General features: G+C 72.3%; 110 protein-coding genes and 1 tRNA gene (2 of these 111 running past the window's edge). 73 read left to right on the top strand and 38 right to left on the bottom strand.

The genetic code is table 11. The features are described 5' to 3' along the window. Window positions 1-1190: the 5' portion of an NADP-specific glutamate dehydrogenase gene (gene gdhA / locus RB608_RS16320; RefSeq protein ID WP_308089097.1), read on the bottom strand. The gene continues 157 nt to the left of window position 1, outside the view; 1190 of the gene's 1347 nt are visible here — the first part of the coding sequence; it begins with the start codon at window positions 1188-1190; its stop codon lies beyond the left edge, outside the window. Between the two features lie 197 nt (window positions 1191-1387). Between gdhA and RB608_RS16315 the strand changes: the two genes are divergently transcribed. Beyond that, window positions 1388-3481 carry a molybdopterin oxidoreductase family protein gene (locus tag RB608_RS16315; protein ID WP_308089094.1) on the top strand — a complete coding sequence of 698 codons (2094 nt, stop codon included), beginning with the start codon at window positions 1388-1390 and terminating at the stop codon, window positions 3479-3481. Window positions 3482-3502: 21 nt separating this feature from the next. Here the strand turns inward: RB608_RS16315 and RB608_RS16310 are convergent, their stop codons facing one another. From RB608_RS16310 to RB608_RS16295, 4 genes are all read right to left on the bottom strand, one after another. Next, on the bottom strand, window positions 3503-4861 hold the full coding sequence (locus RB608_RS16310) for an MFS transporter (protein WP_308089093.1): 1359 nt from the start codon (window positions 4859-4861) through the stop codon (window positions 3503-3505). A 261-nt stretch (window positions 4862-5122) separates the two neighbouring features. Further along, on the bottom strand, window positions 5123-5365 hold the full coding sequence (locus RB608_RS16305; protein ID WP_308089092.1) for a hypothetical protein: 243 nt from the start codon (window positions 5363-5365) through the stop codon (window positions 5123-5125). Further along, window positions 5362-5610, bottom strand: coding sequence for a ribbon-helix-helix domain-containing protein (locus RB608_RS16300; protein WP_308089091.1), 249 nt, complete (start codon window positions 5608-5610; stop codon window positions 5362-5364). The genes RB608_RS16305 and RB608_RS16300 overlap by 4 nt, the downstream gene beginning before the upstream one ends. Window positions 5611-5661: 51 nt before the next feature. Beyond that, complete coding sequence (locus RB608_RS16295; protein ID WP_308089090.1) at window positions 5662-7155, bottom strand: hypothetical protein; 1494 nt, start codon at window positions 7153-7155, stop codon at window positions 5662-5664. A gap of 130 nt (window positions 7156-7285) precedes the next feature. On the opposite strand from RB608_RS16295, the gene RB608_RS16290 reads away from it, so the two are divergent. The 4 genes from RB608_RS16290 to RB608_RS16275 are packed head-to-tail and all read left to right on the top strand — an operon-like array spanning window position 7286 to window position 13460. Further along, a complete protein-coding gene (locus RB608_RS16290) occupies window positions 7286-8767 on the top strand; it encodes an FAD-dependent oxidoreductase (protein ID WP_308089089.1) in 1482 nt (493 codons plus the stop codon). 3 nt (window positions 8768-8770) lie between these two features. Next, a complete protein-coding gene (nirB, locus tag RB608_RS16285; protein WP_308089088.1) occupies window positions 8771-11575 on the top strand; it encodes a nitrite reductase large subunit NirB in 2805 nt (934 codons plus the stop codon). After that, window positions 11575-12699: a uroporphyrinogen-III synthase gene (locus tag RB608_RS16280; RefSeq protein WP_308089087.1), complete on the top strand. Its 1125-nt coding sequence runs from the start codon at window positions 11575-11577 to the stop codon at window positions 12697-12699. The genes nirB and RB608_RS16280 overlap by 1 nt, the downstream gene beginning before the upstream one ends. Then, window positions 12696-13460: a CbiX/SirB N-terminal domain-containing protein gene (locus tag RB608_RS16275; RefSeq protein ID WP_308089086.1), complete on the top strand. Its 765-nt coding sequence runs from the start codon at window positions 12696-12698 to the stop codon at window positions 13458-13460. Before RB608_RS16280 ends, RB608_RS16275 begins: the two co-directional genes overlap by 4 nt. Window positions 13461-13521: 61 nt before the next feature. Here the strand turns inward: RB608_RS16275 and RB608_RS16270 are convergent, their stop codons facing one another. Continuing rightward, window positions 13522-15405, bottom strand: a complete 1884-nt coding sequence (locus RB608_RS16270; protein ID WP_308089085.1) for a hypothetical protein — start codon at window positions 15403-15405, stop codon at window positions 13522-13524. 127 nt (window positions 15406-15532) lie between these two features. Here RB608_RS16270 and RB608_RS16265 point away from each other — a divergent pair, with 127 nt between their 5' ends. Continuing rightward, the gene (locus RB608_RS16265) at window positions 15533-15730 is read left to right on the top strand and encodes a hypothetical protein (RefSeq protein WP_308089084.1); all 198 of its coding nucleotides are present in this window, start codon (window positions 15533-15535) and stop codon (window positions 15728-15730) included. Window positions 15731-15781: 51 nt separating this feature from the next. After that, window positions 15782-17242 carry a calcium-binding protein gene (locus tag RB608_RS16260; RefSeq protein ID WP_308089083.1) on the top strand — a complete coding sequence of 487 codons (1461 nt, stop codon included), beginning with the start codon at window positions 15782-15784 and terminating at the stop codon, window positions 17240-17242. An 85-nt stretch (window positions 17243-17327) separates the two neighbouring features. Here RB608_RS16260 and RB608_RS16255 read toward each other — a convergent pair whose 3' ends face one another. After that, complete coding sequence (locus RB608_RS16255) at window positions 17328-17777, bottom strand: MarR family transcriptional regulator (protein ID WP_308089082.1); 450 nt, start codon at window positions 17775-17777, stop codon at window positions 17328-17330. Window positions 17778-17917: 140 nt separating this feature from the next. On the opposite strand from RB608_RS16255, the gene RB608_RS16250 reads away from it, so the two are divergent. Together RB608_RS16250 and RB608_RS16245 are read left to right on the top strand one after the other, a co-directional pair. Further along, a complete protein-coding gene (locus RB608_RS16250) occupies window positions 17918-19129 on the top strand; it encodes an MFS transporter (protein WP_308089081.1) in 1212 nt (403 codons plus the stop codon). Between the two features lie 16 nt (window positions 19130-19145). After that, window positions 19146-19955 (top strand): aldo/keto reductase, encoded by an 810-nt coding sequence (locus RB608_RS16245; RefSeq protein ID WP_308089080.1) that lies wholly within the window; start codon window positions 19146-19148, stop codon window positions 19953-19955. Here RB608_RS16245 and RB608_RS16240 read toward each other — a convergent pair. The 7 genes from RB608_RS16240 to RB608_RS16210 form a co-directional block, all read right to left on the bottom strand. Continuing rightward, window positions 19945-21447: a cation acetate symporter gene (locus RB608_RS16240; RefSeq protein WP_308089079.1), complete on the bottom strand. Its 1503-nt coding sequence runs from the start codon at window positions 21445-21447 to the stop codon at window positions 19945-19947. The genes RB608_RS16245 and RB608_RS16240 overlap by 11 nt on opposite strands. Continuing rightward, window positions 21444-21842, bottom strand: coding sequence for a hypothetical protein (locus tag RB608_RS16235; protein ID WP_308089078.1), 399 nt, complete (start codon window positions 21840-21842; stop codon window positions 21444-21446). Before RB608_RS16235 ends, RB608_RS16240 begins: the two co-directional genes overlap by 4 nt. A 9-nt stretch (window positions 21843-21851) precedes the next feature. After that, window positions 21852-22589, bottom strand: a complete 738-nt coding sequence (locus RB608_RS16230) for a LytTR family DNA-binding domain-containing protein (RefSeq protein WP_308089077.1) — start codon at window positions 22587-22589, stop codon at window positions 21852-21854. Then, a complete protein-coding gene (locus tag RB608_RS16225; protein ID WP_308089076.1) occupies window positions 22586-23707 on the bottom strand; it encodes a histidine kinase in 1122 nt (373 codons plus the stop codon). The genes RB608_RS16230 and RB608_RS16225 overlap by 4 nt, the downstream gene beginning before the upstream one ends. 165 nt (window positions 23708-23872) lie before the next feature. Then, window positions 23873-24796, bottom strand: a complete 924-nt coding sequence (locus RB608_RS16220) for a class I SAM-dependent methyltransferase (protein WP_308089075.1) — start codon at window positions 24794-24796, stop codon at window positions 23873-23875. Between the two features lie 65 nt (window positions 24797-24861). After that, a complete protein-coding gene (locus RB608_RS16215; RefSeq protein WP_308089074.1) occupies window positions 24862-25248 on the bottom strand; it encodes a type II toxin-antitoxin system VapC family toxin in 387 nt (128 codons plus the stop codon). After that, the gene (locus RB608_RS16210; protein ID WP_308089073.1) at window positions 25248-25520 is read right to left on the bottom strand and encodes a type II toxin-antitoxin system VapB family antitoxin; all 273 of its coding nucleotides are present in this window, start codon (window positions 25518-25520) and stop codon (window positions 25248-25250) included. The genes RB608_RS16215 and RB608_RS16210 overlap by 1 nt, the downstream gene beginning before the upstream one ends. 74 nt (window positions 25521-25594) lie before the next feature. Between RB608_RS16210 and RB608_RS16205 the strand changes: the two genes are divergently transcribed. Next, the gene (locus tag RB608_RS16205; RefSeq protein ID WP_308089072.1) at window positions 25595-26323 is read left to right on the top strand and encodes an oxidoreductase; all 729 of its coding nucleotides are present in this window, start codon (window positions 25595-25597) and stop codon (window positions 26321-26323) included. A 479-nt stretch (window positions 26324-26802) separates the two neighbouring features. Here the strand turns inward: RB608_RS16205 and RB608_RS16200 are convergent, their stop codons facing one another. Continuing rightward, on the bottom strand, window positions 26803-27621 hold the full coding sequence (locus RB608_RS16200) for an HAD family hydrolase (RefSeq protein WP_392391012.1): 819 nt from the start codon (window positions 27619-27621) through the stop codon (window positions 26803-26805). A 101-nt stretch (window positions 27622-27722) separates the two neighbouring features. Here RB608_RS16200 and ssd point away from each other — a divergent pair, with 101 nt between their 5' ends. The 7 genes from ssd to RB608_RS16165 all read left to right on the top strand — a co-directional run bounded on the left by ssd (window position 27723) and on the right by RB608_RS16165 (window position 32796). Continuing rightward, window positions 27723-28847: a septum site-determining protein Ssd gene (gene ssd / locus RB608_RS16195; protein ID WP_308089070.1), complete on the top strand. Its 1125-nt coding sequence runs from the start codon at window positions 27723-27725 to the stop codon at window positions 28845-28847. Then, window positions 28844-30013 (top strand): TadA family conjugal transfer-associated ATPase, encoded by a 1170-nt coding sequence (locus RB608_RS16190; RefSeq protein ID WP_308089069.1) that lies wholly within the window; start codon window positions 28844-28846, stop codon window positions 30011-30013. The genes ssd and RB608_RS16190 overlap by 4 nt, the downstream gene beginning before the upstream one ends. A 2-nt stretch (window positions 30014-30015) precedes the next feature. After that, a complete protein-coding gene (locus RB608_RS16185) occupies window positions 30016-30849 on the top strand; it encodes a type II secretion system F family protein (RefSeq protein ID WP_308089068.1) in 834 nt (277 codons plus the stop codon). After that, window positions 30842-31567 carry a type II secretion system F family protein gene (locus RB608_RS16180; RefSeq protein ID WP_308089067.1) on the top strand — a complete coding sequence of 242 codons (726 nt, stop codon included), beginning with the start codon at window positions 30842-30844 and terminating at the stop codon, window positions 31565-31567. Before RB608_RS16185 ends, RB608_RS16180 begins: the two co-directional genes overlap by 8 nt. Before the next feature lie 248 nt (window positions 31568-31815). Continuing rightward, entirely contained in the window at window positions 31816-31992 is a 177-nt protein-coding gene (locus RB608_RS16175; RefSeq protein WP_308089066.1) for a DUF4244 domain-containing protein, read from the top strand. A gap of 97 nt (window positions 31993-32089) precedes the next feature. Then, a complete protein-coding gene (locus tag RB608_RS16170; RefSeq protein WP_308089065.1) occupies window positions 32090-32428 on the top strand; it encodes a TadE family type IV pilus minor pilin in 339 nt (112 codons plus the stop codon). Further along, entirely contained in the window at window positions 32425-32796 is a 372-nt protein-coding gene (locus RB608_RS16165; protein ID WP_308089064.1) for an Rv3654c family TadE-like protein, read from the top strand. Before RB608_RS16170 ends, RB608_RS16165 begins: the two co-directional genes overlap by 4 nt. A gap of 154 nt (window positions 32797-32950) precedes the next feature. Here the strand turns inward: RB608_RS16165 and RB608_RS16160 are convergent, their stop codons facing one another. Together RB608_RS16160 and RB608_RS16155 are read right to left on the bottom strand one after the other, a co-directional pair. After that, window positions 32951-33265 carry a hypothetical protein gene (locus RB608_RS16160; RefSeq protein ID WP_308089063.1) on the bottom strand — a complete coding sequence of 105 codons (315 nt, stop codon included), beginning with the start codon at window positions 33263-33265 and terminating at the stop codon, window positions 32951-32953. A gap of 9 nt (window positions 33266-33274) precedes the next feature. After that, the gene (locus RB608_RS16155) at window positions 33275-35662 is read right to left on the bottom strand and encodes a DEAD/DEAH box helicase (protein ID WP_308089062.1); all 2388 of its coding nucleotides are present in this window, start codon (window positions 35660-35662) and stop codon (window positions 33275-33277) included. A 134-nt stretch (window positions 35663-35796) separates the two neighbouring features. Between RB608_RS16155 and RB608_RS16150 the strand changes: the two genes are divergently transcribed. The 5 genes from RB608_RS16150 (at window position 35797) to RB608_RS16130 (ending at window position 42710) form a co-directional block, all read left to right on the top strand. After that, window positions 35797-36129, top strand: a complete 333-nt coding sequence (locus RB608_RS16150) for an STAS domain-containing protein (protein ID WP_308089061.1) — start codon at window positions 35797-35799, stop codon at window positions 36127-36129. Between the two features lie 236 nt (window positions 36130-36365). Next, complete coding sequence (locus RB608_RS16145; protein ID WP_308089060.1) at window positions 36366-38666, top strand: sodium-translocating pyrophosphatase; 2301 nt, start codon at window positions 36366-36368, stop codon at window positions 38664-38666. Window positions 38667-38851: 185 nt separating this feature from the next. Beyond that, window positions 38852-40255, top strand: coding sequence for a hypothetical protein (locus RB608_RS16140; protein ID WP_308089059.1), 1404 nt, complete (start codon window positions 38852-38854; stop codon window positions 40253-40255). Window positions 40256-40332: 77 nt separating this feature from the next. After that, a complete protein-coding gene (locus RB608_RS16135; RefSeq protein WP_308089058.1) occupies window positions 40333-40968 on the top strand; it encodes a DUF6338 family protein in 636 nt (211 codons plus the stop codon). A 368-nt stretch (window positions 40969-41336) separates the two neighbouring features. After that, window positions 41337-42710, top strand: a complete 1374-nt coding sequence (locus tag RB608_RS16130; RefSeq protein ID WP_308089057.1) for an Ig-like domain-containing protein — start codon at window positions 41337-41339, stop codon at window positions 42708-42710. A 94-nt stretch (window positions 42711-42804) separates the two neighbouring features. Here RB608_RS16130 and RB608_RS16125 read toward each other — a convergent pair whose 3' ends face one another. Together RB608_RS16125 and RB608_RS16120 are read right to left on the bottom strand one after the other, a co-directional pair. Continuing rightward, on the bottom strand, window positions 42805-43275 hold the full coding sequence (locus RB608_RS16125; protein ID WP_308089056.1) for a hypothetical protein: 471 nt from the start codon (window positions 43273-43275) through the stop codon (window positions 42805-42807). 1215 nt (window positions 43276-44490) lie between these two features. Further along, window positions 44491-44856 carry a YciI family protein gene (locus tag RB608_RS16120; RefSeq protein ID WP_308089055.1) on the bottom strand — a complete coding sequence of 122 codons (366 nt, stop codon included), beginning with the start codon at window positions 44854-44856 and terminating at the stop codon, window positions 44491-44493. 140 nt (window positions 44857-44996) lie between these two features. Here RB608_RS16120 and RB608_RS16115 point away from each other — a divergent pair, with 140 nt between their 5' ends. From RB608_RS16115 to topA, 5 genes are all read left to right on the top strand, one after another. After that, window positions 44997-45494, top strand: a complete 498-nt coding sequence (locus tag RB608_RS16115; protein ID WP_308089054.1) for a DUF6069 family protein — start codon at window positions 44997-44999, stop codon at window positions 45492-45494. 71 nt (window positions 45495-45565) lie between these two features. After that, window positions 45566-46798: an NHL repeat-containing protein gene (locus RB608_RS16110; RefSeq protein WP_308089053.1), complete on the top strand. Its 1233-nt coding sequence runs from the start codon at window positions 45566-45568 to the stop codon at window positions 46796-46798. A 34-nt stretch (window positions 46799-46832) separates the two neighbouring features. Continuing rightward, complete coding sequence (locus tag RB608_RS16105) at window positions 46833-48326, top strand: class I SAM-dependent methyltransferase (protein ID WP_308089052.1); 1494 nt, start codon at window positions 46833-46835, stop codon at window positions 48324-48326. 24 nt (window positions 48327-48350) lie between these two features. Beyond that, window positions 48351-49445, top strand: coding sequence for a DUF2510 domain-containing protein (locus RB608_RS16100; RefSeq protein WP_282402401.1), 1095 nt, complete (start codon window positions 48351-48353; stop codon window positions 49443-49445). Window positions 49446-49757: 312 nt separating this feature from the next. After that, entirely contained in the window at window positions 49758-52466 is a 2709-nt protein-coding gene (gene topA, locus RB608_RS16095) for a type I DNA topoisomerase (protein WP_308089051.1), read from the top strand. Between the two features lie 36 nt (window positions 52467-52502). Here topA and RB608_RS16090 read toward each other — a convergent pair whose 3' ends face one another. Next, complete coding sequence (locus RB608_RS16090; protein WP_308089050.1) at window positions 52503-53510, bottom strand: serine hydrolase domain-containing protein; 1008 nt, start codon at window positions 53508-53510, stop codon at window positions 52503-52505. A gap of 81 nt (window positions 53511-53591) precedes the next feature. Here RB608_RS16090 and tmk point away from each other — a divergent pair, with 81 nt between their 5' ends. The 3 genes from tmk to RB608_RS16075 are packed head-to-tail and all read left to right on the top strand — an operon-like array spanning window position 53592 to window position 57023. Next, window positions 53592-54266: a dTMP kinase gene (gene tmk / locus RB608_RS16085; protein ID WP_308089049.1), complete on the top strand. Its 675-nt coding sequence runs from the start codon at window positions 53592-53594 to the stop codon at window positions 54264-54266. Further along, window positions 54263-55414: a DNA polymerase III subunit delta' gene (locus tag RB608_RS16080; protein ID WP_308089048.1), complete on the top strand. Its 1152-nt coding sequence runs from the start codon at window positions 54263-54265 to the stop codon at window positions 55412-55414. Before tmk ends, RB608_RS16080 begins: the two co-directional genes overlap by 4 nt. A gap of 52 nt (window positions 55415-55466) precedes the next feature. After that, window positions 55467-57023: an alpha/beta hydrolase gene (locus RB608_RS16075; RefSeq protein WP_308089047.1), complete on the top strand. Its 1557-nt coding sequence runs from the start codon at window positions 55467-55469 to the stop codon at window positions 57021-57023. A gap of 18 nt (window positions 57024-57041) precedes the next feature. Here RB608_RS16075 and RB608_RS16070 read toward each other — a convergent pair whose 3' ends face one another. Beyond that, entirely contained in the window at window positions 57042-57959 is a 918-nt protein-coding gene (locus tag RB608_RS16070; RefSeq protein WP_308089046.1) for a LysR family transcriptional regulator, read from the bottom strand. A 136-nt stretch (window positions 57960-58095) separates the two neighbouring features. On the opposite strand from RB608_RS16070, the gene RB608_RS16065 reads away from it, so the two are divergent. Together RB608_RS16065 and RB608_RS16060 are read left to right on the top strand one after the other, a co-directional pair. Further along, a complete protein-coding gene (locus RB608_RS16065) occupies window positions 58096-58257 on the top strand; it encodes a hypothetical protein (protein ID WP_308089045.1) in 162 nt (53 codons plus the stop codon). 95 nt (window positions 58258-58352) lie between these two features. After that, window positions 58353-58425, top strand: a tRNA-Thr gene (locus RB608_RS16060). Between the two features lie 176 nt (window positions 58426-58601). On the opposite strand, the gene RB608_RS16055 is transcribed toward RB608_RS16060, so the two are convergent. The 4 genes from RB608_RS16055 to RB608_RS16040 form a co-directional block, all read right to left on the bottom strand. Continuing rightward, window positions 58602-60095 (bottom strand): ATP-binding protein, encoded by a 1494-nt coding sequence (locus tag RB608_RS16055; RefSeq protein ID WP_308089044.1) that lies wholly within the window; start codon window positions 60093-60095, stop codon window positions 58602-58604. Next, window positions 60092-60322: a hypothetical protein gene (locus RB608_RS16050; protein ID WP_308089043.1), complete on the bottom strand. Its 231-nt coding sequence runs from the start codon at window positions 60320-60322 to the stop codon at window positions 60092-60094. Before RB608_RS16050 ends, RB608_RS16055 begins: the two co-directional genes overlap by 4 nt. 75 nt (window positions 60323-60397) lie before the next feature. Continuing rightward, entirely contained in the window at window positions 60398-61909 is a 1512-nt protein-coding gene (locus tag RB608_RS16045; RefSeq protein WP_308089042.1) for a P-loop ATPase, Sll1717 family, read from the bottom strand. Between the two features lie 9 nt (window positions 61910-61918). Next, window positions 61919-62056, bottom strand: a complete 138-nt coding sequence (locus tag RB608_RS16040) for a hypothetical protein (RefSeq protein WP_308089041.1) — start codon at window positions 62054-62056, stop codon at window positions 61919-61921. A gap of 354 nt (window positions 62057-62410) precedes the next feature. Between RB608_RS16040 and RB608_RS16035 the strand changes: the two genes are divergently transcribed. The 9 genes from RB608_RS16035 (at window position 62411) to RB608_RS15995 (ending at window position 72018) form a co-directional block, all read left to right on the top strand. After that, window positions 62411-64021 carry an ABC transporter substrate-binding protein gene (locus RB608_RS16035; RefSeq protein ID WP_308089040.1) on the top strand — a complete coding sequence of 537 codons (1611 nt, stop codon included), beginning with the start codon at window positions 62411-62413 and terminating at the stop codon, window positions 64019-64021. Window positions 64022-64118: 97 nt separating this feature from the next. Further along, window positions 64119-65141 carry an ABC transporter permease gene (locus RB608_RS16030; RefSeq protein ID WP_308089039.1) on the top strand — a complete coding sequence of 341 codons (1023 nt, stop codon included), beginning with the start codon at window positions 64119-64121 and terminating at the stop codon, window positions 65139-65141. Next, entirely contained in the window at window positions 65138-66013 is an 876-nt protein-coding gene (locus tag RB608_RS16025) for an ABC transporter permease (RefSeq protein ID WP_308089038.1), read from the top strand. Before RB608_RS16030 ends, RB608_RS16025 begins: the two co-directional genes overlap by 4 nt. After that, window positions 66010-66789 (top strand): ABC transporter ATP-binding protein, encoded by a 780-nt coding sequence (locus RB608_RS16020; RefSeq protein WP_308089037.1) that lies wholly within the window; start codon window positions 66010-66012, stop codon window positions 66787-66789. The genes RB608_RS16025 and RB608_RS16020 overlap by 4 nt, the downstream gene beginning before the upstream one ends. Continuing rightward, complete coding sequence (locus RB608_RS16015; RefSeq protein WP_308089036.1) at window positions 66782-67603, top strand: ABC transporter ATP-binding protein; 822 nt, start codon at window positions 66782-66784, stop codon at window positions 67601-67603. Before RB608_RS16020 ends, RB608_RS16015 begins: the two co-directional genes overlap by 8 nt. Beyond that, window positions 67603-68637, top strand: coding sequence for an LLM class flavin-dependent oxidoreductase (locus RB608_RS16010; RefSeq protein ID WP_308089096.1), 1035 nt, complete (start codon window positions 67603-67605; stop codon window positions 68635-68637). The genes RB608_RS16015 and RB608_RS16010 overlap by 1 nt, the downstream gene beginning before the upstream one ends. Further along, entirely contained in the window at window positions 68634-69827 is a 1194-nt protein-coding gene (locus RB608_RS16005; RefSeq protein ID WP_308089035.1) for a Xaa-Pro peptidase family protein, read from the top strand. Before RB608_RS16010 ends, RB608_RS16005 begins: the two co-directional genes overlap by 4 nt. Further along, on the top strand, window positions 69824-71053 hold the full coding sequence (locus RB608_RS16000; protein ID WP_308089034.1) for a pyridoxal-phosphate dependent enzyme: 1230 nt from the start codon (window positions 69824-69826) through the stop codon (window positions 71051-71053). The genes RB608_RS16005 and RB608_RS16000 overlap by 4 nt, the downstream gene beginning before the upstream one ends. Next, window positions 71053-72018, top strand: a complete 966-nt coding sequence (locus RB608_RS15995) for an LLM class flavin-dependent oxidoreductase (RefSeq protein WP_308089033.1) — start codon at window positions 71053-71055, stop codon at window positions 72016-72018. Before RB608_RS16000 ends, RB608_RS15995 begins: the two co-directional genes overlap by 1 nt. 22 nt (window positions 72019-72040) lie before the next feature. On the opposite strand, the gene RB608_RS15990 is transcribed toward RB608_RS15995, so the two are convergent. Together RB608_RS15990 and RB608_RS15985 are read right to left on the bottom strand one after the other, a co-directional pair. Continuing rightward, on the bottom strand, window positions 72041-73318 hold the full coding sequence (locus RB608_RS15990) for a helix-turn-helix domain-containing protein (RefSeq protein WP_308089032.1): 1278 nt from the start codon (window positions 73316-73318) through the stop codon (window positions 72041-72043). Between the two features lie 36 nt (window positions 73319-73354). Beyond that, window positions 73355-74542 (bottom strand): helix-turn-helix domain-containing protein, encoded by a 1188-nt coding sequence (locus RB608_RS15985; protein ID WP_308089031.1) that lies wholly within the window; start codon window positions 74540-74542, stop codon window positions 73355-73357. 160 nt (window positions 74543-74702) lie between these two features. Here RB608_RS15985 and RB608_RS15980 point away from each other — a divergent pair, with 160 nt between their 5' ends. The 6 genes from RB608_RS15980 to RB608_RS15955 are packed head-to-tail and all read left to right on the top strand — an operon-like array spanning window position 74703 to window position 81197. Continuing rightward, complete coding sequence (locus RB608_RS15980; protein WP_308089030.1) at window positions 74703-75101, top strand: Rid family detoxifying hydrolase; 399 nt, start codon at window positions 74703-74705, stop codon at window positions 75099-75101. Beyond that, window positions 75094-75765: an NADPH-dependent F420 reductase gene (npdG, locus tag RB608_RS15975; protein WP_308089029.1), complete on the top strand. Its 672-nt coding sequence runs from the start codon at window positions 75094-75096 to the stop codon at window positions 75763-75765. Before RB608_RS15980 ends, npdG begins: the two co-directional genes overlap by 8 nt. Then, window positions 75734-76426 carry a 2-phospho-L-lactate guanylyltransferase gene (gene cofC, locus RB608_RS15970; protein WP_308089028.1) on the top strand — a complete coding sequence of 231 codons (693 nt, stop codon included), beginning with the start codon at window positions 75734-75736 and terminating at the stop codon, window positions 76424-76426. The genes npdG and cofC overlap by 32 nt, the downstream gene beginning before the upstream one ends. A gap of 7 nt (window positions 76427-76433) precedes the next feature. Further along, window positions 76434-79043, top strand: coding sequence for a bifunctional FO biosynthesis protein CofGH (locus RB608_RS15965; protein ID WP_308089027.1), 2610 nt, complete (start codon window positions 76434-76436; stop codon window positions 79041-79043). 14 nt (window positions 79044-79057) lie between these two features. Next, on the top strand, window positions 79058-79930 hold the full coding sequence (locus RB608_RS15960; RefSeq protein WP_308089026.1) for an alpha/beta hydrolase: 873 nt from the start codon (window positions 79058-79060) through the stop codon (window positions 79928-79930). Beyond that, window positions 79923-81197 (top strand): MFS transporter, encoded by a 1275-nt coding sequence (locus RB608_RS15955; RefSeq protein ID WP_308089025.1) that lies wholly within the window; start codon window positions 79923-79925, stop codon window positions 81195-81197. The genes RB608_RS15960 and RB608_RS15955 overlap by 8 nt, the downstream gene beginning before the upstream one ends. 77 nt (window positions 81198-81274) lie before the next feature. Here the strand turns inward: RB608_RS15955 and RB608_RS15950 are convergent, their stop codons facing one another. Next, window positions 81275-81859, bottom strand: coding sequence for a helix-turn-helix domain-containing protein (locus RB608_RS15950; protein WP_308089024.1), 585 nt, complete (start codon window positions 81857-81859; stop codon window positions 81275-81277). Between the two features lie 52 nt (window positions 81860-81911). Between RB608_RS15950 and RB608_RS15945 the strand changes: the two genes are divergently transcribed. Then, complete coding sequence (locus RB608_RS15945) at window positions 81912-82439, top strand: pyridoxamine 5'-phosphate oxidase family protein (protein ID WP_308089022.1); 528 nt, start codon at window positions 81912-81914, stop codon at window positions 82437-82439. 27 nt (window positions 82440-82466) lie between these two features. On the opposite strand, the gene RB608_RS15940 is transcribed toward RB608_RS15945, so the two are convergent. Together RB608_RS15940 and RB608_RS15935 are read right to left on the bottom strand one after the other, a co-directional pair. Then, entirely contained in the window at window positions 82467-82682 is a 216-nt protein-coding gene (locus RB608_RS15940) for a KTSC domain-containing protein (RefSeq protein ID WP_308089021.1), read from the bottom strand. A 51-nt stretch (window positions 82683-82733) separates the two neighbouring features. Continuing rightward, entirely contained in the window at window positions 82734-83192 is a 459-nt protein-coding gene (locus RB608_RS15935; protein ID WP_308089020.1) for a universal stress protein, read from the bottom strand. Between the two features lie 47 nt (window positions 83193-83239). Here RB608_RS15935 and proC point away from each other — a divergent pair, with 47 nt between their 5' ends. Beyond that, a complete protein-coding gene (gene proC, locus RB608_RS15930; RefSeq protein ID WP_308089019.1) occupies window positions 83240-84136 on the top strand; it encodes a pyrroline-5-carboxylate reductase in 897 nt (298 codons plus the stop codon). Window positions 84137-84176: 40 nt separating this feature from the next. On the opposite strand, the gene RB608_RS15925 is transcribed toward proC, so the two are convergent. Further along, the gene (locus tag RB608_RS15925) at window positions 84177-85223 is read right to left on the bottom strand and encodes a putative sulfate exporter family transporter (protein ID WP_308089018.1); all 1047 of its coding nucleotides are present in this window, start codon (window positions 85221-85223) and stop codon (window positions 84177-84179) included. A 71-nt stretch (window positions 85224-85294) separates the two neighbouring features. Here RB608_RS15925 and RB608_RS15920 point away from each other — a divergent pair, with 71 nt between their 5' ends. Continuing rightward, window positions 85295-86227 (top strand): LysR family transcriptional regulator, encoded by a 933-nt coding sequence (locus RB608_RS15920; protein ID WP_308089017.1) that lies wholly within the window; start codon window positions 85295-85297, stop codon window positions 86225-86227. A 13-nt stretch (window positions 86228-86240) separates the two neighbouring features. Here the strand turns inward: RB608_RS15920 and RB608_RS15915 are convergent, their stop codons facing one another. Then, window positions 86241-87929 carry a SulP family inorganic anion transporter gene (locus RB608_RS15915; protein ID WP_308089016.1) on the bottom strand — a complete coding sequence of 563 codons (1689 nt, stop codon included), beginning with the start codon at window positions 87927-87929 and terminating at the stop codon, window positions 86241-86243. Continuing rightward, a complete protein-coding gene (locus RB608_RS15910; protein WP_308089015.1) occupies window positions 87926-88261 on the bottom strand; it encodes a metalloregulator ArsR/SmtB family transcription factor in 336 nt (111 codons plus the stop codon). The genes RB608_RS15915 and RB608_RS15910 overlap by 4 nt, the downstream gene beginning before the upstream one ends. A 114-nt stretch (window positions 88262-88375) precedes the next feature. Here RB608_RS15910 and RB608_RS15905 point away from each other — a divergent pair, with 114 nt between their 5' ends. Beyond that, complete coding sequence (locus RB608_RS15905; RefSeq protein ID WP_308089014.1) at window positions 88376-88639, top strand: hypothetical protein; 264 nt, start codon at window positions 88376-88378, stop codon at window positions 88637-88639. Between the two features lie 73 nt (window positions 88640-88712). Here the strand turns inward: RB608_RS15905 and RB608_RS15900 are convergent, their stop codons facing one another. Both RB608_RS15900 and RB608_RS15895 read right to left on the bottom strand, forming a co-directional pair. Continuing rightward, complete coding sequence (locus RB608_RS15900; RefSeq protein ID WP_308089013.1) at window positions 88713-89585, bottom strand: hypothetical protein; 873 nt, start codon at window positions 89583-89585, stop codon at window positions 88713-88715. Window positions 89586-89633: 48 nt separating this feature from the next. Continuing rightward, window positions 89634-90548: a LysR family transcriptional regulator gene (locus RB608_RS15895; RefSeq protein WP_308089012.1), complete on the bottom strand. Its 915-nt coding sequence runs from the start codon at window positions 90546-90548 to the stop codon at window positions 89634-89636. A gap of 125 nt (window positions 90549-90673) precedes the next feature. Here RB608_RS15895 and RB608_RS15890 point away from each other — a divergent pair, with 125 nt between their 5' ends. The 13 genes from RB608_RS15890 (at window position 90674) to RB608_RS15830 (ending at window position 102965) form a co-directional block, all read left to right on the top strand. Next, entirely contained in the window at window positions 90674-92032 is a 1359-nt protein-coding gene (locus RB608_RS15890; RefSeq protein ID WP_308089011.1) for an LLM class flavin-dependent oxidoreductase, read from the top strand. An 88-nt stretch (window positions 92033-92120) separates the two neighbouring features. Next, window positions 92121-93671: an ABC transporter substrate-binding protein gene (locus RB608_RS15885; RefSeq protein WP_308089010.1), complete on the top strand. Its 1551-nt coding sequence runs from the start codon at window positions 92121-92123 to the stop codon at window positions 93669-93671. Further along, window positions 93668-94714 (top strand): ABC transporter permease, encoded by a 1047-nt coding sequence (locus tag RB608_RS15880; protein WP_308089009.1) that lies wholly within the window; start codon window positions 93668-93670, stop codon window positions 94712-94714. Before RB608_RS15885 ends, RB608_RS15880 begins: the two co-directional genes overlap by 4 nt. Next, complete coding sequence (locus RB608_RS15875) at window positions 94711-95601, top strand: ABC transporter permease (protein WP_308089008.1); 891 nt, start codon at window positions 94711-94713, stop codon at window positions 95599-95601. Before RB608_RS15880 ends, RB608_RS15875 begins: the two co-directional genes overlap by 4 nt. Then, window positions 95585-96598 (top strand): ABC transporter ATP-binding protein, encoded by a 1014-nt coding sequence (locus tag RB608_RS15870; RefSeq protein WP_308089007.1) that lies wholly within the window; start codon window positions 95585-95587, stop codon window positions 96596-96598. Before RB608_RS15875 ends, RB608_RS15870 begins: the two co-directional genes overlap by 17 nt. Beyond that, window positions 96595-97683, top strand: a complete 1089-nt coding sequence (locus RB608_RS15865) for an ABC transporter ATP-binding protein (RefSeq protein WP_308089006.1) — start codon at window positions 96595-96597, stop codon at window positions 97681-97683. The genes RB608_RS15870 and RB608_RS15865 overlap by 4 nt, the downstream gene beginning before the upstream one ends. Next, window positions 97680-98828 (top strand): LLM class flavin-dependent oxidoreductase, encoded by a 1149-nt coding sequence (locus RB608_RS15860; RefSeq protein WP_308089005.1) that lies wholly within the window; start codon window positions 97680-97682, stop codon window positions 98826-98828. The genes RB608_RS15865 and RB608_RS15860 overlap by 4 nt, the downstream gene beginning before the upstream one ends. A gap of 2 nt (window positions 98829-98830) precedes the next feature. Beyond that, entirely contained in the window at window positions 98831-99997 is a 1167-nt protein-coding gene (locus RB608_RS15855) for a CoA transferase (RefSeq protein ID WP_308089004.1), read from the top strand. After that, complete coding sequence (locus RB608_RS15850) at window positions 99994-100620, top strand: enoyl-CoA hydratase/isomerase family protein (protein WP_308089003.1); 627 nt, start codon at window positions 99994-99996, stop codon at window positions 100618-100620. Before RB608_RS15855 ends, RB608_RS15850 begins: the two co-directional genes overlap by 4 nt. After that, complete coding sequence (locus RB608_RS15845; protein ID WP_308089002.1) at window positions 100617-101216, top strand: cysteine dioxygenase family protein; 600 nt, start codon at window positions 100617-100619, stop codon at window positions 101214-101216. The genes RB608_RS15850 and RB608_RS15845 overlap by 4 nt, the downstream gene beginning before the upstream one ends. Continuing rightward, the gene (locus tag RB608_RS15840; RefSeq protein ID WP_308089001.1) at window positions 101213-101938 is read left to right on the top strand and encodes an alpha/beta hydrolase; all 726 of its coding nucleotides are present in this window, start codon (window positions 101213-101215) and stop codon (window positions 101936-101938) included. The genes RB608_RS15845 and RB608_RS15840 overlap by 4 nt, the downstream gene beginning before the upstream one ends. After that, complete coding sequence (locus RB608_RS15835; RefSeq protein WP_308089000.1) at window positions 101935-102447, top strand: NAD(P)H-dependent oxidoreductase; 513 nt, start codon at window positions 101935-101937, stop codon at window positions 102445-102447. The genes RB608_RS15840 and RB608_RS15835 overlap by 4 nt, the downstream gene beginning before the upstream one ends. Beyond that, complete coding sequence (locus RB608_RS15830) at window positions 102444-102965, top strand: flavin reductase family protein (RefSeq protein WP_308088999.1); 522 nt, start codon at window positions 102444-102446, stop codon at window positions 102963-102965. The genes RB608_RS15835 and RB608_RS15830 overlap by 4 nt, the downstream gene beginning before the upstream one ends. A gap of 73 nt (window positions 102966-103038) precedes the next feature. On the opposite strand, the gene RB608_RS15825 is transcribed toward RB608_RS15830, so the two are convergent. Next, the gene (locus tag RB608_RS15825) at window positions 103039-103947 is read right to left on the bottom strand and encodes an LLM class flavin-dependent oxidoreductase (RefSeq protein WP_308088998.1); all 909 of its coding nucleotides are present in this window, start codon (window positions 103945-103947) and stop codon (window positions 103039-103041) included. A 4-nt stretch (window positions 103948-103951) separates the two neighbouring features. Beyond that, entirely contained in the window at window positions 103952-104545 is a 594-nt protein-coding gene (locus RB608_RS15820; protein ID WP_308088997.1) for a TetR/AcrR family transcriptional regulator, read from the bottom strand. A 127-nt stretch (window positions 104546-104672) separates the two neighbouring features. Between RB608_RS15820 and RB608_RS15815 the strand changes: the two genes are divergently transcribed. Continuing rightward, window positions 104673-105314, top strand: coding sequence for a TetR/AcrR family transcriptional regulator (locus tag RB608_RS15815; RefSeq protein WP_308088996.1), 642 nt, complete (start codon window positions 104673-104675; stop codon window positions 105312-105314). A gap of 60 nt (window positions 105315-105374) precedes the next feature. Here the strand turns inward: RB608_RS15815 and RB608_RS15810 are convergent, their stop codons facing one another. After that, window positions 105375-106451, bottom strand: a complete 1077-nt coding sequence (locus tag RB608_RS15810) for a zinc-binding dehydrogenase (RefSeq protein ID WP_308088995.1) — start codon at window positions 106449-106451, stop codon at window positions 105375-105377. A 152-nt stretch (window positions 106452-106603) separates the two neighbouring features. On the opposite strand from RB608_RS15810, the gene RB608_RS15805 reads away from it, so the two are divergent. From RB608_RS15805 to RB608_RS15770, 8 genes are all read left to right on the top strand, one after another. After that, complete coding sequence (locus tag RB608_RS15805) at window positions 106604-108097, top strand: aldehyde dehydrogenase family protein (RefSeq protein WP_308088994.1); 1494 nt, start codon at window positions 106604-106606, stop codon at window positions 108095-108097. Window positions 108098-108184: 87 nt separating this feature from the next. Beyond that, complete coding sequence (locus tag RB608_RS15800; RefSeq protein WP_308088993.1) at window positions 108185-108985, top strand: enoyl-CoA hydratase/isomerase family protein; 801 nt, start codon at window positions 108185-108187, stop codon at window positions 108983-108985. Between the two features lie 2 nt (window positions 108986-108987). Beyond that, window positions 108988-109413 (top strand): OB-fold domain-containing protein, encoded by a 426-nt coding sequence (locus RB608_RS15795; protein ID WP_308088992.1) that lies wholly within the window; start codon window positions 108988-108990, stop codon window positions 109411-109413. Continuing rightward, window positions 109406-110545: a thiolase family protein gene (locus RB608_RS15790; protein ID WP_308088991.1), complete on the top strand. Its 1140-nt coding sequence runs from the start codon at window positions 109406-109408 to the stop codon at window positions 110543-110545. The genes RB608_RS15795 and RB608_RS15790 overlap by 8 nt, the downstream gene beginning before the upstream one ends. A gap of 56 nt (window positions 110546-110601) precedes the next feature. Then, complete coding sequence (locus RB608_RS15785) at window positions 110602-111174, top strand: SDR family oxidoreductase (protein ID WP_308088990.1); 573 nt, start codon at window positions 110602-110604, stop codon at window positions 111172-111174. Window positions 111175-111205: 31 nt separating this feature from the next. Further along, window positions 111206-111970, top strand: a complete 765-nt coding sequence (locus RB608_RS15780; RefSeq protein WP_308088989.1) for an SDR family NAD(P)-dependent oxidoreductase — start codon at window positions 111206-111208, stop codon at window positions 111968-111970. Window positions 111971-111977: 7 nt separating this feature from the next. After that, window positions 111978-113015 carry a TIGR03617 family F420-dependent LLM class oxidoreductase gene (locus tag RB608_RS15775; RefSeq protein ID WP_308088988.1) on the top strand — a complete coding sequence of 346 codons (1038 nt, stop codon included), beginning with the start codon at window positions 111978-111980 and terminating at the stop codon, window positions 113013-113015. Between the two features lie 28 nt (window positions 113016-113043). Beyond that, window positions 113044-113338, top strand: the 5' portion of a protein-coding gene (locus RB608_RS15770; RefSeq protein ID WP_308088987.1) for a CaiB/BaiF CoA-transferase family protein. The gene runs 899 nt beyond the window's last position; the window shows 295 of its 1194 coding nt (coding positions 1-295); its start codon is at window positions 113044-113046; its stop codon lies off the right edge, out of view.

Below are 113338 nucleotides of genomic sequence, written 5' to 3'. Positions count from 1 at the left end.
TGGGCGAAGCTCCACGAGTCGCGGGAGGCGTTCTGCTGCATCTCCAGCGCGCTGGTGGCCACGCCGCCGGCGTTCGCCGCCTTGCCCGGCGCGAACGCGACGCCCGCGTCGGTGAGGACCTTCACGGCCTCCGGCGTGCAGGGCATGTTGGCGCCCTCGGCGACGACCGTGCAGCCGTTGCGGACCAGCGTGAGGGCGTGCTCGCCGTCCAGCTCGTTCTGGGTGGCGCAGGGGAGCGCGATGTCGCAGGGGACGTCCCAGACCGAGGTGGTGGGGCTGCCGGCGACGAAGCGCGCTGACTCCCGCGCCCCGGCGTACGCCGACAGCCGCTCGCGGCGGACCTCCTTGACCTCCTTCAGCAGGTCGAGGTCGAGCCCCTTCTCGTCGACGACGTACCCGCTCGAGTCGGAGCAGGCGACGACGATCGCGCCGAGCTCGGCGGCCTTCTCGGCGGCGTAGATCGCGACATTGCCGGAGCCCGACACGACGACCGTCTTGCCCTCGAAGGAGCTCTTGCGGGCCTTGAGGATCTCGTTGGCGAAGAAGACCGTGCCGTAGCCGGTGGCCTCGGTGCGGACCAGGGAGCCGCCCCAGCCGATGCCCTTGCCGGTGAGGACGCCGGACTCGTAGCGGTTGGTGATCCGCTTGTACTGGCCGAACAGGTAGCCGATCTCGCGGCCGCCGACGCCGATGTCGCCGGCGGGGACGTCGGTGTACTCGCCGATGTGGCGGTAGAGCTCGGTCATGAACGACTGGCAGAAGCGCATCACCTCGGCGTCGCTGCGACCCTTCGGGTCGAAGTCCGAGCCGCCCTTGCCGCCGCCGATGGGCATGCCGGTGAGGGCGTTCTTGAAGATCTGCTCGAAGCCGAGGAACTTGACGATGCCGAGGTAGACCGAGGGGTGGAAGCGCAGGCCGCCCTTGTACGGGCCGAGCGCGGAGTTGAACTCCACCCGGAAGCCGCGGTTGAGCTGGACCTGCCCGGCGTCGTCGACCCACGGCACCCGGAAGATGATCTGGCGCTCGGGCTCGCACACGCGGCGGATGATCGCGGCGTCGGCGTACTCGGGGTGACGGGCGACGACCGGACCCAGGCTGTCCAGCAGCTCGCGCGTCGCCTGGTGGAACTCCGATTCGCCGGGATTCCGGGCCAGGATCTCGTCGAAGATCGGCTGCAGGGTCGGGTTCAGATCGTTCACGATGCTCCTTCGGACGCACGAGGACACCGCCCACAACGCTGTGGTGATGTATCTCGGAAGTTCCTAGCGTCTCATCTCCGTGACCATTCCGTGGACAGCGGGTCCTCCGGTGAGACCGTGAGGACTCGTTGACACGGGATGGCGGCGGCGCTCCCCGGCGCGAAATGCGGGTGCCGTGGAATCGGCTCATGCCCACGCCCGCCACCCCCACCCACTGCCCCTACTGCAGCCTGCAGTGCGGGATGACGGTCGCCCGTGCGGGCCGGGTCGGCGTCGAGATCGGCACCTGGAACGAGTTCCCGGTCAACGCCGGCGCGCTGTGCCGCAAGGGGTGGACGGCAGGTGGTCTGCGCGGCAGCCGGGAGCGGCTCACGACGCCGCTGGTGCGCGACCCGGACACCGGTGAGCTGCGCGCCGCGGACTGGGACGAGGCGCTGGATCTGGTCGCGGCCCGGCTCCGGGCGCTGCAGGAGGCGCACGGCAGGGACGCGGTCGCCGTCTTCGGCGGGGGTGGGCTGACCAACGAGAAGGCCTACCTGCTCGGCAAGTTCGCCCGGGTCGCCCTCGGCACCAGCCAGATCGACTACAACGGCCGCTGGTGCATGAGCTCGGCGGCCAGCGCCGCCAACCTGGCCTTCGGCATCGACCGCGGCCTGCCGTTCCCGCTGGCCGACGTCGAGGACGCCGACGTCGTCGTCCTCGTCGGCTCCAACCTCGCCGAGACCATGCCGCCCGCGGCGCGCCACCTCGACCGGCTCCGCGAGCGCGGCGGCCGCGTGGTGGTCGTCGACCCGCGGCGCACCCCGACCGCCGAGCGGGCCGACCTCTTCCTGCAGCCCGTGCCCGGCGGCGATCTCGCCCTCGCGCTGGGCGTGCTGCACCTGCTCGACGCGCGGGGTGCCGTGGACGAGGTCTACGTCGCGACGCGGACGACCGGCTTCGACGACGTACGCCGGGCGGCTGCGGCGTGGTGGCCGGAGCGGGTCGAGCGGGCCACCGGCATCGCCGCCGACGAGCTCCACGCCCTGGTCGACCTGCTCGCCGGCGCCGCGCGGGTGATGGTGCTGACCGCCCGCGGCGCGGAACAGCACGCCCAGGGCACCGCCACGGTGCTGGCCTGGATCGACGTCGCCCTGGCGCTGGGCATGCCGGGCCGGCCGTACGCCGGCTACGGCTGCCTCACCGGCCAGGGCAACGGGCAGGGCGGGCGCGAGCACGGCCAGAAGGCCGACCAGCTGCCCGGCTACCGGATGATCGACGATCCGGCCGCGCGCGCCCATGTCGCGAGGGTGTGGGGCGTGCCACCGGAGAACCTGCCGGGCAAGGGGCGCTCGGCGTACGAGCTCCTGGAGTCGCTCGGTGACGGGGGCGGCCCCAGGGCGCTGCTCGTCCACGGCTCCAATCCCGTGGTCTCGGCGCCCAACGCCACGCGGATCACCCGGCGTCTGGAGTCCCTCGACCTGCTCGTCGTCTGCGACCTCGTCCTGTCCGAGACCGCGGCACTCGCCGATGTGGTCCTCCCGGTCACCCAGTGGGCCGAGGAGACCGGCACCATGACCAACCTCGAGGGGCGGGTCGTCCTGCGCCGCCAGGCGGTCGCTCCGCCGGAGGGAGTGCGCAGCGACCTCGACGTCATCGCCGGGCTGGCGTCCCGGCTGGGCTCCTCGGCCGGGTTCCCCACCGACCCGGAGGAGGTCTTCGCCGAGCTGGGCCGGGCCTCCGCGGGTGGCCGGGCCGACTACTCGGGCATCAGCTACGCCCGGATCGTCGCGGAGCACGGCGTCTTCTGGCCCTGTCCCTCCACCCCTGAAGGTCAGGCACCGCACCCCGGCACGCCCCGGCTCTTCGCGGACTCCTTCGCCACGCCTGACGGCCGGGCCCGCTTCGTCGTGCCGGAGTACGTCGGCCCCGCAGAGGAGCCCGACCCGTCGTACCCGGTGCACCTGACCACGGGCCGGGTGCTGGCGCAGTACCAGTCCGGCGCCCAGACCCGGCGGATCCGCGAGCTCGCCGACGACGGCCCGTTCGTCGAGCTGCACCCGACGCTCGCCGACCGGATCGGCGCGGCCGACGGCCGGCCGGTGGTGGTCCGCACCCGCCGCGGCGAGTTGCGGGCACCCGCCCGGGTGGTCGCCACCATCCGCCCGGACACGGTCTTCGTGCCCTTCCACTGGGTCGGCGCCAACCGGCTCACCAACGACGCCCTCGACCCGGTCAGCCGGATGCCGGAGTTCAAGGTGTGCGCGGCCCAGGTGCTGGTGCCGTCGTCCGGGCGGCCCTGAGGTGCCTGCCCGATCGCCCGCTCAGACCGTGCGCACGCAGGTGCACTGGGCGGCGGCGAGCATGCCCTCGGCCGCCTCGGCCTCGGTCGCCCGGATCCGCCCGGCGCCGGCGAGGGCCGGCTCCCGCTGAGCGCTCTCGACCGGGACCTCGACCGGCGTGACTTCCACCGGCACCCCCTCCGGTACGCCGACCGGGCGGGTCCACAGCAGTCGCGCCGCGACCGCGCCGCCCGCCGCCAGGACCAGCAGGATCGACCAGGCGGTGGTCAGGCTGACGCCGGTGCCGACCCAGCCGGCCACGGGATAGGTGACCAGCCAGGCCAGGTGCGACAGCGAGAACTGGGCGGCGAACAGCTTCGGCAGCGCGTCCGGGGTCGCCGAGCCGCGCAGCACCCGGCCGGTCGGGGTGACGATCAGCGCCATGCCGCCGCCGACGGCGACCCAGATCGCGCCGGTGACCCACCACGAGCTCAGCCCGGTCGCCGTCATCGCCAGGGCGCCCGTGACGGCGGCCACGAGGACGGCCGATCCGGTCATCATCACCGTGCGGTCCGCGACCCGGTCGAGGACCCGGGGCAGGGCCACCGCGACGAGGAGGGTGCCGCCGCCCGAGGCGGCCAGCATCCAGGCCACGTCGGCCTGATCGCCGCCGAGGACGTCGCGCACGTAGTTGACGGTGTTGACCACGACGATCGCGCCGGCGGAGGCCACGACCAGGTTGAGCGCCATGACCCCGCGCAGGCGGGGTGTGCGGGCGAAGCTCTGGATCCCCGACGCGATCCGCTCCCAGGCCTTCGCGCCGCCCGTCGGGCGCGCGTCGGGGATCGCGGTGGACATGACCAGGACGGCGGAGACGGCGAAGCCCAGCGAGGTGCCGACGAACAACCGGTCGAACGACATGAAGGTCAGCGCTACGGCCGCGAGCACCGGGCTCAGCAGGCTCTCCATCGTGTAGGCGACCTGGGACGCCGAGAGCGCCCGCGTGTACTGCGCCTCCTCGGTGACGATGTCGGGGATGACGGCCTGGAAGGTCGGGGTGAACGCCGCGGACGCCGACTGCAGCAGGGCGATCAGCACGTAGATGTGCCAGACCTCGCTGACGAATGGCAGCGCCAGGACCACGCCGGCGCGGACCACGTCGAGCAGGGCCAGGAAGAGCTTGCGGGGGAGGCGGTCGACGAATGCCGCCGCGAGCGGCGCGATGACGACGTAGAGCACCATCTTGATGGTGAGCGCGGTGCCGAGGACCGCGCCGGCGTCCCGGCCGGCCAGGTCGTAGGCGAGGAGGCCGAGCGCGACGGTCGCCAGCCCGGTGCCGAAGAGGGCGATGACCTGCGCGGCGAACAGGCGGCGGAAGTCGCGGATCGCGAACAGGCTCACAGCGGTCTCCTTTCCGCGGTGCGGAGTCTCGGACTATACCCCCAAGGGGTATCGAGTCGGCGCAACGGAGCCCTGTTGTCGGCTATTCCTCTCCGCCACCCGATGTGACGGAGGCGACCCCGGTCGGCTCGCGTCAGCGCCGCTGCCAGATGTGGAAGTCGTCGTACGCCGCCTGCTCGCGGCCATGCCTGCGTGGATGACTCGCCTCGCGAGCCAAGGCGTAGGGGTCCGGCGCCGCGAACGGATGCCTGCCAGCGATCGTCAGGGTTCGAGCAGGTCGAGGTAGGAGCGCCGGGCCTTCATGGCGTGGATCAGGAGCTCGCCCCCGCTGTCGAATCGCAGTACGACCAACTCGAGCAGCCGGCCGCTCCGATCGAATCCGAGCCGTAGTTGTCGAGACGGCATGTCCTCGTCCAGATCGCTGACGAAGACGGCGGACCGGGCGGCGTGGACGGCGTCGGCCGGATCGACGCCGTGCTTGAGCGCGGCGTCGTGAACGTTCACGCGACGTAGGCGCGGATCGCTGCTCGGATCGCCTCGGAGCGGCTGACGTGGTCCTTCTCTGCGCGCTCGGAGAGCGCCGACAAGAGGGTCTCGTCGATGCGGACCGGCACGACCTGGCCCGGTCCGTCGCCGACGGGCCTGCGTCCGCGCTTGCGGAGTCGGTCGACGTCGTATCCGCGCTCGGCCTCGTCGGCCCACTCCTGGACGTCCTGGTCGGTCACCGGGACGCCGTTGATCTTCTCCACCAGATAATCGTAATACGAAAATGGTCTGGATCAAGGCCCGGTCGGCTCGCGTCAGCGCCGCTGCCAGATGTGGAAGTCGTCGTACGCCGCCTGCTCGCGGTAGTGCTCGACGAAGTAGTCCTGCACCCCGCTCGCGTCGACGCCCCAGGTGGCGAGGCTGGCGCCGGAGACCACGACCCAGCGCGGCGCGTCCGGACCGGTCAGGACGGCCCGCAGCTCGGTGAGCTCGGGGTCGAGGACCCGGACGGGCAGGCTCCACAGGTGCTCGTACGGGCTGGACAGCCCGCTGCCGACCACGATGTCGGGGCGTCCGAAGGCGATCACGACGCCGTCGCCGGGCGCGGCGTGGTCGCGCAGGTAGTGCGCGATCTTCGCGTCGAGCGCGATCGCCGGGTTGGCGGGGTTGATCAGCTGCTCGGTCCAGGCCGCCCCGGTGGCGACGAGGGCCAGCCCGAGACAGACGGTCAGCATCCGACGGACCCGTGCGGTGGGGCCGACCAGGCAGGCCAGCACCACGATGCCCGGGACCAGCCCGGTCAGGTAGTGCAGCCAGTAGCTGCCGCCCGCCACCACGCCGACCAGCTCCCACCCGGCCAGGGCGAGCCCGGCCACCGCGAGCGGCGCGCCGCGCGGCCGGTCCCGGATCGCGTCGCGGGCGTTGAGGAAGGCCACCGTGCCCAGGGTGAGCGCGGCGCCGCTGGCGAGGAAGGCGAGGGTGAGCAGGAGCATCCGGTGCGAGGTGTTGGCACTAGCCGCCGTGTCGATCACCTCACCGGCGCGGATCCGGAAGACCACGACGGCCCGCCAGAGGTCGGCGGGGGAGGTGCCGCGCTCGGCCGCCGAGGCGAGGGTGGCGGCCAGGACGACGACCGCGCCGGCCGCGAAGGACCCGGCGAGCCGGCCGAGCCCGGTCACCCGACCACGGCACAGGAACATCAGCACGAGCGCGAACCCGAAGACGTCCACGACGTTCTGCTTGACCAGGGCGGCGGCCATCCCCGCCGCGCCGGCCCCGGCGGCGAGCAGGAGCGGGCGGCGCCCGGCCGGCATCGACAGCGCCGCGACCAGAGCGACCACGCCGAGCATCACGAACGGCGCCGCGAGCAGCTCGCCGTTGGTCTCCGGCATACCGAGCAGGGGGCTGGACAGCAGCGCCGCGGCGAGGACGGGGACGGCGCGGGTCGTCCAGCGCGTGCCGGGGCTCGCCAGCTGCGCGGCGAGCAGGCCCGCGAGCAGGACAACCACCGCGCTCGCCACGCCGCCGAGCACCATCACCGCCGGAGCGGACACGCCGTCGTCGCCGAGCCCGACCGGGCCGAGCCGGGCGGCCGCGCGGAAGATCCAGATCAGCAGGGGCGGCCGGTCGACCCAGTGGTCGCCGTACAGCGAGCTGCCGTGGTCCCACTGCCGCCCGACGGTGAGGAAGCCGGACGCGTCGGACGCGAGCGGCGTGCGCAGGAACGGGAGCCACGCGGCGAACGCCACCAGCGCGGCGACGTAGGTGGCCCGCGACACGCGCACGTCACGTGGGGCGGGCCTCAGCATGGCCCCGACGCTAGTCGGGCTCCCCGAAGGAGGAGGAAGGAGCCGGCGCGGTGAGGCCGTGAGGACTCGTTGACATCGGCGTGCGAGCCGAGCGCCCGGCGCGAAACGTCGGTGACCTTCGATGGATCCCGTGACCAGCCGACCGCACGCCGCCGCACCGCGCCGGCGGTTGGTCGTCGTCGGCTCCGGCATGGCCGCGACCCGGCTGGTCGAGGAGCTGGTGGCCCGGCGGGCACCGGACCGGATGGACATCACCGTCCTCGGCGACGAGCACGCGCCGCCGTACAACCGGATCCTGCTCTCCGCCGTCCTCGAGGGAACCCACCGGTCGGAGGCGCTGACGCTGCGCGCCCCGGAGTGGTACGCCGGCCACGGCGTCGACCTGCGCCTCGGCGCCCGCGTCCTCGGCGTCGACCGCGAGCGTCGGGACGTCATGCTCGTCGACGGGACCTTGGTGGAGTACGACGTCCTGGTCCTCGCGACCGGCAGCATCCCGTCGCTGCCGCCGATCCGCGGCCTGGTCCGGATGGACGGCTCGCTGCACGAGGCGGTGCACGCCTTCCGCTCCCTCGACGACTGCGCCCGCCTGGTGGCCGCGCTGCCGGGGAGCAGGCGCGCCGTCGTCGTCGGGGGCGGACTGCTCGGGCTGCAGGTGGCGCAGGCCCTGGGGGTGCGCGGGATCAGGACCGAGGTGGTCGAGGGCGCCGAGCACCTGCTCCACCGGCAGGTCAGCGCTCCCGCGGGACGGATCCTGGCCCGGGACCTGACGAAGCTCGGTGTGGCGGTCTACACCGGCGCGCGGGCCGTCCGGCTCGTCGACGGCCCCGGCGGCCCCGCGCTGCGCCTCGACAACGGCATCGCCCTCGACACCGACCTCGTCGTGCTCACCGCCGGCGGCCGGCCCTCGACGGCCCTGGCGCGCCGCGCCGGGCTCGCGGTGCGGTGCGGCATCGTCGTCGACGACCGGCTCGCCAGTGTCACCGACCCGGCCGTCCACGCGCTCGGCGACTGCGCCGAGACCGTCGCCTCCGACGGGCGCGGCCGCACGACCGGCTTCGTGTCGCCCGCCTGGGAGCAGGCCGGGGTCCTCGCGGGGGTCCTCTGCGACGAGGACGTGACGTACGACGGCGCGCGGATCGTCGCGCGGCTGCGGGCCACCGACCTCGAGGTCGCCGTGCTCGGCGACGTCGCGACCGAGCTGGCCGCGGGCGGGGAGGTGGTCGAGGTCGCGAACCCGGTCGCGGGATCGCACCGGCGCCTCGTCGTACGAGACGGCCGGATCGCGGCCGCCGCCCTGGTCGGCGACCTGTCCCGGATCGGCCTGATCACCCAGCACTTCGACCGGCGAACCGTCCTCGGGCCGCACGAGCCCGGTGATCTGCTCCTGCCGGAGCGACCCCGGGGCGGCGGCAACGGAGCCGTCGACCTGCCCGACGACGCCGAGGTGTGCGCCTGCGCCGGCGTCGCCGCCGGCCGGATCCGTGCCTGCTCCTCGCTGGAGCAGGTCCGCGACACCACCCGCGCGACCACCGGCTGCGGTGGCTGCGCCAGCACGGTGCGCCGGCTGCTCGGCAGCCGGCCCGCCCTCGCCACCGCCCAGAAGGGAACCTGACCCATGAACCAGCGCAGGCAACTGGTGGTCGTCGGCCACGGCATGGTCGGCCACCGCTTCGTCCAGGCGGCGATCGAGCGCGGGCTCACCGAGACCCACGACATCACGATCCTCGGCGAGGAGCCGCGCCCGGCGTACGACCGGGTCGCCCTGACCTCGTTCTTCGAGCGGGGCGGGGAGGCGCTCTCCCTGCTCCCCGGCGGTGCGTACGACGACCCGCGGGTCCGCCTGCGTCTGGGCGCCGAGGTCGTGGCGATCTCCCCGCGCCAGCGGGTGATCACCCTCGCCGGCGGCGACGACCTGCACTACGACGAGCTGGTGCTGGCGACCGGCGCGGTCCCGTTCGTGCCACCGGTGCCGGGCAAGGACCTGAAGAACGTCTTCGTCTACCGCACCATCGAGGACCTGGAGGCGATCCGCGCGGCGTCGCGGAAGGCCAAGGTCGGCGCGGTCATCGGCGGCGGCCTGCTCGGCCTGGAGGCGGCCAACGCGCTGCACCAGCTGGGCCTGGAGACCCACGTCGTCGAGCTCGCGCCGCGGCTGATGGCGGTGCAGATCGACGACGCCGCGGGCTCCACGCTCAACCGGCACATCGAGACCCTCGGCCTCACCGTGCACACCGGCGCGCTGACCGAGGCGGTCCTCGGCAAGGACAGGGTCACCGGCCTGGCGCTCAAGGACCGCAACCCGATCGACGTCGACCTCGTCGTCTTCTCCGCCGGCATCCGGCCCCGCGACGCGCTGGGCCGGGCCGCCGACCTCGCCATCGCCGAGCGCGGCGGCATCCTGGTCGACGAGCACTGCCGCACCAGCGACGAGCACATCTGGGCGATCGGTGAGTGCGCCGCGCCGGGCGGGCGGATGTACGGCCTGGTCGCGCCGGGCTACGCGATGGCCGAGGTCGTCGTGGACGCCCTGCTCGGCGGCGCGGCCGGCTCCTTCACCGGCGCCGACATGTCGACCAAGCTCAAGCTGCTCGGCGTCGACGTCGCGTCCTTCGGCGACGCGTTCGCCACCGACGAGGACGCCCTCGAGGTCGTGTACGCCGACGCCGTGGCCGGCGTCTACAAGAAGCTCGTGGTCAAGGAGCTCACGAGCGGCGGCTACGAGCTGCTGGGCGGCATCCTGGTCGGCGACGCGTCGTCGTACGGCGTGCTGCGTCCGCTGGTGGGCTCCGGCATCGAGCTGCCCGACAACCCGGAGGAGCTGATCCTCCCGGCGGCCCGGGGCGGCGGGCTCGAGCTGGGGCTGCCGGACGACGCGCAGGTCTGCTCGTGCAACAACGTGACGAAGGCCGAGATCGTCGCGGCCGTCTCCGATGACGCGACGCTCAACGACGGCGGCCCGTGCACCGACGCGGGCTGTGTCACCGCCTGCACCAAGGCGGGATCCACCTGCGGCTCGTGCAAGAGCGTGGTGAAGAAGATCGTCGAGGACCACTTCGCGGCGTCCGGCAAGGTCATCGACAGGTCCCTGTGCGAGCACTTCGCGATGACCCGGCAGGAGCTCTTCGAGGTCGTCGCCGTGCACGGCTACAACCGTTTCGACGACATCGTCGAGGGCCACGGCAGGGGCCGCGGCTGCGACATCTGCAAGCCCGCCGTCGCCTCGATCCTGGCCAGCCTGCTCAACCACCACGTCCTCGACGGCGCCAACGCGACCCTGCAGGACACCAATGACGCCTACCTCGCCAACCTGCAACGCAACGGCACCTACTCCGTCGTCCCCCGCATCCCGGGCGGCGAGATCACGCCCGACCGCCTGATCGTGATCGGCGAGGTGGCCCGGGACTACGGCCTCTACACCAAGATCACCGGCGGCCAGCGGATCGACCTGTTCGGCGCCAGGAAGGACGACCTGCCGGCGATCTGGAAGCGCCTGGTCGACGCCGGCATGGAGTCCGGCCACGCCTACGGCAAGTCGTTGCGGACGGTGAAGTCGTGCGTCGGCTCGACCTGGTGCCGCTACGGCGTCCAGGACTCCGTCGCCCTGGCGATCGAGCTGGAGCTGCGCTACCGCGGCCTGCGCTCGCCCCACAAGATCAAGGGCGGCGTCTCCGGCTGCGCCCGCGAGTGCGCGGAGGCGCGCGGCAAGGACTTCGGGGTCATCGCGACCGAGAAGGGCTGGAACCTCTACGTCGGCGGCAACGGCGGCGCCGTGCCCGCGCACGCCCAGCTGCTCGCCGGCGACCTGTCCCGCGAGGAGCTGATCCGCTACCTCGACCGCTACCTCATGTACTACGTCCGCACCGCCGACCGGCTGCAGCGCACGGCGTCCTGGATGGACGAGATCGGCGGGCTGGAGCGGGTGCGCGAGGTGGTGGTCGACGACCGCCTCGGGCTCGGCGACGAGCTGGAGGCGGCCATGGCCCGGCACGTGGACTCGTACTTCGACGAGTGGCAGGCGACGATCGACGACCCGGTCAAGCTCGCCCGTTTCGTCTCGTTCGTCAATGCCCCCGACCAGCCGGAGATCTGCCGGATCGACCAGATCGCCCGCGAGTCCGGGGTGTCCGCGCTGATCGACGGGGAGGCGGTCGCCGTCTTCCGCACCAATGACGACGAGCTGTTCGCGCTCTCCGACGTCGACCCGCGCGGCGGCGCCGCGGTGCTCTCCCGCGGCATCGTCGGGACCCGGACGGTGGCCGGCGAGGAGGTGCCCTTCGTGGCGAGTCCGCTGTTCAAGCACCACTTCGACCTGCGCACCGGCGTGTGCCTGGACGACATGAGCCTCGCGGTGCCGACGTACGACGTCGGTGTGGTCGACGGCGTTGTGGTGGTCGGCGCGCGACGCGAGAGAATCGGATAGTGGTCGATCTCCCCCTGTCCGGCTTCACCATCGGTGTGACGGCGGCGCGCCGTGCCGAGGAGCAGATCGCGCTGCTGGAGCGGCGCGGCGCCTCGGTGATCCACGCGCCGGCGCTGTCGGTCGACCCCAACCGGATCGACGAGCCCGCCCTGCGCGCCGCGACCGAGCAGGTGCTCGCCCAGCCGGCGGACATCTTCGTCGCGACCACCGGCATCGGCCTGAGATCCTGGTTCACCGCGGCCGAGCGCTGGGGGCTGCTGGCCGACCTCACCACCCACCTCGGCGGCGCGGAGATCCTGGCCCGGGGGCCCAAGAGCGTCGGGGCGCTGCGCCGGTTCGGGCTGCGCGAGCTGTGGGCGCCGGAGTCGGAGGAGTTCGAGGACGTCCTGGCGCACCTGCGCGGGCGCGACCTCCGGGGCCGGCGGATCGTCGTCCAGGAGCACGGCCAGTCGCTCTCCCTCGCGGCGCACGCGCTGCGCCGGCTGGGCGCCGACGTCACCACGGTCGCCGTCTACCGCGTCGAGGGCGCGGCCGACCCGGAGCCGATGTTCGGGCTGATCGAGGCCGTCGCCGAGCGCCGGGTGCACGCGGTGACCTTCACCGCCGCCCCGGCGATCGCCGCGATGATGGAGGCCGCCGGGACGACCGGACACCGCGACCAGGTCGTCGGCGCCTTCCAGGCCGACGTGGTCGCCTCCTGCGTCGGACCGGTCACTGCCGCCGCCTTCGAGATGTGGGGCGTGCCGTCGATCCATCCCGACCGCTCCCGCCTCGCCGCCATGGTCAAGCAGCTCGAGGTCGAGCTGCCGTCCCGCGCCGCCGGCACCTCCCTCGACGTCGCCGGCCACACCCTGCTCCTGCACGGCGACCTGGGCGATCGCGGCGTGCTCCTCGACGGCGTCGAGGTGCGGCTCTCACCCGCCCCGTACGCCGTCCTCCAGGCCCTTCTCGTCAACCCCGGGACCGTCGTCGCCCGCCGGGACCTCCTCGCCGCCCTCCCCTCCGGCACCGCCGGCTCCGAGCACGCCGTCGAGATGGCGGTGGCCCGGCTCCGCGCCGCCCTCGGCACCCGCTGCATCCAGACCGTGGTCAAGCGCGGCTACCGGCTGGCCGTCACCCCATGAGGTCGGATCCGGGCGTAACGTCATTCGTTCCGTGGGCTCTCACCCACAGAACGAATGACGCTACGCCCGCACCCCACCTGGTCACCGTCGCCCACGGCACCCGCACGGCCGCGGGCAACGAGGTGGCCCGGGAGCTGACCGCCGCGGCCGCGCGCCGCCTCGGCTGGCCCGCCACGACGTCGTACGTCGAGCTGTGTGCGCCGTCGTTCGCCGACGTCGTCATGGAGGCAGCGGAGTTCGCCGCTCCGACCGTCGCGGTCCCGCTGCTGCTGTCGACCGGCTACCACCTGCGCCAGGACCTGCCCGCCGCCGTCGGGGGAGCCGGTCGCGACGACGTCCACCTCGGCCGGGCGCTCGGCCCCGACCGCCTCCTCGCCGTCGCCCAGGTCGACCGGCTCCACGCGGCCGGCGCCCGCCCCGGACAGCCCGTCGTCATGGTCGCCGCCGGCTCGAACGACCCGGCCGCGACGGCCGACCTCGCCGCGGCCGCGCACCTGCTCGGCCAGGCCTGGGGCGCGCCGGTCCGGTTGGCGACCCTGGCCGGCCGCGGTCTCCGCCCCGACGAGGTCGTCCGGCCGGGGGATGCCGTGTCGCCGTACCTCCTCGCCACGGGCCACTTCCACCGCAGGGCCCGTCGCGACGCGTACGCCGCCGGCGCGCAGGTCGTCGCCGACGTCCTCGGCGCGCACCCACGGGTCGTGGACCTGGTGGTCGAGCGTGCCCGCGCGCTCGCACGGGCCGCAACGCGGATCTCGGCGTGATCGACCGGCCTGATCGAGCGGCCTGATCGAGCGGCCTGACCCCGGCCCGATGGACCGGGCGTCAGTCGTCGAAGGTGAGGCGGAGCACGATCCGCTGCCGCTCGCCGGCGTCGCTCAACGTCATGCCGACGGTGTCGAGCGGTGCCAGGTCGGCGGGGGCGAGGTCGCCGTCGTCGAGCTGCGCTGTCCAGTCACCCTGGTCGAAGTCGGCGTAGGTGATGGTCAGGGCGCGGTCGGCGTCGGGCACGGCCTTCGCGAAGCGCTCCGAGTCGCCGAGCGTCCCGCTCGCCTTCGCGACCCGCTCGACGAACGCGCGGTCGGCGCCGACCACCACGGCATCGCCGGCGCGGACCGATGGCAGGAAGTCCGCCCCGCCCATCGCGGCGCGCACCTTCTCCAACGCGGCCTCGATCTTCGCGACGTCTCCCGTGATCCGCGCCGCGATCGGTGCGTCGCCGGACACGCCGTCGAAGTCGAACGCGTCCTCGAAACCGGGACCGGCCACGAACGCCACGGTGTCCCCGCCGAGGTCCTCGAGATCCTCGGGGGTGAGGCCCGTGGCCTTCTCGAAGCCGGCCAGCAGCTTCTCCGGCTTGCCTCCGAAGGCCATCGGTCCGTCGGTGATCGCCTGCTCCGCCCAGCCTTCGGCGAAGCCACCGCCGAAGGCCAGTGCGGCATCGTCCGGGAGACCGGAGATCGCCGCCAGTGCGTCGGTGCCGTCGTAGCGGTCCGCGGGTCCGGTCAGCAGCGGGTCCGCGACGATCTCCAGCTCCAGGGCGCCGTCGTCGAACCGCGCGACCCCGCCCAGTCCGGTGAATCCGGCCAACCGGTCGCGGACCGCATCGGGGATCGGGATCGAGAAGTCCTCCATGAACTGGTCGTCGTCGAACTCGGGGAGCTCGGGGAGCTCGTCCTCGGGGAGCGCGAGGTCGTCATCACCCGCGACTCCGCCGCTCCCCGGCTGGTCCGCATAGAACGCGTCCATCTCGTCCATCAGCTGCTCCTGCTCGGCGGCGGAGAGCTTGTCGAGGTCGTCCATCCGCTTCCACAGTCGCCTCTCCTCGGGCGACATCCCGTCCTCGAAGCCGTCCTCCGAACCGACCTCGAGGCCCTCCTCGAGGTCCTCCTCGAAGTCCGTGCCGACAGAGGCGAAGGTCGTGAACGCCATCAGCAGGTCGACTGGATCGGACGACGACAGTCCGAACGGCATGGTGAGGAGGAGCGACAGGAACGGCTCCTCCTCCACGGCGTCCAGCAGTGCCTGCCCGGCTTCAGGGGCGGCGTACAGCGTGAGTACACCTGTCTCGCCCGCGGCCGAGGTCAGCTCCTGGAAGTCGGCGTCGTCGCCGAGGCGCGCTCGACCGCCGTCCGCGACGACCGCCCGGGCGACCTCGTCGGTGCGGGCGAGCACGGCCCAGTCGTCGCCGAGTGCGTACCCGACCTCGTCGCCGCAGTTCGCCACCGCCTTGTCCAGGCCGCTGCGTGCCTCGTCCGGGTCGTCGACCTGGACCACGGCCACGGGCTCCGGCACGCCCGTACCGTCCCGCGGCACCAGGGCCAGGGCGGCCCGGTCGCCCGCCCAGTCCGCCAGGTCGTCGTACCGGAGGTCGCAGCCGCTCTCGGCGGTCACCCGGTCGAGCAGCGAGCCGCGCAGGTCGTCCTGACTGTTCAGGCCGAGGTGCTTCGCGATGCTCGGGAACCGCTTCAGGGTCCGATAGGCCCCGATCTTCTGCCCACCCGGCGGGTCGAGATCGAGGCCGACATAGGCGAGCGTGTCGGCCGGCAGGACTTCGGAGGCCTGGGGTCCCTGGGCGAGCCAGTCCTGCCAGGCCCAGCCGCCGGCGCCGATCACCGCGACCACCCCGACCGTGCCGGCCACGGCGGCGACCCGACGCCTCCTGCCCGGGCGGGGAGTGGTCGGAGGCGACGGCGCGATCTCGGTCATGGGATGACCGTAGGGGCCTCCCCGCCGTCCCGGGGAAGGTTCTCCGGAACTCGCGGCCGCATCGTCTACCGTCGAGAACGATGGCGCCTGCTTCCGGGCGTCCGCCGCCAGGTGAGAGGAGCCCGTCATGACCGAGGCATGGGAGGGCGTGGTCGTGAAGAAGTCGCGCGGTCTGTACGACGGCGCGAACATGTACCGCCGCCTGAAGGTCCGCACCAGCGACGGGTCGGTGGTCAAGGCCCGGGTCGACCGGGATCTGTGGGACCTCGTCGCGGTCGGCGACACCGTGCGTCGGGCGGCCGACGGGTCCGTCGCGAAGATCTGACGCCAAGCGCGTCGCAAGCCCACCGCAAGCGCCCCCGGCGACCCTCGGGGAATGAACAGAAGACTCCTCCCCCTCCTCGCCCTGGCGCTCGCGCTGCCCGCGAGCCTGGGCGTCGTCGGGGCCGCCGAGGCCGCGGCACCGAAGTGCGCCGGCCAGAAGGCGACCATCGTCGGGACGAACAAGTCCGAGAAGATCGTGGGCACCAAGGGCCGCGACGTCATCGTGGCCCGCGGCGGCAAGGACCGCATCGACGGCCGTGGTGGCCGCGACATCGTCTGCGGCGGCGCGGGCAACGACACGATCCGGAGCGGTCCCGGCGCCGGCGGCCTGCTCCACGGCGACGCCGGGCGGGACCTGATCATCGCCGAGGCCGACGACACCGGTCTGTACGGCGGTGCGGGCGACGACACCCTCCGCACGACGCGCGGCGACACCCTGCTCGACGGCGGTGCCGGCAACGACATCATCGAGGGCGGGCCGTTCCGCGACGTCGTCGACGGCGGACCGGGCGACGACCGGATCACGGCCGCCGGCGGCGACGACCGCCTGGTCACCGGCGGCCCGGGCAACGACACCATCGACGGCGGCGAGGGCACCGACGTCCTGCGCGGGGGACCGGGGAACGACCTGATCACCCTCGGCCCCGGTGCCGGCGGCTCCGGCTCCGGCGAGGAGGGTGACGACGCGATGGCCACCGGCGACGCCGGCCAGGCGCTGTACGGCGGCGACGGGGCCGACCTGCTCAAGACCGCGATGCCCCGCTCGGTGCTCGACGGCCAGGGCGGCGACGACCAGCTGTACGGCGGGTCCGAGCCCGATGTGCTCTCGGGCGGTGACGGCAGCGACCGGATCTCCGGCGGCGGCGGCGACGACGTCGAGCTCAACGGCGGCTTCGGGGTCGACGTGTGCGACGGCGGGCCGGGCCGGGACCAGTGCAACGGCGGCGCGCCCGGCGGCCCGGAGAACTCGCCGGGCGACCCGGACATCTGCACCGCGGAGGTGATGCGGTCCTGCCGCGGCGAGGAGCTGCCCGAGCGCTGGGCAGGTGCGATCTCGGGGGTGACCCGCCTCGAGCCCGCCCCGGGCATCGTCGAGCTCGCGACCTGGACCCTCGACGTCACCGTGGTGAGGGACCAGGACTTCAACGGCGAGATCTTCTACCGGCTCGAGGAGGCCGAGGGGACGTACACCGCTACCCGGGCCGCGACCTGCAGCTTCGACAGCTCCGGCAGCTTCGACGAGGCCGAGCTGTGGGCCGACCTGCGGGTGCGCAAGGAGGGCGACGGGTTCTACTTCGAGTTCGGCGGACCGGAGCTGTTGGAGGTCACCCTGGTCTGCCCGGAGAGCCAGCGCGTCCACCTGGCCTCGCTGCTCACGGGCGGGCGGGTCCTCGAGGGCGTGCGCAACCCGGAGACCGGCCGGATCGTCGGCGGGTCGCGCCTCGACCTCGCTGACAACTTCTACCGCGAGTGGCGCTTCGACCTGGCGCCCGTCGCGCCGGGCCTCCCGTAGCTCGTCGTACCCGGCATTCCGGTCCCATCTCCGCCGCCGGCGGGACCGGAATGCCGGGTACGACGGCGTCGGGCCGGGCCCGGCATCAGGTCCGGGTGCCCACCGACCCCACGAAGCGGACCAGGCCGGCGAGCTCGGGGACCTCACCGGCCTCGCCCAGAGTCGTGCGCAGCACCTCGTCGTGCAGCGGGCGCGCCTTCTCCAGCAGCGCCCGTCCGGCGGTGGTGAGCTCGGTGTAGATGCCGCGCCGGTCGTCGGCGCAGAGGATCCGGGTCAGCAGACCGCGGTTCTCCAGGCGGGTGACGAGGCGGGTCGTGGCCGACGCCGACAGCGCGGCCGCGCGAGCCAGCTGCTGCATCCGCATGTGCCAGCCGTCCTGCCGGCTCAGCGCGTCGAGCACGGTGAACTCGACGACCGACAGGTCGTGGTCGCGCTGCAGCGCCCTCTCCAGGGCGGTCTCGATCAGCCCGTGCAGGGCGGCGAGCGTGCGCCACCCCTGGGTGCGGATCTCGACCGCGTCGTCGGCGATGCCCATCGTCGTACCTCCTCCCGACCCCGCCAGCATACCTGAGTTGCGCGGATAGTGCGCGTGTGCAACTATCGATATGAAGCGTGTGCAACTAATGCACACGCGGACTATCTCCGCACGCCACTCCTTTCGCACCAGGAATTCCCATGCCCGTCGCACTCCTCGCCCTCGCCATCGGCGGGTTCGGGATCGGCCTCACCGAGTTCGTGATCATGGGCCTGCTGCCCGAGGTCGCGGACGACTTCGCCGTCTCCGAGACCACCGCCGGATACCTCATCTCCGGCTACGCCCTCAGCGTCGCGGTCGGCGCCGTCGCGCTGACCCTCGCCCTCACCCGGGTGCCGCGCAAGACCGCGCTGCTCGGTCTGATGGTGCTCTTCATCCTCGGCAACCTGATCTCCGCCCTCGCCGCCGACTACCCGACGATGATGGCCGGCCGTGTGGTCGCGGCCCTGTGCCACGGCGCCTTCTTCGGGATCGGCTCGGTCGTCGCCGCCCAACTGGTCGCGCCGGACCGCAAGGCCAGCGCCATCGCGTTCATGTTCGGCGGCCTCACCCTGGCCAACGTCCTCGGCGTCCCGCTCGGGACCCTCCTCGGCCAGGCCGCCGGCTGGCGCTCGACCTTCTGGGCGATCACCGTCATCGGCGTCCTCGCATTCGTCGGCATCGCCGCCCTCGTGCCCGCCGCCCGGGCCCCCCGCGGCGCCGCCGCCACCTCCGGTACGCCGAGCGCGCGCTCCGAGCTGGCCGCCTTCCGCAGTCCCCAGGTCTGGCTCTCGATCGCCGTCACGGTCCTCGGGTACGGCGGCATGTTCGGCGGGTTCACCTATATCGCGTTCACCCTGACGGAGGTGAGCGGCTTCGCGGCCGGTGCCGTGCCGTGGCTGCTGGTCCTGTTCGGGGTCGGCCTGTTCGCCGGCAACCTGTGGGGCGGCCGCGCCGCCGACCGCAACCTGGTCCGGACCCTGCTCGTCGTCCTCGCCGCCCTCACCGTCGTGCTGGCCGCTTTCGCGCTGACCGCGAGCAGCAAGCCGCTGACCGTCGTCGCGTTGCTGCTCATGGGCGGCGTCGGCTTCGCCACCGTGCCGGGCCTGCAGATGCGGGTCATGCACTACGCCAGCGCGGCGCCGACCCTCGCGTCCGGCGCCAATATCGCCGCCTTCAACGTCGGCAACGCCCTCGGCGCCTGGCTCGGCGGCCTGACCCTCGCCGCCGGCCTCGGCTACACCTCGCCGCTATGGGCCGGTGCTGCCATCACCGCGGTCGGTCTGGTCGTGCTCGTCGTCGCCGCCAAGGCGCCCGGCGGCGAGCTCCGTCCGCCCGCCGTCGTCCCCACCCTGGCCGCCGATGCGGCCTGAATCCCAGGAGAGAACCATGCAGATCACGCTCAACAACGGGGTCGTCATGCCGCAGGTCGGCTTCGGCGTCTTCCAGGTCCCGAACGACGAGACCGAGGCCGCGGTGAGCACCGCGCTCGCCGCCGGCTACCGCAGCATCGACACCGCCGCGGTCTACGGCAATGAGGAGGGCGTCGGCCGCGCCATTGCGGCCTCGGGCCTCGCCCGCGACGAATTGTTCGTGACCACCAAGCTCTGGAACAGCGACCACGGCTCCGCCGTCGCGGCGTACAACGTCAGCCTGGAGCGACTGGGCCTTGACTGGCTCGACCTGTACCTCGTGCACTGGCCCGCGCCCGCGAACGACAGGTACCTCGACGCCTGGTCCGGCCTCGAGGAGCTGTACGCCGCTGGCCGGGTCCGTGCCATCGGCGTCTCGAACTTCCTGCCGGAGCATCTGCACCGGGTCACCCGCCTCGGCGGCACCGTCCCGGCCGTCAACCAGGTCGAGCTCCACCCCGCCCTGCAGCAGCGTGATGTCGTCACGGCCGACGCCGCGCTCGGCGTCGTCACCGAGGCTTGGAGCCCGCTGGCCCAGGGCGCGATGCTGGTCGATCCCACCGTGACCGCGATCGCCGACCGGCTCGGCAGGAGCGCCGCCCAGGTGATCCTGCGTTGGCATCTTCAGCAGGGCCGGGTGGTCATCCCCAAGTCTGTCACGCCGTCGCGGATCGCCGAGAACCTTGACCTGACCGGCTTCGAGCTCACCGTCGGCGACCTCGCCGCCATCGACGGCCTGGAGCGGGACGGCCGGGTGGGCCCGCACCCGGCCAGGTTCAACGGCTGAGCGACTCCGGGGTGTGCAGGCGGACCAGGAACCGGCGGGCGTGCGCCGGTTCCCGGTCCGCCGTCGCCAGCGACACGACGACCATGACCGCGGCCGCGAGCGGCACGCTCCAGGCGGCGGGCTGACCGAGCAGGGCGCCGGTCCAGCCGCCCGGGGCGTACCCGGCGAGGGTGGCGATCGCGGCGCCGCCCGCGCCGAGCCCGCCCGCGGCGAGACCGGCGAGGGCACCGGCGGCGGTGAGCCGGCGCCACCAGATGCCGAGCACGAGCAGGGGGCAGAAGGTCGACGCGGCCACCGCGAACGCCAGTCCGACCGACTGTGCCACCCCGACGTTGCGCACCAGCAGCGCGGCCACGATGGGGATCACCACGGCGACGACCGCCGCGAGACGGAACGCGGTGACCCCGCCGTGCCGTTCACCGACCAGCCGGGTGGTGAGGTCCTGGGTGAGGACGCCGGAGACGGCGATCGCCAGCCCCGAGGACGTCGACAGGAACGCCGCGAACGCACCGGCGGTGACCAGTCCGGTGAGCAGGTCGCCGCCGAGTCCGTCGAGCATCAGCCGCGGCAGCTCCAGCACGAGGACGTCGGAGCGGCCCTCGGCGACCAGCCGGCCGGCGTACACGCGGCCGAGGGCGGCGTACACCGGGGGCCACAGGTAGAACAGCCCCAGCAGCGCGAGGACGGTGACCGTGGTCCGGCGGGCGGCGCGGCCGTCGGGGTTCGTGTAGAAGCGCACCACCACGTGCGGCAGCCCCATCGTGCCGAGGAAGAGCCCGGCGATCAGGGAGTACGTCGCATAGAGGCCGATGCCGCCGTCACCCGCGACCGGAACCGACCAGCCGTCCGCGCCCGCCGTGCCGTGCGGCCGGCCGTCGCCCCACCACACCACGAGGAGGACCGCGACCGGGAGCAGGATCGCGGTCAGCTTGAGCCAGTACTGGAACGCCTGGACGAAGGTCACCGACCGCATCCCGCCGGAGGTGACATTGGCCAGCACCACACCGCCGACGACGACCGGGCCGGCCCACTCGGGTGCGCCGATCGCGGTCCGCAGGGTCAGCCCGGCGCCCTCGAACTGGGGGATCAGGTAGAGCCAGCCGATGCCGACCACGAGCAGCGAGCAGGCCGCGCGGACCGCGCGCGAGCCGAGCCGCGCCTCGGCGAAGTCCGGCAGCGTGTAGGCGCCCGAACGCCGCAGCGGGGCGGCGACCAGCACCAGCAGGACGAGGTAGCCCGCGGTCCAGCCGACCGGGTACCAGAGCATGTCCGCGCCCCCGACGAGGAGCAGTCCCGCGATGCCGAGGAAGGAGGCGGCGGACAGGTACTCCCCGCCGATCGCCGACGCGTTGAGGCCCGGGCGCACGGTGCGGGAGGCGACGAAGAAGTCGCTCGTCGTGCGCGAGAAGCGCAGCCCGTAGATGCCGATCGCCAGCGTCACCAGGGTGACCAGGACGACCGCGATCAGGCCCGGTACGGCGTCCGTGCTCACGGCTCGTCGTCCAGCAGGTGCTCGGCGCCGCTGCCCACGAGATCGGCGAACGCGCGCTCGTTGCGCTCGGCCCGGCGCACATAGCGCCAGGCGAGCAGCAGGAGGAAGGGGTGCGCCAGGACGCCGAGCAGCAGCCACGGCAGGGGGATCCCGAACGGGCGCACGTCCGCCAGTGTGGGCGCGAGGTGGAAGACGAGCGGCAGCGCCCCGAGCGTCACCGCCAGCAGGCCCAGCACCCGGGCGGCGAGGCCGAGCTGCTCGCGCAGCAGCGAGCGCAGGTAGACGTCACCCAGCGCGGTCTGCTCGTGGACGTCGCCGAGCCGGCTCGGCGGGCCCGCGGGACTCCCCGCGACGGGGTGCCGCGGTGGCCCGGTGACCCGCACCCGCTCGGCCATCCGGTCCCCCTAGCGGCCGGCGCGGGCGCGCCGGACCAGGACGTCGCGCAGGCCGCGGGTGTGTCGCCGACTGACCGGGAGCTCGGTCGCGCCGATGCGGACCGAGGTGCGCCCGGCCTCCGTGCGGACCTCGGTGACGTGGGCGAGCGCGACGAGCAGCGAGCGGTGGATCCGGTGGAAGCCCGCCTCCGCCCACTCCTCCTCCAGGGAGGTCAGCGGGACCCGCACCAGGTAGGCCTCCCCGCCCGTGGTGTGCAGCCGCGCGTAGTCGCCCTGGGCCTCGACATGGGTGATGTCGCCGCGTTCGACGAAGCGGGTGACGCCGCCCCGCTCGACCGCGACCTGGGTGTCGGACGACGGCGGCTGGGGGGAGGCGCCGCCGAGGACGCGGCGTACCGCCTCGGCGAGACGCTCGGCACGGACCGGTTTGAGGACGTAGTCGACGGCACGCAGGTCGAAGGCGTCGACCGCGTGCTGCTCGTGCGCGGTCACGAACACCACCGGTGGCGGCTGCTTGAACCGGCCCAGCACCTCGGCCAGCTCCAGCCCGCTCAGGCCGGGCATCTGGACGTCGAGGAAGACGCAGTCGACCTCGCGCTCACGCAGGATCCGCAACCCCTCGGTCGCCGACGGGCAGGAGATCACCTCGGCGACCCGGTCGTCGGCCCGGAGGAGGTAGCTCAGCTCGTCGAGTGCCGGTCGCTCGTCGTCGATCGCGAGCACCCGCAGGCCCCCTGGGGTGCTCACACCGTCACCCCCGGCGCGAACTTCGGGACGCGCACGATCACCTTGGTCCCGGCGCCCGGTGCGGTCTCCACGACGAGACCGTAGTCGTCACCGAAGGCCGCGCGCAGCCGCGCGTCCACGTTGCCGAGGCCGACCGAGTCGAGCCCGACATCGCCGGCGAGTGCCCGCCGTACCTTCTCCGGGTCCTCGCCGACGCCGTTGTCCTCGACCTCCAGCAGCGCCTCGTGACCGCGGTCGTGGGCGAGGATCGAGAGCTGACCGGTCTGCTCGACGCCCTCCAGCCCGTGCCGGACGGCGTTCTCGACGAGAGGTTGGATGCACAGGAACGGTACGACGACCGGCAGCACCTCCGGCGCCACGTTGAGTGTGACCTGGAGCCGGTCGCCGAACCGTGCCTGCTCCAGCAGCAGGTAGCGCTCGATCGAGCGCAGCTCCTCCGCGATCGTCGTGAACTCGCCGTGCCGGCGGAACGAGTACCGCGTGAAGTCCGCGAACTCGAGCAGCAGCTCGCGGGCGCGGTCCGGGTCGGTCCGGACGAAGCTCGCGATCGCGTTGAGCGAGTTGTAGACGAAGTGAGGGCTGATCTGCGCCCGCAGCGCCCGGACCTCGGCCTCGATCACCCGGTTGCGATGGGCGTCGAGCTCAGCCAGCTCGAGCTGCCCCGACACCCACTGGGCGACCTCCTCGGTCGCCCGCACCAGTCCGGCGGTCGGCGACGGCGCGAACGCCTGGACGGTCCCGAGCATGCGTCCCTCGACGACGAGCGGGCTCACCACGCCGGTGCGGATCGGGCACCCGTTCGTCGTGCAGCCCAGCTGGCCGCGGTCGACGGTCCGCGTCGCGCCCCTCTCGATCGCGAGCAGCCCGACGGCCGCCGCCTGGTCGGCGTGGTGGCCGCCGAGTCCGTCCCACGCGAGCACCGCCTCGGTGTCGGTGATCGCCACGGCCGGCGTACCCAGCAGGTTGCGCAGGTGCCGCACGGCGCGCTCGGCGCTCTGCGTCGTCAGGCCCTCGCGCAGCGGCGGTGCCGCCAGGGAGGCCTGGTGCAGAGCCCGGAACGCCGCCCGGTCCGCCTCGCTCCCCAGCCGACCTCGGCGCCACAGCCGGTCCGTCCGCATGGGCTCATCATGCCCGCGTGCCCGATCCGCCGGGCGCCGCTCGGCAAGTAACACGCCGTCCACTCGTCTGGTCGCCGGTTCTCAGCAGAAAACGCCCCGAATCGGGCCGATCGGGGCTGACAACCCCCGGGTAGTCGGGTGGACGGCGTGTTACTGGGTCGGCGGTCAGCGGAAGTCGATGAGCAGCATGCCGGAGTCGTCGTCGGCCGGCGGCTCGACGGCGGGAGCGAGCGCCACCGGGACGGTGTCCTCGCCCACGAACGCCGGGCCGGGCCCCGCGGCGGGCTCCGCGTCCGACTCGGCGCCCGGCGTACCGGCGGGGGCCGGGTCCTGACGGATCGTCTTCGGCTGGATGCCGACGACGGCGCGGAAGCACTCGGTGACCCAGGGCAGCTGCATGCCGTCCATGCCGCGGCCGAAGTCGTCGTAGAACGCGAGCACCTCGCGGACCTTCGACTCCTGCCCGGTGCGGTCGAGGCAGGCGATGTCGGGCAGCGAGCGCGCGAGGTCCTGCACCGACGAGCGCTCGATGACCTGCCACTGCTTGAAGGAGGCGTCCTCGGCCGGCCCGAAATACGGCGACGACTCGACCGCGTCACCGATGCCCTCGCCGAGGGTGTGGTGGCCGATCAGGTTGCCGAGCCGCCGCACCCACGGGATCCGCTCGTCGCGGACGTTGCGCACGATCGCGAACGTCCCGCCCCGCTTGAGGACCCGCGCGATCTCGGGCAGCGCCCGCTCGCTGTCGAACCACTGATCGGCGTCCGCCGCGATCACCAGGTCGTACGTCGCGTCCGCGGCCGGGATCTCCTCGGCCGCGGTCTGCGAGACCCGCAGCTCCGACAGCCGGGTGCCCAGGCGGTCGAGCATCCGCGGATCGGGATCGGTGGCGTGGACGTCGTGCCCGAGGGCGACCAGATGCTCGGTCAGCTTGCCGGTGCCGGCGCCCAGCTCCAGCACCGCGAGCGGCTGCTCGCCCGTCAGCCACGCGACGGCCTCGCGCGGGTAGCCGGGGCGGCCGCGGTCGTAGGCCTCGGCCACACTGCCGAAGCAGAGGCCCGGTGCATCGGGGGTGGGGTCGGTAGCCATCGCAGGCGAGCGTACGGCGGCAGCGGCTCTCGATCGCGGAGGCACGCCTGTGGCCGGCCTTCGCGTCAGACGACCCGGAGGATGTCGGTGTGGATGAAGTCGTCGCCCTTGAACAGCAAGGGCTCGCCGGTGGCCGCGGACAGTGCGTAGGCGAAGCAGTCGCCGAAGTTGAGCTTGGCGGGAGAGCCGGAGCCCCGGCCATAACGGCGGAAGGCGATCCGAGCTGCCCGGGCATGGGCCTCGGTGACGGGCTCGATCATCAGGTCAGCAGTGACGACGAGCTGGTCGAGCAGCTGCCCGGCGCGAACCCGGGAACCGTCCGCGACCGTGGCAGCCTCAAACCAGTTCGCGGCTGACATCCGGCTCGGCTCGCTGAGGAGCAACTCGGTGAACTGCTCCCGTTCCGGTTCGTCCCGGAGGATCGCTATCAAGGCTGAGCTGTCGATGATCATCAGGCCGGCAGCCCGGTTTCGGGGTCGTACAGATCCTCCACGTCGCGGATGCGGTCCTCGCCCTCGATCTCAGGCAGATCACGCCACCTCAGCGCGATGCGGTTGACCGCGTCTATCCGTCGGCGTCGTTCCGCCTCGACCGGATCGGCGCCGTAGTCGGCCAGGAGCTTCACCAGGGCTTCCTCGATCACGCTGGTCTGGGACTTCCCCGTCAGCCGCGCAGCCTCGCGGGCGAGCTCATGGACCCGGGGATTCTTGATGTTCAGGCTCATCGCCGTCCTCCTGAGCCGATTCTACCTCTACACCTTCAACACCTTCTACCTATCTACCCTTCTACGCTTCCCCCGTGACCACTGACCCGCACGCCTGGCTGATCTCCCTCGAGGGCGTCCCGTCCGGCTTCGCCGGCGCCCGCGACGGTATCGACGTGGTGCTCCGCGACCGTGGCCTGCGTCGCACCAGCCCGGAGCTGACGGCCGAGTCGCTGTTGCGCGGTGCCCACGCCAGCGCCGTGCTGGAGGGCTCCCGCTCGACCCTGCCGGAGGTCCGCGACGGGGAGGGCGACGAGATCGCCGCCGATGCGGTCCGCCTCGCCACCGAGCTGCTCGCGCTCGTGCCCGTCCTGCGCCGCCAGCCGCTCCAGGCGCTCGCCCGGATGCACACCCTCGCGGCCCGCGGCACCCTGCCCGACGAGTTGCTCGGCCGGCCCCGCGACGGCGAGTCCGCGTCCCGGCTGCGCGGGATCGCCGAGTTGATCACCGCCCCGACCGAGGCGCCGGCCCTCGCCGTCGCCGCCGTCGTCCATGCCGAGCTGGTCACGGCAGCACCGTTCGGCTCCCACAACGGCATCGTGGCCCGCGCGGCCGAGCGGTTGGTCGCGGCGACCCGCGGGGTGGACGAGAAGTCGCTCGTCGTACCGGAGGCGGCGCACCTCGCGCTCCGCCCGCAGTACGAGTCCAACCTGCGCGGCTGGGCCAGCGGCAGCGCCGCGGGCATGCACGCCTGGCTGCTGTACGCCGTCGAGGCCTGGTCGGCCGCCGCCGAGGCGAGCCCGCTGGTGCGCGCGGCCGAGTAGACGACCCGCAGCGTGCCGGCCCCCGGGCAGAGGCCGTGCGGCCGCCGACGGGACCGGACGATCGCCTACCTCGACTGCGGCCGGCAGCGTGGCGCCTGCGCGCAGCGCATCGGAGGCAAGCATGGGCCCGAAGGGCCTGTGCGCGGCCTTCGATGGGCGACACGCTCGGCCCGGAAAGAACAGGTGGCACCCGAGCCGTAGTCGTCTCGGGTGCCACCGCTGACACGTGAACCATGGCTACCAGGCGTGCACCATCAACAGCTGCTCCGGAAGTCTTCCGAATGCAAGCGCCCAATTCAGAAGGGTAGATCGCCGCGTGGGTACCGGGATCACGTGTTGCTCTTGAGTTCTTGATGTCCTTTGTACGCCGCCTCGGGGCCACCTTCAAGGGTTGTCTTTTCGACGGTGACGGGGAACGCTGGCCGGTTGGGGGCAGGCTTTCTTTCCCGGGGGCCGGCCAGGTGGCGGAGAGGTGCCGCTCAGGCGCCGAGCGAGCGCCGCCGGGTCCCGATCCACAGTGCCGCTCCGGCCGCGACGACTCCGCCGACGGCGAGCGCCGCGAGAGTCGGCTTCGGCGGCGGCAGGTGCAGCCGCGACTGCAGCGCGACCGGCCGGGTGAAGACCAGCACCGGCCAGCCGTTGCCGGCCGCGACCTTGCGCAGCTCCTTGTCGGGGTTGACGGCGTGCGGGTGGCCGACCGCCTCGAGCATCGGCACGTCGGTCACCGAGTCGGAGTAACCGTAGGAGCCGGTGAGGTCGTAGCCCTCGGTCTCGGCCAGCGCCCGGATCGCGTTCGCCTTCTCCTCGGCGTAGGCGTAGTACTCGATCTCGCCGGTGTAGCGGCCGTCCTCGACCTTGAGCCGGGTGGCGATCACCCGGTCGGCGCCGAGCAGGGCCCCGATCGGCTCGACGACCTCGCTGCCGGAAGTGGAGACGATGACCACGTCCCGCCCGGCGGCATGGTGCTCGTCGATGAGACGGACCGCCTCGTCGTAGACAAGGGGGTCGACGATGTTGTGCAGGGTGTCGGCGACGATCTCGCGGACGGTCGCGACGTCCCAGCCCGCGGTCAGCTGCGACATGAACTGCCGCATCTTCTCGACCTGGTCATGGTCGGCCCCGCCGACCATGAAGACGAACTGGGCGTACGCCGAGCGCAGCACCGCCCGCCGCGAGATCAGGCCACCCGCCTGGAACGGCTTGCTGAAGGCCAGCACGCTCGACTTGGCGATGATCGTCTTGTCGAGGTCGAAGAACGCCGCAGTGGGCGGCGTACCCGCGGGGGCCATGCCGTCCATCGTAGGTGACCACGCCCGCCCCATCCGCCACGCTCGCCGCCGCTCGTCCTCCACAACGGCGCGATTCCCCAGGCGGCTCCACAGCCCGGATCGGGCCCGGCATGACGGCGCCGGCAGAGGGCGACAACCTGGTCATGAACCGCAACCGATCCTCCCGTTCCCCGCACGCCCGGCCCGCGGACGTGCCTCCCCTGGTCGTGACCGCCGATGACGAGCTGCTGGCCGAGCTGCTGCCGCTCGCCGCCGCGGCCGACGTGGCCCCGACGATCGCGCGCGACCCGCGGACCGCCCTGGTCACCTGGGCCCGTGCGCCGGTCGTCCTCGTCGGCGCCGACCTCGCCGCCGCGATGGCGCAGGTGGCTCCGGGGCCCCGGCCCCGCAGCTACGTCGTCAGCGGCCCACGCCCGCCCGACCGGCTGTTCCGCACGGCGCTGGACCTCGGCGCCGAGAACGTCATCGAGCTGTCGGGATCCACGGACTGGCTGGTCGAGCTGCTCGCTGACCTGACCGAGCACCATCCCGACCGCGCCCGGGTGGTCGGGGTGATCGGCGGCACCGGGGGTGCGGGCGCGACGACCTTCGCCTGTGCGCTCGGCCAGTGGGCGGCCCGCTCGGGCGACGCCGTCGTCATCGACTGCGACCCGCAGGGGCCGGGCCTGGACCGGATGCTCGGGCTGGAGCGCCGTGAGGGCTTCCGCTGGGACGCCCTGTGCCAGACCACGGGCCGGCTCTCGGCGCGGTCATTGCGCGAGGCGCTGCCGCGGCGGGGCCGGCTGGGCGTGCTCTCCTGGTACGTCGACGGACGCGCCCAGACCCTGCAGGCGTTCGCGGTGCGCGAGGCGCTGTCGGCCGCCCGCCGTGGCCACCGGGTGGTGGTCGTCGACCTCCCGCGCTCGCCCGACCCCCTCGTTGACGAGGTCGCCGCGCGCTGCGACCAGCTGCTGGTCGTGACCGTCGGCAGCGTGGTCGGCGTCGCCGGCGCGGCCCGGATGCGGGCCCGGTTCGCCGACCACGCCGATCCCGGTGTGATCCTGCGCGGGGAGTCGTTCACCGCCGAGGAGGTGGCGCGGACGGTCGGGCTGCCGGTCCGCGCGCAGATGCGCGATCAGCGGGGACTCGCGGAGGCCGTCGACCTCGGGTTCGGGCCGCTGCGTGCGGTGCGCGGTCCGCTCGCTCGGGCGGCGGCTCGGGTGCTCGACGCCCCGGCTGCCGAGGACGCGGCGTGAGCGCCCCGGGCGACGTCTCGGGCCTGGTCGAGGATGTCCGGGCCCGGCTGGCCCGGGAGCCCGGCGGCCTCAGCCCGCACCGGGTGGCCCAGGCGCTGCGGGAGGCTGGGCGACCCGTCGGCGACGCGACGGTGCTCGCGGTCTACGAGGCGCTGCGACGCGACGTGATCGGTGCGGGTCCGCTGGAGCCGCTGCTCGGCCTGCCCGGCGTGACCGACGTGCTCGTCAACGGTCCGGGCCCGGTTCGGATCGACCGCGGCGCCGGCGTGGAGACGACGGCGGTCGTCCTCGCCACGGAGGAGGCCTGTCGCCGGCTCGCCCAGCGGCTGGTGGCGAGCGGCGGTCGACGCCTCGACGACGCCGCCCCCTGGGCCGACGTCCGGCTGCCCGACGGCACCCGTTGCCATGCGCTGCTCGCGCCGCTCGCCCAGCCCGGGACCGCGATCTCGCTGCGGGTCCCGCGCCGCGGCGGGTTCAGCCTCGCCGGCCTGCAGGCCGCCGGCGCGCTGGGGGAGGCGGGCCTGGAGGTGGTGCGCCGGGTGGTCGCCGCGCGCCTGGCCTTCCTCGTCACGGGCGGCACCGGCAGTGGCAAGACCACGCTGCTCGCTGCCCTCCTGGGTGTGGTCGACCCGGCCGAGCGGATCGTGGTCGTCGAGGACGCCGCCGAGCTGCGCCCCGACCATCCGCAGGTCGTCGCGCTCGAGGCCCGGCCCGCCAACCTGGAGGGGACGGGCGCGGTCGTCCTGCGCGACCTCGTGCGCCAGGCGCTGCGGATGCGGCCCGACCGGCTGGTGGTCGGCGAGGTCCGCGATGCGGCGGTCGTCGACCTGCTCGCCGCGATGAACACCGGCCACGAAGGCGGCTGCGGGACGCTCCACGCCAACTCCGCGGCCGACGTACCCGCCCGCGTCGAGGCGCTCGCCCTCGGTGCTGGTCTCGCCCGGGAGGCCGCGCACAGTCAGCTCGCGGCCGGCCTCGACGCGGTCCTCCACGTCCGGCGCGACCGGGCGACCGGCCGGCGGCGCCTGAGCGAGGTCGCCGTCGTGGTCCGCGGGGCCGACGGACTGGCCCGGACCGAGGTGGCGGTCTCCTTCGATGCCGCGGGTACGCCGACCGGCGGGCCGGGCGCGCACCGACTGCGCGACCTGCTGGACGGGAGGAGGTGAGGGTGACGGTCGCGATCGTCGTGACGCTCGCCGTCGCCGCGAGCGTGATGCTGCTCCGGCCCGCTCCCGCCCGCCTCGCGCCTCCCGCTCCCGGCCCCCTCTGCCCCGGCGCAGGCGTGCCCGCCGCCTCCGACGGCGGCGGCCGGAGCGGGCGCCGGCGCCTCCGGCTGATCGCCGCCGCGACTGCCGCGGTGGTGATCCTGGCACCGCGCTCGCTGTCGGGCCTGGTCATCCCGCTCGTCGCACTCGCGGTCGGTGTCGCCGTCGTCCGGGCACTCGCCGCGCGTCGGCGAGACCGCGCCGCGACCGAGGTGCGTCATCGGGTGGTCGACCTCTGCGATGCGCTGCGTGCCGAGCTCGCGGCCGGGCAGACGGCGGCCGGAGCGCTCGACCGAGCCGCGACCGAATGGCCCCTGGTGGCACCCGCCGCCCGGGCCGCCCTCACCGGCGGCGACGTGGTGGCGACGCTGCGCTCGCTCGCTGCCACGCCGGGAGCCGACGCCCTGCGCGTGGTCGCCGCGTCCTGGCAGGTCGCCCACCGCACCGGGCACGGCCTGGCCGACACCCTCGGCCGGGTGGCCGCGGACCTCCGCGCCGCCGAGCGGACCCGCCGGGTCGTCGGCGGCGAGCTCGCCTCGGCGCGCGCCACCGCCCGACTGCTCGCGGCGCTTCCGGTCCTCGCGCTGGTCATGGGCTCGGGTGCCGGCGCGGACCCGCTGCGGTTCCTGTTCGGCCACCCGGCCGGGCTGGCCTGCCTCGCGGGCGGCCTCGCCGCGGGGTACGCCGGCCTCGCCTGGATCGACGCGCTCGCTCGGGATGTCGACCGCGATGGCTGAGCTCCCCCTCCTCGTGCTCCTGGTCGCCGCCGCCCTGCTCCTGGGACCACCGCGTCGCCATGGCCGGTCCGGCGAGCTCGCCGGGCCGGCGCCGCCCTCGCGAGCGGAGGACGACGGACTGCTGCGCCGTGGGCGGTTCCTGTGGGCACTGCTCGCGGGTGGCGGGACCACGGTCCTGGTCGGCGGTCCCCTCGCCGTGCCCGCCGGGGTCGCGGCCGCCGTCGTCGTCGTCACGACAGCCGGACGTCTCGAGCCCCGGGCCAGCCGCCTGCGGCGCGAGGAGGTGCGCCGGGACCTGCCGCACGTCGTCACGCTCCTCGCCGCGGCGCTGCGGGCCGGGCAGGCGCCGGCCGAGGCGATCGAGCTGGTCTGCCGGTCGCTGCCCGGCGCGGCGTCCGCCCGGCTGACCGGTGTCGCCGCGCGGCTCCGGCTCGGCGGCGACGCGGCGGCGACGTGGGCGCGGCTGGCCGACGACCCCGAGCTGGGGCCGCTGGGCCGGGCCCTGGCCCGCGCGCATCGCACCGGAGCGCCGGTGGTGGCAGCCGTCGAGGGGCTCGCCGACGAGCTCGGGGCCCGGGCCCGGGCGGAGGTCGAGGATCGCGCCCGCGCGGTGGGTGTCCGGGCGGCCGTGCCGCTGGGGGTGTGCCTGCTGCCGTCGTTCCTGCTCCTGGGCATCGTCCCGCTGGCGGTGTCGCTGGCGAGCAGCATCGTCGGCTGAGCCCGATCCGGGCGGAGGCCGGGGCATCGGGCCGGCGGTGATCAGCAGGCCCTCACGCCACACCCGGAGCCGTCGACCGTCCCCAGGCCGCGGCCGAGCCGGGCGTCGTCCACAGGACCGGCCGGATCGAGCCTCCGGTATCGGCCGGTCCGCGCACGATCGGGTCCGACAGTCGCACCAGGCGGCTGCAGACGAACGGAGAGAACGTGACACCGTCCCCCTTCCGCCCCGCCCCTTTCCGGCGCGCCGTGTCTCGCCCCCGGCCGGTCGACCAGCGTGGCGTCACGACCGCGGAGTACGCCGTCGCGACGGCGGCCGGCGCCGGCTTCGCGGGCCTGCTCTACAAGCTGCTCAGCGGCGGCTTCGGCGACAAGCTGATCAAGACCCTGTTCGACCATGTGCTGGGCCTGCTCGGCCTGGGGTGACCGCCCGCACCCGCCGCGGGGCCATTCGTTGGGTCGGTCGCGGGGGCGGTCGGGCGAGGCTCCGGACGGCGGCCCTCGCCGCGCGGAGCGAGGTGCGGTGACGGCCGAGCTGGCGCTCGCCCTGCCGCTCCTGCTCGCCCTGACCGCGGGCCTGGTGTGGCTGCTCGCCGTGGCGATCGCGCAGGTGCGCACCGTCGACGCGGCCCGGGAGGCGGCCCGTGCGGTGGCCCGCGGCGATGACCCGGATGCCGCCCTCGAGCTCGGCCGTCGGATCGCTCCCGACGAGGTCCGGCTGTCCGTCCGGCGGGTGGGGGATCGCGTGGTCGTCCGCGCCCGTGGCCGGATCAACGGTCCCGGCGGGGTGCTCGGCGCGCTTCCCGGGGCGACCGTCGAGGCCGAGGCGGTCGCCATCGCCGAGGAGGGCGGGGGTCCGTGACCGCGCGCGACCAACGGGGTGCGGCGACCGTCCTCACCCTCGCGATGGTGGGCGTGCTGCTGCTGGTCGGCGCGGCCGCGGGGGTGGTCGGCGCGATCGTGGTCGCGCAGCGCCGGGCGCAGGCGGCGGCCGACCTGGCCGCCCTCGCGGCGGCGACCTCCCTGGCGGGTCGGGCCGACCACCCGGGCCGCGACCCGTGTGCGAGCGCCGCCGAGGTCGCCGGCGACAACGGCGCCGAGCTGGACTCGTGCCGGGTGGAGGGCCGCGATGTCGTCGTCGCGGTACGGGTCGGCGGGCCGCGGTGGCTCGGTCAGGACCAGGATCTGGTCGCAGCGGCGCGCGCCGGCCCGGCGACGCTACCGCCCTGACGGGGCCGCGGTGGTGATCGGAGGACGAGCGACCGGAGCCGAGGAGACCGGTGCTTTTCCGCCGCGCCGGCGTCCGGCCGCCAAACGACCTGGAGACGAGCGGACCTCGACCGCGTGCGCGGCGGCGTGGCGGAGCGACGACGCGCTCGCGCCGTCAAACTCCGCCGTCGTCGGAGAGCTCGCCGCGCCGGCGGTCGAGCTCGACCTGGTCGAGCTTGTCGGAGAGTTCGGTGAGCCGCTTCTGCTCCTTGCGGCGCTTCCAGCCCTGCTTCGCGCCCGCCTTCATCATCCACAGACCGGCGACCGAGAGGAGGGTGGACACGGCACCCCAGAGCACGAGCGTGCCGGGGGCGACGTCCCAGTTCATGATCTCGGCCGACCGGTGCGTGTAGTCGATGCTCGCGCCGAAGAAGCTGAGTACGAGCCCGATGACGCCGACGACCAGCAGGACCAGTCCGAGCAGCAGCATGGAGGCAGGCTACTCCGGGTCGGCGGTGGCGGACGGCGCCTCGCTGAGCAGGGCGTCGAGCAGCGCGACGGCACCGGCCTTGTCGAGCGGGTCGTTGCCGTTGCCGCACTTGGGCGACTGGATGCACGACGGACAGCCGGTGGCGCACTCGCAGGCGGCGATGGTGGCGCGGGTGGCCCGCAGCCAGGCCGCCGCCGTGCGGTAGCCGCGCTCGGCGAAGCCGGCGCCACCCGGGTGGCCGTCGTGGACGAAGACGGTGAGGACGCCCGTGTCGGGGTGCCGCGCGGTCGAGACGCCGCCGATGTCCCAGCGGTCACAGGTCGCGAAGAGCGGGAGGAGGCCGATGGAGCAGTGCTCGGCGGCGTGCGCGGCGCCGGGCAGGTCGGCGAGGGAGAGCCCGGCGGAGGCGAGCAGGTCGACGACGAGACCGTCGGGCACGGTCCACCAGATCGCGGCGGTGGCGAGGGTGCGCGGCGGCAGGTCGAGCGGCTTCTCGTCGATCACCTCACCGGTGCGGATGCGGCGGCGCAGGTACGAGGTGACCTGGCTGGTGACCTCCACCGCGCCGAAGGAGACCCGGCACGGCCCCCAGTCGACGTGCTCGCGCTCCTCGACGATCTCGATGTCGGTGACCTCACGGGCGGTGGTGGTGTGGTCGACGTCGGCACGGTGCAGGGTCGCGACGTGCTCGTCGAGGTCGAGCGACTCGACGAGCCACGTCTCGCCGCGGTGCAGGTAGACCGCGCCCTCGTGGGTGGCGCTGTGGGCGCGGCCGCCGTCGACGGTGCCGACCACGCGGCCGGTGCCGGCCTCGACCAGCTGCACCTGGGCGCCGCCGGCCGAGCGGATGTCGGCGAGGTCGGCGGCGCGGGCCCGGTCGGTCCAGTACCAGCCGGCCGCCCGGCGGCGCAGCAGCCCGCGCTCGACCAGGGAGCCGAGCACCTCCCGCATCCGGGGTCCGAACAGCTCGGCGTCGGCGACCGTCACCGGCAGCTCCTGCGCGGCGGCGCACAGGTGCGGCCCGAGGACGTAGGGGTTGTCGGTGTCGAACACCGTGCCCTCGACCGGGCGGCCGAGCAGGGCGTCGGGATGGTGGACGAGGTAGGTGTCCAGCGGGTCGTCGCGGGCGACGAACAGCCCGAGCGCGCCGCCGCCGTCGCGCCCCGCCCGGCCGATCTGCTGCCAGAAGGCGGCCCGGGTGCCGGGGTAGCCGGTGACGACGACCGCGTCGAGCCCGCTGACGTCGATGCCGAGCTCGAGAGCGTTGGTGGCCGCCATGCCGAGCAGACGTCCGCTGCGCAGGTCCTGCTCCAGGGACCGGCGCTCCTCGGGCAGGTAGCCCCCGCGGTAGGAGTCGATCCGCCCGGCCAGGGCCGGATCGACCTCCGCGACCAGCTCGCCGGCCCGGCGGGCCACCGTCTCGACGCCGTGACGCGAGCGCACGAACGCCAGGGTCCGGACGTCCTCGACCACGAGATCGGCGAGCAGGTCGGCCGTCTCCGCGGTGGCCGGACGACGCACCGGCGCGCCGTTCTCGCCCTGGCACGACGTCAGCGGCGGCTCCCACAGCCCGAGCTCGAGCGCGCCGCGCGGCGAGCCGTCCTCGGTCACGGCGGTCACCTCGAGGCCGGTCAGCCGGCGGGCCGTCAGGTCGGGGTCGGCGACCGTGGCGGAGGCGAGTACGAAGGTCGGCGAGGCGCCGTGGGCGGCGCAGACCCGGCGCAGCCTGCGCAGGATCTGGGCGACGTGGGCGCCGAAGACGCCGCGGTAGTGGTGGCACTCGTCGACGACGACATAGCGCAGGGACCGGAAGAAGGGCGTCCACCGCTCGTGGGCGGGCAGCAGGGAGCGGTGCAGCATGTCGGGGTTGGAGAGGACGTACTCCGCGTGGTCGCGAGTCCACTCGCGCTCCTCGGCGGTGCTGTCGCCGTCGTGGGTCGCCACCCGCACGTCGAGGCCGAGCTCGCGGATGGCCGCCCACTGGTCGTGCGCGAGCGCCTTGGTCGGCGCGAGGTAGAGCACGGCGGCCCCGCGCTGCCCCCGCGAGCCTCGGCTGCCACGGATGTCGGTCAGCGCGGGCAGCAGGTAGGCGAGCGACTTGCCGGACGCGGTGCCGGTGGCGACCACGACATGCTCGCCGCGGTGGGCCGCCTCGGCGGCCTCGATCTGATGTCGCCAGGGCAGCTCGACGCCTCGCGCGGCGTACGCCGTCACCAGGTCCGGGTCGACCCAGCCGGGCCACGCCGCGCTGATCGCGGGCCGCGCCGGGACCCGCGCGCGATGGGTCAACCGGTCCGCGCGCGAGGGCAGAGCCGCCAGCCGGTCCAGGAGCGCGCCGGGGTCGCGGCGCGGGGCCGGGGCGACCAACGGGGGGCCTAGATCGGGCTGCGCGGTCATGCTTCCGATTCTCCCCCGGACCCCCGACACGTGGCTCAGGCATACCGACGGCATGTCCGCTCCTTGCGCGTGTGTGTGGTCGGCATGGTTTGATAAGTGCCACCAGACGTAGGTGAGGTAGCCGGGGTGAGGTCGTGAATCTGACACTGTCGACGCGCGAGGTCGGTGGGCGCACCGTCGTTGCCGTGGGTGGCGAGATCGACGTCTACACCGCCCCCAAGCTGCGTGACACCATCACCGAGCTGGTCGCCGCCGGCGTCTACGACATCGTCGTGGACATGCAGGCGGTCGAGTTCCTCGACTCCACGGGCCTCGGTGTGCTCGTCGGCGGCCTGAAGAAGGTCCGCGCCCACGACGGCTCCCTCGAGCTCGTCTGCAACGCCGACCGGCTGCTGAAGATCTTCAAGATCACCGGCCTCGCCAAGGTCTTCGTCATCCACGAGTCGCCCGAAGCCGCCTCGGTCTGACCCACCGTCGCCCTGGGGGCCGGCCGTCTGGCGGCCAGGCGGGCGTAACCACAGGCCGAGGCAACTGCGCGCGCGGCAGCGAGGCGCGACGAAGGAGCGACGCGCTCGCGCCATCCCAAGCTGTGACTCCGGTCACAACCTTCATGTGTTCTACGCCACAGTCTGCGTAGACTCCGGGCACGATCTCAGACCTGGCCCCCGTGGCCGACCCTGAAACCCCCGCAGGAGGCAGTCGTATGCCCCGTCCGTTCGTCGTCGATGTCGAAGTCACCGGGGGCGATCTCGCCCTCGTGGCGATCGTGGCCGTGATCGCTCTCGGCTCCCTGGCCATGGCCGCGCTGTTCAGATCGGAGGTGCTGCGCGCAGGCGAGGGCACCCCCAACATGCAGCGCATCGCCCAGGCCGTGCAGGAGGGGGCGAACGCCTACCTCACCCGGCAGTTCAGGACGCTGACGATCTTCGCGGCCATCGCGTTCGTCGTCCTCCTGGCGCTGCCGGCGCACACCGCCGACGGCGCGGACGGTCTCCAGTCGGAGTGGGCGGTCCGGATCTTCCGCTCCGTCTTCTTCCTCGTCGGCGCCGGGTTCTCCGGTGCGGTCGGCTACCTCGGCATGTCGCTCGCCGTCCGCGCCAACCTGCGCGTGGCGGCCGCCGCCAACGAGCAGGGCCGCGACCCCGCGATGAACATCGGCTTCCGCACCGGCGCCTTCGTCGGCATGTTCACCGTCGGCCTGGGCCTGCTGGGCGCCAGCGTCGTCGTGATCGTCTTCCAGAGCGCGGCGCCCAACGTGCTGGAGGGCTTCGGCTTCGGCGCCGCCCTCCTCGCGATGTTCATGCGCGTCGGTGGCGGCATCTTCACCAAGGCCGCCGACGTCGGCGCCGACCTGGTCGGCAAGGTCGAGCAGAACATCCCCGAGGACGACCCGCGCAACGCGGCGACGATCGCCGACAACGTGGGCGACAACGTCGGTGACTGCGCCGGCATGGCCGCCGACCTCTTCGAGTCGTACGCCGTCACCCTGGTCGCCGCGCTGATCCTCGGCTCGCAGGCCTTCGGCGACAAGGGCCTGGTCTTCCCGCTCATCGTCCCCGCGATCGGTGCCCTGTCGGCCATCGCCGGCGTCTACCTCACCAAGCCGCGGGCCGGTGAGAGCGGCCTGAAGACGATCAACCGGGCGTTCTACCTCTCCGCCGCGGTCGGCGCGGTGGCCAGCGCGATCGCCGCGTTCGTCTACCTCCCCGGCGAGTGGAGTGAGCTCGGCTCCGGGGCCACCGCCGACCTGTCCCCGCCGGTGTTCGCCGCCGGTGCCGTCGTGATCGGCATCGTGCTCGCCGCCGCGATCCTGGCCCTGACCGGCTACTTCACCGGCACCGAGCACCGCCCGGTCAAGGACGTCGCCAAGACCTCGCTGACCGGCCACGCGACGGTCATCCTGTCCGGACTCTCGGTCGGCTTCGAGTCCGCGGTCTACACCGCGATGGTGATCGGTGCCGCGGTGTTCGGCGCCGCGCTCCTCGCGGGTGGCTCGACCGGTCTCGCGCTGTTCGCCGTCGCCCTGGCGGGCTGCGGCCTGCTCACCACGGTCGGCGTCATCGTCGCGATGGACACCTTCGGCCCGGTCTCCGACAACGCCCAGGGCATCGCCGAGATGTCCGGCGACGTCAGCGAGGAGGGCGCGCAGATCCTCACCGAGCTCGACGCCGTCGGCAACACGACCAAGGCGATCACCAAGGGCATCGCCATCGCGACAGCCGTCCTGGCGGCGAGTGCCCTGTTCGCGTCGTACACGCAGAGCGCGTATGCCGAGGTCGGCGACATCCTGGACCAGGACTTCCTGGTCTACGACGCCAAGCTGATCGTGGGGGCCCTCCTCGGCGCCTGCGCGGTGTTCCTGTTCTCTGGCCTGGCGATCAACGCGGTGGGCCGGGCGGCGGGCGCTGTCGTGATGGAGGTGCGCCGCCAGTTCCGCGACATCCCCGGGATCATGGAGGGCACTGCCCGCCCGGAGTACGGCCGGGTCGTCGACATCGTCACCCGCGACTCGCTGCGTGAGCTCGCCACACCGGGCATCCTGGCGATCCTGGCCCCGGTGGCCGTCGGCTTCGGACTCGGCGTCGGGCCGCTCGCCGGCTTCCTGGTCGGTGCCATCGCCACCGGCACGCTGATGGCGGTGTTCCTCGCCAACGCCGGCGGTGCCTGGGACAACGCGAAGAAGCTGGTCGAGGACGGACACCACGGAGGCAAGGGCTCGGAGGCGCACGCGGCCACCGTCACCGGTGACACGGTGGGAGACCCGTTCAAGGACACCGCCGGCCCGTCGATCAACCCGTTGCTCAAGGTGATGAACCTGGTCTCGCTGCTGATCGTCGGCGCCGTCGTCAGCCTCACCTACGGAGAGAACGAGAACGACTTCCTCCGGATCCTGATCGCCGTCGTTGCGGCGGCCGGCATCTTCGCCGCGGTCTACATCTCCAAGCAGCGCGTCTCCACGATCGGCGACGACGCTCCGGAGCCGGCGGCCGTCGAGTCCGCCTGAGGACGCGCCGCCTCCTGGCCGCGCCGGCGGCGACCCTCGTGGTCGTCGCCGGCGCGGTCGTTCGTCGTCTCCGCCGGGAGGCGGAGGGCCGAGGGTTTGGTCGTACCCCGGCCGGGTAGGTGGGCGGCCCGATCTGTCTTCTCGGGGCGCGCCAAGGGTCGTGCCCTTCCCTGAAGGAGCGCGCGATGACGATGCGACGTGCCCGGCTGCGCCGGGCGATGACGGCGGGGATCCTCGTCCTTCCGGCCCTCTCGATCACCGGTCTGGGTGTGCCGGGAGCGGCCGCCGACGCCACCAGCCCTCCGGCGCCACGCCAAGCTGCGAAGGCCGGTGGCTTCCAGGTCTTCCCGGTGCCGACCAGCGCGGCCGGACTGCGCCGGATCACCACCGCCCCCAACGGTGACATGTGGTTCGTCGAGCGCGACAAGAACAAGGTCGGCCGGATCACGCTCGCGGGTGCGATCACCGAGTACAGCCTCCCGGCGCAGACCACGGGAGGCAGCCTGGTCAAGGATCTGGACGTGGACGCCGCCGGGAACGTCTGGGTGGTCTCGGACAGCGGGTGGAAGGTGGTCCGATTCCCCTCGAGCAATCCGGCCGCGCAGGATTGGGTGACGTACCCCGAGCCCTATGGCGAAGAGGTCCGCGTCGGCCCCGACGGGGTCTGGGTGACCATGTCGTTCGACGAGGACGGCATCGCCAAGATCGTGGGCAACAGCAGCAACTGGGATGCGAACGCACCCGAATGCGACGGCGCGCTCGGTCGCGGTCGCGACGGCCTGATGTGGTGCCAGGACGGCGACAAGCTGGTCCAGGTGAACGCGGCGGGCAACGGTGGTGTCGCCTACCCGCTGCCGGCGAACGCCACCTACCCCTACTCGGTCGCGACCGGTCCGTCCGGGAAGATCTGGTTCGGCCGCTCGTCGTCCGGCACCTGGTTCACCTCACCGGGTGACGGAAATGTCGGCTGGGTCGGCGACAACAACCAGGTCGGCACCATCCGCACCGGCGACCGCACCGCTCCGCGCAGCCTGGTGACCGGGGCCGACGGCAACGTCTGGTTCACCAGCGTCGGTGCCGCGAAGGGCATCGGGCACGTCAACGCCGCGGGCGTCGGCGCGGTCGTGCAGGTCGGCAACTACGAGCCCACGTCCGTGACGTACGGCGCCGACGGCGCGATCTGGTTCACCGACGAGACCAACAACTCGATCGTCCGAGTGCCGCGCGAGAACCTCTGGGTGACCAACGTGAACGTCGGCGCCAACTCGCAACTCGTCCCGCACGCGCAGCCGCCGGTGAGTGCCAAGAAGAAGCTCAAGGCGGACAAGAAGCGCAAGAAGGCGAAGCTCGCGGTCAACTGCGGCGGCGGGCTGATGGCGTGCTCGGGCACTGTCGTCGTCAAAGCCGGCAAGAAGAAGCTGGCGACCGGCGGCTACGCCGTGGGGGTCAACAGCACCGGCAAGGTGAGCGTGAAGCTGACGAAGGCCGCCCGCAAACTCCTCCAGCGCACCAGGACGGTGAAGGTCACGGTGGTGCTCACGGCGACGACCGGCGCGACGACTACCAAGAAGGCCAAGCTGATCCGCTGACCGAGGCCGCGCAACCGGGGTCGGACGGGACTGGCGACCCTGGCGTTGATGTCGGACCTACTGCATAGCGTCAGCGCATGCCCACGTCGTTCGAGGCAGCCGCCGTGCTCCTGGTCGCCCTGATCCCGGGCGCCCTGTACATCTGGTCGTTCGAGCGGATGGCCGGGCGTTGGGGGATCGGGCTGAGCGACCGCATCTTCCGGTTCGTCGGCGCCTCCGCGATCATCCATGGGGCGCTCGCCCCTGCTTCCTACTGGCTGGGGACGACCAAGTGGCCGTCAATCGCGTCGGGTGACTCCAACCCGCTGTGTCTCTGGTTCGTCACCGCAGTCTACGTCGCGGCGCCCTTGCTGATCGGCACCCTGGTCGGGGTGGGGACTCGCAGCGGATCCGAGTGGCCACGCTGGATCACCGGCCCAGACCCCGCACCCCGGGCGTGGGACTACCTGTTCCAGGGGGAGCGGGATGGCTGGGTTCGCATCAAACTGAAGACTGGTGCCTGGATAGGTGGCGCCTATGCGACCTACGGCGAGATGAAGTCCTATTCGGCTGGGTACCCCGAGCAGCAGGACATCTTCCTGGCCCGAAGCGCTGACCTCGACCCCGCGACCGGGGAGTTCCGCTTCGAACCGGACGGCACCGTTCGACTCGGCGCTGGCGGTCTGCTCGTACGCTGGGAGGAGATCGAGTACCTTGAGTACATCGACGCGTGAGGAGGAACCCATGGCCACCGGGATCAGGAAGACCGTTCGGCACACCATGGACCTCGAGAAGCGCGGCGGCTACGGCTCCTCTTCCAAACAGGTCAGCAAGTTGGCCACCCCGCCGCGTGGACCGGCTCCGGGAGCGTCCAAGGGCAGCAAGCCCTCGGGACAGAAGTAGCGCGTCACCGCTCGGCAGGACTGACCACACGCCACCGGCGTCCCCCGCCGGAGATCGCGGGTGATCGCACGAAACGCCGTAGGGGGAGGTCGGCCCTGTCGACGGCAGGTCGGTGACAACCGATGCCCACAGCCTCGGGCCCCAACATTGGGGTCCGACCCTGACGCGGCACCCGGCCCGCTGCTGGCCGAATGACAGCGTGACCAGAAGCCTGCGCTACCTCGCCGTCCTCGTCGCCCTCCTTCTCGGGACCGGCCTCCTCCGGCCTCCGCCCGCGGCCGCCGACGAGCCGGGCGGCTGGTACGACGGCGGCATCGGCTACACCCAGGTGATCAACTGCTTCGGCCTGATCCAGGGGACGCCGTACACGGAGGCCGGGATCGGGGCCTACGCCGGCTACTGGGCGGACCCGGACAGCGGCGTACCCGCGGTCGGTCAGACGTTCTGGATCCACTACGCGGTCTACGGCATGGGCAACCCGTGCGCGGGCGGCACCTATTTCCACCCCACCATCTCCCTGCCGGCCGGCGTCACCTTCGACACCTCGCAGCAGATCCGGTGCGGGTACGACGGCAGCGGCGGCGCCGCGCCGCAGGGCAACTGCCCGGGTTGGGGCAACCTGCAGGGCGGCGCCTACTACAACGACCGCGACGCGGGACTGTGGGGCGTCGCCCAGGGACACCACTGGGAGTTCCAGTTCCCGGTGAAGGCCAGCCAGCCGCTGTCGGGCGCGAACCTGAGCATCGGCGTCAAGACCATCGACGGCAACAACGACGCGACGGTCGGCCTGCAGGCGCCGATCTACGTCTTCGGGGCCGGAGGCAGCGGCCAGCCCGGCGCGCCGCACCAGGTCCTCTACGACACCCCGTCGACGGTGAACACCGCGACCGACCCCGACGGCGGGGTCACGCAGTACGGCTTCGTCTCCTACTTCCAGGCGATCACCAACAACCAGCCCGGCTCGATCGGCGTCGACCTCAGCACGAACGGCAGCACCGTGCAGTGGACGAAGTCCCTGCCCTACGGGGGCGGCGACCCGGCGGTCTACCTGTGGACCGACTGGAACGAGGCCGAGTTCCCGCTCCTCATGCCCGGGACGACGTACTACTGGCGCGGCAGGTTCACCCCGACCGGTGGTTCGACGACGTACGGCGCCTGGCAGTCCTTCACCCGTGCGGCGGCCGGGTCCGGCGGCGGTGCCGCGACCGGCACCGGCCCGCTGGGCAGCACCGGCGGCGGCCTGCCCGGCGGACTCTCCGGCAGCAGCTCCCTCGGCGGTGCGCTCACCGCGATCAAGGCCGGCGCGACCGTCACCGCGAAGGCCAAGGGCAAGCTGCGGGCCGGGCGCAAGGGGAAGCTGCGGGTCAGCGTGTCCTCGGCCCGCGGCGCGACGGGCACGGTCACCGTCACCGCGAAGGGGAGGGTCGTCGGCACCGGCGTCCTCGCCGGCGGCACGGTCGTCGTGAAGCTCAAGAAGCTCAAGGCCGGCAAGCACAAGCTGGTGGTGGGCTATGGCGGGGACGCCGCCGTCAATGCCGCCAGCGTTCAGGTCAAGGTCAAGGTGCGCCGCTAACGGCGGGCCGCCGGGCCGAGCCGGCGATCCTTGATGGAGATCGCCGGCTCGGCCACCCCGCATAGCTCCTGTGCGACTGCGCTCCTCGGTTTGCTCAATCCGTCGCTGCAGCGACCAGTTCGCCGAAGGTGTAGTCGGGCCAGGCGTCGAGCGGTTTGGTTCCCTGGTCGAACACCACGGTCTGTGGATGGAAGCCGTCAAGGAGCAGCGCGTCGTCAGGAGCGACGCGAGGGTCCTTCTCGACCGTTGTCGACGGGTTGGCGAGCGCGAGGTCAGGGTCCATGGCTCCTGCCATCACCAGAACCTCGAGGCCGTTCGGAATCGAACGTCGAAGCTCCTCGATGGAGGGATTGGGGTCGCTTCCCATCACGGTGCCGTCGGCAGTGACCGCGTTGACGCCACGCGGCATCGACACATAGATCATGTCGTTCGCACTGGCACCCTTCAGCTCTCGGAGTTCCCGGGTCACTCTGACCGTGATGACCACAGAGTTGTCTCGTGTCCAGCCGCCGTCTGTCTTGGACAGGAGTGTCCGTCCTTCGCGTACTTCGTGCACCTCGCCCACGTAGGCAGCCCCTCGGTCTTCGACGAGCTTGTCGGGGGAGGGGTAGACGACGTAGTTGAGTCCCTCGCGAAGTCTGCTCAGAACGCTCGATGCACCTTCAGTAGGGGCCGTAGGTGCTTCCTGCGGTCCAGATGCGAATCGTCTCTCAGCCGCAGGGGTGGAGGCGCATCCCGCAGTCGTAGCCAGGAGCACGGCCGTCGCCACGGCAATCATCTTCTTTCGCATCGTCGTGCCTTCCTAGCTGAACCATGCATTGATATGAGCGATGTGGTGAGGTCCGTATGACCGTGTCCACAAGGAACCGTCATCGGCCAGACCGCTGATCATGCAGCTGTTCGTCGCCCACGTTCCGTCGGGGTTCACCAGCCAACTCTCGTAGTGGGATGCCCCGAGGGTGTGGCCTACCTCATGACAGAGAGTGTGTCGCGCTTCCCGTTTCGGGTGCGCGGACAGTCGTTCAATCTCAGCCCAGTAGACACGCACATCGCGAACGTCACAGTCCGTGCTACCTACGACCCGTGCGGCGCATGGCGCGTATCCGATCACGCCGGGCGAGATGGGGCGCTGTTGGAATCGAACATCGGTGCGTGCTCGACAGGGTGCGTGCTGCACCGTCGTGACGGCGGTCTGGGCGTCCACGTTCGCCATCGTCGACAGCGCGCGAGTGTGTACGTCGGTGTTCATCGGGTGGGCACCGTCGAAGCAGTAGCTGTGTTGCCCACGATCCGGTCCCCCGTCGACCGGATAGGGGTCGGCGACTGCTGGTGTTGGACCCAGTGAAGCCCATGCGAAACCGGTTGCGAGGATCGCGAGGACGGCGGTTCGGACGCGCCTTTCTCGTGGCGGGCGGTCTTTCGTCAGAAACAAGGTGAATTCGCTCCTCATTCGGCTTTGGTGAAGGTTGCGAACTCTTATCGTCGTCAATGAGTGAAGAGGGCTTGGTGGCTGCGAACTGTGCGGAGAATTCCGCCACACAGGTTGTTATAGGCGTGACAAGTCCTGGCTGTTGACCTGCATCGTGGCGCGGCCAGTGGAGCATGACGAGGTAAGGCGCCCAGTTCGTGAGGCTGCTCGGTCCTTCCATCTGCAGTTGGCGTCGTCGGTGGCGAAGCCAACGCACTCAGACCGATGTGCGCCCATCTGGTCGTGAGCCACGCCGACGACACCGTGGTACAGGCGGCCAACGCGACGACCCTCGCACGCCGGCAGTTGGACTCAGGCGAGACCGTCGAAGGGACGGACCTCGACCTTGCCCCGGCACGCCTTGGACGCGTCGGCGGCGAGGCGCTGCGCGGTGTCGAGGTCGGGGACCTCGATCACCCAGAAGCCGCCGATGGCCTCCTTCGTCTCGAGATAGGGGCCGTCGGTCACCACCGGCGCCTCGCCCTGCCCGTCGACCACGGTCGCGGTCGTGGCGGGCGCGAGGCCTCCGGCGAAGACCCAATAGCCGTCCGCCTTGAGCCGCTCGTTGAAGGCCCCGGTGTCGGCGAACGACTGCTCCATCTCCTCCTTCGACCCGTAGCCGTAGAACTCGTCGGTCAGCTCGGTGGGCCCGTGCACGGACATCAGGTAGTTCGTCATGTCGTCTCCTCGATCAGGGCGGTCCCGATGACCGCCTCCTGCCTCTCCACGAACGGCACCACACGGATGCGACAGCCCGCCAGGGTGGGATCGCGACCAGTTTTTCCGCGGCGGACCGTCGTACCGGGTGGAAGGCGTTCGTGGAGAACGCAGAGGGGCCGCCACCGGGCGGCGCCACCGACCACCAGGAGAAGCTCATGTCCACCACCACCGACCTCGCCGTTCCCTCCCTGGCCGCGTCCGTCCGGCCGACGGTCTGGCGGCACGGGCTCGCCGCGGCGACCGTCGCCTCGGTCGTCACCACCACGCTCGCCGCCGTCGCCTCGGCCGCGGGAGTCTCGTTCGCCGACGGCTCGGGCGTCAGCCTCCCCGTCCTGGCCTTCACCCAGCTGACCTTCGTCTTCTCGATGCTCGGCGTCGTCCTGGCTGCGGTCCTCGCCCGTCGGGCGCGTCGCCCGCGCTCGACGTTCGTCCGCACCACCGTCGCCCTCACCGTGCTGTCGGTCGTGCCGGACGCGACCTTCGGCTTCGACGTCGCCTCGGCACTCATCCTGATGGCGCTGCACGCCGTCGCCGCCGCGATCGTGATCCCGGTGCTGGCACGTCGGCTCGTACGCAACGCAGCGACGCCTGGGTGAGCTCAGGTTTCGTCCCGGCGGGAGGCGGGCACGGTGCCGCGACAACCGGTATCGCGTGTGAGGTGGGTTCGATGGTGTCGCAGTCCTCGACGGTGGTGGTGTCGGCCACCCGGTCCGGAGGTCGTCGGGCGCGGCGGCGCTCCGCCTTCGCGGCGACGGTGGGGGCGGTCGTGGCGCTCGTCGTCGGCTTGCTCGCCTCGGCGCCGCCCGCGGACGCGGGCTCGGCTGGCTACGTCCGTGCCGGCACCACCTGGGACGCGGTGAGCGACGCTGACGTGGCCGCCGCCCCAGACGGCACCCTGTGGTCGGTCTACGGCTCGACCCTCGATCACCTCGCTGCCAACGGAGGACTGTTGAGCAGCACCACCCTCGACGGGGTCGCTGCGGCCAAGGGGGTTGCCGTCGGCCCGGACGGCACGGTGTACGTCACCGACTCGACGACAGGCAGCCCATCGGTGGTGGCGCTCTCGCCGAGCGGCGCCCAGATCCACACCTACACCCTCTCCGATGAGGGGGTCGCGCTCGGCGTGGCCACAGCCCCGACGGGCGAGGTGCTGGTGACCAATGCCAGCGCCGATCGGGTCGAGGTCTTCTCGGCCTCCGGCACGTGGCTGCGCAGCATCGGCTCCTCCGGTGCCGGGCCCGGCCAGCTGGACCGGCCCGACGACGTGGTCGTGGGCGCGGACGGGACCGTCTTCGTCTCCGACTCCGGGAACAGCCGGATCCAGCGGTTCAACCTGGCCACCGGCGCCGACCTCGGTGGATTCGGCGGGCCGGGTCTCAATCCGGGGCAGCTCGACACGCCCTACGCCGTCGACCTCACTCCCGAAGGCAATGTGCTGGTGTTCGACAGGCGCGCCCTCTCCGAGTTCACCGCCGCCGGCGCCTTCGTGTCACGCACCGAGCACGGCCTCACCTTGGCGTCCGACGACCAGGGCATGTCCGTCGACGCGTCCGGGGCGGTCTACGCCACCCGCTCGTTCGGCGTGGACAAGTTCGTCCCGGCCATCGCCGGTGCCGCAGCCGGGGTGAAGTCGCCCAAGAAGGGCGTGAAGGTCGCCAAGAAGAAGGTCCGGCTCACCGTCGCGTGCCTCAGCGCCACCCCCTGCTCCGGCACCCTGACCATGGCGGTGAAGGGCAAGCAGATCGCCAAGCCCGCGCCCTACGCGGTGCCGGCGGGCGGCAAGGCGAAGGTCAAGGTCAAGCTGACCAAGAAGGGCCTCAAGGTGATCCGCAAGAAGGCGGTCACCAAGACGGTCGTGACCGTGACCGGCGGTGTCACGAAGGTCAAGATCCGCCGCTGACCGCGGCACGGGGGCTACCTCTACCGTTGTCCCCGTGCTGCCGACCTCCCTCGCCGCCCCGCTGCGCGACGCCCTGCTCGCCGCCGACTTCACCTACGACGCGGTCAGCGAGCTGCTCGGACCGGAGGCCCACCAGGCGCTGTCCCGCAACGAGACGACACCGGGGCGTCGTCGTACGACGGACGGGAGCCCGCTGGCGACCCTGATCCGGCTCTTCCTCCTGCAGACCGCGGTCTCGGTGGCCGACGCCGAGCGGGCGCTGCCGGGCCTGGTCGATCCGCTCGCCAACGCCGGCGCCCTGGCGCGGAGCGTGGGGGAGGTCGCGGCGCGACTCGACGTGCGCCCCTACGGGTCGGAGGAGGGCGACCTGTGGGTCGTCAGCGACCTGACCCCCGGTCTCGACGGCATCGCCACCGCGGTGACCGGCGACTACGTGCTCGGGATCAGCCCCGCGTCGTCGAGCCTGGCCCAGCTGACGCTGCGCCACGACGTCGGCACGGCGCTCGACCTCGGCACCGGCTGCGGCGTCCAGGCGCTGCACCTGGCCACCCACAGCGACCGCGTGGTCGCCACCGACGTCAACCAGCGGGCGCTGGCGATCGCGCGCTTCAACGCGGCCCTCAATGACGTCGACGACAAGGTCGACGTCCGGGACGGCTCGTTCTTCGCGCCCGTGGCGGGGGAGCGGTTCGACCTGATCGCCACCAACCCGCCGTTCGTGATCTCCCCGGCCACCGGCGAGCGGCTCGTCTACCGGGACTCCGGCCTGCCCGGCGACCAGGTCGTCGAGCACATCGTCCGCACCGCCCCCGACCACCTCACGGACGGCGGCTGGTGCCAGGTCCTCGCCAACTGGGTGATCGACCGCGAGCGGCCGTGGGACGAGCGGCTCGCGGCCTGGTTGCCCGACGAGTGCGACGCCCTCGTCGTCCAGCGCGAGGTGCTCGACCCGGCGTCGTACGTCGAGCTGTGGCTCAAGGACTCCGGCCACCACCCCGCGACCGGCGGCGACCCGGCGGCCTACGCGCAGCGCTACGACACCTGGCTGTCCTGGCTGGAGCGGCAGGGCGTCGGCGGGATCGGCTTCGGCTGGATCAACCTGCGGCGCCGGGAGGGCGCCGCGCCCGGTGCGCTGGCCCGCGACCTCCTCGAGTGGCCCTACGACGTCGAGCAGCCGATCGCGCCGGCGATCGCTGCCTGGGCCGACTCCGCGCGGGCCGCGCGCGCCCTGGACGCCGACACCCGGCTGGTGCTCCGCGAGGACGTCCTCCAGGAGACCAGCGGTCCGGTGGGCGCCGAGGACCCGGCGACCATCGTGCTGCGCCAGCAGCGCGGCTTCCGCCGGGCGCGCCAGGTCGACACGGTGGTGGCGGCGGTCGCCGGGGCCTGCGACGGCGACCTGCCCGTCGGTCCGCTGGTCGACGCCGTCGGGCAGCTGCTCGACCGCGACCCGGCCAGCCTGCGCGAGGTCTACCTCCCCGAGCTCGCCGAGCTGGTCGCCGAGGGCTTCCTGGGGCCCGCGGGCTGACCGCGGAGCTCTAGGCTGGTCTCCGTGACGAACGCAGGCTGGTACCCCGACCCCGCGGGCGCGCCCGACACCTACCGCTACTGGGACGGTCAGGCGTGGAGCCAGATGACGACCACGCAGCCGTCCGGCGGAGCCCGGCCCGACGGCGCGGCCGCGACTCCGCCCCCGGCGGAGCCCACCGTGGCGCCGCCCGCGCCGTACGGCGCCGTGCCGGCCTCGCCGCCGCCCCCACCGCCGCCCAGCCCCTACGGCGACCAGGGCGGCTACGGCGGCTACGGAGGCCAGGTCGGCGGGGGCTACGGCCAGCAGTGGAGCCCCACGCCCACGCCGGGCGGGGGCGGGTCGGGCAACAAGACCGTCCTGATCGTGATCGCCGCCGTGGTGGCGCTGGTGCTGCTCGGCGTGGGCGGCTTCTTCGGCATCCGTGCGCTCGTGGGGGACGACGAGGACAAGAAGGCCGACGACGACAGCTCGCAGACCGACGAGTCCGAGCCGACCGAGGGCACCGACGGCACCGAGGAGTCCGACGAGCCCGACCCGAGCGACGGGTCGTCGAGCACCGTCCGGCCGACCGGCATCCAGTGCACGGGCGGCGCGCCGGCCCCGTCGGCCACGCTCGACCCCGCGGCCACCGAGCTCACCGGCGGCCGGCTGACGATCCCGCGCCAGCCGGACCACGCCCTCGTCGGGGGCGACCAGGTGGAGCTCAACTTCGCCAACGGGCTCGTGCTGCAGTACGCCAACGTCGACGAGAGCTGGGTCACCCTCACCGGCGTCGGCGGGCTCGCGAAGGCCAACGGCTTCGACGACATCGCCACCGCGGCCGAGGTCGTCATGCAGTGCCTGACCGGGAACGACAAGGTCTACCGGGGCTTCACGGGCCGCACGGACCTCACCAACGAGGAGATCAGCGTCGACGGCAAGCCGGCGTACCGGATCACCGCCGAGGTCCGGGTCACCGACCCCGAGGTCACGGTGGAGGGCGATGTCACCGACGTGATCGTCGTCGACACGGGCGATCCCAGCGAGTTCGGCATCTACATCGGCATGGCCGCGATCGGCGACGACGCCCTGATCAGCGCCAACGAGGCGGTCATCGACCAGATCAAGGTCGGCTGACCACCCCGCCGGGACGGGCGGGGGCGCTCGCGGCTCGGACCCGCTGTAACACGTCGTTCGCGGATCTACTCGCCAGAAGTCGTCGCGAAATCACGTCGACAACGGGCTGGAACACACGACAACGGGCTGCTGGAGCGGCGGACTACGTGTTACAGCGGCAACGAGGATCCCAGTGCAGCGAACCACGTGTTACAGCCGCTCGCTCACCCCGACGGACGACCACTCTGGACGCCGGGAGAGGGCTCGCTGGACAACACGCGCTACCGTGACACCGCCGAATCAGGCAGTGAACGAGTAGTGGAGAAGGTCCCTGTGTCCCACAAGCTGGTGATCGTCGAGTCGCCCGCCAAGGCCCGCACCATCGGCGGGTACCTCGGCGACGGCTATGTCGTCGAGTCCTCGATCGGCCACATCCGTGACCTCCCCAACAACGCCGCCGACACCCCGGCGAAGATCAAGGACAAGCCGTGGGGGCGGCTCGCGATCGACGTCGACAACGGGTTCGAGCCCTACTACGTCGTGCCCCGCGACAAGAAGAGCCACATCTCCAAGCTCAAGAGCCTGCTCAAGGACGCCGACGAGCTCTTCCTCGCCACCGATGAGGACCGCGAGGGCGAGGCGATCGCCTGGCACCTCCTCGACGAGCTGAAGCCGAAGAACATCCCGGTCAAGCGGATGGTCTTCCACGAGATCACCAAGGCGGCCATCCAGGAGGCCGCCGCCAACCCGCGCGAGCTCGACATGGACCTGGTCGAGGCGCAGGAGACCCGCCGGCTGCTCGACCGCCTCTACGGCTACGAGGTCTCGCCGGTGCTGTGGCGCAAGGTGATGTCCGGCCTGTCCGCCGGCCGCGTGCAGTCGGTCGCGACCCGGCTCGTGGTCGACCGCGAGAAGGAGCGGATGGCCTTCAGGGTCGCCTCCTACTGGGATCTCGAGGGCACCTTCGACGCCGGCAGCAAGCACGACCAGCGGATGTTCCCCGCCAAGATCCACAGCGTCGACGGCACCCGCGTCGCGTCCGGCTCCAACTTCGGCCAGGACGGCCAGCTCAAGGCCAGGGCCGACGTCGTCCACCTCGACCAGCGCCGGGCCCAGGACCTGGTCGCCGCGCTCGCCGACACGGCGTACGACGTCCGGTCGGTCGAGGCCAAGCCCTACCGCCGCTCGCCGTACGCGCCGTTCCGCACCACCACGCTCCAGCAGGAGGCCAGCCGCAAGCTCGGCATGAGCGCCTCGGTCACGATGAGCGTGGCCCAGCGGCTCTACGAGAACGGCTTCATCACCTACATGCGTACCGACAGCACCACGCTGTCGGGCAGCGCGATCGGCGCGGCGCGGGCCCAGGTGCAGGAGCTGTACGGCGCCGAGTACCTCCCCGACGCGCCGCGCACCTACGCCAGCAAGGTCAAGAACGCCCAGGAGGCGCACGAGGCCATCCGCCCGGCGGGCGACTCGTTCCGCACCCCCGCGCAGACCGGCCTGACCGGCGACCAGTTCCGGCTCTACGAGCTGATCTGGATGCGCACCGTCGCCTCGCAGATGAAGGACGCGGTCGGCCAGTCGGTCACGATCCGGCTCGGCGGCGCGGCGTCGACCGGCGAGGACGTCGTGTTCTCCGCCTCCGGCCGCGTGATCACCTTCCACGGCTTCTTGAAGGCCTACGTGGAGGGCACCGACGACAACTCCGCGAAGGACGACCAGGAGACCCGGCTGCCCAACCTGGCCGAGGGCGACCCGGTCTCCGCGGCCTCGCTGTCCGCCAACGGGCACGAGACCAAGCCTCCCGCGCGCTACACCGAGGCGACGCTGATCAAGGAGCTCGAGGACCGGCAGATCGGCCGCCCCTCGACGTACGCCTCGATCATCGGGACCATCCTCAACCGCGGCTACGTCTACAAGAAGGGCACCGCCCTGGTGCCGGCCTGGATCGCGTTCTCCGTGGTCCGGCTGCTGACCGAGCACTTCACCCGGCTGATCGACTACCAGTTCACCGCCAGCATGGAGGACGTCCTCGACGACATCGCCCGCGGCGACAAGAGCCGGGTCGCCGAGCTGACCGAGTTCTACTACGGATCCGACACGCTCGCCGGCCTGAAGCGGCTCGTCGACGACCTCGGCGACATCGACGCCAAGGCGCTCGCGACCTTCCCGGTGGGTGACCCGGAGGACGGGATCGACCTGCGGGTCGGCAAGTACGGCCCCTACCTTGAGGGACCCGGCGACGACGGCGCAGCGGCCGGCAAGCGGGCGAACGTGCCCGACGACCTGCCGCCCGACGAGCTGACCCTCGAGAAGGCCAAGGAGCTGCTCGCCAACCCGTCCGGCGAGGAGATCGACCTCGGTGTCCATCCGGAGACCGGTCTGCAGATCGTCGCCAAGAACGGCCGGTTCGGCCCGTACGTCACGGAGGTGCTCCCCGAGGACGCACCGAAGAAGGACCGGCCACGCACCGGCTCGCTGTTCAAGTCGATGTCCCTCGACACGATCACCCTCGACGAGGCCATGAAGCTGCTCGAGCTGCCGCGGGTGGTCGGCGCCGGCGAGGACGGCGAGGAGATCACCGCCCAGAACGGCCGCTACGGCCCGTACCTCAAGAAGGGCACCGACTCCCGCTCGCTCACCAGCGAGGACCAGATCTTCGGGATCACCCTCGACGAGGCGCTGAAGATCTACAGCCAGCCCAAGCAGCGCGGCCGCGCCGCCGCGGCGCCGCCGCTCAAGGAGCTGGGCAACGACCCGGTCTCCGGGCAGCCGGTGGTCGTGAAGGCCGGCCGGTTCGGGGAGTACGTCACCGACGGCGAGTACAACGCGACCCTGCGCAAGGACGACTCGGTCGAGTCGATCACCCTCGAGCGCGCCGCCGAGCTGCTCGCCGAGCGCCGCGAGCGGGGTCCGGCCAAGAAGGCCACCAAGCGGGGTGCGAAGAAGACCGCCGCCAAGAAGACTTCCGCGAAGAAGAGCGCTGCCAAGAAGACGACGGCGAAGAAGACTGCCGCGAAGAAGGCCGCCAAGAAGTCCTGAGTCGCGGGGGTTGCAGGAATCGCCCGACAGGTGGGGTCAGCCGGCGTCGTGCCAGGCGCGGAACACCGCGTCGACCACCTCGCCGCCCCGGTCGCCGTTCGTCAGTACGACGAGGCCGACCCCGGCCGCCGGGTCGACCCGCAGCTCGGCGTGGAAGCCGCGGTTGACGCCGAGGTGGCCGACGGTGTCGCCGTCGATCTCGGTGCCGAGGCCGTAGTGCTCGCCGGTTCCGGCGGCGGGTGCGCGCATCGCGACCGCCCGCGGGTCGTCCGACCCGAGCCAGGCCGCGAACCGGGCCAGGTCGTCGGCGGTCGTGCACAGACCCGCGGCGGCGGCCTCGGCGTACCGGTAGCCGGCGCCGGCCTCGGGGCCGCCCTGGGTGCAGGCGTAGCCGCTGCTCGTCATGCCCAGCGGCGCCAGCACCGTGCGCCCGACGGTCTCGGCGAAGGGCTCGCCGGTGACCTCCTCGACGACCTCCTGGGCGATCGTGAAGCCCCCGCCGGAGTAGGCGTACGCGTCCACCTCCTCGGACTGCCAGATCCCGTCGAGGGCCTGCGCGGTCGTCGGCAGCGGCCGGGCGGCGGGCCGGCCGAGGTAGCCGGGCGTGCCGATGCCGGCGGTGTGGGACAGCAGCCGGCGCAGGGTCACCGCGTCGGGGTCGGGGAAGTCGCCGGGCAGCGACCAGGTGCGGAGGTACGCCGTCACGGGGGTGTCGAGGTCGACCAGCCCCTCCTCGGCGAGCGTCAGCACGGCGGCCGCGGCGACGGACTTGGAGATCGAGCCGGCCTGGAGGACCGTCGTACGGTCCACGCCGAAGCCCTGGCTCCACGCGACCTCGCCGTCCTCGGTCACGGCGACCTCCGCGCCCGGCGTGCCCGACTCCCGCAGGGCGTCCGGCACCGCCTCGGCGATCGCCCGGGTCGCGGCGGACAGGTCCTCGGGCCGGGTGAGCCGGTGGTCCGTGGGGTCGTCGCGCAGCAGCCACCAGGCGACGACGGCGGCCGCCAGCAGCAGGGCGACGACGATGGCGACCCGGGTCCTCATGACACTCGGAAGGGTACGTCGAGCGGGGTGCCCCGGCCCCCGCCCGTGGCAGGTGTCGCTCCCGTCTCGTAGGTTCACCTCGTGACCTCCTCCGCGAGCCGCCACTGGCCGGGCCAGTACGCCGACACCGGTGTCTTCGTCTGCTTCGAGGGCGGCGAGGGCGGCGGCAAGTCGACCCAGTCGAGGCTGCTCCACGACCGGCTGACCGGGCGGGGCTACGCCGTGCGCCTCACCCACGAGCCCGGCGACACCCCGGTCGGCAAGGACCTGCGCCGGATCGTGCTCAGCCCCGAGACCGGCGAGCTCGCCCACAAGACCGAGTTCCTGCTCTACCTCGCCGACAAGGCCGAGCACATCGAGACCCTGGTGCGCCCGGCCCTCGCGCGGGGCGAGGTGGTCATCACCGACCGGTACGTCGACTCGACCCTCGCCTACCAGGGCGCCGGCCGCGCGCTCGACCGCGACGAGCTCGAGGACGTCTCGCGGTGGGCGACCGGCGATCTGCGCCCACACCTGACGATCGTGCTCGACCTGGAGCCCGAGGCAGGGCTGGGCCGGTTCGAGGGCCGCGACCGGATCGAGGGCGAGGGCCTGGAGTTCCATCAGCGGGTCCGGGGGTCGTTCCTGGAGCTCGCGGGCCGCAACCCCGAGCACTACGCCGTGATCGACGCGCGGGCGCCGATCGAGGAGATCGCGGCCGAGATCGCCGCCCGGATCGAGCCGCTGCTCGGCCAGGCGACCAGGAGTGCGCCGTGACCGTCTGGGACACCCTCGTGGGCCAGCGTGCCGTCGTCACCGCGCTCCAGCAGGCGGTCGCGGGGCAGGGCATGACCCACGCGTGGTTGTTCACCGGCCCACCGGGCTCGGGCCGCTCCAACGCCGCGATCGCGTTCGCCGCGGCGCTCCAGTGCCCCCAGGGCGGGTCCGGGCCCGACTGCCCCGACGGCTGCCACGCCTGCCACACGGTGCTCGCCGGCTCGCACGCCGACGTGTCGGTGGTGCGCACCGAGAAGCTCTCCATCGGCGTCGACGAGGTCCGCGACCTGGTCCGCCGCGCGTCGCTGAGCCCGATGGGCGATCGCTGGCAGATCCTCATCGTCGAGGACGCCGACCGGCTCACCGAGCAGGCCTGCAACGCGCTCCTCAAGGCGATCGAGGAGCCCAACGGCCGCACCCTGTGGATGCTCTGCGCGCCCACCGTCGAGGACGTGCTGCCCACGATCCGCTCCCGCTGCCGACTGGTCACGCTCTCGACTCCGACGGCCGAGGGGGTCGCCGGCTTCCTGGTCGCGCGCGGCGTCGCGGAGCCGCTGGCGTCGTACGCCGCCCGGGCCAGCCAGGGCCACATCGGCCGGGCCCGCGCCCTCGCGTTCGACGAGGCGGTGCGCACCCGGCGGCAGGAGGTCGTGTCGATGCCGGCGCGGCTGACCTCGCTCGGCCGGTGCATGGACGCCGCCACCCGGCTCGCCTCGACCGCGAAGGACGAGGCCGACGCGATCACCGCCGAGCTCGACGCCCGCGAGAAGACCGACCTCGACGCGGCGTACGGCGTGGTCGAGCGGGGTCGGCGCCCGCGGGAGTACGCCCCTGCGCTGGCCGCGCTCGAGAAGGGCCAGCGGACCCGTGCCAAGCGGCGCCACCTCGACGTCGTCGACCGCGGCCTGACCGACCTGATGTCGGTCTACCGCGACGCCATCGCGCTCGCCAGCGGCGCGCCCGGGGCGCTGGTCAACGAGGAGATCCGTGACCAGGTGGAGGCCATCGTCGAGACCTCCACACCCGAGCTCAACCTGCGCCGGATCGGCTGGATCTTCGCCGCGCGCGAGCAGATGCTGGAGTTCAACGTGCCGGTGGCTTTGGCCCTGGAGTCGATGATGGTGGCATTGAAGGCACCACAACGGTGATGCCGACAGCATGACCTGGCCGACATGACCCCCACATCATGAGGAGCAATGCGTGAGCAAGCGGACCCTGATCGTCGCGGTCGTCACCGTGTGGGCGTTGGTGGTGGCAGGGGCGGTCGGTGTCGGCGTCGCCCTGCTGAGCGACTCGGGGGACGACGACGCGCCCGGCTCCGGCGTGAAGGCCGGGCCGTCCGGGACGACCAAGGGGCCGGACGGCCGCGTCCTGGAGGACTTCTACGACCAGGAGATCGCCTGGACCCGGTGCGAGCAGAACGAGTGCGGCACCGTCGACGTCCCCATCGACTACCAGAACCCGGGTGACGGCTCGCTCCAGCTCGCGGTCGAGCGCACCCGGGCCACCGGTGACCGGATCGGCTCGCTGGTCGTCAACCCGGGCGGTCCCGGCGCGCCGGGCACCGACACCGTCACCGACGCGGAGCTCTACTTCGCCGACGAGCTGCGGGCGGCGTACGACATCGTCGGCTTCGATCCGCGCGGCACCGGTGACTCCGCGCCCGTCGACTGCCTGACCGACGAGGCCCTCGACGCGTACGTCGCCGCCGACCCCGACCCGGACACCCCGGAGGAGGTCGAGCAGTCGAAGGAGAACTCCGTGCAGTTCTGGACCGGCTGCGCGGCCCGCTCCGGGGCGGTCGGGGGCCACGTCAGCACGGTCGAGGCCGCGCGTGACATGGACGTCCTGCGCTCCGCGCTCGGCGAGGACACGCTCGACTACTTCGGCTTCTCCTACGGCACCCGCCTCGGCGCGACGTACGCCGAGCTGTTCCCCGACAAGGTCGGCCGGATGGCGCTCGACGGCGCGGTCGACCCGTCGCTGTCGGCCCGCGACGGCGCGCTGAGCCAGGCGAAGGGCTTCGAGACCGCGCTGCGCTCCTACCTCCAGAACTGCGTCGACGACGGCGACTGCTTCCTCGGCGACAGCGTCGACGCCGGCCTGAAGACGATCAAGGACCTGCTCGCGAGCATCGACGAGAAGCCGCTGCCGACCAGCGACGGTGAGGACCGCGAGCTGACCGTCGGGCTGGCGTTCTACGGCCTGATCCTGCCGCTCTACAGCGAGGACAACTGGAGCTTCCTCGACCAGGGCCTGCAGCAGGCGCTCGACGGCGACGGCTCGACGCTGCTGGTGCTCGCCGACTTCTACGGCTCGCGGGAGAAGCGCACCTACACCGACAACAGCCTCGAGGCGATCTCGGTCATCAACTGCCTCGACGACCCCTGGTCGATCACCGCCGACGAGGTGCCCGCCCACTTCGCCGACTTCGAGAAGGCCTCGCCCACGTTCGGCGACGTCTTCGCGTGGGGCCTCACCGCGTGCGACGGGATCCCCTTCACCTCCACCGACGAGCCGGACCTGCAGATCGACGGCTCGGGCGCCGCGCCGATCGTGGTCCTCGGTACGACGCGCGACCCCGCAACGCCGTACGAGGAGGCGGTGGCGATGGCCGACCAGCTCGAGTCGGGCGTCCTCGTCAGCCGCGAGGGCGACGGGCACACGGCGTACAACAAGGGGAACAGCTGCATCGACGACGCCGTGCACGGGTACCTCATCGACGGCACCGTGCCCGAGGACGGGCTGACCTGCTGACCCGGGTCCTCGGGCGGGTCAGACCGGCTCGATGATCGCCTGGATCCGCTGGGTGGCGAGCTCGATCATCAGCCGGGCCGCCGGCGAGAGGGTCGCGCCCGCCCGGTGCACGATGGCCAAGGTGTCGTAGAGCCGCGGGCGCAGTGACACCCACCCGGCGTCCGGCGCCAGCCGGGGGAGCAGCTGCACCGCCGCGCCCTTGTTGGTCACCGTGTCGGCCAGGCCGCGCCCGACCAGCTCGACCGCGGTCTCGACGTCCTCGACCTCGATCCGGGTGCCGGGGTTGTAGCCGGCCTCGTGCAGCATCCGACGCAGCACGATCCGCGCCGAGTCGGAGTCGCGGTAGGTGCTCTCCGCCATGACCAGCGGCGCCTCGGCGAGCCGCTTCGCCGTCATCGGTGACGTCAGGCGGGTGGGGTCGGCGGAGACGTAGACGAGCTCGTCGCGGGCGATCGGCGTGATCGCCATGCCCTCGCTGGACAGCCCGGCCACAGCGATCATCGCCGCCTCCAGGTGCCCGCGCCGCAGGTTCTCCTGCACGTCCATCGAGTGCCGGCCCACCAGCTCGACCCGGACGCCGGGATAGCGCTCGAGCACGTCGGCGACCAGGCCCGCTCCGCCGTACAGCCGGGCGACGCCGAACATCCCGAACCGGATCGTCCCCGTCTCGAACGACCGGATGCTCGCCACCGCGCTCTGCGCCTCGTCGGCCGCCGCGAGCACCCTCTCCGCGTGCGGCCGGAAGGTGTCCGCCGCGGTCGTCGGCACCACCCCGCGCCCGACCCGCCGGAAGAGCGGTACGCCGAGGTGCCTCTCCAGGGTGCGCACCTGCTCCGACACCGACGGCTGCGCGTAGCCCAGCTCCTCGGCAGCCCGGGTCAGCGACCGGTGCTCGTAGGTGGCCAGGAAGCAGGTCAGCTGGTGCAGCGACAGCATCGGCGCGTCCCTTCCCTGTCCGGAGCCCTAGGGGATCCCTAGGGGAACGGCAGGAAAGAGAGCCTACCCCTTGCGCTCGCCGCGCCGGAGAATAGAAGGGTCACCGATCTTCCCGGATGCTCGAAGGAGGCCTCCCATGTTCACCCACCACTGCACGTCCTGCGAGCGGCGCGAGCTGATCTTCCCCGACCAGCTCACCGGCCTCGACAACGTCGCCGACGGCTTCCAGATCCACTTCACCTGCTGGTGCGGCGCCCCCCAGACCCACTTCACTGCGCGTGAGGTCGCCGCCGCCTGACGTGCTCCGGGGGCGTGGCCCGCTGGTCTGGTCAGGTCGATTCGCCCTCGCGTCGGTCGCGTCGGTATGCTTCCGCGGTCGCCCTCGGGCGGCAGGCCGCCTTAGCTCAGTCGGTAGAGCGAATCACTCGTAATGATTAGGTCGTCGGTTCGATTCCGACAGGCGGCTCGGAGAGGGCCTCCGGCCAGCGGAAACGCTGATCGGAGGTCCTTCGTCGTTTCGTCCTGAGTGACTCGGTCACAGCGCCACTTGTGTTAGTGAGTGCTCGGCTGGCCCCTGGTCGGGCTCCTTCGGATTGAGAATCACGATGACTCGGTGCAGCAGTCCCGCGGCGCTCAGCGCGGTCAGTCGTCGTTGAGCTCGTCGTTCAGCCAACTGGTGATTCGGCCAGTGCTGGGACGCTGGTCGGAGCCGTGTTCGAGGTAGTCCCCGAGGTCGACGGGTTCCTCGCCGAGAGCGATGGCGAGCTGGCCATGGGCGGTGCCGTCAGCGTCGGCGGCGGTGGCGTCCCAGGTGCAGTTGATCTGGTCGCCGATGTCTGGTCCGGCCACGAGTGTCAGCGAGTCGAGCTCGACCGTTGCTCCGGGGCGTAGGTCGATGGGTGGGAAGGTGAGGTCCGCGCTCCCGCCGTTGACGATGTCGGTGCTGCGGGTGACCGGCGAGGCGGCAGCATTATAGGACTGGACAGGGTGGAGCCGTTCAGGAAGGTTCGGCGCCATGCGTTGGAGTAGATCCGTCTTCCAGGGGCCCCAGATGCGCGGTGGTTTGGGGGCGTAGGTCTTGAGGTTCGAGAACCGCGGCGTGTGGTCGTAGGCGCGGATGTCGCCTTCGACGTGGACGTGCACCACGAGGGCCGCGTAGTTGCGCTGGCTGAGGTTCCGTATTTGGAACCGGACTGCGGGCGACAGCTCCTTGCGGAGGGTACGGACTGCGCGGGGCAGCCCCGCCTCGCACCTGTTCAGGTAGGCGTCGACCTCCTCGCGGTACTCGTCCTCGGTCCGGTCTTCCTCGTGGTGCTCGTAGCGGCCTGTGTTGAGAGACGTCAGGCTCGCGAAGCTCGGCGGGGGCCCGACGTTCGCGAGAAGGTCGGCGATGCGGGGGGATTGCCCGCCGTCGAGGAGGTCGATGCCGACCCGGTTCAGCAGCTCGTCGCGCTTCGATGGCGCCGGCGGTTCTAGTGGCGCCAAGAGCCGTCGGCGCTCCTTGGCGAGCCACCGGTCGACCCAGTCGTCGGGGTAGTCGAAAACGGGAACCCGGTCGTCTTCGTGAACTGACACCTCGAGTTGGGGGCCTTGGCTGTTGGCGGCGAGCAGCCGAGCGGAGAGCTGGCCGAGGTCGGCGGAGGTGGCGGGTGCGGAGCGGCCGCGTCCGCGAACATAGATGTCGCCGTCCTTGACCTGATCGCCGTTCTTGGCGATGCAGTGGATGGGGTCGCCGGGTTTGGGTGGCTCGATCGTGACGACCAGGACGTGGGTGCCCTTGTAGTGGCGGTACTCGTAGTCCCAGCGCGGAGCCGGGTTCGCGAGGTACGGCTGGATGGCGTCGTGGAGCTCTGCGGGGTCCATGACCTGGACGCCCACGAGGTTGGCGGTCTCCAGTCCGACGACGACGATCCCGCGGCCGTCCATATGTCGGGCGGCGAGATCGGCGTCGCGATTGGCGAAGGCCACGATCGCCTTCGCAAGGACGGGACGTTCGGACTTCTTGGTGAGGTCGAGGTTGGCCTTGAACTCGAGCCATTCGGACTCGTCCGGGATGGTGCCGTTCTCGATGGCCCCGAGGAACGCGGTCCAGCCGAGTGTGCCGGAGGGGAGGGCGCTGGTGTCGAAGTCGCTCACGACGCGTCCTTGTTGGTCGGCGGGGCTGTTGGTTGGCTCGGGGGCGGGGGCATCAGGTCGACGAACTCTTCGGTTAGGTGTGCGGCATGTTGCTGGGCCTGTCCGATGTACCAGTCCTGGAAGGGGGTCGGTGCCAAAATGGCGAATCCCACAAGCCCCCAGCCGATGCAACGGAGCAGCCTTCGAGGCAGCAGGTCGCCGTAGTCGGCGGCGTCGAACACGTCCATCCCGTGATGGTGCCAGCGGGTACCGACACATCCGATGTGGAAGGCCAGCCGTGCCACAACTTCAAATCCGCGCCACTAGGCTGCGCCTTGGCGGAGATTGAGTCCGAGTCGGTAGAGGAACGGGACCCAGTAGGTAGGCGAATCGCGGTCGCCGCGCTCTTCGATGAAACCGATATCGACTAGTCGCTGCGCGCGGGCCTGTGCCTCCGTATGCGAAACACTCCAGATCTCACCAAGGGTACCGACGGTGTGTTCCGTCTTCTCGCCTTCAAGAGCCTGGATCCATGGCTTTTCGGTCGGGTACTCGGCGTACAGAGTCTGTTCCAAACGCACTTTAGAGACCGGGAACAGAGACTCCCGGAATGCGGCTCGACTCATCAGCTCAGTTGTTAGGGGCTCGGCCTCTCCTCGGTCCAGCGCGCGCAACTGTGCGTCCCGCGCCTCCGTCAGCAGATGGATGACCTCCCGCGGGGCCGACTTCTTCGTTCCGTCCTGTACTCGACCGAGGATCCACTCGAAGGTTGCCGGGTTCTTGCCGACATCGATCTGATCGGGGACCAGTGAATCGAAAAAGGTCCGCTGCGCTCCGGCGTCGCGAAGAATCTCACGTGGCAATAGGCCGTAGTAGTCGGCCACCTCGCCGACGTTGAGGACGCGCCGAACTACGAGGTGCAGCAAGGACGCGCTACCCCACTCGATGCGCAACTGCCGCGTGATGTGACTCGCCTCGCGGAAGCCAGCCTTCGTCACTTCATCCCAAATATCTGTCCGCAGGAAAATCTTCACGCCGACTTGTTCCAAGTCGCGCATGTCGAGGTAGGTCTTAAACAAGGCGCGAATCCCGTTTGCCTCTAGGTCTCGCGACTCAGCGAAGGCCACATCAAGTCGGTCAAACAGCACCCATACTTTGAGGTCGTTATACTCTAGAGCGTTGTTTGCAGTCGAAAGAAGGTCGTCCAGGGAGAGGAAGCCCTTCAACCTTTCGTCGGCCGACGGCTCTTGAAGGGAGATCTTGAACGCGACGCCGACGGGGTTCGCTGTGGCCGGGTCCAGTTTCAGTTCGCCCTGTGGGACCATGCGGGGAACCGCGCCCTTGATCCAGTCCCACACCGCCCGAAACCGCGACGCGAGCGGCGCATCAGTCTTGTCGAGAAGTCCCTCCTGGAAAAGTGCGTCGCGAACACTATCGGCATCGGGGCCGACCATCCCGTAGTCCGCAATGACCGAACCGAGCAAGCTGAGAATGTACAACTTCCAGATGCTAACAAACTCGACTTCGCCAGTCGGCGGATCTGCGACGAGTCCTTGAAAGACGGTGTTTCCGCGAGGCTTCTCGGCGGTTACCAGAAGCACTCCCTGATCGGCCAACAACTCTTCACGGTTCATCAAACTGGTGTAGATCGCACTCTTCCCGGCGCCTTTGGGGCCGAAAATGACATCGATCTGCCCCGAAATCACCTTTTTCCACTGGTCAGTCTCGATGAAATAGTCAGCCAAGCCTTCGCGTTCATCCTCCGCGACTCGCGCGCCGAAGGAGAGTGCGCTGAGGACATCGCGCTTGGTCAAAGCCGTCGCTTCATCGGTCACGTCTCAAGCCTAGTGGCGCGGGTTTGGAGTTTTGGGACGGTTGGCCTTCTTGAGGATCTGCTCGGCGGTCGTGGCCCGTACGAACGGATGCGTTCTGCTTCGCCAGCCGTCGACGTAGGCGCCGAGCTTGGTGTTGAAGTCGGGCACGGACTTGAAGATTTCGCGGCGCGCGGCCTGGCGTTCGACGAGGCCCGAACCGGGCCTCGACCAGGTTTCACCCTGGAGGCGTGCGTCGGGTGAACCGCCCTGGCGAGTCCGGGGGCTTTGATTGGCTGAGACGCGCGGAGCGATCCGTCCTTCCGGGCATGACGGCCAGGTTACGAAACATGTCCCTGGGACGCTCCCGACGCCTGGCCGAACCCACCCCTTGTGACCGGTCACAAAAGAACGGTCCGAATCTTTGGCACCCCGGCCGTGGTCCCCACCACGACCGACTTGGCAGAGTGGCGCCGCGCTCGCCCCCCACTGCGGGCGCCGACTCTTCCATCTAGGAGGCCTGTGGTGAAAGCGCACTCCCGTCGATCGCGGCTGATGATGTCGGTGACGGCACTGACCGTCGCCGGTGCCCTCGCTCTGTCTGCCTGCGGCTCCGACTCCGACAGCGGGTCGACCGGCAAGAAGCCGTTGGTGATCAGCCTGGACAGCTCGGTCGACGTCATCGACCCGCAGCAGTGGCGGACGCCGGCGTCGATGGTGACCTCGGGCTCCGTGGTGGAGCAGGTCATCGAGCAGACGTACAGCGAGAGCGGGGCGGCGCGGATCGGTGGCGGCGAGTTCACCAACGCGCTGTCGGAGAAGCACGAGTACTCCGCGGACGGGAAGACCCTGACGATCACGCTGCGTGAGGGACTGAAGTTCGCCGACGGCAAGCCGCTGACGGCGGAGGACGTGGTCTGGTCCTACCAGCGCGGCCTCGAGATGACGCAGGCCTACACCAAGGTGCTCTACCCGATGGTCGGCCTGACGCCGGAGAGCTTCACGGCGCCTGACGCGCGGACGGTGCAGGTCACCGCCGACTTCGGTACGCCGCTGCTCGACAAGATGCTCGCGATGCAGCCGTTCGGCGTCTACTCCAAGGCGACCGGTGAGGAGCACGCGACCCCGGACGACCCGTGGGCGGCCGACTGGTTCCGCGAGAACAGCAACTCGTCCGGCCCCTACAAGGTCGCGGCGTACGACAAGACGACCAGCATCCAGCTCGCCCCCAACACCGAGTACTACGACCAGGACCGCATCGCCAACGGCGGCGTGACCATCCAGTTCGTCTCCGACCCCGCCCAGCGCGCGCTGCTGCTGCGCAACGGCGAGATCGACCTCGCCGGCGGCCTGCCGCTCGACCAGGTGGCGGAGCTGGCGAAGACCGACGGGCTGTCGGTGGTGTCCGAGGCGTCCAACCGGCTGGAGTACCTCGGCCTCAACACGGCCAAGGCGCCCTTCGACGACAAGCGGGTCCGCCAGGCGATCGCCCTCGCGATGCCGTACCAGACCTTCGTCGACGAGGTCCTCTACGGGTACGGCGACGCGTCGTCCGGCATCGTGTCGAGCAACATGGAGACGCACTCCGACAGCGTCACCGACGCGTTCAAGACCGACGTGGCGGCCGCCAAGCAGCTGCTCGGCGAGGCCGGGGTGAGCGACCTCAGCACGACCCTGTCCTTCAAGCAGTCCTCGACGGTCGAGGCGCGCGCCGCGGTCTACATCCAGTCCGCGCTGAAGGAGATCGGGATCGACGTGCAGATCAAGCCGCTGCCCGACGCCGAGTTCACCCAGCGCACCAACGCCCGCGACCTGGAGATGTACCTCAACAACTTCCTCGCGTGGGGAGCCGACCCGTTCTACCAGATGGCGTCCCTGGCCGGCAGCGGCGCGGGAACCAACTTCAACAACTACGCCAACCCGGCCCTGGACGAGCTCCTGCAGAAGGGCTTCCGCACCCAGGACCAGGCCGACCGCGACGCGGTCTCCGCCGAGGCGCAGGACCTGCTCGTCGACGAGATGCCGCTGGTGCCGCTGTGGAACCCCAAGTGGACCTACGTCGTCCGCGACGGCGTGCACGGCCTCACCAAGGACAACACCGAGCAGCTCCGCCTGCAGTACCTGACCAAGGACTGACGGCACCCGTCCCCCGGGCGGGGTGGTCGGCGACCACCCCGCCCGGATCTCGTCGATCAACCTCGATCGCGCCCGATCGACCAAAGGAGGTGGAGTCGTGCTCCGCTATGTCTTGCGACGACTGGCGATCTCCGTCGTCACGGTGGTGGGACTGGTGCTCGTCACCTTCATCGTGGTCCGCATCCTGCCGGGCGACGCCGCCGCGGCGCGGCTCGGCCCCGAGGCCAGCCAGGCCGACGTCGACGCGCTGCGCACGCAGCTCGGGCTCGACGACTCGCTGCCCCGGCAGCTCCTCGACTACACGACCGGCCTGCTCAAGGGCGACCTCGGGCCAGCGGTCTCGACCGGCCGCCCGGTCAGCGACGAGCTGTTCGACCGGCTCCCCGCGACCATCGAGCTCGCGTTCGCCGGCCTGGTCATCGCGCTCCTCATCGGCTTCCCCTGGGGCCTGCTGGCCGCGGCCCGGCCCGGCCGGGTCGGTGACGTCTCGGGCCGCCTCTTCGCCGTCCTCGGCTCGTCGATGGCCCCCATCTGGCTCGGCCTGCTGCTGATCTTCGGCTTCTACTCGACCTGGCACCTGTTCCCCGGCCCGGTCGGCCGGCTGGCCATCGGGACCCCACCACCACCCGAGGTGACCGGGACCTACGTGCTCGACAGCCTGCTGGCCGGCGACTTCGGCCTGGCCTGGCAGTCGATCCGGTACCTCGCCCTCCCGGCGCTCACCCTGGGCCTCGGCGCCTCCGCCGCGGTGTTCAAGATGGTCCGCTCCGCCGTGCTCCACACCTCCGAGTCCGGCTTCGTCCGCACCGCCCGCGCGTACGGCGTCCCCGGGCGCGAGGTGCTGCTGCGCGACCAACTGCGCAACGCGATGCTCCAGGTGCTGACCGCCATCGGGCTGGTCTTCGGCTTCCTGCTCGGCGGCAACATCATCGTCGAGCGGCTCTTCAACTGGCCCGGCATGGGCCGCGTCGCCTACGACGCCCTCGGCAGCAACGACCTCGGCCTGCTGCAGGGCTACGCGCTGATCATCGGCACCCTCTACATCCTGCTCAACCTCGCGGTCGACCTCGTCTACGGCGTCATCGACCCCCGCGTCCGTCTGGGAGGGAGCAACTCATGAGCACCGCCAACACCAGCGCCAACACCAGCGCCGACGCCGGCGCCACCGCCGGCTCCGGCACCCGCGGCTGGCCCGCCGCCCTGCTGCACCGCCCCTTCCTGCTCGTCGGCGTCACCATCGTCGGCATCCTGCTCGTGCTCGGCCTGGTCGGGCCGTTCCTCGTGGACGACCCGAGCGCCCGCGTCGCGGAGCCCTTCCTGGCGCCGTCCGGGGCCCACTGGTTCGGCACCGACAGCTTCGGGCGCGACATCTTCGCCCGCTGCGTCAACGCGATCTGGCTGGACCTCGCGATCGGCGTCAGCGTGGCCGTGCTCGCCATGCTGATCGGCTCCGCGATCGGCGTCATCGCCGGCTACCTCGGCGGCCTGGTCGACGACGTGATCATGCGCTGCGTCGACATCCTGATGGCCTTCCCCGGCTTCGTGCTGGCCATGATCCTGCTGGTCTCGATCGGCGAGTCGCTGCCCAAGCTGGCGATCGCACTCGCCATCGCCCAGGTCGCGCCGTTCGTGCGGCTGGTCCGGGCCAAGGTGCTGAGCGAGCGCGAGCTCGACTACGTGGCGGCCGCCCGGGTGTCCGGCGCGCGCTGGCCGCGGGTCGCCTTCCGGCACCTGCTGCCGAACTCCATCCGGCCCGCCGCCGTGCAGCTCACCCTGGTCTGCGGCTACTCCATCCTCAACGTCTCCGGACTCGCCTACCTCGGCGTCGGCATCCACCCGCCGACCGCGGAGTGGGGCGTGATGGTCTCCGAGGGCGCGGCGAACATGCTCACCGGCCAGTGGTGGACGGCCTTCTTCCCCGGCCTGCTCATCGCGATCACGGTGATGGCGCTGCACTTCATCGGCGACGACCTCGGCGGTGATCGCGCATGAGCCGCCTGGTCGTCGAGAACCTCGGCATCGCCACGGCCGCCGGGAACCGGATCCTGGACGACGTCTCCTTCGACATCGCGCCCGGCGAGATCGTCGGCCTGGTCGGCGAGTCCGGCTCCGGCAAGTCGATGACGTCGTACGCCGTCATGGGGATCCTGCCGCGCGGCGTGCACCAGACGTCGGGGCGGATCCTCGTCGACGGTCAGGACGTCACCGACGTCGAGCGCCGCTCGGTCGCCTGCCACTTCGCGATGATCTTCCAGAACCCGCGCGACTCCCTCAACCCGCTGATGCGGGTCGGCGAGCAGGTCGCCCGGATGGTCGCCCTGCACCAGGGCGTCAGCCGGCGCGACGCCCGCGTCCAGGCGGTCGAGCTGCTCGAGCAGGTCCGGATCGCCCAGCCCGCGGAGGCGGCGCGCAAGTACCCGCACCAGCTCTCCGGCGGCATGTGCCAGCGGATCATGATCGCGATGGCGCTCGCCTGCCGGCCGCGGCTGCTGCTGGCCGACGAGCCGACCACCGCCCTCGACGTCACCGTGCAGTCGCAGATCCTCGACCTGATGGTGGAGCTCACCGAGCAGATCCAGTGCGGCGTCCTGTTGGTGACCCACGACCTCGGTGTGGTCGCCGAGACCTGCGACCGGGTCAACGTGCTCAACCACGGCAATCTCGTCGAGCACGGCCCGGCCATGGACCTGCTGCACCACCCGCAGCACGAGTACACGCGCTACCTCCTGGATTCCGCACGCGAGCTGGAGGTGGACGGTCGTGCTTGAGATCACCGAGCTCCGCAAGGAGTACCGCACCGGCTCGGGCGTCCTCGCCGCGCTGGACGGCGTCAGCGCCACCCTCGAGAAGGGCCGCACCCTGGCGGTCGTCGGCGAGTCGGGCTCGGGCAAGTCGACCCTCGGCGCGATCGTCACCGGCCTCGAGACCCCGACCTCCGGCGCCGTCACGATCGACGGTACGACGATCGACCGGCGCGCCTTCCGTGGCCCGCTACGGCGCCGGGTGCAGACCGTCTTCCAGAGTCCCCTGCAGTCGCTGAACGCCAAGTTCAAGGTGGAGACCACGCTGGCCGAGCCGCTGCGTCTGCTGCTCGGGCTCAGCAAGAGCGAGGCCTCCGCCCGGGTCGACGAGCTGCTCGACGCGGTGCACCTGCCGCGCGAGCTGCGGCACCGCCGGCCCACCGAGCTCTCGGGCGGCCAGCAGCAGCGCGTCGCGATCGCCCGCGCCCTGGCGCCGGAGCCCGACCTCGTCGTCCTCGACGAGCCGACCAGCGGACTCGACCAGTCCATCCGCGGCCGGATCGTCACCCTGCTCCGCGAGCTGCAGGCCGAGCGCGGCCTCAGCTACGTGTTCATCACCCACGACATCGACGTGGCCCAGGCGATCGCGCACGACGTGATCGTCATGCAGCACGGCCGCATCGTCGAGCGAGGTGGCCGCGAGGTGCTGCACACCCCCCAGCACGACTACACCCGGCGGCTCCTCGCCGCCGTCCCCAGCCTCGATCCCGCGCGGCGCCGACGTGCCGCGCACGCGACCAGCCCCACCCCCCTTCCCCATGATGAGGAGACAGCACCGTGATGCGTTTCGGACTCGGCGTTCCCACCGGAACCGAAGGCCTGATGTACCCCGTTCCCTACGCGAGCCCCGAGCAGGCCGTGCAGCTGGCGGTGGAGGCCGAGCGCCTCGGCTTCGACGGCGTGTGGGGCAACGACCACGTCACCACGCAGCACTACGTGCGCGAGGAGTTCCCGGAGCCCCCGCGCTACTACGACCCCTACCTCTACCTCGCCTACGTCGCCGCGGAGACGACCACGCTGCACCTGTGCACCGCGATCACCGTGCTCTCGTTCCGCAACCCGGCCGTGCTGGCCAAGCAGGCGGCCACCCTCGACCAGCTCTCCGGCGGCCGGTTCAAGATGGGCGTGGGCATCGGCGCCTACCGTGAGGAGGCCGAAGCCATCTGGCCCGGCGCCAAGCTGCACCGCGGCCGGCAGGCCGACGAGTACCTCCAGGCCCTGGAGGTCATCTTCCGTGACCGCAGCGCCACCTTCGAGGGCGAGTTCGTCAACTTCCGCGACGTGGAGAGCTTCCCGCGCCCCCGCCAGGACGTCCTGCCGATCCTCTCGGGCGGCAACTCCGACGGCTCCCGCGAGCGTGCCGCCCGCTGGTGCCAGGGCTGGATCCCCGCGGTCCTGACGCCGGCCGAGATCACCGAGGGCCTCGACGAGATCCGCCGGATCGCCGAGAGCCACGGCCGCGAGCTGCCCGCCGACTTCGACGTCGCGCCGCAGCTGTCGGTGTCGCCCGGCAAGGACACCAAGGACGCGATCACCCGCTTCGAGGGCTCCCAGCTCTACGCCCACATGCGCTCGCTGTCGAAGAGCACCCTCAAGGACCAGGACACCTCCGACTTCGTGCGGCGCAACCTGATCGGCAACGCCCAGCAGATGATCGAGCAGGTCCACGCCTACGCCGAGGCCGGCGTGACCACGCTGTCCGCGCTGCTCTTCGCCTGCAACACCGTCGAGGAGACCCTCGACAGCATGGCGTGGTTCTCGGAGAACGTGATCCACCCCTACCGGCGCGAGGCCGGCTCCGGAGAGACTCGATGAGCGCTCGCGCCATCGACCCCTCCCTCGTCGCCGCGCGGCGCGAGCGGCTGCGCCGGGAGCTGCCCGGCGCCGGCGTCGACGCCGTCCTCGCGCTGAGCGCCGCCAACTTCGACTACGCCACCGGCTACCGGAGCGTGTCGGCCGTCGTGCACGGGATCTCGCCGCTGGCCGCGGTGCTGACCGCCGATGCGCTCAAGGTCGCCGGTCCGGTCTCCGACAGCGCCCCCGGCTTCGACGCGGGCCTGGTCGAGGACGACTACTCCGCCTACGGACGCTTCTTCTACGAGTCCGAGGGCGGTACGGCGCGGCCGACGCAGCTGGTCGAGCAGCATGCGGACTACGCGACCGCGATCGCGGCTGCCGTGCGCGCCGCGGGCGTTGCCTCGGGTCGCGTCGGGATCGACGAGCGGGCCTGCCCCGAGCCGCTGCGCCGGCAGCTGGAGGAGCTGCTCCCCGGTGTCGAGCTCCTCGCCGCCAGCACCTGGTTCTCCCAGGTGCGTGGCGTGAAGCTGCCCGGCGAGGTCGAGCTCCTCGAGCGCTCCGCACGCGTGGTCGAGTCGGCGATCCTCGCCGGGATCGACGCGGCCGGCGTCGGAGTCTCCGAGGCGGAGATCGCCCGCGTGGTCAACCGCGAGCTCGTCGCCGACGACCTCGAGCCGCGCTTCGTCGTGGTCACCTCCGGACCTCGCTCGGCACTGAGTGACGCGTCCCCCACGCACCGGAGGCTGGAGCCGGGCGACCTGCTCCGCTTCGACGTCGGCGGCATGCGGGAGGGCTACTGGGCCGACCTGGGCCGGACGGCGGTCGTCGGTGAGCCGAGCGATCGGCAGGCCCGGTTCTACGACGCCATCCTGGCCGGCGAGGACGCCCTGTTCGCCATGGCGCGCCCCGGGGTCAGCGCCAAGGCGCTGTTCGAGCACGCCCTCGAGGTGGTCGAGTCCACCGGCGGGCCGCAGCCCTACCGGCGCCAGCACGTCGGTCACGGCATCGGCCTCGAGGTCTACGAGCCCCCGATCGTGGCGCCGTCGCACGACGTCGCGTTGCAGGCGGGCATGACGTTCTGCTTCGAGACGCCCTACTACGAGCTCGGCTGGGGCGGGATGATGGTGGAGGACGCACTGGTGGTCACCGACGACGGCATCCGGTTGCTCAGCGACCGGCGCCGGGAGCTGCAGGTCGTGCCGGCATGAGCAGCTATCTCGGGCACCTGGTCCATCCCCTCACCGGCGCCACCGTCAGCGAGGACGACGCCTACCTCCCGGTGGAGGTGGACGGCGGCAACGTCTACGCCGTCCCGGCGCACGACCTGAGCCGGCTGCGTGGTCTGGAGACCACCGACGACCCCGGCATGTTCCGGTTCCGGCCGCTGCTGCCGCTCGGCGACGGCCCGGTGGTCAGCCTCGGTGAGGGCGACACCCCGCTGGTGGAGGTGACGAACCTGGCCGGCGACCTCGGTCTCGACCACCTCTACGTCAAGGACGAGTCGCGCAACCCCACCTGGTCCTACAAGGACCGGCTGGCCGCCGTGGCCGTGACCAAGGCGGTCCAGCAGGGCCGCGACACCGTCGTGGTGTCGAGCACCGGCAACCACGGCGCCGCGGTCGCTGCCTACGCCGCCCGGGCCGGCATCCGCTGCGTCGTGCTCACCCTGGCCTCCGTGCCGCTGGCGATGAAGACGATGATGCAGGCCTACGGCGCCGAGACCGTCGCCGTCGAGAACCCGACGGACCGGTGGGTGATCATGCGGCAGGCGGTGGAGGAGCGCGGCTGGGTGCCGATGTCGGGCTTCGTCGGCCCGCCGTCCGGCTCCAACCCGTTCGGCTGCGAGGGCTACAAGACCATCGCCTACGAGCTGCACGCCCAGCTCGGCGACGTACCCGACGTCGTCGTGATGCCCGTGGCGTACGGCGACGCGCTGGCCGGTCTGGCCCGTGGCTTCCAGGACCTGGCGGACCTGGGGCTCAGCACGTCCGTGCCGCGCCTGGTCGCCACCGAGCCGTTCGGGCCCTACGGCGCGGCACTCGAGCAGGGCTACCGGGCCGGCGCGACGGTGCCGGTGGGCTCGTCCGTGTCGTTCTCCATCGCGACGCCGACGGCGACCTGGCAGGGCTGGGACGCGCTGGTGCGCACCGGAGGAGCGGCGGCGACGGTGGACGACGCGACCACCCTGGCCGCCCAGCGCCGGCTGGCCAGCAGCGACGGGCTCTTCCTCGAGGCGTCCTCGGCCACGACTGTCGGCGCACTGCCCTCCCTGATCGAGCGTGGGGTCGTCAGCGCCGCCGACCGGGTGGTCCTGCTCGGCACCTCGACCGGGCTCAAGGACATCCCGACGACGGCCGCGGCCCTGCCGGCCGTCCCGGTCATCGAGCCGAGCCTCGCCGCGCTGGACGCGGCGCTCGGGGAGCTGGCGCGCTGATGAGGCTGGGAGTCGCCCCCTCGGGGCGTCGTACGGCGGCCGACGCGGTGCGGCTCGCCCAGCGCGCCGAGGCGGCCGGGTTGCACGAGGTCTGGGTCAGCGAGGACTACCTGGAGCGCGGTGCGTTCGCCGTCGCCGGGGCCATCGCGGCCGTCACCGAGACGGTCCGCGTCGGCCTCGGCGTAGTGAACCCCTGGACCCGTCACGTCGCGCTGATGGCGATGGAGGCGCACGCGCTGGACGAGGTGGCCGACGGCCGCAGCGTGCTGGGCCTCGGCGCCTCCAACGCGCGCTGGATGCAGGAGCAGCTGGGCATCGAGTTCGAGCGGCCGATCGGCGTCCTCGCCGAGTACACCGCGGCGCTGCGGACCCTGCTGCGCGGCGAGCGCCTGCGGCAGACCCTGCTCGGCAACGAGATCGACTGCGCGCTGGACGCCGCCCCGGCCCGGGACGTCCCGATCGTGTGGGGCGTGAAGGGCCCGCGGGCACTGGCCTCCGGCGCCGAGAGCGCCGACGGTCTGATGCTCTCCGTGCTCTCCTCGGCCGGGTACGCGCGCTGGGTCCGGGAGACCTACCGGCCGCGCGAGATCACGGCGTACGCCTCGTTCCGGATCGCCCCGAGCACCGCCGAGGCGCGCGAGCAGCTGCGGGCGCACACCGCCCGCTATCTCGGCATGCACGGCGCCTCGGCGATCACGGAGCACGCCGGGATCGACCAGGAGCTCGCCGCGGAGCTGCAGCGCCGGCTGCGGTCCGGACAGCCGGCGGCCGACCTGGTCGACGACGCCTGTGTCGGCGCGGTCACGGTCTCGGGCACCGTCGAGGACGCCGCCCGCGGCCTGCTGGCCATGCGCGACGCGGGGGTCGACTCGCTCGTCGTGATCGACGACGGCACCGCGGCTCCCGAGCTGCTGGTCGACTCGCTCGTCGCCGCCGCGCGGGAGGCGGGCCTGCTCGACCGCTGAGCCCGCCCGCCCAGCCCGACGGTCAGGACGGTGACTCGGGACCGGTCGCCGCGTCCCGGTGCACGATGCCGGCCGCCTTGGCGGCCCGGTCGGCCTCCGTCGCCAGGACGAGGAGCGCCAGGTCGCGGGTGGTGCGCAGGTTGAGACCGGTCAGCTCCTCGATCCGCCGCAGCCGGTAGACCACCGTGTTCTTGTGGACGTGCAGCGCCTCGGAGGTCGCGCGCACCGACAGGTCATGGTCGAGGTGGGTGGTCAGGGTGAGCAGCAGCTCGGTGCCCTGGAGCCGGCTGAGGTAGCGCTGCACGAGCTGGCGGGCCGTCGCACCGTCGCGGTGGATCAGCACCTCGAGCAGCGAGTCGCGGAAGAGGACCACCGGTGCCGGGGTCTCCCGGCCACTGCGCGACTCGAGGGTGAGGACCGCCTGCCGGCACGACGTCCCGAGGCCGGAGAGGCCGGAGAACGGCTCGCCCACCGAGGCTCGCAGGTCGGCCGCGGCGTCCTGCTTGAGGGCGGCCGTGACCCGCTGGGCGAGGAGGTCGAGCTCCGCCTCCCAGGGCATGGCGAGGATCGCCAGCCAGCCGTCCGAGCCGGTCTGCACGGTGCCCGACAGCACCGGTACGGCGAGCAGGTTGCGCAGCCGGCCGACCACGTGGTGCCGGTGCTGCTCCATGGCCGCCCGGTCGGCGGGCGTCGACGTACCGAGGGCGAGGGTCACGAAGCTCGCGTGCTCGGGGTCGTCGATGCCCATGGTGACGGCCAGCCGCTCGACGTCGGCCCGGTCGACGTTGCCGCCGGCGGCGAGGCTGCGGAACAGCGCCGGCTCACTCAGCCGCCGGCCCTCCTCGATCTGGTGCTGGATCTCCAGGTGCGAGGTGAGCATCGCGTGCTCGAGCTGGTCGAGGCTGGAGATGAGGGTGGCCCGGCCCTTCCTGATGTTGGCCTGCTGGACCTGCATCCGGGAGCACCAGTCGAAGTACTCGTCGTTGAGCGCCCGCTCCGCCGTACGGAAGGACTGGATCACCGACGACGGGGAGACTCCCTGGAGGGCCCGCCGCTCCCCGGTCAGGGAGGCCCGGGCCAGCTCCGCCGACGTGGGTGCGCGGCCCTCGAGCAGGCAGACGATGACGGTGTGGACGTTCTCCCGGATCCGCTCCCGCAGCTCGCCCTGCTTGAAGACCAGCTCCGCATAGGCGGGCACCGAGGCCCAGACCTCGTCGACGATGCGCGTCATGAGGTCGTCGAACTCCTTGAGCATCGCGCGAGCGAGGCGCTGGAGGTCGGGTGGCACGCGTTCGGTCATCGCAGGAGTCCCCCAGAGGATCGACGTCGGTCCACGTCAGGCCCGGGACACGTCGAGGTCGTCGTAGAGCTGGCGGGCCCGCAGCGCCATCAGGATGTCGACCCGCGCCAGCTCCGCCGAGCTGTCGAGGCCCAGGAGGTCGCAGATGCGGCGGACCCGGTAGGTCACGGTGTTCTCGTGGACCTGCAGCTCGCCGGCCGTCGCGCGGGTGGAGAGTCCGCACCGCAGGAAGGTGCGCAGCGTCTCCAGCAGGTCGCCCTTGTCGATCGGACCGAGCACCGAGGCGGCCATCTGGGCCGCCATGCCGCGGTTCTCGACGATGAGGACCTCGGGGATGACCTGTTCGAAGCGGGTCAGCCGGTCGCCGAGCCGGCGGCCGACCTCCAGAGCGGCGACCGCCTCGCGCAGGGAGCCGGCCGCCTCGTTGAACCGCGCCCGCCGCATGCCCAGCCCGACGGCGCTGGTGGCGGGGACCCCGGGGTCTCCCAGCGCTCGGTCGAGCACGTCGTCGATCCGCTCGACGTCGGCCGTCACGAGGATCGTGCAGCCCTGGTGGCCGCCGATCAGGATCGGCCCGTCGACGCGGGACCGGAGCCGGTCGACGAGCGCCTGCCGGGCGCGGGCGACCAGCGGCCCGTCCTGCGGGCCGACGGACAGGGCGATCACCCGGTGCGGCTGGTGCACCCGGACGCCCGCCGTACTCGCCAGCCGGTCGAGGTGGGCGGGATCGAGCGCCTCGGCGCCGGCCAGCCGGGACACGAGGTCGACGCTGAGCCGGCTGAACGGCGGGTGGAGGTCGCCGGCGACCTCGCGGTAGGCAGTGGTCGTGGCGCCGACCATCGCGTCGATCACGACCCCGACGCGGCGGACCACCTCCTGGATGTCGGAGGTCGGCAGTGGGGTCGAGCTGGTCAGCAGCCGGGAGAGCATCATCCGCTCGGAGTTGCGCCACGAGCCGACCAGGCTCTCCATCGGCACGCCCTGGATGGCCCGCCGCTCCGCTATCTGGCGCGCGGGCTCCAGCTCGGACTCGTCCGGCAACCGGTCCTCGGCGATGGCGAGCAGCATGGACCGGGTGCCCGCCGTGATGGCGCTCGCCACCTCGGTGCGGTCGAGGGCGCCGAGCTCGTAGCCCGGCAGCTTCTCCCAGGCCGCATCGGTCAGGTGCTCCGCGATCTGGAGGTCCTGGGTCAGCAGCTCCTGTGCTCGTTGTGTGATATCCACAGACCCGCTCTCGACATCTTCCCGACGATCCACGTATCGCCTCTCGATGCTATCGCCCATGATCGACGTCATGGCGCCCGGCCGTCCGGGCGACCGGGGGATGCTCGTCGCGATCCGCAGACGTCCCCGCCACGTCCCCGAGATCCGAGGAAGCCGTTCCATGCCGAGCCCCCAGCCCATCGTCAGCGACGCCGCCCCGGCCGCTGTCGGTCCCTACGTCCACGCCGTCCGCCACGGTGACGTCCTCTACTGCTCGGGATCGCTTCCCCTCGATCCCGCCACGGGTGAGCTGGACAACGCGGACCTGGCGGCCGAGACCCGGCGCTCGCTCGCCAACCTCGAGGCCGTGTGCGCGAGCGCCGGGACCAGCCTGGACCGCGCGCTGCGGATGACGATCTACACCACCCGGCTGGACGGGTTCGCGGAGATCAACGAGGTCTACGCGGGAGCCTTCCCCGGCAACGTCCCGGCCCGGACCACCGTGGGCGTGGCGGCACTGCCCAAGGACGCGCGGGTCGAGATCGATGCCATCGTCGCGATCGGTGCCGGCGATGAGTGAGGTCGTCGCCGTCCTCGGCGGGACCGGGGCGCTGGGCTACGGGCTCGCCGTACGGCTGGCCGACGCGGGGTTCGCGGTGGCCCTCGGGTCCCGCGACCAGGCGCGCGCGGAGGAGGCCGCCGAGCGGCTGACCCGCGCCATGCCGTCGGCTCAGGTGCACGGCGTCGTCAACGAGGCCGCCGTGCGGATGGCCGACCGGCTGGTCATCCTCTCCGTCCCCCTCGCCAGCCAGGTCGCGACCATCGCGTCGGTGGCCGACGAGCTCGTCCCCGGCAAGGTCCTGCTCGACGCCACCGTGCCCCTCGCCCCGGCGATCGGCGGCCGACCGACCCAGGTCGTCGGCGTGTGGGCGGGCTCGGCGGGCCAGCAGGCGGCCGCCGCCGCGCCCAACGGAGTCGACGTGGTCTCCGGCCTGCACACCCTCAGCGCCGTCGTGCTCGAGGACCTCGGCAGCCCGCTCGACCAGGACACCCTGATCTGCGGCGACGCCAAGGCGGCGAAGGAGGTCGTCCGCGAGATCGTCGGCTCCATCGAGGGCCTGCGGGTCGTCGACGCCGGCAAGCTGGAGGCCAGCCGCCTCGTCGAGTGCCTGACCCCGCTGCTGATCGGCATCAATATCCGGAACCGGACCCATGCGGGCCTACGGATCATCGGCCTGCCCTGACGTCCAGGTCCTGGTGCCGGTCAAGGAGCTCGACCGGGCCAAGTCCCGGCTCGACGTACCGGACCCGGCGCGGCGGGAGCTGGCCCTGGCGTTCGTCCTCGACACGGTCTCGACAGCGCTGCGCTGCGAGGCCGCGGTCGAGGTCGTGATCGGCACCCGGGACGCGTACGTCGCCGCACGGGTCACCGACCTCGGCGCCCGGGTCGTCGTACCGCCGGCGCCGGGGGACCTGAACGGCGACATCGGCTGGGCCCTCGGCCGGCTGGCGCCCGGTCGGCCGACGGCGGTGCTGGTGTCCGACCTGCCCGCGATGTCGCTCGCCGACCTCGACGAGGCCCTCACCCGCGCCCGGCGGCGGGGCACCCCGCGCCGGGTCGCGGACCTCGACGGCACCGGCACCACGCTGCTGACCGCCCCCGACCGTCGGATCGAGCCGCGCTTCGGCACCGGCTCGGCCGGCCGGCACAGCGCGGCCGGCATGGAGCCGCTCGGCGACGACCTCGCCGGGCTGCGCTGCGACGTCGACGACATGCAGTCCCTGCGCCGGGCGATCCGCCTCGGCGTGGGCCCCCACACGGCGGCGGTGCTCAGCAGCACCTCGCCGGACCTGCTTCGGGACGACTGCGTCGTCGGAGCATCGACAGGCACGACAGGAAAGTGAGTCACCCGTGAGCACGGAGACCCCCAAGGCGCCCACTCCCCAGCAGGTTCGTCGTGCGTTGGCCCGGGCGGAGCGTGGTGCCGCCCTCGACCCCGCCGAGGTCGAGGCGCTCCTTGCCGCGACCGGCGAGGAGCTCGACCGGTTGTGTGCGGCGGCGGTGAAGGTGCGGGATGCGGGCCTGGTCGCGGCGGGCCGGGTGGTGGCTGGTCGGGGTGTGGTGACGTTCTCGCCGAAGGTGTTTGTGCCGGTGACGCGGTTGTGTCGGGATCGGTGTCATTACTGCACGTTCGTGGAGACTCCGGCCCAGGCGGTGCGGGAGGGGCGGGCGCCGTATCTGTCGCCGGACGAGATCCTCGACATCGCCTCTCGGGGTGCTGAGCTCGGTTGTCTCGAGGCGTTGTTCACGTTGGGCGATCGGCCGGAGGATCGGTGGCCCGAGGCGCGGGCGTGGTTGGACGAGCAGGGCTATGACTCGACCATCGCGTATGTCCGGGCGATGGCGGTGCGGGTGTTGGAGGAGACCGGTCTGTTGCCCCACCTCAACCCGGGTGTCATGAGTTGGGAGGAGTTGAACCGGCTCAAGGCGGTGTCCCCCTCGATGGGGATGATGCTGGAGACCACCTCCACCCGGCTCTATGAGACGAAGGGCCTGGCGCATTACGGGTCGCCGGACAAGGACCCCGCGGTGCGGTTGCGGACCCTGGAGGACGCCGGGCGGTTGGGGATCCCGTTCACGACCGGCCTGTTGGTCGGGATCGGCGAGACCCTGACCGAGCGCGCGGAGACGATCTTCGCGTTGCGGAAGGTCTCACGGGCCTACGGGGCGGTCCAGGAGGTGATCGTGCAGAACTTCCGCGCGAAGCCGGACACCGCGATGCGTCATGTCGACGATCTCGACCTCGCGGAGTACCGCGCCGCGATCGCGGTCACCCGGATCGTCCTGGGCCCGAAGGCACGGATCCAGGCACCACCGAACCTGGTCGACCTGACCGAATGTAGGGCGTTGCTGGATGCCGGGGTCGATGACTGGGGTGGCGTGTCGCCGCTGACCCCGGATCATGTGAACCCCGAACGGCCCTGGCCCTCGCTGGAGCGGCTGCGGTCGATCACCGAGCAGTGTGGGTTCGACCTCAAGGCCCGGTTGACCGTGCATCCGGACTACGTGACCGGGGCGTTGGGTCGCGGTGAGGCGTGGATCGACCCGCGGCTGCACGCCCACGTCGCGGCGTTGGCCGATCTTGATGGCAGCGTCGCCGGGGTCCCTGGGCTGGCGATCCCCGACGTGCGACCGGTCGGCTTGGCCTGGCAGGAGCCCGACGGCGGGTTCGACGCCGACCACGGCCGCGGCCGCACCGACCTTCATACCGCTGTGGACAGCGAAGGCCGTAGCGAGGACCGGCGCAGCGACTTCGGATCGGTGTACGGCGACTGGGCCACGGTCGGTGAGGCAGCCGCGATCACCTCCCAATTGACCAGCACCCCGGCCGTTTTGCACGCGGAAGGTGGTGACGCGCTGCGGGCTGCGGAGCGTGATCCGGGGAACCTGTCCGATGAGCACGCCCTGACGTTGATGACCGCCGAAGGGGACCTGCTGCGCCAGGTGATCGGGTTGGCCGACGACCTGCGCAAACAGGTCGTCGGGGAGGTGGTGACGTATGTGGTGAACCGGAACATCAACTTCACCAACGTCTGCTACGTCGGGTGCCGGTTCTGTGCGTTCGCGCAACGCCGCACCGACGCGGATGCCTACTCCCTGTCCTATGCCGAGGTCGCCGAGCGTGCCCAGGAGGCCTGGGACCTGGGCGCGACCGAGGTGTGCATGCAGGGCGGGATCGATCCCGAGCTGCCCGCGACCGCCTATTTCGACATCGCCGCCGCGGTCAAACAGCGGGTGCCGGGCATGCATGTCCACGCGTTCTCCCCGATGGAGGTCGTCAACGGCACCGCCCGCACCGGCCTGAGCGTGGAGGACTTCCTCATCAAGGCCCGTGAATCAGGGTTGGGGTCGCTGCCCGGTACTGCCGCGGAGATCCTCGACGACGAGGTCCGCTGGGTCCTGACCAAGGGCAAGCTGCCCGCCTCGACCTGGGTCGAGATCGTCACCACCGCGCACCGCATCGGACTGCCGACCACGTCCACGATGATGTACGGCCACGTCGACAACCCGCGGCACTGGGTCACCCACCTGGGCGTGCTCAAGAACATCCAGGACACCGCCCGTGAGAACGGCAGCAGCGGGTTCACCGAGTTCGTGCCCCTCCCGTTCGTCCACACCTCCGCACCGATCTACCTCGCCGGCGTGGCCCGGCCCGGCCCGACCCTGCGTGACAACCTCGCCGTGCACGCGATGGCCCGGATCCTGCTCCACGGCCGTATCGACAACATCCAGACCTCCTGGGTCAAGCTCGGCACCACCGGCACCCAAGCGATGCTGTCCGCCGGCGCCAACGACCTCGGCGGGACCCTCATGGAAGAGACCATCTCCCGCATGGCCGGCTCCGAGCACGGCTCCGCCAAAACCGTGGCCGAACTGGTCCAGATCGGCCACGGCATCAACCGCCCCGTCCACGAACGCACCACCCTCTACACCGCCCCACCCGCCCGTCACACCCGCTGAGCGAGATAGTGCCAGTGAGCGGCGACGAGCGGGTCGATGCCTGGCGGGACCTGGCGCCGGCCGACCTGGCCCGCGCGTACTCGCCGAGCTCGATGGTCGACTCGATCGACGCCGAGCTCGACGTCTACGCCGCGGCCAGCGACGTCGCCCGGGCCCGGCACCCGCACACCGAGCACGCCTACGGTCCGGGCGCGCGGCAGCGCCTGGACGTCTTCCATCCCGGCGACACCTCCCCGGTCCCGGTGCTCGTCTTCGTGCACGGCGGCTACTGGCAGGCCGAGACCAAGGAGCGGGCCTGCGGTGCGGTGCCGGACGTGCTGGCCGCCGGCGCGGCGTACGTCGCCGTCGAGTACCCACTCGCCCCGGAGGTCTCCCTGGCCGAGATCGCCGCCGAGTGCCGGGCGGCCCTCGGCTGGCTGGTCGAGCACGCCGCTGACCTGGGCATCGACCCGGCGCGGATCCACCTCGCGGGCAGCTCGGCGGGCGCGCACCTGGCGGCGCTGCTGACTCTCGGCGACCCCGCCGATCTCGGGCCCCGGGCCGAGATCCGGAGCGCGACGCTGCTCAGCGGCGTCTACGACCTGCGCCCGCTGGTCGGCACCTACGTCAACGATCCGCTCGGGCTCGACGAGCCGACCGCGTGGGAGATCAGCCCGCTGTCCCGGCTCCGCGCGTCGGACGCGGTGCTGGTCGTGACCTGGGCCGAGCACGAGACGGGCGAGTTCAAGCGGCAGAGCCGGGCGTTCGCCGCGTCCTGGCGCGCGCTCGGCAACCGGGTCGAGGTCGTGCCGGAGGCGCCGGGGCGCAACCACTTCGACCTGCCCCTCGACCTGGCCGATCCCGCGACGGCGCTGGGCCGGGCGGTCCGCGGGCTGCTGCATGGTTGAGCTGCGGCCGGCGACCTCCGCCATGCGGCGCGGGAGCCGAGCGGGCCGAGGGGGCCGGCGCGCGCTGCTCCTGGTCGTCGGCGTGGCGGTCCTCGCCGTCAACCTGCGTCCCCCGCTGGTGGCCGTTGGACCGCTGACCGGGCAGCTGCGTGCCGACACGGGACTCACCGCGGCCGCGACGAGCATGCTGACGACGCTGCCGCTGCTGTGCTTCGCCGTGCTGTCGCCCGCCGCTCCCGGGCTGGCGCGCCGGATCGGCCTGGAGCGGGCCCTCGTCGCCTCGGTCCTCGTGCTGCTGGCCGGGTGCGCGATCCGGGTGGTGCCGTCGATCCCCGCGCTGTACCTGGGCTCCGCGGTGATCGGGGTCGGGATCGCGGCGGCCAACGTGCTGGTCCCGGTGGTCATCAAGCGCGACCTCGGCGCCCACCTCGGCGCCGTCATGGCCCTCTACTCCGTGACCCTCAGCCTCGGGGCGGCCGGTGCCGCGGGCGCCGCGGTGCCGCTCGGGCACGCGCTGGGTCTCGACTGGCGTGCCGCGCTCGGGCTGTGGGGTCTGCCGGCCCTGCTCGCCTGGGCGCTGTGGTTGGTCATCCAGCGGCGACGGGCTCCGCGTCCGGACGTCGCCCCGGTCGTCGCCCCGGACGTCGCCCCGGACGTCGCCCCGGTCGTCGTACCGTCGTCGACGGTGCGGGTCTGGCGCTCGCCGACCGCGTGGGCGGTCGCGGTCTACTTCGGGCTGCAGTCCGCGGTGTTCTACACACTGACGGCCTGGCTGCCCGAGGTGCTGCACGACGCGGGGCTGGACGAGACGGCGGCCGGCGTGATGACCGGGGTCCTGAGCGCCAGCGGTGTCGTCGGCGCGCTCGTCCTCCCGTTGCTGGCCGTCCGCGCGCGCTCCCAACGGCTCGCGGCGGCCCTCTGCGCGGCGGTCATCGGGGTCGGCATCGCCGGCCTGGCCCTCGCTCCGTCGTCCGGCGTGGTGGGGTGGACCGTGCTGCTCGGACTCGGGTGCGGTGGCGCGGTCGGACTCGCCCTGACCCTCTTCGCGCTCCGCTCCCGCCGACCCGCCGGAGCTGCGGCGTTGTCGGGCATGGCGCAGTCGGTCGGCTACGCCCTGGCGGCGCTGGGACCGTTGCTGGTCGGCGTGCTCCACGACCGGACCGGCGGCTGGGGGGCGCCGCTGGCGGCGCTGGGGCTCGCGTCGGTGCTGCTGGCCGGAGCCGGCGTACTGGCCGGCGCCGATCGGTACGTCGACGACCCGGGGTGACCCGCCTCCCGATCACCCCCCGAGCGGCTCCGTCCCGGCCAGGTGGGCACGGCGGCGCGGCTGGACTGAGCGAAGGGTCAGGTCAGACCCAGCACCCGGGCGGCCAGCCGGCTCACCAGGTCCACCGCGTCCGCGGGGACCGGCTCGGCCGCCCGGAGATACTGGCCGGCGACGGCGAGAGGGAGGCCGAGCAGGGCGAACGAGACCTCGTCGACCGGGACGCCTGTCGCGGTCGCCACCGACCCGACCGCGGCGCCCAGCGCGACGTCGCGACGGTCGCGGGCCGCCACGAGCTCGGCGGCGCGGCCAGGCGGCCAGGTGTCGGGGTCGAAGGCTGTCGGCCCGGCCTGAAGGACCGCGGCGCTCGCCGGCTCGGCCCGACACCAGGTGACGATCCAGGCGGCGGCGTCGACGGCGGTCTCCGGGCTCGGCGTCTCACCGAGCCGGTCGTGGTAGGCGGCCTCGAACCGGGTGGCCGTCCGCAGCCACAGGTCGGCGAGCAGGGTCCCGCGGTCCGGGAACCGGTGATAGACCGAGCCGCTGGGGGCGCCGGCCGCCCGCGCGACCGCGCTCATGGTGACCGCCCGGGCACCGCCGGCCGCAAAGAGCTCCACTGCGGCGTCGAGCAGTGTGTTGTGTGTGTGGACGACGGACCGACCCATGCGTAGAGACTAGTCTCTAGATTTTGTAGAGACTAGTCTCTACATTGGAGTCATGCACTCGCGCGATGCCGACGGCCCCTTCCCACTCGGCGATGCCGACTGGCTCCTCGCCCGCCGTACCGTCCGCCGGGCGGTCGCCACGTCGTTGCACTGCAGCATCGCCTCGACCAATGCCGACGGCTCTGCCCACGTCACGCCGATCGGCTCGGTCCAGCTCACCGGGCCGGGGACCGGCTTCTACTTCGACGTCTTCAACTGCCGGCTCGCCGAGAACGTCGACCGCGACCCGCGGGTCACCATCGCCGCCGTCGACAGCGGGGCACTGATGTGGCTGCGCTCGCTCCTCCGTGGGCGCTTCGTCAGGCCGCCGGGCGTGCTGCTGGTCGGCACGGTCGGCCCCGCCCGGGCCAGCACCGCGGCGGAGCAGGCCCGCTTCCACCGGGTGCTCGGTCCCCTGGTGCGCACCCCCGGCGGGCGGGCGATGTGGGGCACCCTGCCCCGGGTGCGCGACCTCTCCGTCGAGAGCATCCGTCCGCTGCGACTGGGCCCGATGACCGGGAGTGGCCCGTCCTCCCGCTGACCCGCGCGGACCCGCGTCCGCCCCGGATCAGTCCTCGATCCGCTCGACCTCGTGCGCCAGGATCCGCTCGCGCCACTCGGTCCACGGATGGGCCGAGGCGCACAGCCCCTCGAAGACCGCCGGCTCGACGTCGAGGTAGTCGTAGGTGCCGCCGTGGCGGAAGCGGACCCGCAGCCGACCGGTGGCGTCGTCGTACCCGACCGCCTCCAGCGCGCGGGACCTGCGCATCCGGGTCATGTCCATCCCTCCGTCCTATCGCGGGCGGACCGGGGCGTCCAGGCTGGTGCGATCCGGTCAGGGGACGACGAGCACCGGCCAGCGGCGCAGCCGCATCAGCTGCACGGGCAGCGGTCCACCCGGCCGGAGGTAGGCGTGCTGGCGTGACGAGCCGAGGACGATGAGGCCGGCGGACAGCTCCTCGGCGACAGCCGCGAGCACGCGGGCCGGGGGTCCCACGCGGACGAACAGCTCGACGTCGACCGGCCAGGTCGTGGTGGCGATGGCGTCGCGGAGCTCCTGCTCGACCTGGTCCTGGCCCTCCAGGGCGGCCCGGACGGCACCCTCGTTGCCGAGCGAGGCCTCGGCGCTCACGTCACGGGCGAGCACCAGCGCCAGGCGGCTGCTCTGCCGGCGGGCCAGTCCGGCGGCGTACGCGCCGGCCCGGGTCGACGTGACGCTCCCGTCGACGCCCGCCACGATCCACGCGGCGCCGTCGCGTCCGAGCTCGAAGGCTGTGTCCTGCTCACCTGCCACAGGGGCAGGCTACGCGCCGCTGCGCGCGGTCTTGGCAGGATGCGGGGGTGGGTACGACGATCGCCTTCCTCGGCTGCGGTGCCATGAACGAGGCCATCCTCGCGGGACTCCTCGACTCCGGGGTGCCCGCGGACCAGGTGCGCGCGACGGTCCGGAGCGCGGAGCGCGCCGACCGCCTCGCCGGCCGGTACGGCGTCCGCGCCGTCGCGACCGGAACCGGACCTGCCGACGCGACCCCCGGCCCGACGGCCAACGCCCGGGCGGCCGCCGAGGCGCAGGTGGTCGTGCTGGGGGTGAAGCCGGCGCAGGTGGGCGCCCTGGCCGCGGAGATCTCGACGAGCCTGGCACCGGACACCGTCGTGGTGAGCGTCGCCGGCGCCGTACCGCTGGCGAGCATCGAGCAGGCGCTGCCGCCCGGCCAGCCGGTGGTGCGGGCCATGCCGAACACGCCGACCCGGGTCGGCCACGGTGTCACCGCCATCGCCCCGGGCGCCCACGCCTCGGCGGAGCACCTGCACCGGGCCCGCGCGCTGTTCGCCACGGTGGGACTCGTCGTCGAGGTGGCCGAGGACCAGCTCGCTGCCGTCGGCGCGGTCAGCGGGTCCGGCCCCGCCTACGTCTTCTACCTGACCGAGGCGCTGGCGGAGGCCGGTGAGCGGCTGGGCCTGCCCGCGCCGCTCGCCCGCGTCCTCGCGGCGCGGACCGTCGCCGGGGCCGGCCGGATGCTCGACGGTGCGCCGGCCGACCCGGCCGACCCGGCCGACCCGGCCGACCCGGTGGACCCCGTCGATCCGGCCGAGCTGCGCCGCGCGGTGACCAGTCCGCGCGGCTCGACGGAGCGCGCGATAGCGACCTTCGAGGAGCGCGGCCTGCGCGCCGTCGTCGTCGCCGGGGCCGCCGCGGCGGAGGCGCGCACCCAGGAGATCGCGCGCGAGCTGGAGTAGCTCGGCGCGAGGGTCGCGGAGCGCCTGCCCCTGGTCCCGGTCATCCTGCGCTGACGGTGAGCACGCCGGCCAGCGACACGGTCGCGACCACAAGCGTCGAGACGAGGCCGAGCGCGAGCACCCGTCCGCCGCCGTGCAGCAGCTCGCCGAGGTGGACGCCGGTGCCGAGCGCGAAGAGCGCGGCGGCGAGGGTCGCCGTCTGCAGGCCGCCGATCACGTCGAGCACGGCCTCGGGCACCAGCCCGGTGGTGCGGACCAGCACGCAGGCGAGGAAGCCGAGGACGAACAGCGGCACCATCGCTGGCCCGGCGGCCCCGTCCTCGTCCGGCTCCGCGGCGCGCCGGGACCGGCGCCGGGCCGCGCTCACGACCGCGACCACCGGAGCAAGCAGCAGCACCCGGGTCAGCTTGACCACGACGGCGAGCGCGACGGCGGTCGCCCCCGCCGGCCCGGCGGCGGCGACGACCTGCCCGACCTCGTGGACGCTGGCACCGGCCCAGATGCCGAGCTGCCGGTCGGAGAGGCCGAGCGGCGCCTGCAGCAGCGGGAGGGCGATCATCGCGATCGTGCCGTACAGCGTGACCATGGTGATCGCGGTGGCGACGTCGTCCTCGTCGGCGCCGGCGGTGCGCTCCATCCCGGCGATCGCCGAGGCGCCGCAGATCGAGAAGCCGGTGGCGACGAGCAGGCTGCGGGCCGGGCTGACCTTCATCCGCAGGCCGAGCCACCAGGTGAGGACCAGGGTGCCGACCAGGGTGACGACCACCAGTGCGATCACCGGCACACCCAGGGCGCCGATCGCGGTCAGCGACAGCGAGAAGCCGAGCAGCACGACCCCCACGCGCAGCAGCCTCCGGACCGCGGTGCGCAGCCCCGGCTGGGCTGCGATCGGGACCAGGTCGAGGTTGGCGGCCGCGGCGCCGAGGAGGACCGCCCAGGTCAGTACGCCGACGGACGGGACCAGCCGATGGCCCGTCGCGGCGGCCGCGAGGCCGGCTCCGGTGAGGACGAGGCCGGGCAGTGTCCCGGCTCGTCGGGTCCGGGCGGCCCGCCCGGTCGTCGGGTCGGGGGCGGTTCTCGTGGCCATGTGCTCCACCCTCGCGGGGTGAGGCAGGCTTCTGTAGTGAGCAGCTGGGCATCACGTCATACGGAGAACGCATGGATCACCCCACGGGGAGCGCGATGAGCGCCGCCCGACGACCGGATCTCGAGGACCTCGAGGTGCTCGCCCTCGTGGCACGGACGGGGAGCATCGGCCAGGCCGCCCAGGAGCTGCGGCTCTCGCAGCCCAGTGTCTCGCGCCGGATGCTCGCCCTCGAGCGGCGGCTGGGCGTCACCCTGCTCCACCGCACCAAGCAGGGGACGACGCTGACGCCGCACGGACGGCTGGTCGTCGACTGGGCGGCCGAGCTGCTGGGTGCCGCCGACCGGTTCACCCGCTCGATCGCGATGCTGCGCGCGGAGGGGGAGCTCGTCGTGCGGGCCGCGGCGTCGATGACGATCGCCGAGCACTACGCGCCGGCCTGGCTGGCCCGGTTGCACGCGGGTGCACCCGACCTGCGGGTGTCCCTGAGCGTCGCCAACTCCACCGAGGTCGAGCGGCTGGTCCGCACCGGTGCGGCCGAGCTCGGCTTCGTCGAGGTGCCGACCGCCCCCGACGGGCTCCGACACCAGCAGGTCGGGGCCGACCGGCTCGTGGTCGCCGTCGCGCCCGGCCACCCGTGGGCGAACCGGACCGACCCGCTCGGCGCCGCGGAGCTCGCCACCGGCGGGATCCTGGTCCGCGAGGAGGGATCGGGCACCCGAGTGACCCTCGAGGAGGCGCTGCGTCGCGAGGGGCACGACCTGGAGCCCGGTCTGGTGATGGCGTCCAACAACGGCCTCACCCACGCCGCGATCGCCGGCATGGGGCCGGTCGCCCTGTCGGAGCGCGCGGTCGAGGCCCAGCTGCGCCTCGACGAGCTGCGCGCCGTACCGCTCGCCGGGCTCGCCCTGGTCCGCCCGCTGACCGCCATCTGGCCGAGCGACACACCGCTCCCGGACGCCGCCGCCCGGCTGCTCGCGGCGGCGGGCGCCCGCGCGGCCTCCTGAGCCGCGACGGCACTCAGCCGGCAGGGGCCGCCGGGGTCTCGGCGTCGTGGGCCACCCGGGCGGAGTGCAGCCGGGCGTGCGCGATCGCCTCGGGGGTGGTCGTGAAGACGTGGCGCTCATGGGCGAGCCGGCTCGGGACGCCCAGCCGCTCCAGCACCGCGAGGTGTGCGGGTCGGATGCCGGAGAGCAGCACCGTCACGCCGCGCCGCTCCAGTCGCTCGATCGTGTCGGCCAGGACGTGGGCGCCGGTGGCGTCGATGGTGGTGAGGCGGGACATCCGCAGGACGACGACGCGGACCTGTCGCACCTCGGCGAGGTCGAGCAGGAAGTCGTGCGCGGCGGCGAAGAACAGCGGTCCGTCGAGGCGGTAGGCGACGATGTGCTCGTCGAGCAGCCGTCGCTCCTCGTCGTGGTGGTCGCCGTCGTCGAGCGGGACCTCCTCCAGTCGGGCGGTGGTGGCGGTCTGGCGCAGCGCGAAGAACCCGGCCGCCACCAGGCCGATGATCACGGCGAGAACCAGGTCGAGGGCGACCGTGGCAACGGCGGTGACCAGCAGCGTCGCGGCGTCGCCGCGGGTGGCGCGCAGGAGTGGCGCGAGGCTGGCGACGCGGACCATCTGCACGGCCGTCGCGATCAGCACGCCGGCCAGCGCGGCGAGCGGGATGTGACCGACCCACCGGGCGGCCGCGAGGACCACGACCAGCAGCAGGAGGGCGTGGCTGAGGGCGGCCAGCCGGGAGCCGGCGCCGGAGCGGACGTTGACGGCGGTCCGCGCGATGGCGGCGGTGGCGGGGATGCCGCCGAAGAGCGGGCTGGCGACATTGGCGAGCCCCTGGCCGAGCAGCTCGCGGTCCGGGTCGTGCCGCTGGCCCACGCTCATCGCGTCGGCCACGGTCGCGGAGAGGAGGCTCTCCAGGGCGCCGAGCGCGGCGACCGCCACCGCGGCGAGCATCAGGGTGTCGAGATCGCCCCAGGGCACGGACGGCAGCCGGGGAGCCGGCAGGCCGGACGGGATCGCGCCGATGGTGGCGAGGGGCCGCTCGCCGCCGCGACCGAGCAGTGCGTTCACCCCGGTCGCCAGTGCGACCAGAACCAGCGCCGCCGGGAACCCCGCGCGGACCCGGGCGAGCGCGACGATGACCGCGGCGACCGCCAGCGCGGTCCCGGGCGGGGCGAGGTCGGGCGCGGCGGCCCAGGTCCGCACCGCGTCGCCGGCGAGCACCAGGATCCGCTCGGCGTGCACGTCGACGCCGAGGGCGGCGGGCAGCTGCTGGAGCGCGATGATCACGGCGATGCCCGCGGTGAAGCCCTCGATGACAGGGACGGGCACGTAGCGGATCGCCCGGCCCGCGCCGGTCACGGCCAACGCGATCAACATCAGCCCGGCGAGGAGACCGACGACCAGGACGCCGTCGGCGCCGTGGGCAGCGACGATGGGGATGAGGACGACGGTCATCGCCCCGGTGGGGCCGCTGACCTGGACGTGGCTGCCCCCGAAGACGGCCGCGACCGCGCCGGCCACGATCGCCGTCACGATGCCCGCCCCCGCGCCGACGCCGGAGCTCACCCCGAAGCCGAGGGCGAGGGGCAGCGCGACCAGCGCGACCATGACGCCGGCGGTGAGATCGCGGCGCGGACGGGCCGGGGTCCAGTCCTCCCGCCGCGGCGCGAGCTGCCGGACCCGCGCCGTGAGGGCGCTCATCGGCGGTCGGGGACCATGAGCTCGTCCTCGAAGTCGGACCGGGTCTCGGCGAGTCCGACCAGGATCCGGCGGGCCGAGAGCAGGAGGTCGCGGACCTCGGGGACGCTGATGGAGTAGACGACCGCGACACCCTCGCGACGCGAGACCACCAGCGACGTACGGCGGAGCACGGCGAGTTGCTGCGAGAGGTTGCTGGGCTCGATCGCGATCTGCTCGAGCAGCTCGTGGACCGCGTGGTCGCGCTCGGCGAGCAGCTCGAGGATCCGGATCCGGGCGGGGTGGCCCAGGGTCCGGAAGAACTCGGCCTTGGTCTGGTAGAGCGGAACGCCCATCGCGGGCTCCTCCCTCTCGCGTGCCCTCGGACATCCGCTAGACTACATGAATTGAAGAAGTTTTCATGTCGTGATTCCACGTGGAATCGGATGCGAAGGGAGCCGGCAGGACGCATGGACGAGTGCACCGCCGAGACCGTCACCGCCGCGCTGCTCGAGCCCGGCGACATCGTGACCCTGCCCGGCGTCGCCGGCCGTTGCCGGATCCAGGTCGCCCGTGCCGCCGTACCCGGCGTGGTGTGGCTCTACGTCGTCGACGCGGCCACCGGCGTACGGCGGCGCGGCCATGTCGCGCTCCCGCTCCATCGCACGGTCGCGCGGCATGCCGCCGGCCCGGTCGCGACGACCGGGCCCGGGCCCGGGCCCGAGAGCACCTGACGCCTCCCGTCGTACCGGACGAATCGGTCGCCGATCGGGCGGATCCACGACCGATTTGTCCGGTACGACGGCATCAGTTGATCAGCTCGACGTCGACCTGCTGGCTGGTGCGGACGACGCCGAGCAGGCTCGTCTGCACGTAGACCGTGACGGTGTCGCCCGCCGCGACCTGCACCAGGAAGTCGTGGGCGATCCGCTCGGGGGCGAGGACCGAGGTGCTGACCGTCCGGCTGATCCGGCTGCCGGGCACGACCGGATCGGTCGGCAGGCCGTCGGCGCCCTTGGTGGCGAAGGTGGACAGGGTGGTGACGGCGAGCGGCGGCAGGAGGTCGACGCCGTAGCTGATCCGGTACGTGCCCGCTCGGGTGAACGTCAGCCCGGTCGGGCCGAGGAAGTCGGGCCCGGTGCCGAGCTTGGTGAAGGCCATGCCGCTGACGTTCTGCGGGGTGTTCGGCACCAGGATGGGGATCGCGATGCTGTCCGGGGCACTGTGGTCGTAGTACGCGTAGGCGCTGCCCGGGGCGCTCTCGCCCGGCACGCCCTGGGGTCCGGGCGGTCCGGCGGGTCCGGCCGGTCCGGCGGGGCCGGCGGGGCCGGCGGGGCCCTGGTCGCCGTCGGCTCCCGGTGCGCCGGCCTGGCCCGGGCCGCCGTCCGCCCCTGCCGCGCCCGGGGCCCCTGCCGCACCCGGTGCGCCCTGCGTGCCGGCGGGCAGCTCTCCGGCGCGGAAGTCGAGTGCGCGCAGACTGCCGTCGCGCACCTTGCCCGAGCCGACCGCGCCCTGGTCGATCTTCGATCGGGTGACGGCATGGTGCTGAAGGGCGGCCGTGTCTACCGAGTTCTTGTGGGCCACCACCGCGGCGTACGAACTGCCGGACACGGCGACGAGGAGGGCGAGGAGGGCGATCACGACTGCCGCCGGACCGCTGCCCTTGATGGGGATGCGCATGGAAGTGCCCTCTCTGGGGTGGGTGGGGCCGTGGACGGCCGAACGTCGTCACGTTAGTGGTGACGGTTCGCTGGAGGGGGCACCTCGGCCGAGTTCACCCGCTCGGTCGCCCGGTCGTGCTGCCGCGAGCAGGGGCGCCAGGGCGTCCGCCGCCAGCCGTACCACGTCGGCAGGAAGCCCGCTGCGGGCGCACACGGAGAGCCGGAGCGGTTCGGGGGTGGGGAGGTCGTCGCGGCGGAACAGTCCCTCGGGGGTCTGGCCGAGAGTGGCCATGAGGGCGACGCCGAGCCCGGCGCCGACGGCGGCCTGGACGCCGGCGAGCTGGATCGCCTCGGCGCCGATGGCCGCCGGCACGGCGTGCGCGGCGAGGGTCTCCAGGGCCCGGTTGCGCAGGCTGCAGGGGCTGTCGAAGGCGACGACCGATACCGGCTCCGGGGCGTGGGGCGGTGACCAGGTGGGGGAGGAGTACCAGGCGAGGTCGAGCTCCCCGACGGGGACGGCGGCCGGGTCGTCGGCGTCGAGCACGAGGGCCAGGTCGATGGATCCCGCCAGGAGCCCCTCGCGCAGCCGGTTGCCGCGGTCGATGCGGAACCGGAACCGGTAGCCGGGGTCCGCCCGCTCGAGGGCGGCCGCGAGCGAGGGCAGCAGCTGGGCCGCGGCGTGCTCGGTGGAGCCGATGGTGACCTGGGCGACCTGTTCGACCGCGAAGCTGCGCAGGGTGTCGTCGTGCGCCGCCAGGATCTGCCGGGCGTGCTGCACCAGCCGCTCGCCGCCGGAGGTGAACCGGGATCCCCGCCCGTGCTTCTCGACAAGCTTGGTGCCGACGACGCCCTCAAGGCGTCGTACGTGCTGGCTCACCGCGCCCTGGCTGAGGTGGAGCTGGGTCGCCGCGCGCTGGAAACCGCCGCAGTCTGCGACGGCGACCAGACTGCGCAGCGGAGCAATGTCCAGAATCTTGCTCATAAAACAAGAGTAGCCGACCCATCACGCCCCGTGATCGGTTGGGATCACGAACCCGCGTTGGACCACCCTCCTTAATCTGAGTAACTTGGTAGACAAACATCGGGACGAGGCGGGAGCGGGGTCGGATGGCGACGAAGCGGCAGATCCACCTGGGTGCGGTGCCCTACGGCACCGGCGGTCCGGGGAGCCACACGCTGTGGCTGGACCCGGACATCCCGGGCGACGCCAGCGTCAGTCTCGACTGGTACACTGAGATCGCCCGGCTCGCCGAGCGCGGCTGCTTCGACCTGCTGTTCGTGGTCGACAGCCAGTTCATCACCCCGCACTCGCCGCCGCACTACCTCAACCGGCTCGAGCCGCTGACGCTGCTCAGCGCGCTCGCCGCGCGCACCACCTACCTCGGTCTGGTCGGCACCGCGACGACGAGCTTCAACAGCCCCTTCAACCTGGTCCGGCGTCTCGGCTCCCTCGACCTGATCAGCGGCGGCCGTGCGGGCTGGAACGTCGTCACCACCGGCGACGCCGGCACCGCCGCCAACTACGGGCTCGACGAGCACTACGACTACGACACCCGCTACGGCCGGGCGCAGGAGTTCGTCGAGCTCGCCCGCGCGCTGTGGGACTCCTACGAGGACGACGCCTTCGTCCGCGATCGCGAGACGGGGGTCTTCCTCGACCGTGACAAGCAGCACGTGCTCGACCACGACGGCACCTACTTCCGGGTGCGCGGCCCGCTCAACCTGGTCCGCTCGGTTCAGGGCCACCCGGTCGTCTTCCAGGCCGGCGACTCCGACCAGGGCCGCGATCTCGGTGCCAGTGTCGGCGAGGGGATCTTCACCCACGCTCCGGACATCCCCAGCGGACAGGCGTTCTACGACGACATCAAGGACCGGGCGCGCACGCGGTTCGGACGCGATCCCGAGCACCTCGTCGTGATGCCCGGGATCAAGGTCGTCGTCGGCGACACCGACGAGGAGGCCCGCGAGATCGAGGCGTTCAACAACGACCGCGACCACACCTTCGCCGCCGCGCTCGCCGAGTTCGGGCGTCCGTTCGGCTGGCACGACTTCACGCAGTACGACCTCGACGCGCCGTTCCCCGCCGAGACCCTGGAGTACGGCCGGCGCTCGTTCTTCACACAGGCCAAGGCGGTCACCGAGCGGGCGGCCGAGAACGGCTGGACCCTGCGCCAGACCGTCGAGGCCACCCGGCACTTCCGCAAGAGCGAGTTCGTCGGCGCCCCGGACACGGTCGCCGACAAGCTCGTCGAGTGGTGGCAGGCGCGCGCCTGTGACGGCTTCAACGTCGGCGTCGATCACCCGGCCAACTTCCGTCGCTTCGTCGACGAGGTCGTGCCGATCCTCACCGAGCGCGGGGTCTTTCGCGCCGACTACGAGGCGACCACCCTGCGGGGACATCTCGGGCTCCCCGTCCCGGTCAACCGGCACGCCGCGGCCCGCGCCGCGAGCCCCGCGACGCCCTAGAACTCCGGGCACCCGGTCGTACCCACCGGGCGCCCGGGACACCCGGTCGTACCCACCCACCCGAGAACACCGCACGAAAGAGACCTCGATGTCCCTGCGTACCAGGCAGCCCGCCACGAACCTCAACCGCCGGACCTTCCTGGGCGCCAGCCTGGGCGCCGGCCTGATCCTGGCGCTCGAGGCCTGCGGCGGTACGTCGACCGGGGCCGGCTCCGGCAGCGGCTCCGGCACCATCAAGTGGGCCTGGCAGCTGCCGACCACCTGGGACCCGGTCACCTCCTCCGCCGGGTCCGACGTGCAGATGCTCGCGCTGGTCTACGACCCCATCACCGCGCTCGACCGGGAGGGCAACGCCATCCCGTGGCTCGCCGAGTCGTGGGCGTACGACTCGGCGGGCACGAAGGTCACCTTCACCCTGCGCGCGGGCCTGACCTTTAGCGACGGAAGCCCGCTCGACGCCACCGCCGTCGCGAGGTCGATCGAGCGCGGCCGCAGCGCGCAGGGCTCGCTCATCGCCCCGCAGATGAAGACGATCAAGAAGGTCAGCGCGTCCGGCGACCGCGACGTCGTGCTGGAGCTGAGCGAGGTCGACTACCAGTATCCGCTGCTGTTCGCCGGCAAGACCGGCATGGTCGTGAACCCGGCGGTCTTCGAGAAGGACGCCGCGTCCCTGGCCACCCAGCCCGCTGGCTCGGGTCCGTTCGAGGTCACGACGTACGTCCAGAACGACCACGCCTCGATGAAGAAGAACCCGAACTTCCTCGCCGCGGACGAGATCAAAGTGTCCGCCTTCGACCTCTACCCCCAAGCCGACCCGGCCACGGTCGTCGCCGCGGTCCAGTCGGGGCAGTACAACGTCGCCCGCCTCGGTGGCGCGCAGGTGCAGCAGGCCCAGGACGCCGGGCTGGACGTGCAGGTCCTCGACTCGATGTTCGTCTACTGCCTCGACGTGCACGCCGGCATGAAGCCGTTCGACGACCCGGCCGTCGTCGAGGCGCTGAAGTTCGCCATCGACCGGGAGAAGATCAAGGAGGTCGCCAACTTCGGCATCGGCGACGTCAACTACCAGCCCTTCCCGCCCGGGTACGTCGGCTACAACCCGGACCTGGGCGATGTCTACGCCTACGACCCCGACAAGGCGCGTCAGCTGCTCGCCGACGCCGGCTACACCGACCCGGTGCCGGCTGTCTTCACAAGCTCCGGGATGGCCCAGGCCGCCGTGGAGCTGATCCAGGCGCAGCTCAAGGAGGTGGGGATCGAGGCGACGATCGACACGATCCCCCAGACCCAGCACACCCAGCTGGTCTACATCGAGCACTCCAAGGCCCTGGCGTACGACGGCTTCGCGGGCCGCGAGTCGCCGGTGCAGGCATTCCAGGTGCTCTTCGGTGCCGACGGTCTGATGAACCCGAGCCGGACCACCAGCCCCGAGCTCGAGGCGCAGCTGAAGAAGGTCAAGGAGACCCCGACCGACGACCCGGCGTATGCCGCCCTCCTTCAGGAGGCGACCCGGATCGCGGTAACCACGTTCCCCAACGTCTTCCTCTACCTCGCGCCGTCGATCGTCGCGCGCAAGGGTGTCTCCGCCCTGCCGGAGTCGCCGAGCCTGCGCCGCTTCGAGGGGGTGACCACGTCGTGACGCTGGTCGCCTCGGCGCCGGTGTCCCTGCTCGCCGGCCGCCGGGCGGGCGCCGCGGCCCGGCGCACCCTCCCGGCGCTGCGGTCGCTGGCGGGCGTCGCCGCCGTCACCGTGACCGTGCTCTTCCTCGCCTCGGTCGTGACCTTCGGTCTCGGCGCGCTCAGCGACAGCAACCCGGCGGCCGCGGCCCTGGGCGAGACGGCGACGCCTGCGGACATCGCCCGGCTCGATCACGAGTTCGGTCTCGACCGACCGTTGGCGGAGCAGTACGTCCGGTGGGTCGGCAATGCCCTGACCGGCGACCTCGGCCGGTCCTGGTTCACGACCATCCCGGTCGCCGACAGCATCCGGCAGGCGCTCCCGGTCGACCTCTCGATCGCGGCCCTCGCGTTGGTGCTGGCGCTCCTGGTCGGTGGCGGAGCCGGGATCGGCGCGGCGCTCAGCAACGGCGGCGTCTTCGACCGGGCCGTGACGCTGGTCTGCTCGCTGCTCGCCACGCTGCCGCCGTTCGTCATCGGCATGGCGCTCATCGTCGTGTTCGCCGTGAAGCTCCAACTGCTGCCGGCCGGCGGGTACGTGCCGATCCAGGCGGACCCGCTGGAGTGGCTGCGCTTCGCGATCCTCCCCGCGCTCGCGTTGAGCCTCGACGTGGCGGCCTCGATCGCCCGCCAGCTGCGGACCTCGTTGGTCGGCGAGCTGCGCGAGAACTACGCGGTCGGCGCCGAGATGCGCGGCTTCGGGCGGCGCCGCGTGCTCTTCGGCCATGTGCTCCGCAACGCCGCAGGACCGACGCTCGCGGTGATCGGCCTGGCGATCCCGCTCATCATCGGCGGAGCGGTGATCACCGAGAAGCTGTTCGGCCTGCCGGGCGTCGCGCAGTTGTCGCTGCAGGCGGCGGAGAGGGGCGACGTACCGGTCGTCCTCGGCACCCTGCTGGTCACCGCCGTGGTCGTCGTCGTCGCGAGTCTCGTGGTCAACCTGCTCCAGGTGCTGCTCAACCCGGTTGCCCGGCGCGGCGGCGGAGCGAGGGGAGCCGCCCGATGACCACCGTCGTCGCCCTTTGGCGCATCCCGAGTGCCCGGCTGGCCCTCGTCCTCCTCGCCGGCGTCGCGTTCCTCGCCCTCTTCGGCGGCGCGCTCGCCCCGCACGACCCGCTGAAGCAGTACACCGACGATGTGCTGCAGGGCCCGAGCGGCGCCCACCTGCTCGGCACCGACTACGTCGGCCGCGACGTCCTGAGCCGGCTGATGGAGGGCACGCGCCTGTCCGTGATCGGCGCTGTCGAGGCGGTGCTGATCGGCGGTCTGCTCGGCGTACCCTCCGGGCTCGCGTCGGCCTGGCTCGGCCCGCGGCTGGAGTGGGTGACCCTGCGGGTCGGCGACACCCTGGTGATCCTGCCGTTCACGGTCTTCGCCATCGCGGTCGCCGGCACGCTCGGCAACGGCCTGCAGCAGGCGATGATCGCGATCGGCATCCTGCTCAGCCCGATCTTCTACCGCGTCACCCGCGCTGCCGCGCTCGGCCTGCGCAAGGTGCAGTACGTCGAGGCCGCCGAGCTGATGGGCGCGACCGAGTGGTGGACCCTGCGCCGGCACATCTGGACCAAGGTGCTGCCGAACGTCGCCGTCACCGCCGCGCACGCCACCGGCGCCGCGCTGCTCGTAGTCGCCTCGCTGGCCTTCCTCGGCCTCGGCGTCACCCCGCCCGCGCCCACCTGGGGCGGGATGCTCTCCTCCGACCTGGGCTATCTCGCCCAGCAGCCGTGGGCGCCGATCTTCCCCGCCCTGCTGATGATGGCGACCGTCGGCTCCCTCAACCTGCTCGCCGACGCCATCCGCGACGCCACCGGCGCGACCGACGCGCCGCGCCGCCGTACCCGATCCGCACCGTCCCCCGCCCGAGAGGAGAACCGCGATGTCGTCCGTGCGTGAGCACACCGCGAGCACGCTGGAGGTGAGCGACCTCCAGATCTCGGTCGGCGACGGCCTGGTCGCCGTCCAGGACGTCTCCTTCCGGATCGGCCGCGGCGAGTCCGTCGGCCTGGTGGGCGAGTCCGGCAGCGGCAAGACGCTCACCTGCCGTGCGGCCCTCGGCCTGCTGCCCGCCACCGGACGGGTCGACGCCGGCCGGATCGTGCTCGGCGACGGTCCCGACGCCGTCGAGCTGACCGGGGCGCGGCGCTCCACCTGGGACAGGGTGCGCGCGGGTCGGATCGGCGCGGTGTTCCAGGACCCCGCCTCGTACCTCAACCCTTCGCTGACCGTCGGCCACCAGCTCGCCGAGCAGCTGCGGGTCAAGCGCGGACTGCGCCGCGGCGCGGCCCGCGACCGCACCGTCGAGCTGTTCGCCGAGGTCGGTCTGCACGACCCGGCGGGCGTGTTCCAGCAGTACCCGCACCAGCTCTCGGGCGGCATGCTCCAGCGGGTCCTCATCGCGATCGCGATCTCCTGCGAGCCGGAGCTGCTCATCGCCGACGAGGCCACCACCGCGCTCGATGTCGTCATCCAGGCCGAGATCCTCGCCCTGCTGCGGAGGTTGCGGGCGAGCCACGGTCTCTCGCTGCTCCTCGTCACCCACGACCTCGCCGTCGTCGCCGAGAGCTGCGAGCGGATCCTGGTGATGTACGGCGGCCAGATCGTCGAGAGCGGCCCCACCGAGGACGTCCTCGAAGACCCGCAGCACCCCTACACCCGCGCGCTCATGGGCGTCGCGACCATCGGCGACTGGGGACGCCGCCGGCTCGACGTGATTCCCGGACAGCCGCCCGCCGCAGGGGAGAAGATGCCCGGCTGCCGGTTCGCCCCGCGCTGCGGGTACGCCGCGGCGGCTTGCCTGGCCGGGCCGGTACCGGTGACCGACCTCGGCGCCGGTCGCACCAGCCGGTGCGTCCGCACCTCCGCGTCGCTCGCTGAGGCGGTGCCGGCATGACACTTCCTGAGTCACCGCCGGCCACCCACGCGGTCCGGCCGGTCCCCGAGGTGACATCCACCCCGGCGCCGCTGCTGCGGGTCCGCGGCCTCTCGGTCTCCTATGCCCCGCCGGGCAAGGGCACCCACCTCGGCACCGGTGCGGCGCTCCGCGACGCCGACCTCGAGGTCCGGCCCAGCGAGATCGTCGGCATCGTCGGCGAGACCGGGTCCGGCAAGACCACCCTGGCCCGGGCCACCGTCGGGCTGGTCGCACCCGCCGCGGGTTCCATCGAGTTCGCCGGGGAGGACATCGGCGGGCTGCGCGGTCGTGCACGCCGTGCCTTCCGCCGCTCCGGCCAGGTGCAGCTGGTCTTCCAGGACCCGCTGCGCTCGCTGGACCCCGACCTCACCGTGACCGACCTGGTCCGTGAGCCGCTCGACATCGCGGGCGTGCTCTCTCGGACCGAGCGGGAGCAGCGAGTCGCCGAGTCCCTGCGCCTGGTGGGCCTCGACCCCGACGCCGTCGCGGAACGCCGGCCGCGTCACCTGTCCGGCGGCCAGCGCCAGCGGGTCTCCCTCGCCCGCGCCGTCGCCACCCGGCCGCGGCTGCTGTTCTGCGACGAGCCGGTCTCCGCACTCGACGTGTCGAACCGCAACCTGGTGCTCAACCTGCTCGACCAGCTCCGGGCCGAGCTCGACCTGGCCGTCGTGATCATCGCCCACGACCTCAGCTCGCTGGCCGGGATCGCCGACCGGGTCGCGGTCTTCTACCGCGGCCGGATCGTCGAGCAGGGCCCGATCCGGGAGGTGCTGGGGGATCCGGCGCACCCGTACACCGCGCTCCTGACCGCCTCCGCGCCCAGCATCGGCGACGAGGAGCGGCTCGACCCGGCCCGGCTGCGGCCGACCGGCGACACCCCCGCCTGGCCCGCCGACCTCGGCTGCGTGTTCGCCCACCGCTGCCCGTTCGCGCACGACGCCTGTGCGGACCAGCCGGCGTCCCCCACCCTCCCGCACGCCCCACAACGGCGCGCCGCCTGCCACGACGCGGCCGCCTGGCGCGAGCGGCTCGACCAACCCAGCCCCCAGAAGGAGTCAGCATGAGCATCCCCGCATCCCCCTACGACGACGTCGAGATCCTCGGCATGATCGGCACCGCCGACGCCTCCGAGATCCGGCCCGGCAACGCCGCGGTCGTCGACCCCGACTACACCGCCCGCTTCGCCCGCGCCCACGAGGAGGGCGGGTTCGACCGGGTCCTCATCGGCTACGGCTCCGGCTGGGCCGAGGGCGCCCAGGTCGCGGCGTACGCCGCTGCGCACACCGAGCGCCTCGGCCTCCTCGTCGCCCACCGGCCCGGCGTCGTCCACCCGACGCTCGCGGCGCGCACGTTCACGACGCTCGACCAGTTCAGCTCGGGTAGGGTGGCGCTCAATATCGTCACCGGCAGCACCAACGCCGAGCAGCGCCGCGAGGGCGACTACGTGCCGCACGACGAGCGCTACGACCGCACCGACGAGTACCTCCAGATCCTGCGCGCCACCTGGGACACGAAGGGCCCGCGGGACTTCGAGGGCCGCTACTACCGCTTCGAGGGCGCCACGCCGCAGGTCTTCCCCTACCAGGACCGGCACCTGGAGCTCTTCTTCGGCGGCAGCTCGCCCGCGGCGTACGTCGTCGGGGCGAAGCACGCGGACACCTACATGCTCTGGGGCGAGCCGCTGAAGGGGACCGGCGAGCAGATCGCCGCCGTCGCCGCACGCGCCGCCGAAGCGGGACGGACCCGGCGGCCGCGGATCTCGGTGTCCTTCCGGCCGATCCTCGGGGCGAGTGACGAGGCCGCGTGGGAGCGGGCGCACGGCATCCTCGACACGATCAACGGCGCGGTCGGCGCGCGGTTCAAGCAGAAGGTAGGCCAGATGCACCCCCAGGAGCGCGCCCCGGAGAACACCGGCTCGCAGCGGCTGCTGGCAGTGGCCGAGAAGGGCGAGCTGCACGATCGCTGCCTGTGGACCCCCACCACGAAGGCGGTCGGGGGCGGTGGCAACTCCACCGCCCTGGTCGGCTCGCCCGAGACGGTCGCCGCGGCCATCCTCGACTACGTCGAGCTCGGCGTCGACACCGTGCTCATCCGCGGCTACGACCCGCTCCAGGACGCGATCGACTACGGCCGCGACCTGCTGCCGCTGGTCCGCCAGGAGCTGGCCCACCGCGCCGCGACCCGCCGTACCGCCGCGGCCGTCGGTTGATCGTGCGACCCCTGGAGGGAGTGCGGGTCGTCGAGCTCGCCCACGTCGCCGCCGGGCCGTTCGCGGGCATGCTGCTGGCGGACCTCGGCGCGGACGTCGTCAAGGTCGAGCCGCCGAGCGGCGACCAGATGCGCGCCTGGCCGCCGTTCGCCACGGAAGATGACGGGAGGGGCGGCGGCGAGCGGTTCAGCCACAACTTCGCGTCGGTCAACCGCAACAAGCGGTCCGTCGTCGCCGACCTCAAGGACGCCGGTGACCTCGCTCGGGTCCGGGAGCTGGTCGCCGCGGCGGACGTGGTCGTCGAGAACTACCGCCCGGGGGTGCTCGACCGTCTCGGCCTCGGCTACGCGTCCGTCCGGGAGGGGCATCGCGGCCTGGTCTACTGCTCCATCTCGGGCTACGGGCTGACGAGCCCGTACGTCAGCGATGGTGCCTACGACGTCGTCATCCAGGGGATGTCGGGGCTGATGAGCGTGACCGGCGAGCCGGACCGGGGGCCGGTGAAGGCGGGCGTCCCCGTCGGCGACTTCACCGCGGGACTGTACGCGGCGTACACGATCGCCGCGCTGCTGCCGCAGGTCCGGGGAAGCGGGACGGCGGTGCGCGTCGACTGCCCGATGCTCGACTGCCTGCTCGGCGTCTCGGCGCTGCAGACCAGCGAGTACTGGGGCTCCGGGGTCGGGCCGAGCCGGCTCGGCACCGCCCACCCCCGTAACGCCCCCTACCAGGGCTTCGCCGCCGCCGATGCGCCGTTCACCGTGGCGGCCGGCAACGACCGGCTCTGGGTCGCGGTCGCCGAGGTGGTCGGGTTGCCGGAGCTGGTCGACGACGCGCGGTTCCGCACGCAGGTCGACCGGGTGCGCCACCAGGGCGAGCTCGAGGCGCTGCTGCAGGCCCGGTTCGCCGGGGAGAAGCGCGCGCACTGGCTGGCCGAGCTGCGCGCCCGCGGCGTGCCGTGCGGACCGGTCAACGACTTCGGCGAGATCCTCGCCGACCCGCACGTCGCGGCCACCGGGCTGGTGGGCACCGTCGACGTACCCGTGGCCGGGCCGAGCCCCACCGTGGTCTTCCCGGTCCGCGTCGAGGGGCTGGCACCGCGGCTGGACCGCGGCGCACCGCGCCTCGGCGCCGACGTCGAGGTGTACGACGAGTGGGCGGCTCCCCGATGAACCACCCCACGACGAGCCTCCAGCTCGACCGCGGTGACGTCTGGACGGTCACCCTCGATCGCCCGGAGCGGGCCAACGCCCTCTCCGCCGAGCTGGTCGAGGCGCTGCACGACGTACTCGACGAGGCCGCGACGGCGCGGCCCGAGGCCCTGGTGCTGCGCGGCAACGAGCGACACTTCGCGGCCGGCTTCGACCTCGGCGGGCTCGCCGCGGAGACCGATGCCTCGCTGGCGCTGAGGTTCCTGCGCATCGGGCTGCTGCTCGAGCGGCTGATCGCCGCGCCGTTCCGCACGGTCGCGGTCGCCGAGGGTGCCGCGGTCGGCGCCGGCGCCGACCTCGTGCTCGCCTGCGACCATCGACTGGTGGCTCCCACGGTGACGCTGCGCTTCCCCGGCGCGGAGTTCGGGGTCGCGCTCGGCACCGTGCGCCGGGCCGAGCTCGGCGCCGCCCTGACGACCGGGGTGCCCGCCGCGCTCGCGGACGTGCTCGCCGCGGAGCCGCCTCCCCGCCCGCCCCACGACGCCGATGCCGACCTCGCGGCGCTGGCCCGCTCGGTCGCCGTACCCGGCCTGCGCGAGCGGATCGCGGCCTACCGGGCGGCCCTGACGAAGGAGAACGCATGACCCAGCAACAGATCGTCCCCGTCGAGACCGACGTCCCGGAGCTCGCGGCCTTCGCCGAGCGGGTGGCGGACCTGATCGCCGCCGGACTCGACGAGCAGGCGCTGACCGCCGCGGTGCGCGACGACCTGGAGGCGACCCTCGCCGCCGGGTTGACCCTGCCCGCCCCCACCACCGTGCCGGATCCCGAGCGCTACGTGATGTACCCGCTGCACGTGGCCGCCGACGGCTCGTTCTCGATCGCCAGCGCGGTCTGGAACGTCGGCCAGGGCACGCCCGTGCACGGCCACGAGACGTGGGGCGTGGTCGGGATCCACAGTGGGACCGAGGTGGAGACCCGGTACGCCAAGCCGGCCGCGCCCGGCGTGCCCCTGGTCGAGGAGGGCACCGACGAGTGGACCACCGGACAGGTGACCGTCTGCTGCACCACCGACGACGACGTGCACCAGGTCCGCTGCGGCGGCGACGTGCCGGTCGTCGGCATCCATGTCTACGGCGCGGACATCGGCACCCTGCCGCGCCGCTCCTACGACCCCGGCACCGGGGCCGTCCACTGGTTCACCTCCACGTGGGCCCGCCCGAGAGGAGACGACCGATGACCGTGACCGCCTGGGACGAGCCCGTCGGCGGGACGCCGCGCGGCACGCTGGTCGTGCTGCCGGGCCGTGGTGAGACCGCGGCCTCCTACGAGCGGTTCGGGCGCAGGCTCTCCGCCGACGCCTGGCGGGTGCGGCTGGTGCCCGTCGGCCTCGACGACCTGGACGCGACCCGGGAGGGCATCGAGAAGGTGCTCGCCGACGAGGCGCTGCCGGCACCGAAGGTGCTGGTCGGCACCGACACGGGCGCGACCCTGGCCGCCCTCCTCGCTCCGGCTCTCCCGGTCGACGGTGTCGTCGTCGCCGGCCTCGCGCTGCCGCGTTCGGGCGCCGCCCGGTCGTGGGGCTCATGGGAGGAGGAGATCGACGCACGCACCGCCTGCCCCGTGCACCGGCGAGTGATCGCCGAGGACGACGGCTTCGGCCGCGGCGGGCTCGACCGGCCGCTGCCTTGGGGCTCGGTGTGCATCGTCGCGCCGGGGAAGCCGGTCCTGGTGCTGCACGGCACCGCCGACCCGGTCACGCCGGCGGCCGACGTGCTCGCGGCGTACGACGCCCAGCCGGCTGCCGTGACCCGGCTCGTCGACGGCGGCCGGCACGACATCCTCAACGACGCCTCGCACCGCTCCGTCGCCGCGACGATCGTGCTCTTCCTGGAGTCGCTGCGGCTGGGGGCGGACCTGCCCGACGTGGTGCGCGCGCCGGATCGGAGCGTGGCCCGATGACGATCGCCGTCGTGGTCGGCAACCCCAAGCCGGCCAGCCGCACCCTTGCCTCCGCGTTGTACGTCGCGCGGGAGCTCGCCGGCGAGCCCGACCTCGTCGTCGACCTGGCGACCGTCGGGCCGGCGCTGCTGGACTGGTCGGACGCCGGCGTCGCCGACCTGGTCGCCCAGGTGGGCACCGCGGACCTGGTCGTCGTCGCGAGCCCGACCTACAAGTCGTCGTACACGGGACTGCTGAAGCTGTTCCTCGACCGCTTCGCCGCCGACACCGGTCTCTCCGGCCTGGCTGTGCCGCTGATGCTCGGCGGTGGGCCGGCCCACGCGCTGGCGCCGGAGTACACGCTCCGCCCGATCCTCGCCGAGCTCGGCGCCACCGTGCCGGGCCGCGCGCTGTACGTCCTCGACAGCGCGCACGAGGACGACGCGTCGTACCGGCCCTGGCTCGATGCGATCCGCCCGTTCGTCACCGCCTATCTGGAAAGCAACCGGGAAAGCAGGACCACCGCATGACGACGCTCGCGGGCAGCCTCGCGACCAACCAGGATCTCGACCCCGATCGGCTGCGGCAAGCGTTCGGCTTCTTCCCGAGCGGGGTGGTCGCCGTGGCCGCCGAGATCGACGGCCGTCCGGTCGGGCTGGCGGCGAGCTCGTTCACCTCCGTCAGCCTCGACCCACCGCTGGTGTCGGTCAACCTCGCCGTCACGTCGAAGACCTGGCCCGACCTCAAGCGCGCTCCCCACCTCGGCGTCACGATCCTCGCCGACCACCACGCCCCGGTCTGCCGCCAGCTCGCCGGCCCCGTCGAGAGCCGGTTCGCCGGCGTCGCCCACAGTGTCACGGAGGCTGGCGCGCTGCTCCTCGACGACGGTCTGGCTCGGTTCGACTGCACCGTCTATCGCGAGGTCGAGGCCGGCGACCACGTCCTCGTCCTGCTCGAGCTGCATGCCGTCGACCACGTCGAGCAGGGCACCGCCCTCGCGCCGCTGGTCTTCCACCGCAGCGGGTTCAGCCGGCTGGGGCGGGGCTGACCCGGTCGAGCCGTGCAACTGCCCGTGGTCGCGGGCCGTCGACTCGTCGACGCACGTCGTGGCCGGGCGATCGTCAGCCGGTCCGGCCGAGCAGGTCCGCCACGAGGTCGACCTGGCGCGGGTCGTCGCTGGTGGGGATCAACTGGACCTCGTCGGTGCCGATCGCCGCGAACCGGTCGAGGACGTCGCGCAGCTCGTCGAGCGTGCCCGCGAAGCCCGCGGTCGGGGCGAGGGCGTCGACGAGGCCCGCGGGCAGCCAGTTCATGTAGTGGCGCAGGTGCCGGTGGATCTGGGCCCGCGGGTCGGGCGCGGTCTCGGCGAGCGCGAACCAGAACGACGTCGTCAGCCGGGGCGCCGGGCGCCCGGCCTGCGCCCAGGCGTCCCGGGCGACGTCGAAGAGGGCGGCGGTCGCGTCGACGTCCAGGTCGAGCGTCATACCGGCCAGGCCGTCGGCCCACTGCGCGGCGTGCCGGGTGGTGCGGTGTCCGAGCGTGCCGACGAGCAGCTCGGGGCCACCCGGCCGCGCGGGCCGCGGGCCGACCGGGCGCGTCGCGCCGGTGAGATTGTCACCGGCCCACACCCGGCGCAGGATCGCCGCCCGCTCGGCCAGGGCGGCCATCGTCCGGCTGCTCCAGTGCGCGCCCACGGCGCGATAGTCCTCCTCGCGGCCACCGACGCCGAGGCCCACGCTGAGCCGGCCGCCGCTGAGCCGGTCGCCGGTGGCCAGGGCCTTGGCCAGTTGCACCGGGTCGTGCAGCTGCGGGACGACGACCGTCGTACCGATCCGGACCCGGCGGGTCCAGGCCGCGACCGCGCCGAGCAGGGTCAGCGCGTCGGGGTTGTCGAAGGCGATCCGCTCGCCGAAGCACAGCGAGCTGAACGGACCGGCGTCGATCCGCTCCGACCAGTCGCGCAGCACCTCCGGGGCGATGTCCGGCTCCATGACGGGCAGGGTCATGCCGACTTCCAGCGCTCGGGTCATCGGGTCAGCCTCGCGCCCGCAGCCCGGTCGACACCAGGTCGACCAGCGCCTGGTACGCCTGGGCGTCGTCGAGCCCGGTGGCGGCGCCGATCCGGCCGTCGCCGATCGCGTCCATCACCTCCGCGACGGCGGCGCCCACGAAGGTCGCGTCGACCTGGCGCAGGACGCCGGCCTCGACGCCCTCGGTCACCAGGTCCTGCACCTTCCGCGCGGCATGCGCGGTGTTGGCGCGGTAGACCTCGGCGCCGGGCGGGAAGCCGGCGAGGTCGGCGTAGAACCGCGGCGACGCGGGGGCGAGCTCGTCGGCGACCGCCGTGAGGTACGTCGCCAGGCGGTCCGTGGGGTCCGCCGCCGCGTCGACCCGCTCGGCGATCCGCGCGGCGGCGCGCTTGAAGAAGTGCCGCACCGTGGCGGTGATGAGCTGCTCCTTGCTCGGGGCGACGAGATAGAGCGTGCTGCGGGAGCAGGACAGGCGCTGGGCCAGCTCGCCGATCCCGAAGCCGGCGAAGCCCTCGGCCAGGAAGAGGTCGACCAGGTCGTCGAGCAGGTCGTCCCGGCGCTGGCGGGAGCGCGCGGGAAGGGTCCGGGGCTGCTGCACGTGCGCAGGCTAGCAACGTGAGGAGGTGGTCGGTTTCGTGTCGGGCCGCGTGTATGTTGGTGAGCCAACAAGTCAACGCTCAGCAGGTTGATCAGACCGAACGTTTCACACGAGCCAGGGACGCAGAATGACCGACATCGCCGTTGACCAGCCCGACGGCCCCATCAACAAGCAGCAGATCCGCACGGAGCGTTCGACGCATCGATTGTTGAAGGCGGCCGCCGAGATCCTGGTCGAGGAGGGCGTGAACGCGCTCACGCTCGCCAATGTCGGTGAGAGGGCCGGCTACAGCCGGGGCCTGGTGACGACGCGGTTCGGCTCGAAGGACAATATGATCCGAACCCTGGTCGAGCGGATGACGAGCAGTTGGGCGGCCACGCACGTCGAGCCCAGGGTGCGGGGCAAGGGCGGCCTCGACGGGTTGCTCGAGATGCTGCGAGAGATGCGGGATCAGATCGCGCGCAAGCCCCAGGACGTCCTCGCGCTCCAGGCCCTGCTCTTCGATGCCCTTAACCCGGCGTCGGCGGCGCGACCGCCGATCCTTGACTACAACGCGAGCCTCGGCCGCCTGGTCCTCTCGAGCATCGAGGCCGGCCAGGCCGATGGCTCGATCAGGTCCGACCTGGATGGAACGCGTGAGGCGAGCCGGGTGCTCGAGGGTATCCGAGGCATCGGCTTCCACTGGCTGCTGACTCCCGACGGGTACGACGCGGCGGCGGCGCTCAGCCACCTCATCGCCCTCGTCGAGGAGCACCTCGCGGTCGGGTGAGCACGGCTCGGTCCACCCGGGCCGGCAGCGGGCTCGATGTCGGCGAGGTTCGTCGGAGACTCAGAACACGAGGACGGGTTTGATCGCAGCACCCGACTCGGCCGCGGCGATCGCGGTAGCGATGTCGGCGAAGTCGAAGGTCTGCACGAGCCGGTCGACCGGGAAGCGCCCCTGGGCATGCAGGGCGGTCAGGCGCGGGATGAACTCGTCGGGCACCACGAGGCCGCCGGGGAAGCCGCCGACGCCGACGCCGGTCATCGCGAACTGGAAGTGCGGCAGGGAGAAGGAGCCGCCGCCCATGTCCAGTCCGAGGACGGCGCAGAAGCCGCCCTTGGCCAGGCAGGCGACCGCGGTCTCGGTGAGGTCGGTCCGTCCGGCGGCGTCGATGGCGAACTGGACGCCGCCGGGGACGATCGCCCGGACCGCCTCCGCCAGGTCGTCGGTCTCGCGGGAGTTCGCCGTGTGGGTCGCTCCGAGCTCGCGGGCGAGAGCAAGGCGCTGGGGGGCGACGTCGACAGCGATGATGGTTGTGCAGCCGAGGACCTGCGCCATCATGATGGCGGACATGCCGACGGCTCCGGCGCCGATCACCACGATCGAGTCGCCGACCTTGGGCCGGAGTCCGTTCGCGACCGTTCCGGCGCCGGTCTGCACCCCGCACGCGAAGGCGGGAGCGAGGGTCAGGTCGAGTGAGGGGTCGAGGACGGTTGCCTGCTGCTCGTTGGCCAGGCAGTGCGTGGCGAAGCTCGACTGGCCGAAGAACTGGCCGTAGACGACCTGACCGTCCCGCGAGAGTCCCGTGCTGCCGTCCGCCCGGGCGCCGCTGTGGTTGAGGACCGCGTTGTGGGGGCAGAGCTTCGGAGCGCCGCTCGCGCAGGTGGGGCACTTTCCGCACGCGATGTAGTTCAGCAGCACGTGGTCGCCGACCTCGACCTTCGACACACCCGACCCGACCTCGACGACGACGCCGGCGCCCTCGTGGCCCAGGACGATCGGGCGTGGGTGGAACGAGCCGCGGCCGTGGAGGTCCGATCCGCACACGCCCGTCGCCACCAGCCGGACCACGATCTCGTCCGCGCGCGGCGCCTCCAGCTCCAGCTCTTGCAGGACGAGCTCGCCGTGGGGGTCTCGCTCCATCGAAACCGCCGCTCTGATCTGCATGGCCAGCCCTCCGTGTGTCGTGTCCGATGTCGGTCGGATTCCCGGGCGACAGCAGTCGTCGCCGAGAGACGATGACATCGGATAGATACATGCTTGTCAACAGACAACCTGTTGCCTAGGGTCCGGGTATGACCGAAACTCAGCAGAGCGGCTCGCTGGCCGGGCAGGCACTCGCCACGTGGCAGATGGTGATCGGCGACGCACGCCGGGATGCGTCGAGTGGTGAGTGGATCGACGTGGTCGATCCAGGACTCGGGCAGCCCTTCGCGCGGGTCCCCCAGGCCGCAGAGGCGGATGTCGACGACGCGGTCGCCGAGGCGCGGACTTCCTTCGACGACCTGCGCTGGCGGGGCTGGAGCGCGGACCGGCGCTCGCAGGTGCTGTGGCGGATCGCGGACCTGGTCGACCGGCACAGCGCGGAGCTGGCCGATCTCGAGACCCGGAACCAGGGGATGCCGCTCTCCTTCGCGTCGGCGCACGTGCTTCCGAGCGTTGCCCGGACCTTCCGCTACTACGCCGGAGCGGTCGAGCGGATCGAGGGTCGAGCAGTCGACCTGGCCGGACCAGGGACGCGGCGGTTCCACGCGTACACGCGCCGCGAGCCGATCGGCGTCGCCGGGATCATCGTGCCCTGGAACGGGCCACTTCTCTCCCTGTCCTGGAAGTTGGCTCCCGCGCTGGCCGCGGGCTGTTCGACGGTGGTCAAGCCGGCCGAGGAGACGCCGCTGACAGCCCTCCGCCTGGCCGAGCTCTGCCTGGAGGCCGGCCTGCCGCCTGGCGTCCTCAACGTCGTCACCGGTGTCGGAAGCCGGGCGGGCGCCGCCATCGCAGCCCACCCCGACATCGACAAGGTCTCGTTCACCGGCTCGACCGAGGTGGGCCGCTCGATCCTGCAGGCCGCCCAGGGCAACATGAAGAAGCTCACCCTCGAGCTCGGTGGCAAGTCCCCGGTGTTGGTCTTCGAGGACGCTGACCTCTCGGCGGCGATCCCTGGCGCCGCGACGGCGATCTTCAGCAACGCCGGTCAGATCTGTACGGCGGGCTCCCGCCTCCTGGTGCACGAGTCGGTGATCGAGGAGGTGGTGAGCGGGCTCGCCGTCGCCGCGGATGCCATCCGACTGGGCTACCGCACGGACGAGAGCGCACAGATCGGCCCGCTCATCTCGCAGCGTCAGCGGCAACGGGTCGACGGCTACGTCGCCCAGGGGCTCCGGGACGGCGCCGAGGTCGTCACCGGAGGTGCGGCGCCCGAGGGTGCCGGGTTCTTCTACCCGCCGACGGTCGTGACCGGCGTCCATCCGTCGATGTCCCTGGTCCGGGAGGAGATATTCGGTCCGATCGTCGCCGTGATGCCCTTCGCCGACGAGGCCGAAGCGGTCGCGCTGGCCAATGACACGCCGTACGGCCTGGCGGGAAGCGTGTGGACCGAGGACATCGACCGGGCGCATCGTGTCGCGGGACTGATCAGGGCCGGCCGCGTGGGGGTCAACGTCCACGCCTCGCCCGATGTCGCCATGCCGACGGGCGGCTTCAAGCAGTCCGGCTGGGGTCGTGAGCTCGGGCCGGACGGGCTGGAGCCGTATCTGGAGACCAAGTCCATCCTGGTCGCCGTGGACGCCTGACTGTCGCACGACCGCTCGGCTTCCGTGGGAGTCGTTCCACTGATACAGTGACTTGCTAGTTAACAAGCAACTAACAGAGGACCTTCGATGAGCGTCGACGTGGAGCGTCATGGCAAGACCCTTCTGGTGACCCTGAACCGACCCGATGCGCTCAATGCGCTCGACCTCGAGCACTTGGACTCCCTGCGGGGGGTTCTGTGCGAGTTGCGCGATGACCCGAGCCTGTTGACCGCCGTGGTCACCGGCTCGGGCCGGGCCTTCTGCGTCGGTACCGACCTCAAGGACGTGCCGCCCCCGACGGCATCTTTCGCGCAGGGCTACTTCTCGCCGCGCAAGGAGAGCATCGACGCCGGCGTGTACGTGCGAGCGCTGACGATCAGCAGCCTGAACCTCGGCAAGCCTCTGATCGCCGCGGTCAACGGCTACGCCATCGGAGGCGGCTTCGAGCTCGCTCTCGCGGCCGATCTCCGCGTGGCGAGCGAGACCGCGTCCTTCGGCATGCCTGAGGCGCGGTGGGCCAGTGTCCCCGGTGTCGGTGGGGTGTCCTACCTCCTGCGCTCGATGCCTCGCGCGGTGGCGATGAAGCTCATCCTGACCGGCGATCGGGTGGAGGCCGCAGACGCGCTGCGCCTCGGCTTGGTCAGCGACGTCCACGACGGCGCGGTGCTGGTGGACCGGGCGCTGGAGCTGGCAGCCAGGATCGAGGCCAACGGGCCGCTGGCGATCCAGGGACTCAAACTGGTGAGCGACCGGACCGAGGAGATGTCCCTGAGCCAGTCGATCGAGCTCGAACAACTCCTGTGGGGCCTGCTGCGTGACACCGACGATCGCCTCGAGGGCCGGCGCGCGTTCGTCGAGCGCCGCGAGCCGCAGTACGAGGGGCGATAGGGATGAGTGATCAGGCGATGACGAGGCGTGCCGAGCCGGAGTTGTTCGTCGTGGGGGACGACGGTGGCGTCCACCTGGTCGTGAGCAGATGCGCGCGGTGTGCGAGCCCGTGGTTCCCGGCGCGAGCCGTGTGCGGCTCCTGCGGCTCGGCCGAGGTCACGGCGGAGCGTGTCGGGCCGGAGGGGACGGTGTACGCCTCGACGATGGTCAGGATCGGGCCGCCGGCGTTCGAGACGCCGTATTGCCTGGCCTATCTCGATGTCGACGGCCTGCGGGTCCTCGCACCCGTCCAGGCGGAGGGCAGGTCGGCGTCGGGCTCCCTCGCGCCCGGCACGCCGGTCCGGCTGGTCGCCGGAGCGGTGGGCGACTCTGCTGTTCCGACCTACGTTGCGAGGCCACCGATCGACGGAGGTGACCACGATGCGTGAGGTGTGGATGTCCGGGGCCGCCTACGGTGGCTTCCGCAAGCGGCCCGGCGACGGCGCCGCCGAGCTCGCCGGGGAGGCGCTCCGGGCGCTGGTCCAGTCGACGGGCGTCGAACCCGACCGGATCGACGCCGCCTACGGCGCCACGACCTTCGGCGGCAGCCTCATGACCCAACGAGCCCTCCAGGGGATCGGTGTGTCGGGGCCGCCGATCTTCACGGTGGAGAACGCCTGCGCCGGCGGCGGCTCGGCCGTGCACCTGGCCTGGGTGGCGGTGGCGTCCGGGATGTCCGAGTGCGCCGTCGCCGTCGGTGCCGAGAACCTCAGCGACCTGGGCGGCGGCACCCTTCCGTTGAGCTCGCGGGACGTCGAGGTGGGAGTCGGCATGGTGATGCCGGCGGCGTACGCCATGCGGGCGCAGCGGTACCTGACCGACTTCGACGTGCCCGCCGACGTCCTGGACCTGGTCACGGTGAAGAACCGTCGCAACGGAGCGCTCAACCCCCGGGCCCACTTCCGGCAGGAGGTCGACATCGAGGACGTCCAAGCCTCGCGGGCGGTCGCCGATCCGCTGCGTCTGCTGCACTGCTGCCCGAACACCGACGGCGCGGCCGCCGCCCTGTTCTGCAGCGCCGAGGTCGCGCGTTCGCTGGTCGGACCGTCGATCAGAGTGGCGGGGAGCGCCGTGCGCTCCGGTGAGTTCCACAACCGCCACCGCGACATGACCTGGCCCGACATCACCGCCCGTACCTCGGCGGCGGCATACGAGATGGCCGGGCTCACGCCGGCGGACATCGATGTGGTCGAGCTCCACGATGCGTTCAGCATCTCCGAGCTCCTGCACACGGAGGCGCTCGGGCTCGCCGAACGAGGACGGGCCCATGTCCGTCTCCGAGAGGGCGAGTTCGCCCGCGACGGCGCCCTCCCGGTGAACCCGAGCGGGGGTCTCCTCTCGAGGGGACACCCGGTGGCCGCGACCGGCATCGCGCAGATCAACGAGCTCTACTGGCAGCTCACCGGCACAGCCGGCGACCTGCAGCTGCCCGGCCCGTCCGTCGGCCTGGCGCACGTCACCGGCGGCGGCATCTACGGCGTCGACAACGGAGCTTGCTCCATTCACATCCTGTGTGCGTAGTGAGCTCGATGAGCGGAGAGAGGTCGATCGTGACGATGGAGACAGGACTTCGACTCGTGGAGCTGGTCGGCGTGGGCACCGTCGCCGACCAGGTGGCCGAAGGGTTGCGCGAACGGGGATGGGACGTCCGGGCGTCCGCGGACACGGGGGCGGGCGACCTGTGTGGTGTGCTCGTCGACCCGGGGCTGCTGATCCCGGCAGGCGGCGGGGACGAGGCTGCCGACGTGGTGGAGCTGTTGCGCGGCGCTGTCGATCGCGCTCGGGCACGATTCCCCGCCACCGGTGGTCGGGTCGTGGTTCTCGTTTCACGTGACCTTCTCGGCGCGCCTGCCCGCACCGCAGTGGCGGCGGCCAGCGGCGCCCTCGTCTCCGCAGTGCGCAGCCTGGCGCTGGAACTGGGTCGATCAGGCATCACCGTCAACGTGGTCGTCGGCCTCACGGACGCCGGCGGCGACGATCAGGAAGACACCGTCGGCGCCCACGTCGAGTCGCTGCTGCCCTGGGACATCGAGTGCGACGACCTTGCCGCGGCCATCTCGTTCCTGCTGGACGAGCGCAGCGCCTACATCACCGGTCAGGTCCTGCAGTGCACCGGTGGAGCCAGCCTGCTGTCGAGCCTCAGTGCGTGACAGCGGTCGGGAAGGACCAGGAGGAGAGCACATGGAGCAGACGTCACGAGTCGCCGTGGTGACCGGCGCCGGATCCGGCATCGGTGCCGCGATCGCCCGCGAGTACGCCGCTGCGGGAGCGCAGGTGGTCGTCGCCGACCTGGACGGCGGCCGGGCGGACGCGGTGGCCGCGGAGATCCAGACGGCTGGGGGCCGCTCTGTCGCCGTCGAGATGGACGTGACCCGACGCGAGGGATTCCTCGCCACGTTCGCGGCCGCGCGGAGCGCCTTCGGCGGAGTGGATGTCCTGGTGAACAACGCCGGGACCGGCCAGAACGGAGGCATCCGCGGGCTGGACGACCAGACCTGGGAGCGGACGGTCGCCATCAACCTGAGCAGCGTCTACTACGGCTGTCAGCTGGCGGCGCAGGAGATGGTTCCCCGCCGTGCGGGGTCGATCATCAACATCGCCTCACGGGCGTGGCTCGGTTGGTACGGACAGTTCGCCTATGCGGCGACCAAGGGCGCGGTGGTCTCGGCCACCCGGTCCCTGGCGATCGAGCTGGCGAAGTACGGTGTCAGGGTCAACTGCATCGCGCCGGGGCTGATCGACACGCCCTTGATGCAGTCCCTCGACCAGCCGGTCAAGGACAAGCTCATGGAGGCCCAGCCGACCGGGACTCTGGGCACGCCGGAGGACGTGGCCTGGGCGGCGAGCTTCCTCGCCTCGCCGGCGGCGCGCGCCGTCACCGGCCAGACGCTGTACGTCTGCGGGGGCAAGAGCATCTACGCCAGGCCCGCGGCCCGGGGGAGGTGACCGGCCGATGCGCACCATCCTTCCCCTCTCCGTCCCGGACGGAGGTCTCCACGACACCCGCGAGCTGTCTCGCGAGGCAGAGGCGACGGGCTTCGATGCTGTCGCCATCAGCGAGATCAACTCCGACCCGATGCTCCAACTGACGCTCGCCGCCGAGGCCACCGACAGGATCGGCCTGATGACCAATATCGTCGTCGCCTTCGCGCGGAGCCCGATGACCTTGGCTCTGCAGGCGACCGCTCTGCAGGAGTACAGCGGCGGTCGGCTGACCCTCGGGCTCGGCAGCCAGGTGCGGCCGCACATCGAGCGGCGCTTCTCGATGCCGTGGAGCGCGCCTGCTCGCCGGATGGAGGAGTACGTGCGAGCCCTGCGCGCGATCTGGCACGCGTGGGAGACCGGGGAGCAGCTCCGATTCGACGGCGAGTTCTACACCCACACGCTGATGATCCCGGAGTATGCGCCGGCGGTGAGCCGACCGGCCCCGGAGATCCTCGTCGCCGCCGTCGGCCAGCGGATGACCGAGACGGCGGGCGCGGTCGCCGACGGTGTCATCATCCACCCCTTCACCACCGAGCGATTCCTGCGTGAGGTCACCGTGCCGGCGTTGCAGCGAGGCGCCGAGCGTGGTGCGCGCCCGGTCGGCGAGGTGAAGCTGGTGGCCGCGCCGTTCGTGGTGTCCGGCCTCCACGACGAGGAGATCGCCCGGTCGCGCGAGCTCGTGCGCCAGCGGATCGCCTTCTACGGCTCGACCCCCGCCTACCGTCCAGTACTGGATCTCCACGGCTGGGGCGAGCTCGGGGAGGAGCTCAATCGGATGTCCAAGACCGCCGACCCGCAGCGGTGGGAGCGCATGAGCTCGCTGGTCTCCGACGACATGGTCGCCACCTTCGCGGTCGAGGGCGCTCCCGAGCAGGTCGGTGCGCTGTTGTGGCAGCGGTTCGGCGATCTCGTCGATAGCCTCAGCATCAACCAGCGAGGCTTCGAGGATCCGCAGACGGTGCTGCACCTCACCGCAGCGATTCGCAACAACGGGCCGGCGAGTTGAGCCGCCCCGTGTCCTGGAGGGAGAGGGCATGACATCGGTGCTGGAGGGTGTGCGCATCATCGACGCGGGAACGGTCCTCGCCGTCCCCGCGATGACGGGGATCCTGGCGGACTTCGGTGCCGACGTCGTCAAGATCGAGCATCCGACCGCCGGCGATCCCGGTCGGCGCTACCCGCCGCACAGCGCGGAGGGCCAGTGCCTCACGAGCAAGGTCACCAATCGCAACAAGCGGTTCCTGGGCCTGGATCTCTCGCGGCCTGAGGGGCGTGAGGTGCTCCTCGACCTCGTGGCGGGCGCCGACGCGATCACCCTGAACTACCGGC

Origin of the sequence: Nocardioides sp. LHD-245 (assembly GCF_030929495.1) — a bacterium.
GTDB lineage: Bacteria > Actinomycetota > Actinomycetes > Propionibacteriales > Nocardioidaceae > Nocardioides.
Note: the sequence above shows the minus strand (reverse complement) of the source record. Positions and strands in the feature narration are given on the sequence as shown.

Bases quoted from the DNA above. Each gene is read 5' to 3' on its own strand.
- RB608_RS16025 (WP_308089038.1), top strand. From the start codon at position 65,138: ATGAGCACCGCCAACACCAGCGCCAACACCAGCGCCGACGCCGGCGCC.
- RB608_RS16210 (WP_308089073.1), bottom strand. From the start codon at position 25,520: ATGAGCCTGAACATCAAGAATCCCCGGGTCCATGAGCTCGCCCGCGAG.
- RB608_RS15835 (WP_308089000.1), top strand. From the start codon at position 101,935: ATGACGATCGCCGTCGTGGTCGGCAACCCCAAGCCGGCCAGCCGCACC.
- RB608_RS15905 (WP_308089014.1), top strand. From the start codon at position 88,376: ATGGACGAGTGCACCGCCGAGACCGTCACCGCCGCGCTGCTCGAGCCC.
- RB608_RS16275 (WP_308089086.1), top strand. From the start codon at position 12,696: ATGAGGTCGGATCCGGGCGTAACGTCATTCGTTCCGTGGGCTCTCACC.
- RB608_RS16255 (WP_308089082.1), bottom strand. From the start codon at position 17,777: ATGGGCATCGCCGACGACGCGGTCGAGATCCGCACCCAGGGGTGGCGC.
- RB608_RS16200 (WP_392391012.1), bottom strand. From the start codon at position 27,621: ATGGACGGCATGGCCCCCGCGGGTACGCCGCCCACTGCGGCGTTCTTC.
- RB608_RS16070 (WP_308089046.1), bottom strand. From the start codon at position 57,959: ATGCTGTCGCTGCACCAGCTGACCTGCTTCCTGGCCACCTACGAGCAC.
- RB608_RS16295 (WP_308089090.1), bottom strand. From the start codon at position 7,155: ATGCTGAGGCCCGCCCCACGTGACGTGCGCGTGTCGCGGGCCACCTAC.
- RB608_RS16005 (WP_308089035.1), top strand. From the start codon at position 68,634: ATGAGCGCTCGCGCCATCGACCCCTCCCTCGTCGCCGCGCGGCGCGAG.
- RB608_RS16140 (WP_308089059.1), top strand. From the start codon at position 38,852: ATGACGATGCGACGTGCCCGGCTGCGCCGGGCGATGACGGCGGGGATC.
- RB608_RS15990 (WP_308089032.1), bottom strand. From the start codon at position 73,318: ATGACCGAACGCGTGCCACCCGACCTCCAGCGCCTCGCTCGCGCGATG.
- RB608_RS15920 (WP_308089017.1), top strand. From the start codon at position 85,295: ATGGATCACCCCACGGGGAGCGCGATGAGCGCCGCCCGACGACCGGAT.
- RB608_RS15915 (WP_308089016.1), bottom strand. From the start codon at position 87,929: ATGAGCGCCCTCACGGCGCGGGTCCGGCAGCTCGCGCCGCGGCGGGAG.
- RB608_RS15780 (WP_308088989.1), top strand. From the start codon at position 111,206: ATGGAGCAGACGTCACGAGTCGCCGTGGTGACCGGCGCCGGATCCGGC.
- RB608_RS15885 (WP_308089010.1), top strand. From the start codon at position 92,121: ATGTCCCTGCGTACCAGGCAGCCCGCCACGAACCTCAACCGCCGGACC.
- RB608_RS16250 (WP_308089081.1), top strand. From the start codon at position 17,918: ATGCCCGTCGCACTCCTCGCCCTCGCCATCGGCGGGTTCGGGATCGGC.
- RB608_RS16265 (WP_308089084.1), top strand. From the start codon at position 15,533: ATGACCGAGGCATGGGAGGGCGTGGTCGTGAAGAAGTCGCGCGGTCTG.
- RB608_RS16010 (WP_308089096.1), top strand. From the start codon at position 67,603: ATGCGTTTCGGACTCGGCGTTCCCACCGGAACCGAAGGCCTGATGTAC.
- ssd (WP_308089070.1), top strand. From the start codon at position 27,723: ATGACGGCGCCGGCAGAGGGCGACAACCTGGTCATGAACCGCAACCGA.
- RB608_RS16065 (WP_308089045.1), top strand. From the start codon at position 58,096: ATGTTCACCCACCACTGCACGTCCTGCGAGCGGCGCGAGCTGATCTTC.
- RB608_RS15840 (WP_308089001.1), top strand. From the start codon at position 101,213: ATGACCGTGACCGCCTGGGACGAGCCCGTCGGCGGGACGCCGCGCGGC.
- RB608_RS15955 (WP_308089025.1), top strand. From the start codon at position 79,923: ATGGTTGAGCTGCGGCCGGCGACCTCCGCCATGCGGCGCGGGAGCCGA.
- RB608_RS15850 (WP_308089003.1), top strand. From the start codon at position 99,994: ATGAACCACCCCACGACGAGCCTCCAGCTCGACCGCGGTGACGTCTGG.
- RB608_RS16050 (WP_308089043.1), bottom strand. From the start codon at position 60,322: ATGGACGTGTTCGACGCCGCCGACTACGGCGACCTGCTGCCTCGAAGG.
- RB608_RS15940 (WP_308089021.1), bottom strand. From the start codon at position 82,682: ATGGACATGACCCGGATGCGCAGGTCCCGCGCGCTGGAGGCGGTCGGG.
- RB608_RS15870 (WP_308089007.1), top strand. From the start codon at position 95,585: ATGTCGTCCGTGCGTGAGCACACCGCGAGCACGCTGGAGGTGAGCGAC.
- RB608_RS15945 (WP_308089022.1), top strand. From the start codon at position 81,912: ATGCACTCGCGCGATGCCGACGGCCCCTTCCCACTCGGCGATGCCGAC.
- RB608_RS15860 (WP_308089005.1), top strand. From the start codon at position 97,680: ATGAGCATCCCCGCATCCCCCTACGACGACGTCGAGATCCTCGGCATG.
- RB608_RS15795 (WP_308088992.1), top strand. From the start codon at position 108,988: ATGAGTGATCAGGCGATGACGAGGCGTGCCGAGCCGGAGTTGTTCGTC.
- cofC (WP_308089028.1), top strand. From the start codon at position 75,734: ATGCGGGCCTACGGATCATCGGCCTGCCCTGACGTCCAGGTCCTGGTG.
- RB608_RS16245 (WP_308089080.1), top strand. From the start codon at position 19,146: ATGCAGATCACGCTCAACAACGGGGTCGTCATGCCGCAGGTCGGCTTC.
- RB608_RS15810 (WP_308088995.1), bottom strand. From the start codon at position 106,451: ATGGAGCGAGACCCCCACGGCGAGCTCGTCCTGCAAGAGCTGGAGCTG.
- RB608_RS16145 (WP_308089060.1), top strand. From the start codon at position 36,366: ATGCCCCGTCCGTTCGTCGTCGATGTCGAAGTCACCGGGGGCGATCTC.
- RB608_RS15895 (WP_308089012.1), bottom strand. From the start codon at position 90,548: ATGAGCAAGATTCTGGACATTGCTCCGCTGCGCAGTCTGGTCGCCGTC.
- RB608_RS15900 (WP_308089013.1), bottom strand. From the start codon at position 89,585: ATGCGCATCCCCATCAAGGGCAGCGGTCCGGCGGCAGTCGTGATCGCC.
- RB608_RS15995 (WP_308089033.1), top strand. From the start codon at position 71,053: ATGAGGCTGGGAGTCGCCCCCTCGGGGCGTCGTACGGCGGCCGACGCG.
- RB608_RS15830 (WP_308088999.1), top strand. From the start codon at position 102,444: ATGACGACGCTCGCGGGCAGCCTCGCGACCAACCAGGATCTCGACCCC.
- nirB (WP_308089088.1), top strand. From the start codon at position 8,771: ATGAACCAGCGCAGGCAACTGGTGGTCGTCGGCCACGGCATGGTCGGC.
- npdG (WP_308089029.1), top strand. From the start codon at position 75,094: ATGAGTGAGGTCGTCGCCGTCCTCGGCGGGACCGGGGCGCTGGGCTAC.
- RB608_RS15845 (WP_308089002.1), top strand. From the start codon at position 100,617: ATGACCCAGCAACAGATCGTCCCCGTCGAGACCGACGTCCCGGAGCTC.
- RB608_RS16135 (WP_308089058.1), top strand. From the start codon at position 40,333: ATGCCCACGTCGTTCGAGGCAGCCGCCGTGCTCCTGGTCGCCCTGATC.
- RB608_RS15775 (WP_308088988.1), top strand. From the start codon at position 111,978: ATGCGCACCATCCTTCCCCTCTCCGTCCCGGACGGAGGTCTCCACGAC.
- RB608_RS16180 (WP_308089067.1), top strand. From the start codon at position 30,842: ATGGCTGAGCTCCCCCTCCTCGTGCTCCTGGTCGCCGCCGCCCTGCTC.
- RB608_RS15805 (WP_308088994.1), top strand. From the start codon at position 106,604: ATGACCGAAACTCAGCAGAGCGGCTCGCTGGCCGGGCAGGCACTCGCC.
- RB608_RS15800 (WP_308088993.1), top strand. From the start codon at position 108,185: ATGAGCGTCGACGTGGAGCGTCATGGCAAGACCCTTCTGGTGACCCTG.
- RB608_RS15815 (WP_308088996.1), top strand. From the start codon at position 104,673: ATGACCGACATCGCCGTTGACCAGCCCGACGGCCCCATCAACAAGCAG.
- RB608_RS16315 (WP_308089094.1), top strand. From the start codon at position 1,388: ATGCCCACGCCCGCCACCCCCACCCACTGCCCCTACTGCAGCCTGCAG.
- RB608_RS16120 (WP_308089055.1), bottom strand. From the start codon at position 44,856: ATGACGAACTACCTGATGTCCGTGCACGGGCCCACCGAGCTGACCGAC.
- RB608_RS15875 (WP_308089008.1), top strand. From the start codon at position 94,711: ATGACCACCGTCGTCGCCCTTTGGCGCATCCCGAGTGCCCGGCTGGCC.
- RB608_RS16260 (WP_308089083.1), top strand. From the start codon at position 15,782: ATGAACAGAAGACTCCTCCCCCTCCTCGCCCTGGCGCTCGCGCTGCCC.
- RB608_RS15865 (WP_308089006.1), top strand. From the start codon at position 96,595: ATGACACTTCCTGAGTCACCGCCGGCCACCCACGCGGTCCGGCCGGTC.
- RB608_RS15890 (WP_308089011.1), top strand. From the start codon at position 90,674: ATGGCGACGAAGCGGCAGATCCACCTGGGTGCGGTGCCCTACGGCACC.
- RB608_RS15950 (WP_308089024.1), bottom strand. From the start codon at position 81,859: ATGGGTCGGTCCGTCGTCCACACACACAACACACTGCTCGACGCCGCA.
- RB608_RS15925 (WP_308089018.1), bottom strand. From the start codon at position 85,223: ATGGCCACGAGAACCGCCCCCGACCCGACGACCGGGCGGGCCGCCCGG.
- RB608_RS16155 (WP_308089062.1), bottom strand. From the start codon at position 35,662: ATGACCGCGCAGCCCGATCTAGGCCCCCCGTTGGTCGCCCCGGCCCCG.
- RB608_RS16090 (WP_308089050.1), bottom strand. From the start codon at position 53,510: ATGAGGACCCGGGTCGCCATCGTCGTCGCCCTGCTGCTGGCGGCCGCC.
- RB608_RS15910 (WP_308089015.1), bottom strand. From the start codon at position 88,261: ATGGGCGTTCCGCTCTACCAGACCAAGGCCGAGTTCTTCCGGACCCTG.
- RB608_RS16220 (WP_308089075.1), bottom strand. From the start codon at position 24,796: ATGGCTACCGACCCCACCCCCGATGCACCGGGCCTCTGCTTCGGCAGT.
- RB608_RS16235 (WP_308089078.1), bottom strand. From the start codon at position 21,842: ATGGCCGAGCGGGTGCGGGTCACCGGGCCACCGCGGCACCCCGTCGCG.
- RB608_RS16160 (WP_308089063.1), bottom strand. From the start codon at position 33,265: ATGCTGCTGCTCGGACTGGTCCTGCTGGTCGTCGGCGTCATCGGGCTC.
- RB608_RS15790 (WP_308088991.1), top strand. From the start codon at position 109,406: ATGCGTGAGGTGTGGATGTCCGGGGCCGCCTACGGTGGCTTCCGCAAG.
- RB608_RS16215 (WP_308089074.1), bottom strand. From the start codon at position 25,248: ATGATCATCGACAGCTCAGCCTTGATAGCGATCCTCCGGGACGAACCG.
- RB608_RS16020 (WP_308089037.1), top strand. From the start codon at position 66,010: ATGAGCCGCCTGGTCGTCGAGAACCTCGGCATCGCCACGGCCGCCGGG.
- RB608_RS16000 (WP_308089034.1), top strand. From the start codon at position 69,824: ATGAGCAGCTATCTCGGGCACCTGGTCCATCCCCTCACCGGCGCCACC.
- RB608_RS15825 (WP_308088998.1), bottom strand. From the start codon at position 103,947: ATGACCCGAGCGCTGGAAGTCGGCATGACCCTGCCCGTCATGGAGCCG.
- RB608_RS15980 (WP_308089030.1), top strand. From the start codon at position 74,703: ATGCCGAGCCCCCAGCCCATCGTCAGCGACGCCGCCCCGGCCGCTGTC.
- RB608_RS16270 (WP_308089085.1), bottom strand. From the start codon at position 15,405: ATGACCGAGATCGCGCCGTCGCCTCCGACCACTCCCCGCCCGGGCAGG.
- RB608_RS16225 (WP_308089076.1), bottom strand. From the start codon at position 23,707: ATGCGGACGGACCGGCTGTGGCGCCGAGGTCGGCTGGGGAGCGAGGCG.
- RB608_RS16110 (WP_308089053.1), top strand. From the start codon at position 45,566: ATGGTGTCGCAGTCCTCGACGGTGGTGGTGTCGGCCACCCGGTCCGGA.